The organism is Mycobacterium pinniadriaticum, assembly GCF_026242045.1.
Taxonomy (GTDB): Bacteria; Actinomycetota; Actinomycetes; order Mycobacteriales; family Mycobacteriaceae; genus Mycobacterium; species Mycobacterium pinniadriaticum.
Map to the genome: position 1 here is coordinate 1 of NZ_JAPJDO010000014.1, position 115,343 is coordinate 115,343.

At 66.9% G+C, this 115,343-nt stretch carries 101 protein-coding genes, 4 tRNA genes and 5 pseudogenes (1 of these 110 running past the window's edge); 53 read left to right on the forward strand and 57 right to left on the reverse strand.

Annotated features, from left to right (window positions below; translation table 11 throughout):
• The 12 genes from ORI27_RS16790 to ORI27_RS16845 all read left to right on the forward strand — a co-directional run.
• The coding region (locus ORI27_RS16790; RefSeq protein WP_265998110.1) for an alpha/beta hydrolase-fold protein at nucleotides 1-265 on the forward strand (265 nt) is incomplete at its 5' end.
• Between the two features lie 82 nt (nucleotides 266-347).
• Nucleotides 348-869 carry a DUF732 domain-containing protein gene (locus ORI27_RS16795; RefSeq protein ID WP_265998111.1) on the forward strand — a complete coding sequence of 174 codons (522 nt, stop codon included), beginning with the start codon at nucleotides 348-350 and terminating at the stop codon, nucleotides 867-869.
• A gap of 21 nt (nucleotides 870-890) precedes the next feature.
• Nucleotides 891-1,910 (forward strand): carboxylesterase Culp6, encoded by a 1,020-nt coding sequence (gene culp6, locus ORI27_RS16800; RefSeq protein ID WP_265998112.1) that lies wholly within the window; start codon nucleotides 891-893, stop codon nucleotides 1,908-1,910.
• A gap of 246 nt (nucleotides 1,911-2,156) precedes the next feature.
• Entirely contained in the window at nucleotides 2,157-4,046 is a 1,890-nt protein-coding gene (gene fadD32, locus ORI27_RS16805; RefSeq protein WP_265998113.1) for a long-chain-fatty-acid--AMP ligase FadD32, read from the forward strand.
• Nucleotides 4,047-4,151: 105 nt separating this feature from the next.
• Nucleotides 4,152-9,380, forward strand: coding sequence for a polyketide synthase Pks13 (gene pks13 / locus ORI27_RS16810; protein WP_407666340.1), 5,229 nt, complete (start codon nucleotides 4,152-4,154; stop codon nucleotides 9,378-9,380).
• Nucleotides 9,377-10,951, forward strand: a complete 1,575-nt coding sequence (locus ORI27_RS16815; protein ID WP_265998115.1) for an acyl-CoA carboxylase subunit beta — start codon at nucleotides 9,377-9,379, stop codon at nucleotides 10,949-10,951. The genes pks13 and ORI27_RS16815 overlap by 4 nt, the downstream gene beginning before the upstream one ends.
• Nucleotides 10,952-10,982: 31 nt before the next feature.
• Nucleotides 10,983-11,507 (forward strand): peroxiredoxin-like family protein, encoded by a 525-nt coding sequence (locus tag ORI27_RS16820; RefSeq protein ID WP_407666341.1) that lies wholly within the window; start codon nucleotides 10,983-10,985, stop codon nucleotides 11,505-11,507.
• A gap of 127 nt (nucleotides 11,508-11,634) precedes the next feature.
• A complete protein-coding gene (locus ORI27_RS16825; protein ID WP_265998117.1) occupies nucleotides 11,635-13,881 on the forward strand; it encodes a molybdopterin-dependent oxidoreductase in 2,247 nt (748 codons plus the stop codon).
• Nucleotides 13,878-14,645, forward strand: a complete 768-nt coding sequence (locus ORI27_RS16830; protein WP_265998118.1) for an SCO6745 family protein — start codon at nucleotides 13,878-13,880, stop codon at nucleotides 14,643-14,645. The genes ORI27_RS16825 and ORI27_RS16830 overlap by 4 nt, the downstream gene beginning before the upstream one ends.
• Nucleotides 14,646-14,658: 13 nt before the next feature.
• Nucleotides 14,659-15,051, forward strand: coding sequence for a hypothetical protein (locus tag ORI27_RS16835; RefSeq protein WP_265998119.1), 393 nt, complete (start codon nucleotides 14,659-14,661; stop codon nucleotides 15,049-15,051).
• Entirely contained in the window at nucleotides 15,048-15,485 is a 438-nt protein-coding gene (locus tag ORI27_RS16840; protein ID WP_265998120.1) for an RDD family protein, read from the forward strand. The genes ORI27_RS16835 and ORI27_RS16840 overlap by 4 nt, the downstream gene beginning before the upstream one ends.
• Before the next feature lie 29 nt (nucleotides 15,486-15,514).
• Nucleotides 15,515-16,801: a serine/threonine-protein kinase gene (locus ORI27_RS16845; RefSeq protein WP_265998121.1), complete on the forward strand. Its 1,287-nt coding sequence runs from the start codon at nucleotides 15,515-15,517 to the stop codon at nucleotides 16,799-16,801.
• 10 nt (nucleotides 16,802-16,811) lie between these two features.
• Here ORI27_RS16845 and ORI27_RS16850 read toward each other — a convergent pair whose 3' ends face one another.
• The 9 genes from ORI27_RS16850 to ORI27_RS16890 form a co-directional block, all read right to left on the reverse strand.
• A complete protein-coding gene (locus ORI27_RS16850) occupies nucleotides 16,812-17,150 on the reverse strand; it encodes a hypothetical protein (protein WP_265998122.1) in 339 nt (112 codons plus the stop codon).
• A gap of 266 nt (nucleotides 17,151-17,416) precedes the next feature.
• A complete protein-coding gene (locus ORI27_RS16855; RefSeq protein ID WP_265998123.1) occupies nucleotides 17,417-18,916 on the reverse strand; it encodes an APC family permease in 1,500 nt (499 codons plus the stop codon).
• A 65-nt stretch (nucleotides 18,917-18,981) separates the two neighbouring features.
• Complete coding sequence (locus ORI27_RS16860; RefSeq protein ID WP_265998124.1) at nucleotides 18,982-22,194, reverse strand: arabinosyltransferase domain-containing protein; 3,213 nt, start codon at nucleotides 22,192-22,194, stop codon at nucleotides 18,982-18,984.
• The gene (locus ORI27_RS16865) at nucleotides 22,191-25,463 is read right to left on the reverse strand and encodes an arabinosyltransferase domain-containing protein (RefSeq protein WP_265998125.1); all 3,273 of its coding nucleotides are present in this window, start codon (nucleotides 25,461-25,463) and stop codon (nucleotides 22,191-22,193) included. Before ORI27_RS16865 ends, ORI27_RS16860 begins: the two co-directional genes overlap by 4 nt.
• Before the next feature lie 76 nt (nucleotides 25,464-25,539).
• The gene (locus ORI27_RS16870) at nucleotides 25,540-28,794 is read right to left on the reverse strand and encodes an arabinosyltransferase domain-containing protein (protein ID WP_265998229.1); all 3,255 of its coding nucleotides are present in this window, start codon (nucleotides 28,792-28,794) and stop codon (nucleotides 25,540-25,542) included.
• Nucleotides 28,791-30,647, reverse strand: a complete 1,857-nt coding sequence (locus ORI27_RS16875) for a galactan 5-O-arabinofuranosyltransferase (protein ID WP_265998126.1) — start codon at nucleotides 30,645-30,647, stop codon at nucleotides 28,791-28,793. Before ORI27_RS16875 ends, ORI27_RS16870 begins: the two co-directional genes overlap by 4 nt.
• Nucleotides 30,648-30,655: 8 nt before the next feature.
• Nucleotides 30,656-31,435, reverse strand: a complete 780-nt coding sequence (locus tag ORI27_RS16880; RefSeq protein WP_265998127.1) for a decaprenylphospho-beta-D-erythro-pentofuranosid-2-ulose 2-reductase — start codon at nucleotides 31,433-31,435, stop codon at nucleotides 30,656-30,658.
• A gap of 19 nt (nucleotides 31,436-31,454) precedes the next feature.
• Nucleotides 31,455-32,855 carry an FAD-binding oxidoreductase gene (locus ORI27_RS16885; RefSeq protein WP_265998128.1) on the reverse strand — a complete coding sequence of 467 codons (1,401 nt, stop codon included), beginning with the start codon at nucleotides 32,853-32,855 and terminating at the stop codon, nucleotides 31,455-31,457.
• 35 nt (nucleotides 32,856-32,890) lie between these two features.
• A complete protein-coding gene (locus ORI27_RS16890) occupies nucleotides 32,891-33,304 on the reverse strand; it encodes a GtrA family protein (protein ID WP_323055618.1) in 414 nt (137 codons plus the stop codon).
• 68 nt (nucleotides 33,305-33,372) lie between these two features.
• Between ORI27_RS16890 and ORI27_RS16895 the strand changes: the two genes are divergently transcribed.
• Nucleotides 33,373-33,996, forward strand: coding sequence for an HD domain-containing protein (locus ORI27_RS16895; RefSeq protein ID WP_265998129.1), 624 nt, complete (start codon nucleotides 33,373-33,375; stop codon nucleotides 33,994-33,996).
• Between the two features lie 6 nt (nucleotides 33,997-34,002).
• Here ORI27_RS16895 and ORI27_RS16900 read toward each other — a convergent pair whose 3' ends face one another.
• Nucleotides 34,003-34,512, reverse strand: a complete 510-nt coding sequence (locus ORI27_RS16900) for a hypothetical protein (protein WP_265998130.1) — start codon at nucleotides 34,510-34,512, stop codon at nucleotides 34,003-34,005.
• Nucleotides 34,513-34,618: 106 nt separating this feature from the next.
• Between ORI27_RS16900 and ORI27_RS16905 the strand changes: the two genes are divergently transcribed.
• A complete protein-coding gene (locus ORI27_RS16905) occupies nucleotides 34,619-35,053 on the forward strand; it encodes a pyridoxamine 5'-phosphate oxidase family protein (protein WP_265998131.1) in 435 nt (144 codons plus the stop codon).
• Here the strand turns inward: ORI27_RS16905 and ORI27_RS16910 are convergent.
• The 8 genes and pseudogenes from ORI27_RS16910 to ORI27_RS16940 all read right to left on the reverse strand — a co-directional run bounded on the left by ORI27_RS16910 (nucleotide 35,028) and on the right by ORI27_RS16940 (nucleotide 42,532).
• Nucleotides 35,028-35,786: an aminotransferase class III-fold pyridoxal phosphate-dependent enzyme gene (locus tag ORI27_RS16910; RefSeq protein WP_265998133.1), complete on the reverse strand. Its 759-nt coding sequence runs from the start codon at nucleotides 35,784-35,786 to the stop codon at nucleotides 35,028-35,030. The genes ORI27_RS16905 and ORI27_RS16910 overlap by 26 nt on opposite strands.
• 31 nt (nucleotides 35,787-35,817) lie before the next feature.
• Nucleotides 35,818-35,910, reverse strand: a pseudogene (locus ORI27_RS33170) (hypothetical protein); the annotation flags it as partial.
• A 53-nt stretch (nucleotides 35,911-35,963) separates the two neighbouring features.
• Nucleotides 35,964-37,400: an HNH endonuclease signature motif containing protein gene (locus tag ORI27_RS16915; RefSeq protein ID WP_265998135.1), complete on the reverse strand. Its 1,437-nt coding sequence runs from the start codon at nucleotides 37,398-37,400 to the stop codon at nucleotides 35,964-35,966.
• A gap of 40 nt (nucleotides 37,401-37,440) precedes the next feature.
• Nucleotides 37,441-38,271: a galactan export ABC transporter permease subunit Wzm/RfbD gene (gene wzm, locus ORI27_RS16920; RefSeq protein WP_265998136.1), complete on the reverse strand. Its 831-nt coding sequence runs from the start codon at nucleotides 38,269-38,271 to the stop codon at nucleotides 37,441-37,443.
• On the reverse strand, nucleotides 38,268-39,191 hold the full coding sequence (gene glfT1 / locus ORI27_RS16925; RefSeq protein WP_265998137.1) for a galactofuranosyltransferase GlfT1: 924 nt from the start codon (nucleotides 39,189-39,191) through the stop codon (nucleotides 38,268-38,270). Before glfT1 ends, wzm begins: the two co-directional genes overlap by 4 nt.
• Nucleotides 39,188-40,000 carry a galactan export ABC transporter ATP-binding subunit Wzt/RfbE gene (gene wzt / locus ORI27_RS16930; RefSeq protein ID WP_265998138.1) on the reverse strand — a complete coding sequence of 271 codons (813 nt, stop codon included), beginning with the start codon at nucleotides 39,998-40,000 and terminating at the stop codon, nucleotides 39,188-39,190. The genes glfT1 and wzt overlap by 4 nt, the downstream gene beginning before the upstream one ends.
• A 13-nt stretch (nucleotides 40,001-40,013) precedes the next feature.
• Nucleotides 40,014-40,523 (reverse strand): bacterial proteasome activator family protein, encoded by a 510-nt coding sequence (locus ORI27_RS16935; RefSeq protein ID WP_265998139.1) that lies wholly within the window; start codon nucleotides 40,521-40,523, stop codon nucleotides 40,014-40,016.
• 29 nt (nucleotides 40,524-40,552) lie between these two features.
• Nucleotides 40,553-42,532: a DUF6541 family protein gene (locus ORI27_RS16940; RefSeq protein ID WP_265998140.1), complete on the reverse strand. Its 1,980-nt coding sequence runs from the start codon at nucleotides 42,530-42,532 to the stop codon at nucleotides 40,553-40,555.
• Between the two features lie 97 nt (nucleotides 42,533-42,629).
• Between ORI27_RS16940 and ORI27_RS16945 the strand changes: the two genes are divergently transcribed.
• Complete coding sequence (locus ORI27_RS16945) at nucleotides 42,630-43,826, forward strand: cysteine desulfurase-like protein (RefSeq protein WP_265998141.1); 1,197 nt, start codon at nucleotides 42,630-42,632, stop codon at nucleotides 43,824-43,826.
• 12 nt (nucleotides 43,827-43,838) lie between these two features.
• Here ORI27_RS16945 and ORI27_RS16950 read toward each other — a convergent pair whose 3' ends face one another.
• Nucleotides 43,839-44,822: an NAD(P)H-quinone oxidoreductase gene (locus tag ORI27_RS16950; RefSeq protein ID WP_265998142.1), complete on the reverse strand. Its 984-nt coding sequence runs from the start codon at nucleotides 44,820-44,822 to the stop codon at nucleotides 43,839-43,841.
• A gap of 64 nt (nucleotides 44,823-44,886) precedes the next feature.
• On the opposite strand from ORI27_RS16950, the gene ORI27_RS16955 reads away from it, so the two are divergent.
• The 3 genes from ORI27_RS16955 (at nucleotide 44,887) to ORI27_RS16965 (ending at nucleotide 46,069) form a co-directional block, all read left to right on the forward strand.
• The gene (locus tag ORI27_RS16955) at nucleotides 44,887-45,399 is read left to right on the forward strand and encodes a MarR family winged helix-turn-helix transcriptional regulator (protein ID WP_265998143.1); all 513 of its coding nucleotides are present in this window, start codon (nucleotides 44,887-44,889) and stop codon (nucleotides 45,397-45,399) included.
• Nucleotides 45,400-45,417: 18 nt separating this feature from the next.
• Nucleotides 45,418-45,504 (forward strand) — tRNA-Ser (locus tag ORI27_RS16960).
• Nucleotides 45,505-45,772: 268 nt separating this feature from the next.
• Nucleotides 45,773-46,069 carry a hypothetical protein gene (locus ORI27_RS16965; RefSeq protein ID WP_265998144.1) on the forward strand — a complete coding sequence of 99 codons (297 nt, stop codon included), beginning with the start codon at nucleotides 45,773-45,775 and terminating at the stop codon, nucleotides 46,067-46,069.
• A 3-nt stretch (nucleotides 46,070-46,072) separates the two neighbouring features.
• On the opposite strand, the gene ORI27_RS16970 is transcribed toward ORI27_RS16965, so the two are convergent.
• From ORI27_RS16970 to cysK, 3 genes are read right to left on the reverse strand one after another with little or no spacing between them, the layout of a single operon-like run.
• Nucleotides 46,073-46,897 (reverse strand): crotonase/enoyl-CoA hydratase family protein, encoded by an 825-nt coding sequence (locus ORI27_RS16970; protein WP_265998145.1) that lies wholly within the window; start codon nucleotides 46,895-46,897, stop codon nucleotides 46,073-46,075.
• 48 nt (nucleotides 46,898-46,945) lie between these two features.
• Nucleotides 46,946-47,530, reverse strand: a complete 585-nt coding sequence (gene epsC / locus ORI27_RS16975; protein ID WP_265998146.1) for a serine O-acetyltransferase EpsC — start codon at nucleotides 47,528-47,530, stop codon at nucleotides 46,946-46,948.
• 3 nt (nucleotides 47,531-47,533) lie between these two features.
• Nucleotides 47,534-48,469, reverse strand: coding sequence for a cysteine synthase A (gene cysK / locus ORI27_RS16980; protein ID WP_265998147.1), 936 nt, complete (start codon nucleotides 48,467-48,469; stop codon nucleotides 47,534-47,536).
• 83 nt (nucleotides 48,470-48,552) lie between these two features.
• Here cysK and ORI27_RS16985 point away from each other — a divergent pair, with 83 nt between their 5' ends.
• On the forward strand, nucleotides 48,553-49,119 hold the full coding sequence (locus tag ORI27_RS16985) for a TIGR03086 family metal-binding protein (RefSeq protein WP_265998148.1): 567 nt from the start codon (nucleotides 48,553-48,555) through the stop codon (nucleotides 49,117-49,119).
• On the opposite strand, the gene hisC is transcribed toward ORI27_RS16985, so the two are convergent.
• Nucleotides 49,106-50,161, reverse strand: a complete 1,056-nt coding sequence (hisC, locus tag ORI27_RS16990; protein ID WP_265998149.1) for a histidinol-phosphate transaminase — start codon at nucleotides 50,159-50,161, stop codon at nucleotides 49,106-49,108. The genes ORI27_RS16985 and hisC overlap by 14 nt on opposite strands.
• A gap of 152 nt (nucleotides 50,162-50,313) precedes the next feature.
• On the opposite strand from hisC, the gene ORI27_RS16995 reads away from it, so the two are divergent.
• Together ORI27_RS16995 and ORI27_RS17000 are read left to right on the forward strand one after the other, a co-directional pair.
• Nucleotides 50,314-50,402: transfer RNA gene (locus tag ORI27_RS16995), tRNA-Ser, on the forward strand.
• 41 nt (nucleotides 50,403-50,443) lie between these two features.
• Nucleotides 50,444-50,516 (forward strand) — tRNA-Arg (locus ORI27_RS17000).
• A gap of 1 nt (nucleotide 50,517) precedes the next feature.
• Here the strand turns inward: ORI27_RS17000 and ORI27_RS17005 are convergent.
• Both ORI27_RS17005 and ORI27_RS17010 read right to left on the reverse strand, forming a co-directional pair.
• Nucleotides 50,518-51,963 carry an FAD-dependent oxidoreductase gene (locus ORI27_RS17005; RefSeq protein ID WP_265998150.1) on the reverse strand — a complete coding sequence of 482 codons (1,446 nt, stop codon included), beginning with the start codon at nucleotides 51,961-51,963 and terminating at the stop codon, nucleotides 50,518-50,520.
• Nucleotides 51,960-52,367: a hypothetical protein gene (locus tag ORI27_RS17010; RefSeq protein WP_265998151.1), complete on the reverse strand. Its 408-nt coding sequence runs from the start codon at nucleotides 52,365-52,367 to the stop codon at nucleotides 51,960-51,962. The genes ORI27_RS17005 and ORI27_RS17010 overlap by 4 nt, the downstream gene beginning before the upstream one ends.
• Before the next feature lie 84 nt (nucleotides 52,368-52,451).
• Here ORI27_RS17010 and ORI27_RS17015 point away from each other — a divergent pair, with 84 nt between their 5' ends.
• Together ORI27_RS17015 and ORI27_RS17020 are read left to right on the forward strand one after the other, a co-directional pair.
• Nucleotides 52,452-53,009: a TetR/AcrR family transcriptional regulator gene (locus ORI27_RS17015; RefSeq protein WP_265998152.1), complete on the forward strand. Its 558-nt coding sequence runs from the start codon at nucleotides 52,452-52,454 to the stop codon at nucleotides 53,007-53,009.
• Between the two features lie 47 nt (nucleotides 53,010-53,056).
• Nucleotides 53,057-53,275 (forward strand): three-helix bundle dimerization domain-containing protein, encoded by a 219-nt coding sequence (locus ORI27_RS17020; RefSeq protein ID WP_265998153.1) that lies wholly within the window; start codon nucleotides 53,057-53,059, stop codon nucleotides 53,273-53,275.
• 9 nt (nucleotides 53,276-53,284) lie between these two features.
• Here ORI27_RS17020 and ORI27_RS17025 read toward each other — a convergent pair whose 3' ends face one another.
• The 10 genes from ORI27_RS17025 to ORI27_RS17070 form a co-directional block, all read right to left on the reverse strand.
• Nucleotides 53,285-53,575 (reverse strand): hypothetical protein, encoded by a 291-nt coding sequence (locus ORI27_RS17025; RefSeq protein ID WP_265998154.1) that lies wholly within the window; start codon nucleotides 53,573-53,575, stop codon nucleotides 53,285-53,287.
• Nucleotides 53,576-53,674: 99 nt separating this feature from the next.
• Complete coding sequence (locus ORI27_RS17030) at nucleotides 53,675-53,944, reverse strand: hypothetical protein (RefSeq protein ID WP_265998155.1); 270 nt, start codon at nucleotides 53,942-53,944, stop codon at nucleotides 53,675-53,677.
• A gap of 91 nt (nucleotides 53,945-54,035) precedes the next feature.
• Nucleotides 54,036-54,797, reverse strand: coding sequence for an SDR family NAD(P)-dependent oxidoreductase (locus ORI27_RS17035; RefSeq protein ID WP_265998231.1), 762 nt, complete (start codon nucleotides 54,795-54,797; stop codon nucleotides 54,036-54,038).
• Between the two features lie 2 nt (nucleotides 54,798-54,799).
• On the reverse strand, nucleotides 54,800-55,978 hold the full coding sequence (locus tag ORI27_RS17040) for an acyl-CoA dehydrogenase family protein (RefSeq protein ID WP_265998156.1): 1,179 nt from the start codon (nucleotides 55,976-55,978) through the stop codon (nucleotides 54,800-54,802).
• Entirely contained in the window at nucleotides 55,975-56,973 is a 999-nt protein-coding gene (locus ORI27_RS17045) for a phosphotransferase family protein (protein ID WP_265998232.1), read from the reverse strand. Before ORI27_RS17045 ends, ORI27_RS17040 begins: the two co-directional genes overlap by 4 nt.
• A gap of 40 nt (nucleotides 56,974-57,013) precedes the next feature.
• Nucleotides 57,014-57,235 carry a hypothetical protein gene (locus ORI27_RS17050; RefSeq protein ID WP_265998157.1) on the reverse strand — a complete coding sequence of 74 codons (222 nt, stop codon included), beginning with the start codon at nucleotides 57,233-57,235 and terminating at the stop codon, nucleotides 57,014-57,016.
• 57 nt (nucleotides 57,236-57,292) lie between these two features.
• Entirely contained in the window at nucleotides 57,293-57,475 is a 183-nt protein-coding gene (locus tag ORI27_RS17055; RefSeq protein ID WP_265998158.1) for a hypothetical protein, read from the reverse strand.
• Between the two features lie 75 nt (nucleotides 57,476-57,550).
• Entirely contained in the window at nucleotides 57,551-57,916 is a 366-nt protein-coding gene (locus tag ORI27_RS17060; protein WP_265998159.1) for a DUF1622 domain-containing protein, read from the reverse strand.
• Between the two features lie 26 nt (nucleotides 57,917-57,942).
• On the reverse strand, nucleotides 57,943-58,413 hold the full coding sequence (locus tag ORI27_RS17065) for a hypothetical protein (protein WP_265998160.1): 471 nt from the start codon (nucleotides 58,411-58,413) through the stop codon (nucleotides 57,943-57,945).
• Nucleotides 58,414-58,531: 118 nt separating this feature from the next.
• Nucleotides 58,532-59,878 (reverse strand): threonine/serine exporter family protein, encoded by a 1,347-nt coding sequence (locus ORI27_RS17070; protein ID WP_265998161.1) that lies wholly within the window; start codon nucleotides 59,876-59,878, stop codon nucleotides 58,532-58,534.
• Nucleotides 59,879-60,105: 227 nt separating this feature from the next.
• Here ORI27_RS17070 and ORI27_RS17075 point away from each other — a divergent pair, with 227 nt between their 5' ends.
• The 7 genes from ORI27_RS17075 (at nucleotide 60,106) to ORI27_RS17105 (ending at nucleotide 71,615) form a co-directional block, all read left to right on the forward strand.
• A complete protein-coding gene (locus tag ORI27_RS17075; RefSeq protein ID WP_265998233.1) occupies nucleotides 60,106-60,810 on the forward strand; it encodes a response regulator transcription factor in 705 nt (234 codons plus the stop codon).
• Entirely contained in the window at nucleotides 60,788-62,290 is a 1,503-nt protein-coding gene (locus tag ORI27_RS17080) for a sensor histidine kinase (protein ID WP_265998162.1), read from the forward strand. Before ORI27_RS17075 ends, ORI27_RS17080 begins: the two co-directional genes overlap by 23 nt.
• Complete coding sequence (locus tag ORI27_RS17085) at nucleotides 62,287-64,083, forward strand: ArnT family glycosyltransferase (RefSeq protein ID WP_265998163.1); 1,797 nt, start codon at nucleotides 62,287-62,289, stop codon at nucleotides 64,081-64,083. The genes ORI27_RS17080 and ORI27_RS17085 overlap by 4 nt, the downstream gene beginning before the upstream one ends.
• A gap of 44 nt (nucleotides 64,084-64,127) precedes the next feature.
• Complete coding sequence (locus ORI27_RS17090) at nucleotides 64,128-65,369, forward strand: bifunctional glycosyltransferase family 2/GtrA family protein (RefSeq protein ID WP_265998164.1); 1,242 nt, start codon at nucleotides 64,128-64,130, stop codon at nucleotides 65,367-65,369.
• Nucleotides 65,369-67,270, forward strand: a complete 1,902-nt coding sequence (locus tag ORI27_RS17095; RefSeq protein WP_265998165.1) for an ArnT family glycosyltransferase — start codon at nucleotides 65,369-65,371, stop codon at nucleotides 67,268-67,270. Before ORI27_RS17090 ends, ORI27_RS17095 begins: the two co-directional genes overlap by 1 nt.
• Nucleotides 67,271-67,715: 445 nt before the next feature.
• The gene (locus ORI27_RS17100) at nucleotides 67,716-69,659 is read left to right on the forward strand and encodes an alkaline phosphatase family protein (RefSeq protein ID WP_265998166.1); all 1,944 of its coding nucleotides are present in this window, start codon (nucleotides 67,716-67,718) and stop codon (nucleotides 69,657-69,659) included.
• Between the two features lie 78 nt (nucleotides 69,660-69,737).
• On the forward strand, nucleotides 69,738-71,615 hold the full coding sequence (locus ORI27_RS17105) for an alkyl/aryl-sulfatase (protein WP_265998167.1): 1,878 nt from the start codon (nucleotides 69,738-69,740) through the stop codon (nucleotides 71,613-71,615).
• Between the two features lie 83 nt (nucleotides 71,616-71,698).
• Here ORI27_RS17105 and ORI27_RS17110 read toward each other — a convergent pair whose 3' ends face one another.
• The 5 genes from ORI27_RS17110 to ORI27_RS17130 are packed head-to-tail and all read right to left on the reverse strand — an operon-like array spanning nucleotide 71,699 to nucleotide 76,418.
• On the reverse strand, nucleotides 71,699-72,676 hold the full coding sequence (locus ORI27_RS17110) for an NADPH:quinone oxidoreductase family protein (RefSeq protein WP_265998168.1): 978 nt from the start codon (nucleotides 72,674-72,676) through the stop codon (nucleotides 71,699-71,701).
• Complete coding sequence (locus ORI27_RS17115) at nucleotides 72,676-73,299, reverse strand: TetR/AcrR family transcriptional regulator (protein WP_265998169.1); 624 nt, start codon at nucleotides 73,297-73,299, stop codon at nucleotides 72,676-72,678. Before ORI27_RS17115 ends, ORI27_RS17110 begins: the two co-directional genes overlap by 1 nt.
• Entirely contained in the window at nucleotides 73,296-74,603 is a 1,308-nt protein-coding gene (locus ORI27_RS17120; RefSeq protein WP_265998170.1) for an acyl-CoA dehydrogenase family protein, read from the reverse strand. The genes ORI27_RS17115 and ORI27_RS17120 overlap by 4 nt, the downstream gene beginning before the upstream one ends.
• A 12-nt stretch (nucleotides 74,604-74,615) precedes the next feature.
• Entirely contained in the window at nucleotides 74,616-75,374 is a 759-nt protein-coding gene (locus tag ORI27_RS17125) for an SDR family NAD(P)-dependent oxidoreductase (protein WP_265998171.1), read from the reverse strand.
• Nucleotides 75,375-76,418, reverse strand: a complete 1,044-nt coding sequence (locus ORI27_RS17130) for a phosphotransferase family protein (RefSeq protein WP_265998172.1) — start codon at nucleotides 76,416-76,418, stop codon at nucleotides 75,375-75,377.
• An 86-nt stretch (nucleotides 76,419-76,504) separates the two neighbouring features.
• On the opposite strand from ORI27_RS17130, the gene ORI27_RS17135 reads away from it, so the two are divergent.
• The 5 genes from ORI27_RS17135 to ORI27_RS17155 all read left to right on the forward strand — a co-directional run bounded on the left by ORI27_RS17135 (nucleotide 76,505) and on the right by ORI27_RS17155 (nucleotide 81,633).
• Nucleotides 76,505-77,665, forward strand: coding sequence for a CaiB/BaiF CoA transferase family protein (locus tag ORI27_RS17135; protein WP_265998173.1), 1,161 nt, complete (start codon nucleotides 76,505-76,507; stop codon nucleotides 77,663-77,665).
• 14 nt (nucleotides 77,666-77,679) lie between these two features.
• Entirely contained in the window at nucleotides 77,680-78,840 is a 1,161-nt protein-coding gene (locus tag ORI27_RS17140) for an acyl-CoA dehydrogenase family protein (RefSeq protein ID WP_265998174.1), read from the forward strand.
• A gap of 98 nt (nucleotides 78,841-78,938) precedes the next feature.
• Nucleotides 78,939-79,547 carry a histidine phosphatase family protein gene (locus ORI27_RS17145; RefSeq protein ID WP_265998175.1) on the forward strand — a complete coding sequence of 203 codons (609 nt, stop codon included), beginning with the start codon at nucleotides 78,939-78,941 and terminating at the stop codon, nucleotides 79,545-79,547.
• A 13-nt stretch (nucleotides 79,548-79,560) separates the two neighbouring features.
• The gene (locus tag ORI27_RS17150; protein ID WP_265998176.1) at nucleotides 79,561-80,595 is read left to right on the forward strand and encodes a phosphotransferase family protein; all 1,035 of its coding nucleotides are present in this window, start codon (nucleotides 79,561-79,563) and stop codon (nucleotides 80,593-80,595) included.
• A gap of 45 nt (nucleotides 80,596-80,640) precedes the next feature.
• The gene (locus ORI27_RS17155) at nucleotides 80,641-81,633 is read left to right on the forward strand and encodes a magnesium transporter (protein ID WP_265998177.1); all 993 of its coding nucleotides are present in this window, start codon (nucleotides 80,641-80,643) and stop codon (nucleotides 81,631-81,633) included.
• An 18-nt stretch (nucleotides 81,634-81,651) separates the two neighbouring features.
• On the opposite strand, the gene ORI27_RS17160 is transcribed toward ORI27_RS17155, so the two are convergent.
• The gene (locus tag ORI27_RS17160; protein WP_265998178.1) at nucleotides 81,652-82,029 is read right to left on the reverse strand and encodes a LapA family protein; all 378 of its coding nucleotides are present in this window, start codon (nucleotides 82,027-82,029) and stop codon (nucleotides 81,652-81,654) included.
• A gap of 141 nt (nucleotides 82,030-82,170) precedes the next feature.
• Here ORI27_RS17160 and ORI27_RS17165 point away from each other — a divergent pair, with 141 nt between their 5' ends.
• The 5 genes and pseudogenes from ORI27_RS17165 (at nucleotide 82,171) to ORI27_RS17185 (ending at nucleotide 86,243) form a co-directional block, all read left to right on the forward strand.
• Nucleotides 82,171-83,124 (forward strand): ABC transporter substrate-binding protein, encoded by a 954-nt coding sequence (locus ORI27_RS17165; protein ID WP_265998179.1) that lies wholly within the window; start codon nucleotides 82,171-82,173, stop codon nucleotides 83,122-83,124.
• Nucleotides 83,125-84,212: pseudogene (locus ORI27_RS17170) on the forward strand (ABC transporter ATP-binding protein).
• Between the two features lie 2 nt (nucleotides 84,213-84,214).
• The gene (locus tag ORI27_RS17175; protein WP_265998180.1) at nucleotides 84,215-84,859 is read left to right on the forward strand and encodes an ABC transporter permease; all 645 of its coding nucleotides are present in this window, start codon (nucleotides 84,215-84,217) and stop codon (nucleotides 84,857-84,859) included.
• Entirely contained in the window at nucleotides 84,856-85,644 is a 789-nt protein-coding gene (locus ORI27_RS17180; protein ID WP_265998181.1) for an ABC transporter permease, read from the forward strand. The genes ORI27_RS17175 and ORI27_RS17180 overlap by 4 nt, the downstream gene beginning before the upstream one ends.
• Nucleotides 85,641-86,243, forward strand: coding sequence for a putative glycolipid-binding domain-containing protein (locus tag ORI27_RS17185; protein WP_265998182.1), 603 nt, complete (start codon nucleotides 85,641-85,643; stop codon nucleotides 86,241-86,243). The genes ORI27_RS17180 and ORI27_RS17185 overlap by 4 nt, the downstream gene beginning before the upstream one ends.
• Here ORI27_RS17185 and ORI27_RS17190 read toward each other — a convergent pair.
• A complete protein-coding gene (locus tag ORI27_RS17190; RefSeq protein ID WP_265998234.1) occupies nucleotides 86,206-87,150 on the reverse strand; it encodes a prephenate dehydrogenase in 945 nt (314 codons plus the stop codon). The genes ORI27_RS17185 and ORI27_RS17190 overlap by 38 nt on opposite strands.
• 96 nt (nucleotides 87,151-87,246) lie before the next feature.
• On the opposite strand from ORI27_RS17190, the gene ORI27_RS17195 reads away from it, so the two are divergent.
• From ORI27_RS17195 to ORI27_RS17205, 3 genes are all read left to right on the forward strand, one after another.
• Nucleotides 87,247-87,765 carry a tRNA adenosine deaminase-associated protein gene (locus tag ORI27_RS17195; protein ID WP_265998183.1) on the forward strand — a complete coding sequence of 173 codons (519 nt, stop codon included), beginning with the start codon at nucleotides 87,247-87,249 and terminating at the stop codon, nucleotides 87,763-87,765.
• Nucleotides 87,762-88,229 (forward strand): nucleoside deaminase, encoded by a 468-nt coding sequence (locus ORI27_RS17200; protein ID WP_265998184.1) that lies wholly within the window; start codon nucleotides 87,762-87,764, stop codon nucleotides 88,227-88,229. The genes ORI27_RS17195 and ORI27_RS17200 overlap by 4 nt, the downstream gene beginning before the upstream one ends.
• A gap of 28 nt (nucleotides 88,230-88,257) precedes the next feature.
• Nucleotides 88,258-88,348 (forward strand) — tRNA-Ser (locus ORI27_RS17205).
• Nucleotides 88,349-88,576: 228 nt separating this feature from the next.
• On the opposite strand, the gene ORI27_RS17210 is transcribed toward ORI27_RS17205, so the two are convergent.
• The 3 genes and pseudogenes from ORI27_RS17210 to ORI27_RS17220 form a co-directional block, all read right to left on the reverse strand.
• A complete protein-coding gene (locus ORI27_RS17210; RefSeq protein ID WP_323055619.1) occupies nucleotides 88,577-89,443 on the reverse strand; it encodes an SDR family oxidoreductase in 867 nt (288 codons plus the stop codon).
• Entirely contained in the window at nucleotides 89,421-92,399 is a 2,979-nt protein-coding gene (locus ORI27_RS17215) for a protein kinase domain-containing protein (RefSeq protein WP_265998186.1), read from the reverse strand. Before ORI27_RS17215 ends, ORI27_RS17210 begins: the two co-directional genes overlap by 23 nt.
• A 103-nt stretch (nucleotides 92,400-92,502) precedes the next feature.
• Nucleotides 92,503-92,683 (reverse strand): annotated as a pseudogene (locus tag ORI27_RS17220) (AMP-binding enzyme); the annotation flags it as partial.
• 351 nt (nucleotides 92,684-93,034) lie between these two features.
• Between ORI27_RS17220 and ORI27_RS33175 the strand changes: the two are divergent.
• Nucleotides 93,035-94,271, forward strand: a pseudogene (locus ORI27_RS33175) (alpha/beta hydrolase fold domain-containing protein).
• Between the two features lie 31 nt (nucleotides 94,272-94,302).
• Here ORI27_RS33175 and ORI27_RS17235 read toward each other — a convergent pair.
• The gene (locus tag ORI27_RS17235; RefSeq protein WP_407666337.1) at nucleotides 94,303-95,118 is read right to left on the reverse strand and encodes a lysophospholipid acyltransferase family protein; all 816 of its coding nucleotides are present in this window, start codon (nucleotides 95,116-95,118) and stop codon (nucleotides 94,303-94,305) included.
• Between the two features lie 178 nt (nucleotides 95,119-95,296).
• On the opposite strand from ORI27_RS17235, the gene ORI27_RS17240 reads away from it, so the two are divergent.
• From ORI27_RS17240 to ORI27_RS17255, 4 genes are all read left to right on the forward strand, one after another.
• Nucleotides 95,297-95,725 carry a WS/DGAT domain-containing protein gene (locus ORI27_RS17240; RefSeq protein WP_265998190.1) on the forward strand — a complete coding sequence of 143 codons (429 nt, stop codon included), beginning with the start codon at nucleotides 95,297-95,299 and terminating at the stop codon, nucleotides 95,723-95,725.
• A 69-nt stretch (nucleotides 95,726-95,794) separates the two neighbouring features.
• The gene (locus ORI27_RS17245; protein ID WP_265998191.1) at nucleotides 95,795-97,192 is read left to right on the forward strand and encodes an alpha/beta hydrolase domain-containing protein; all 1,398 of its coding nucleotides are present in this window, start codon (nucleotides 95,795-95,797) and stop codon (nucleotides 97,190-97,192) included.
• A 76-nt stretch (nucleotides 97,193-97,268) separates the two neighbouring features.
• Nucleotides 97,269-97,793, forward strand: coding sequence for a YbhB/YbcL family Raf kinase inhibitor-like protein (locus tag ORI27_RS17250; protein WP_407666338.1), 525 nt, complete (start codon nucleotides 97,269-97,271; stop codon nucleotides 97,791-97,793).
• A 24-nt stretch (nucleotides 97,794-97,817) separates the two neighbouring features.
• Nucleotides 97,818-98,009, forward strand: a complete 192-nt coding sequence (locus tag ORI27_RS17255) for a YegP family protein (protein WP_265998192.1) — start codon at nucleotides 97,818-97,820, stop codon at nucleotides 98,007-98,009.
• A 119-nt stretch (nucleotides 98,010-98,128) separates the two neighbouring features.
• Here the strand turns inward: ORI27_RS17255 and ORI27_RS17260 are convergent, their stop codons facing one another.
• Complete coding sequence (locus ORI27_RS17260) at nucleotides 98,129-98,395, reverse strand: DUF1918 domain-containing protein (RefSeq protein WP_265998193.1); 267 nt, start codon at nucleotides 98,393-98,395, stop codon at nucleotides 98,129-98,131.
• Nucleotides 98,396-98,626: 231 nt separating this feature from the next.
• Between ORI27_RS17260 and ORI27_RS17265 the strand changes: the two genes are divergently transcribed.
• On the forward strand, nucleotides 98,627-98,908 hold the full coding sequence (locus ORI27_RS17265) for a hypothetical protein (protein WP_265998194.1): 282 nt from the start codon (nucleotides 98,627-98,629) through the stop codon (nucleotides 98,906-98,908).
• A 95-nt stretch (nucleotides 98,909-99,003) separates the two neighbouring features.
• Entirely contained in the window at nucleotides 99,004-100,365 is a 1,362-nt protein-coding gene (locus tag ORI27_RS17270; protein ID WP_265998195.1) for a WS/DGAT/MGAT family O-acyltransferase, read from the forward strand.
• 58 nt (nucleotides 100,366-100,423) lie between these two features.
• Here ORI27_RS17270 and ORI27_RS17275 read toward each other — a convergent pair whose 3' ends face one another.
• Nucleotides 100,424-100,933 (reverse strand): lipoprotein LpqH, encoded by a 510-nt coding sequence (locus ORI27_RS17275; RefSeq protein WP_265998196.1) that lies wholly within the window; start codon nucleotides 100,931-100,933, stop codon nucleotides 100,424-100,426.
• A 184-nt stretch (nucleotides 100,934-101,117) separates the two neighbouring features.
• On the opposite strand from ORI27_RS17275, the pseudogene ORI27_RS17280 reads away from it, so the two are divergent.
• From ORI27_RS17280 to ORI27_RS17290, 3 genes and pseudogenes are all read left to right on the forward strand, one after another.
• Nucleotides 101,118-101,333 (forward strand): annotated as a pseudogene (locus ORI27_RS17280) (haloalkane dehalogenase); the annotation flags it as partial.
• Nucleotides 101,334-101,425: 92 nt separating this feature from the next.
• A complete protein-coding gene (gene tgt, locus ORI27_RS17285; RefSeq protein ID WP_265998197.1) occupies nucleotides 101,426-102,652 on the forward strand; it encodes a tRNA guanosine(34) transglycosylase Tgt in 1,227 nt (408 codons plus the stop codon).
• A 106-nt stretch (nucleotides 102,653-102,758) separates the two neighbouring features.
• Nucleotides 102,759-103,979, forward strand: coding sequence for a cytochrome P450 (locus ORI27_RS17290; RefSeq protein WP_265998198.1), 1,221 nt, complete (start codon nucleotides 102,759-102,761; stop codon nucleotides 103,977-103,979).
• Nucleotides 103,980-103,996: 17 nt separating this feature from the next.
• On the opposite strand, the gene ORI27_RS17295 is transcribed toward ORI27_RS17290, so the two are convergent.
• The 9 genes in view from ORI27_RS17295 to ORI27_RS17335 are tightly spaced (at most 36 nt apart) and all read right to left on the reverse strand, a layout consistent with a single transcriptional unit that may run on beyond the window.
• Nucleotides 103,997-105,370, reverse strand: a complete 1,374-nt coding sequence (locus tag ORI27_RS17295) for a flavin monoamine oxidase family protein (RefSeq protein WP_265998199.1) — start codon at nucleotides 105,368-105,370, stop codon at nucleotides 103,997-103,999.
• 36 nt (nucleotides 105,371-105,406) lie between these two features.
• Complete coding sequence (gene gluQRS / locus ORI27_RS17300) at nucleotides 105,407-106,291, reverse strand: tRNA glutamyl-Q(34) synthetase GluQRS (protein ID WP_265998200.1); 885 nt, start codon at nucleotides 106,289-106,291, stop codon at nucleotides 105,407-105,409.
• Nucleotides 106,292-106,326: 35 nt separating this feature from the next.
• Entirely contained in the window at nucleotides 106,327-106,455 is a 129-nt protein-coding gene (locus ORI27_RS17305; RefSeq protein WP_265998201.1) for a hypothetical protein, read from the reverse strand.
• A gap of 10 nt (nucleotides 106,456-106,465) precedes the next feature.
• Complete coding sequence (locus ORI27_RS17310; RefSeq protein WP_265998202.1) at nucleotides 106,466-107,578, reverse strand: SufD family Fe-S cluster assembly protein; 1,113 nt, start codon at nucleotides 107,576-107,578, stop codon at nucleotides 106,466-106,468.
• Between the two features lie 14 nt (nucleotides 107,579-107,592).
• Nucleotides 107,593-108,309, reverse strand: a complete 717-nt coding sequence (locus tag ORI27_RS17315) for an ATP-binding cassette domain-containing protein (RefSeq protein WP_265998203.1) — start codon at nucleotides 108,307-108,309, stop codon at nucleotides 107,593-107,595.
• Between the two features lie 34 nt (nucleotides 108,310-108,343).
• Nucleotides 108,344-111,211 carry an MMPL/RND family transporter gene (locus ORI27_RS17320; RefSeq protein ID WP_265998204.1) on the reverse strand — a complete coding sequence of 956 codons (2,868 nt, stop codon included), beginning with the start codon at nucleotides 111,209-111,211 and terminating at the stop codon, nucleotides 108,344-108,346.
• Nucleotides 111,208-111,645 (reverse strand): MmpS family transport accessory protein, encoded by a 438-nt coding sequence (locus ORI27_RS17325; protein WP_265998205.1) that lies wholly within the window; start codon nucleotides 111,643-111,645, stop codon nucleotides 111,208-111,210. Before ORI27_RS17325 ends, ORI27_RS17320 begins: the two co-directional genes overlap by 4 nt.
• Nucleotides 111,642-113,396, reverse strand: coding sequence for an ABC transporter ATP-binding protein (locus tag ORI27_RS17330; protein WP_265998206.1), 1,755 nt, complete (start codon nucleotides 113,394-113,396; stop codon nucleotides 111,642-111,644). Before ORI27_RS17330 ends, ORI27_RS17325 begins: the two co-directional genes overlap by 4 nt.
• Nucleotides 113,393-115,343 carry the 3' portion of an ABC transporter ATP-binding protein/permease gene (locus tag ORI27_RS17335; RefSeq protein WP_265998207.1) on the reverse strand. 611 nt of this gene lie beyond the right edge of the window, so 1,951 of the gene's 2,562 nt are visible here — the last part of the coding sequence; the start codon falls outside the window, past its right edge — the gene reads right to left on this strand; its stop codon occupies nucleotides 113,393-113,395. The genes ORI27_RS17330 and ORI27_RS17335 overlap by 4 nt, the downstream gene beginning before the upstream one ends.

Below are 115,343 nucleotides of genomic sequence, written 5' to 3' on the forward strand. Positions count from 1 at the left end.
GAATGTGCACGCCCAGTTGCTGGTGGACAACAACACCCGGCTGTGGGTGTTCAGTCCGCAAACCCTGACGTGTGCCGATCCGCCGGCGATGATCGGCTACTGCGATCAGGCTCAGGGCAGCAACCGCACCTTCTACGCGCACTACCGCTCACTGGGCGGCCGCAACGGGCACTTCGACTTCCCGGTCGGCGGGCAGCACGACTGGGGCAACTGGGCCGCTCAGCTGGCCGCCATGTCGAACGACGTTGCGGCAGCTATCAAGTAGGTCACAAGTGCGCACGAACTGTTAACCTTCCGCAATCTTTTGGAGCTCTGGGGCACGTAGGGCCAGCCGGTACCGTGGAGACGTGCAGCGCTGGGACGGTCGTGTGGTCGGCAACGCCGCCGGTGGCGCGAGGAGACGCACCGGCACGGCCCGGCGCGCGCTGCTGGTGGTCGCACTGCTCGGTCTGGCGGCTTGGCCGCTGCTGGCCTGCAGTGCAGGTGAGGACTTGGTGACCACCGCGCCCCCGTCCGAGCAGACCTCCGGCGCCGTCCACGGCCAGGGTGCGTTGCTGGGCCCAGACGTCAACCTGCAGTCCACCAAGCTCACCGTCACCCCCAGGCAGCGAGGGTTCCTCGATGCGCTCTCGGCCGTGGGTGTGCACCCGTCCAGCGAGCTGGAAGCCTTGAGCATCGGTTCTCACATCTGCCAGGCCCACGCCGCCGGTCAAAGCGATCAGGCAGTCTGGGATTACGTAGCCCCCATGGTGCGCAGCGACGTCGCCGACTCGGTGTCGTTGGCGCCACCACCACACACCATCCCCGAGCCGCAGGTGAACCAGGTCACCGCCGACTACATCCGGATCGCTACCCAGCGGCTCTGCTAGCAGGAAGACAACGCCCCTTAGATGGCTCGAAACTCCCGGACTAATGCCCGGCGTCGGCGGCACCGCATTCTCGGCCTGATCGCCGCCGGAGCGATGGCGATCGCGGTGGCTCTCGTCGTCGCGATCGTCGTCATCGTCGTGCGCCGGCCGGAGTCGCCGCCGACGGCCATTCCGCCGACCGCCCTCCCACCCACCAGCACACCCGGACCGCACAAACCGCGCCCGGAGTTCCAGGACGCCAGTTGCCCGGACGTCATGCTGGTCGCGATCCCCGGCACCTGGGAATCGTCGCCGACGGACGATCCGCTCAACCCGACTCAGTTCCCGTTGTCGCTGCTCGGCAACGTCACCCGGCCGCTCGTCGACCAGTTCGGCCGCGACCGGGTGGAGGTGTACACCGTTCCCTACACCGCCCAGTTCCACAATCCGCTGTCGGCGGACAAGCAGATGTCCTACAACGACAGTCGCTCCGAGGGCACCAGGGCCGCGGTCAAGGCGATGACCGATATGAACGACCGTTGCCCGCTGACCAGCTATGTCCTGGTCGGCTTCTCCCAGGGCGCTGTCATCGCCGGCGATATCGCCAGCGACATCGGCAACGGTCGCGGCCCCATCGACGAAGATCTGGTCCTCGGTGTGACGTTGATCGCCGACGGCCGACGCCAGGACGGCGTCGGGCAGGACCTCGGTCCCAACCCGCCCGGGCAGGGCGCCGAGATCACGTTGCACGAGATCCCCACCCTGTCCGCGATGGGCTTGACCATGACCGGCGAGCGGCCGGGCGGGTTCGGCGCGCTGAACAACCGGACCAACGAGATCTGCGGCGCCGGTGATCTGATCTGCGCGGCGCCGCAGGAGGCGTTTAATATCGGCAACCTGCCGACCACTCTCGAGGTGCTGGCGGGCGGTGCCGGGCAGCCTGTGCACGCGCTGTACAACACGCCGCAGTTCTGGAACCTCGACGGTCAAACGGCCACGCAGTGGACACTGAATTGGGCACGCAACCTCATCGAGAACGCGCCGCACCCCAAACACGGGTGACGTGGGAGCTTCGGCGGTCCAGGATTTGGCCGCCGCCGCTACTGCGCCTAACATTAAGAAGAAAATAAGAACTGCACGCGCCAAGGGCACCCCGGCCGACCGAGCCGTTCAGGTCCCAGAAGGGGCCTGGATGGCTCTGTACGATCTGTGAGGTTTGGGGCCCGCGACGCAGGGCGACCGGTGGCGCGATGTGATGCGCGGCCGCCGCAGGGGCCCGACACAGATGTGTTCTGACAGGAGATTGGTATGCCGTTCCACAACCCGTTCATCAAGAACGGCCTGATCACCTTCCCCGAGGGCGCCAGCGTGGTCAAGCACGTGGAGCGATGGGCCAAGGTCCGCGGCGACAAGCTCGCCTACCGTTTCCTGGATTTCTCTGTAGAGCGTGACGGCATCGTCCGTGAGCTCACCTGGGCCGACTTCGGTGCCCGGAACCGGGCGGTCGCGGCCCGCCTGCAACAGGTGACCCAGCCTGGCGACCGGGTGGCGATCCTGTGCCCGCAGAACCTCGAGTACCTGGTCGCGTTCTTCGGCACGTTGTACTCCGGTCGCATCGCGGTCCCGCTGTTCGACCCGGCCGAACCCGGTCACGTCGGCCGGCTGCATGCCGTGCTGGATGACTGCGGCGCCACGGCGATCCTCACGACCACCGACTCCGCGGAGGGGGTGCGCAAATTCTTTCGCAGCCGGCCGGCCAAGGAACGCCCCCGCGTGATCGCCGTTGACGCGATCCCGGCAGAGGTCGGAGCCACCTGGGAGCAGGTCGAGAGCGGCCGGGATGACGTGGCTTACCTGCAGTACACCTCCGGGTCCACTCGGGTCCCGAGCGGTGTGGAGATCAGCCACCTGAACCTGGCCACCAACGTCGTGCAGGTGATCGAGGCCCTCGAGGGTGAAGAAGGCGACCGAGGCGTGTCCTGGTTGCCCTTCTTCCACGACATGGGCCTGGTCACCGCGCTGCTGCCGGCGCTGATCGGCCATTACTTCACCTTCATGACACCGGCCGCGTTCGTCCGCCGTCCCGGCCGCTGGATCCGCGAGCTGGCGTGGCGCGAGGGCGACACCGGCGGCACGATCTCAGTGGCCCCCAACTTCGCGTTCGACCACGCCGCGGCGCGGGGGGTGCCCAAGGACGACGAAGAGCCGCTGGATCTGTCCCATGTCAAGGCGATCCTCAACGGCAGCGAGCCGATCTCGGCCGCGACCGTGCAGCGCTTCAACGACGCTTTCTCCCCGTTCGGATTCCAGCCCAAGGCCATCAAGCCGTCCTACGGCCTGGCCGAGGCGACCCTGTTCGTGTCGACCACCCCGGCAGGCGAGGAGCCGACGATTCTGTCGGTCGATCGCGACGAACTCAACAGTGGCACTTTCGTTGTGGTGCCCGACGATTCGCCGAAGGCGGTGGCACAGGCTTCGGCCGGCAAGATCGGTGTGGCCGAGTGGGCGGTGATCGTCGACAACGACGCCGCCACCGAGCTGCCCGACGGCCAGATCGGCGAGATCTGGATCAGCGGCCAGAACATGGGCATCGGCTACTGGAACAAGCCGGAAGCCAGCCGCGAGACGTTCCGGAACACCCTCAAGTCTCGGACCAGCCCCTCGCATGCCGAGGGCGCGGCCGACGATGCCACCTGGGTGCGTACCGGCGATCTCGGTGCGTTCCACAACGGTGAGCTCTACATCACCGGCCGGGTCAAGGACTTGGTGATCATCGACGGCCGCAACCACTATCCGCAGGACCTGGAGTACTCCGCGCAAGAGTCGACCAAGGCGGTGCGCACCGGATTCGTCGCAGCCTTCTCGGTGCCCGCCAACCAGCTGCCCGACGAGGTTTTCGAGAATGCGCACGCCGGGCTCAAGCGCGACGCCAGCGACAGTTCCGAGCAGCTGGTCATCGTCGCCGAGCGTGCGGCGGGCTCGCACAAGATGGATTTGGGGCCGGTCACCGACGACATCCGCGCCGCCATCGCGGTACGCCACGGCGTGACGGTTCGCGATGTGCTGCTCACGCCGGCCGGCGCCATCCCGCGGACGTCCAGCGGCAAGATCGGCCGGCGGGCCTGCCGCTCGGCTTACCTCGACGGCAGCCTGCGCAGCGGGAAGGTCGCCAACGCATTCCCCGACGAAGAGGAATGACGACCCAAGGAAGTACTCAGAGGCCTCATGTCTGAATCAGAAACGCCCGAAACGCCCGAAACGCCCGAAACGCCCGAAACTCGGGACATCCCGGCCCGCCCCGACATGACGGTGGCGGAGATGCGGGAATGGCTGCGCAACTGGGTGGCCAACGCGACCGGGCAGGCGCCCGGCGCGATCGACGAGTCCACTCCGATGGTCGAGCTGGGCCTGTCCTCTCGCGACGCGGTCGCGATGGCCAGTGACATCGAGGACCTCACGGGTGTCACGCTGACCGCCACGGTGGCCTTCCGGCATCCCACCATCGAGTCGCTGGCCACGGTGATCGTCGAAGGTGAGCCCGAAGTGGAATTCGACGGGGACAGCGAGGACTGGTCACGCGCCGACGGCGTCGAAGACATTGCGATCGTTGGTGTTTCGACCCGCTTCCCGGGCGATATGAATACTCCCGACGAGATGTGGGCGGCACTGCTGGAGGGCCGCAGCGGCATCTCGGATCTGCCGGAGGGCCGCTGGTCGGAGTTCCTGGCCGAACCGCGGATAGCCGAGCGGGTGGCCAAGGCCGCGACCCGCGGCGGCTACCTGTCCGACATCAAGGGTTTCGACGCCGAATTCTTCGCGCTGTCGAAGATGGAAGCCGACAATATGGATCCGCAGCAGCGGATGGCGCTGGAGCTCACCTGGGAGGCGTTGGAGAACGCTCGAATCCCGGCGTCGAGCCTGCGCGGCGCCGATGTGGCGGTGTACATCGGCGCATCGAACAACGACTACCAGTTCCTGGCGGTGGCCGATCCGACGACCGCGCACCCGTACGCGATTACCGGCACGACGAGCTCAATCATCGCCAACCGGGTGTCCTACTTTTACGACTTCCGCGGCCCGTCCGTCGCGGTCGACACCGCGTGTTCGAGCTCGTTGGTCGCCGCACACCACGGTGTGCAGGCACTGCGCTCGGGCGAGGCCGACGTCGCCGTGGTCGGCGGCGTCAACGCGATGATCACCCCACTGGTCACGATCGGTTTCGACGAGGTCGGCGGTGTGCTCGCACCGGACGGCCTGATCAAGTCGTTTTCGGCTGACGCCAACGGATATTCGCGCTCCGAGGGCGGCGGCATGCTGGTGCTCAAGCGCCTGAGCGACGCCCGCCGCGACGGCGACGAGATCCTCGCTGTCATCGCGGGTAGCGCGATCAACCACGACGGGCGCTCGAACGGTATGCTCGCGCCGAACCCCGATGCGCAGGCAGACGTGCTGCGCAAGGCCTACAAGAACGCCGGAATCAACCCGCGCACTATCGATTACGTTGAGGCACACGGCACCGGTACCATCCTGGGCGACCCGATCGAGGCCGACGCGCTCGGCCGGGTGATCGGCCGGGGCCGTGCCGCCGACCGACCCGCGCTGCTGGGCGCGGTGAAATCCAACGTGGGACATCTGGAGTCGGCAGCCGGTGCGGCCAGCCTGGCCAAGGTGGCCCTGTCGCTGAGCCGTGACAAGGTCCCGCCGTCGATCAACTACACCGGGCCCAACCCCTACATCGACTTCGACGCAATCCGGATACGGGTGGCCGACAAGGTCACCGACTGGCCCCGCTACAGCGGCCATGCGATCGCCGGGGTGTCCGGGTTCGGCTTCGGCGGCGCCAACGCACACCTGGTATTGCGCGAGGTGCTCCCTTCGGATCTGGTTGAGCCTGAGGCGAAATCCGAGGCAGCCGAAGAGAAGGCCACGCCCGACGCCAACGCCGTGTATGTGGGCGGGGTCCGGATGGACGAGTACGGTGAATTCGTCGATGACGCTCCCGAGGACGAGTATGCGGCGGCGGCCAACACGTTCGCCGAGGACGCCGAGCTGGATCTGCCCGGCCTGACCGACGAGGCGCTGGAACTGATCGAGGCTGCCCGCGCGGAGTGGGAGTCGGCAGAGAAGCCTGTTCCCGTTGTGCCGCTGGCGGTTTCGGGATTCCTGACCTCGCGTAAGCGGGCCACCGCAGCCGAACTGGCCGACTGGGTGGACAGTCCGGAGGGTCGGGCGACATCGCTGGAGGCCATCGGGCGCTCGTTGTCGCGGCGCAACCACGGCCGCTCGCGCGCCATCGTGCTGGCTCACGACCACGACGAGGCGGTCAAGGGTCTGCGCGCGATCGCCGACGGGAAGCAGAGCCCGCTGGTGTACAGCGCGGACGGGCCGGTGACCAACGGACCGGTGTGGGTGCTGGCCGGATTCGGTGCGCAGCACCGCAAGATGGGCAAGAGCCTCTATCTGCGCGATCCGGTGTTCGCCGAATGGATCAACAAGGTAGACGCGCACATCCAGGACGAGCGCGGCTATTCGGTTGTCGAGCTGATCCTCGACGACGTGATCGACTACACAGCCGAAACCTGCGAATATCCCATCGAAGTGGTCCAGACGGTGATCTTCGCCCTCCAGATCGCACTCGGTGAACTGCTCAAGCACCACGGCGCGAAACCTGCCGCCGTGGTTGGTCAGTCACTCGGCGAGGCGGCCGCCGCCTACTTCTCCGGGGGTCTGTCGCTGGCCGATGCCACCCGCGCCATCTGCTCCCGCGCGCACCTCATGGGTGAGGGCGAGGCGATGCTGTTCGGTGAGTACATCCGTCTGATGGCGCTGGTGGAGTACTCCGCCGAAGAGATCAAGACCGTGTTCTCCGACTTCCCGGGTCTTGAGGTGTGCGTGTACGCCGCCCCGACCCAGACCGTCATCGGCGGTCCGCCCGAGCAGGTCGACGCGATCATCGCCCGCGCCGAATCCGAGGGCAAGTTCGCCCGCAAGCTGCAGACCAAGGGCGCCAGCCACACCCAGCAGATGGACCCGCTGTTGGGCGAGCTGGCCGCTGAGCTACAGGGTATCGAGCCGCACCCGCTGCAGACGGGTTACTTCTCGACCGTGCACGAGGGTAGCTACATCCGCCCGGGCGGTGAGCCGATCCACGACGTGGACTACTGGAAGAAGGGGCTGCGGCACAGCGTCTACTTCACCCACGGCATCCGCAACGCAGTCGACAACGGCTACACCACCTTCCTGGAGCTGGCGCCGAACCCGGTGGCACTCATGCAGGTTGGGCTGACCACGGCCTCGGCGGGACTGCACGACGGGCAGCTGATCGCCACCCTGGCCCGCAAGCAGGACGAGGTCGAGTCCATGATCGCGGCGATGGCCCAGCTCTACGTGTACGGCCACGACCTGGATATGCGGACCCTCTTCGAGCCGGGGGAGTACGCACACATCCCGCCGACCCGCTTCAAGCGCAAGCCGCACTGGCTGGATGTGCAGTTCACCGGCGACAGCTCGGTGATGATGCCGGGTAACCACGTCGCCACCCCGGACGGCCGTCACGTCTGGGAGTACTCGCCCAAGGGCCAGACCGACCTGGCCGCGCTGGTGAAATCCGCTGCGGTGCAGGTTCTTCCCGACGCGAAGCTGACGGCATCCGAACAGCGCGCGGTCGTCGGCGACGGTGCCCGGCTGGTGACGACGCTGACCCGCCATCCCGGTGGTGCCTCGGTGCAGGTGCATGCCAGGATCGACGAGTCGTTCACGCTGGTCTACGACGCCGTCGTCACCCGCGGCGGTGCGGTGTCAGCGCTGCCGTCCGCCGTGGCGACGGGCGTCGCCGTAAGCGCACCTGCGGTGGCGGCCGTGGAAGAGGACGACGACGCAGATATCTTGTCCGACAACCTGACCGCGGGTGCCGGCCTGGCGGCCGGCTTCGCGAAGTGGTCGCCGGATACCGGTGAAACCGTGCATGACCGGCTGGCCGCGATCGTCGGCGGGGCGATGGGCTACGAGCCTGAGGACCTGCCGTGGGAGGTGCCGCTGATCGAGCTGGGGCTGGATTCGCTGATGGCGGTTCGGATCAAGAACCGCGTCGAGTACGACTTCGACATGCCGCCCATCCAGTTGACCGCGGTGCGCGATGCCAACCTGTATGCCGTCGAGAAGCTCATCGAGTACGCGATCGAGCACCGCGACGAGGTCGAGCGTCTGGCCGAGGCGCAGAAGGGTAAGACCGCCGAGGAGATCGCCGCCGAACAAGCCGAGCTGATGGGCGGTGCCAGCACCGTCGCGGAGCTCGAAGCCAAGCTCGCCGAGGCGGGCCACCCGATCGCGACTGAGGCCGAACCGAAGATCCCACCGCCGCCCACCGACCCCAGCGGTCCGGGTAAGTCGACGGCTGCCGCAGCGGCGGCCAAGGTGCTGACCCAGGAGGCCGTCACCGAGGCACTCGGTGCCGACGTACCGCCGCGCGACGCCGCCGAACGCGTGACGTTCGCGACCTGGGCGATCGTCACCGGCAAGTCGCCGGGGGGCATCTTCAACGAGTTGCCCGCCGTCGACGACGCGACCGCGACGAAGTTGTCCGAGCGGCTCTCGGAACGCGCTGAAGGTGTCATCAGCGTCGACGAGGTGAAGTCCGCCAAAACCATTGAGGCGCTGGCCAACACGGTCCGCGGCCAGCTCGAGGAGGGTGTGGTCGACGGGTTCGTGCGCACCCTGCGTGCCCCTGTCGACGGGAGCACGAAAACCCCGGTGTTCGTGTTCCACCCGGCCGGCGGGTCGACAGTGGTCTACGAGCCGTTGATGAAACGGCTGCCGGCCGATACCCCGGTCTACGGGTTGGAGCGGGTCGAAGGCTCGATCGAGGAGCGCGCCGCCGAGTACGTGCCCAAGCTGATGGAAATCAACGGCACCGGCCCCTACATCCTCACCGGCTGGTCGCTGGGCGGGGCGTTGGCCTACGCCTGTGCGGTCGGCCTCAAGCGCAACGGCTGCGACGTCCGCTTCGTCGGGCTGATCGACACCGTGCGCGCCGGCGAGGAGGTGCCGCAGACCAAGGAGGAGATCCGCGCGCGCTGGGACCGCTACGCGCTGTTCGCGGCGCGCACCTTCAACGTCGAGATCCCGGAGATCCCGTACGAGCAGCTCGAGCAGCTCGACGACGAGGGTCAGGTCAGGTTCGTGCTGGACGCCGTCAAGGAGAGCGGGGTCGACATCCCGGGCGGGATCATCGAGCACCAGCGCACGTCCTATCTGGACAACCGGGCCCTGGACACCGCCAAGATCGAGCCCTATGACGGGCATGTCGCGCTGTACATGGCCGATCGCTATCACGAGGACGCGATCATGTTCGAGCCGCGCTATGCCGTGCGCCAGCCCGACGGTGGCTGGGGTGAGTTCGTCGCCGATCTGGAGGTCGTTCCGATCGGGGGCGAACACATCCAGGCGATCGACGAGCCGTATATCGCCAAGGTTGGCGCCCACATGAGCGAGGCGATCAACCGTATCGACGCCGAGGAGAACGAGGCCAAGTGACCACGCAGAGCGCTCCCGCCCACCACCCGGTCACCACTGCAGAGAAGCTCGCCGAACTTCGCGAGAAGCTGGAACTGGCCAAGGAGCCGGGCGGGGAGGCGGCCGCCGCCAAGCGCGACAAGCGCGGCATTCCCAGCCCGCGGGCCCGCATTCACGCCCTGGTGGATCCGGGCAGTTTCCTGGAGATCGGGGCATTGGCCCGTACGCCCGGCGATCCGAACGCGTTGTTCGGCGACGGCGTGGTCACCGGGCACGGCACCATCAACGGCCGCCCGGTCGGCGTCTTCAGCCACGACCAGACGGTGTTCGGCGGTTCCGTGGGAGAGATGTTCGGCCGCAAGGTTTCCCGGTTGATGGAGTGGGTAGCCATGGTCGGCTGCCCGATCATCGGCATCAATGACTCCGGCGGCGCCCGCATCCAGGACCTGGCCACCTCGTTGGCCTGGTACGCCGAGCTGGGCCGCCGCCACGAGCTGCTCAGCGGCCTGGTGCCCCAGATCTCGATCATCCTGGGCAAGTGCGCCGGCGGCGCGGTGTACTCACCGATCCAGACCGATCTCATCGTCGCCGTGCGCGACCAGGGCTATATGTTCGTCACCGGCCCCGACGTCATCAAGGACGTGACCGGTGAGGAAGTCACCCTCGACGATCTCGGTGGCGCCGACGCGCAGGCCAAATACGGCAACATCCACCAGGTGGTCGACTCCGAGAAGGACGCCTTCTCCTACGTCCGTGACTACCTGGAGTTCCTGCCCGCCAACACCTTCGACGACGCGCCGGTCATCAACCCGGGTCTGGAGCCCGAGATCACCCCGCACGACCTGGAACTGGACAGCCTGGTTCCCGACGCCGACAACACCGCCTACGACATGCACGAGATCCTGCTGCGGATCTTCGACGACGGTGATTTCCTCGACGTCGCCGCACAGGCCGGCCAGGCGATCATCACCGGGTATGCCCGGGTCGACGGTCGCCCGGTGGGTGTGATCGCGAACCAGCCGATGTACATGTCGGGGGCCATCGACAATGAGGCGTCGGACAAGGCCGCCCGGTTCGTGCGGTTCTGCGACTCGTTCAACGTGCCGCTCGTCTTCGTCGTCGACACCCCGGGCTTCCTGCCCGGCGTCGAACAGGAGAAGAACGGCATCATCAAACGTGGTGGCCGGTTCCTCTACGCCGTCGTCGAAGCCGATGTGCCGAAGGTGACCATCACCATCCGCAAGTCGTATGGCGGTGCGTATGCGGTGATGGGCTCCAAGCAGCTGACCGCCGACTTCAACTTCCTGTGGCCTACGGCGCGCATCGCCGTGATCGGCGCCGAGGGTGCCGCGCAACTGATCGTCAAGCGGTTCCCCGATCCCAACGCGCCGGAGGTGCAAGAGATCCGCCGGCAGTTCATCGAGGGCTACAACCGGGACATGGCCACGCCGTACGTGGCCGCCGAGCGTGGCTACGTCGATGCGGTGATCGAACCGCACGAGACCCGGCTCAAGCTGCGCAGTGCGCTGCGGATTCTGCGCAACAAGCAGATCCAGCGTGTGCAGCGTAAGCACGGCCTGATCCCGATCTAGGCCCGTGAGCAGGCTGGCCGTCGGCGACGTCATCGAGCCGATTCACTTCACCGGCTTGGACGGTGCGGATATCCCGGTACCCGGAGCGGGTCGGGTGCACCTGCAGTTCCGCCGATTCGCCGGCTGCCCGATCTGCAGCCTGCATCTCCGCGGTTTCGCCGATCGGCACGTCGCGATCGCGGCAGCGGGAATCACCGAGGTGGTGTTCTTCCACTCCGCTGCCGAGCACCTCCGCGGCTACCAGGCCGACCTTCCGTTCGCCGTCGTCGCCGACCCGGATCGGTTGTACTACCGCAGGTTCGGGGTCGAGAAGGGAGTCCGGTCACTGGCCGACCCGAGGGCGCTGGCCGCCGCCTTCCGGGGTGGACGCCAGTGGTTGGCCCACCGCGGCGAACCGGATTGGGCCGGTGTCGGCGAGAACGACGGGACCACGCACCTGGGGCTGCCCGCCGACTTCCTGATCGACACCGACGGCACCGTGTTGGCCGTCCACTACGGCCGTCATGCCGACGACCAGTGGTCGGTGAACGAGCTGCTCGCGATCAACCGCGGCTAACCCACAGTGGGGCGATCGGCTATCCACAGACGTTACTCACACCTGTGTAATTCGGAGTAACTTAGCTCAACTGTCAATTTTGACGAAACGACAGCCCTGGCCGGCGGGGCAGAACTACGGTGGCGAGGTGACTACCAAGCCGCTAGCCGCCCCCGGCCGGGACGGCCGCCACGTATACACCTGTCCGCTGTGTGAAGCCATGTGCGGCTTGGAGATTCAGGTCTCTGAAGGCCGCGTCGCGGGCATCCGGGGCAACCCGGACGACGTCTGGAGCCGCGGTCATCTGTGCCCCAAGGGCGCGTCGCTGGGCGCCATCCACGAAGATCCCGACCGGGTGCGGGCCCCGATGATCAAGGTCGACGGACAGTGGCAGGAGGTCAGCTGGGATGCGGCGTTCCGGCGCTGTACCGAGCTACTGGCGCCGGTGATCGCCGAGCACGGCATCGGGGCGGTCACCTGCTACACCGGCAACCCGCTGGCACACTCGTTCTCGCTGGGCCGCTACACCGGTGTGTTGCTGGGCATGTCGGGCATCCCGGTCAGCTATTCGCCCGGCACCGTCGACCAGTGGCCCAAGAACCTCTCGTCGCATCTGATGTACGGGAACTGGTGGGGATTCCCGGTTCCCGACATCGAGCGGACCGACCTGCTGGTGGTGATGGGCGCCAACCCGGCCGCCTCCCAGGGCTCGTTGCTGGCGGCACCGGACGTGATGGGCATCATCGGGCGCATCGACACCGTGATCGTCATCGACCCGGTGCGCACGGCGACGGCCGCCAAGGCCGACGAATGGCTGCCGATCACCCCGGGCACCGACGCCGCCCTGCTTCTCGCGGTGGTGCACACCCTGTTCGATGAGGACCTGGTTCGCCCGGGCGCCCTCGCCGAACACCTCGACGGGGTCGACACCCTGCGAGAGGCTGCCGCCGACTGGTCGCCCGAGCGGGTCGCCCCGGTGACGGGCATCGACGCCGACCGGATCAAACAGCTGGCCCGCCAGCTCGCCGAGACCGAGAACGCAGTCGTCTACGGGCGAATCGGCCTGTGCAACCAAGAGTTCGGCAGCCTGGCCAGCTGGCTGGTCGACGTCGTCAACATCCTCACCGGCCACTTCGACACCGCCGGTGGTGCCATGTTCCCCCGGCCCGCGGTGTGGACGGTGACCGCCCAGCCGCAGCCGGGGCTGGAGGGGGGTCTACCGGAGTTCGGCCGCTGGCAGACCCGGGTGCGGGGGGCCAAGGAGGTACTGGGCCAGGTGCCGGTGTCGTGTCTGGCCGAGGAGATCGAGACACCGGGCGAAGGCCAGATCAGGGCGCTGATCACGGTGGCGGGTAACCCCGTGCTGTCCACTCCCCAGGGCGACCGCCTCGATCAGGTGCTGCCCGGGCTCGACGCGATGATCTCGGTCGACCTGTGGCTCAACGAAACCACCCGGCACGCCGACGTGATCCTGCCCGGCCTGTCGCCGCTGGAGCAGCCCCACCACGACGATCTGATCCTGGCGTTCGCGATCAACAGCATCGCCAACTATTCGGCGCCGGTGTTCGTCCCCGAGGATCCCGAGCGGCCCGAAGAGTGGGAGATCCTGATCCGGCTGACCGGCCTGTGCGCGGGCACGCCGGCCGAGGACGTCGACGTCGCCGCCATCGACGACGGCTTCTTCGACTACCTGTGCTTCACCCAGGGGCTCGACGGCGCCCAGATCCGCGGTCATTACCCGAGCGGTGGCCCGGAGCGCATTCTGGATTTGACGTTGCGCACCGGGCCGTTCGGCGACCGCTACGGCGAGAACCCCGGCGGGCTGAGCCTGGCGAAACTCAAGCAACAGCCCAATGGGGTCAACTTCGGGCCGATGGTGCCCCAGGTCCCGGAGATCCTCAGCACCCCGGAGAAGAAGATCCGGCTGGCCCCGCAGTATCTACTCGACGACATTCCGCGGCTGGCCCGCCGCATGGAGCGTGAGCCCGACGAGCTGGTTCTGGTCAGCCGGCGCCACCTGCGATCGAACAACTCGTGGTTGCACAATGTTTCGGCGCTGATGAAGGGCCGCGACCGCTGCACGCTGCTGATGCATCCCGACGACGCCGCCACCCGCGGGGTGTCCGGTGGCGACACGGTGTCGGTGGTGTCGTCGGCGGGACGTATCGATGTGCCGGTCGAGGTGACCGACGCCATCAAGCCCGGTGTGGTGTCGATGCCACACGGCTGGGGGCACGGCAAGCCCGGCACCCGGATGTCGGTGGCCAACGGCTCACCCGGCGTCAACACCAACATCCTGTCCCCGCCGACGTTCCTCGACGAGCCGTCGGGCAATGGTGCACTCAACGGGATCCCGGTGACCGTCGGGCCGGTGTCCGTAGACTCCGCCCAATGAGTGATACCGAGCTTGACGCCGTCCGCACGGCCGGGGCGGCCATCGGCGAAGCCATCAGTGTGTTCATGCTGAACCCGGACACCTTCGAGAAGAGCCTGGCCGCCGGCTATCCCGACCCGTTCGCGGCCTACTTCGCGGGCCGCGGCGGTGTCCTCGGCGACGCCACCGGCACCACGGTCACCGCGGTGTTCGCCGTATTCGAACCCAATCTCGCCCGATCGTGCTGGGAGAACGGGGTCGCGGTCCACGGTGCGTCCGAGAGCTGCCGAATCTACTGGGGCCAGGCTGCCGACTTCGCCCGCAAGTACCTGGCCGATGCCACCGGCCTGGACCGGTTGGCCGCCCTCGGCGAGAAGGTGATCGCCGCGGCCGACGAGCCCGGCCTGCCGCTGTACGCGGGCTGGCGGGCCATGCCGCTGGCCGACGACGCCGCGGCACGGGCGTTCCAGGTGATGTTCGTGCTGCGGGAACTGCGCGCTGCGGTGCACTTCAACGCCCTCACGATTTCGGGTCTGACCCCGGTCGAAGCGCACATCCTCAACCATGGGACGGACTACGCCGCGTTCATGGGCTGGCAGCCGCCGTTCATCGACGCGGCCGACAAGAAGGCTCTGTACGCCGAGGTCGAGGATGTCACCAACCGGCGGATGGCCCAGATCTTCCGCTCCGCGCTGACCCCCGACGAGGCCGACGAGCTGGCCGCCCTGGCCGTGTCCGCTCTGGCCGTTCTGAAAGCGAGTGCGCCACCCCCCGCCGGAGGCTGACTACGATCTCGGTGTGTTCTGGGAACGACTTCCGCTGATCGGTGGGCCGCTGCGCGCCACCCGGGTGGAAGCCACCAGGATCGGCATCGCGGCGGTGACCAGGATCGCGGAACTCGTGATCGAGCAGATCGACCTGACGACGCTGGTCCGCGAACGTGTCGACATCGACGCGATAGTGGCGGATGTGGACATCGACGCGATCATCGCGCGGATCGATTTGATCGGACTGGCCGACCAGATCATCGATGGTGTCGACCTCCCCGCGATCATCCGTGATTCCACTGGAACCGTCACCGCCGAGGTGATGACGGACGTGCGCACCCAGACCGCCCGCGCCGACGACATGGTATCCGGCTTCGTGGATCGCATGCTGGGGCGTCAACCGGGATCACAGGATCTTCAGTGACCAATGCCGGGATCGTGTCCCGGGGTCTGGCCGCCCTGGTGGACATGGTGATCGTGGTCGTGACAATGGGCGTTCTCTATCTCGGGCTGACGCTGACCCTGCTGATCCTCCACCCGGCGGCATTCCGATTTCCCGCGCCGAATCTGATCTTCTCCACCACCGCGACGCTGGTGGTGTCGGTGTTGTACCTGACCGCGTGCTGGACGTTGTCCGGACGGACGGTGGGCACGGTCTTACTGGGTGTTCGGGTGGTGGACCGGCACGCCGAGCCGCTGCGGATTGCTGTCGCCGCACTTCGGGCGGTGGCCTGCGTGCTGTTCCCGATCGGGCTGCTGTGGGTGGCCGTGGACCGGCAGCGGCGGTCCGCACAGGACATCGTGCTGGGTAGCCGGGTGATTTATGACCGTCCCAGCCCGGGTGCTCCGGTTCGATAATCGACGGCTTCGCACTTTAAGATGCCCCAATGCCGTTAGCTGACGGCCAGGTCGTCGCGGGTTACACCATCCTGCGGACGCTGGGGGCCGGAGGTATGGGCGAGGTGTACCTCGTCCAGCACCCCAGGCTGCCGCGGTATGACGCACTCAAGGTGCTCGGATCCGCGGTCAGCTCTGATGAGGAATACCGGCAGCGTTTCAACCTCGAGGCCGACATGGTGGCCATGCTGTCGAACCCTCACATCGTGACGATCTACGACCGCGGCGAGTTCGACGACAAGCTGTGGATCGCGATGGAGTACATCGACGGTACCGACGCCTCCCGGCTGCTGGCCGACCGCTATCCGTACGGGATGCCACCGGATGAAGTGGTGCGCATCATCACCGGGGTCGCGGACGCGCTCGACTACGCCCATAGTCGCGGTCTGCTGCACCGCGACGTCAAGCCCGCGAACATCTTGCTGGGCGTTCCCGGCACCGGCGACGAGCGGGTCATGCTGGCGGACTTCGGGATCGCCCGCTGGATGGGCCAGGCCAGCGGACTGACCGGGACGAACATGACCGTCGGCACGGTCGCCTATGCCGCTCCCGAGCAGCTCAAGGGCGAGGACATCGACGGTCACGCCGACCAGTACGCGCTGGCCGCAACCGCTTACCATCTGCTGACCGGCATGCCGCCGTTCACCCACACCAATCCGGCGATCGTGATCAGCCAGCACTTGAGTTCGGATCCGCCCGCTATCGGTACCAAGCGGCCTGAACTGGCTTGTCTGAGCCCGGTTTTCGCCAGGGCGCTGGCCAAGGATGCCGACAAACGCTACCGCCGCTGCGCTGATTTCGCCCGGGCGCTAGCGCAGGGCCTGGGTACCGCGGAACAAGAATTCCACTCCAGCGACGTGACGAGCCAGGCGCTGGCGGTCGGCCAGGCCGTCAGGCCCGGCCGCGCCCGGCACGCCAAATCGGAGACCACGTCGTCGCGACGCCGGCTGGCGATCCCGGCGATCCTCGGTGCCGTGGTGGTCATCGCCGGTGCGGCGGCCGGGCTTTCGCTGCTGCTCGGTCACCACAAAGTGGACAGCGCCGCGACCGCGCAGACGGCGCACCCAGCGGCACCGCCGCCGGCCGTCTCCGGCCGGATGGATCTGCCGGTCGTGGTGATCGGCGCGAATTGCGCCGTGCTGGGTGCGGCGGCGGTCAGTGAGAGTGGTGCGCCCGCCTATTGCGCGCATGCCGCCCCGGGGGCCGACGCCACCGTTTGGTCGCTGCAGCCGGAGAAGCTGCGCAGCGATCCGCAGACGACCACCGCCACACCCTGAACACCGTTGGTTACAGCGGGATCCACTGGCCCAGGAACCAGAATCCCCAGCCGTGACCGTTGCCGGCCGGCATCGGCTGCACCCACTGGCCATTCCAGTTGAACGGCTGGTGGTCTTGGCGGCCCTGGTCGATTCCGCGCTGCTGCCAATTGACCGGCCCGTTGTTCGGGCCGTTGTTGGGCCCGTTGCCCGGCCCGTTGTTCGGACCCTGCTGGCACCCCGGAGCGTTCGGCCCTCCGCACGGCTGACCGGGGTTGGCGCTTGCCGTGCCGATGCCCAGCCCGAACAGGCCGGCGGCACCGATACCCGCCACGGCCGTCGTGGTGTACACCATGCGTTTGAGGTTCATCGTGATCTCCGTCCCATCGCTTCGCGTGTTGTGTCGTGATTGCTTGCGATAGCGACGTTAGGAAGCGTTGATGGGCGCCCGCTGTGACGCCGCTAAGCCCGTCCTTGGCGTTCAGTAACGGATCGAAAACAGTTCTTTATCAACACTTTTGATGATCTATACGGCAGCAGCGGTCCCCCCACAGAGCGGGGGCTCGATGTCGATCTGCAGGGCTCGACTTCCTCGTAAGGCACCAGCGTTCATCCCGAATCCGGGCAACGACGGGCTCAGGTCCGTTCCTTGGGCAGGGTTTCCCCCCGGAAGAAGGCCGGAGCCTTGAGATTCCACAGAGCCATCAATACCGCGCCGAATGCCAGGCTGAGAACGCCGACGACGAACGCCATGCCGATGCCCAGAATGGATCCACCCGAACCGTTGTCCGGGTTCGCCATCATGTAGGCCTCGACGACGCCGACCGGGATGAGGACGAGCGCGCCGATGCCGGGCAGAATCACCTGGCCCATCGCTGTGCGCCACGATCGAAAGGCGGTGCGCCAGAAGTACACCACCGAAGAGATCGCGACGACGACGTAGTAGGTCATGATCGCGATCCCCACGCTGTAGACCGAATCGGCGACGACGCTGTCACTGATCACGTCCAGCACGCAGTAGATCACCAGGCTGGTGAGGCCGATGACCCAGGTCGCGAACTTGGGCGTCGAGCTCACCTCGCTCACCGACGCGAACCGATCCGGTACCGCCTTGTAGGTCGCCATCGACAGCAATCCGCGCGCCGTGGGCATGACCGTGGACATCGTCGCCGAGAACGCGGACAACCCGACGACCAGGGCGGCGATCATCGCGCCGCGGGTGCCGATCGACCCGGTGGCCAATGTGGTGAACACGTCGTCGATGTTGCCTTCGTGCGTCAGGCTCGTCGGACTGTTCGGGTCGATACCGGCGTATGCCAGTGCTGCCACGCTGAAAATCACATAGGTGGCAACGGTGATCAGGATCGCGGTGACCCCGCTGCGGCCGGCCTGTTCCGGCGTTCCGGACGTCTCCTCGGACATGGCGAGTGAGGCGTCGAAGCCCCAGAAGATGAAGATAGCCACCAGGAATCCGCCGAGCAGGCTGCTGAAGTCGTGGATTGCGAACGGGTTGAACCACTCCCACGAGAATGACTCCGCGGTCGGGCTCTGCTCGCCGCGGAAGACCGCGGTGAGCATGATGATCGCGAACAGCAGCAGGCCGCCGTACTGGACGATCGTGAGGATCAGTGTGGTGCGCGAGGATTCCTCGGCTCCGCGGGCGACCAACCACGTCGTCAGCAGGATGAACACCGTCGCGACGAGGATGTCGAACCACACCGGCGAGTGCTCCATCCCGAGCCACACCGCGGTGGCGTTGGTCAGGATGCCGGCCGCGCCGACCCCGGCCAGAATGGACGACAGTATCAGCGCGAACCCGCCCATCCAGCCGACGTGTGGCGCGATCGCCTTAGAGCCCCAGGTGAACACGGTCCCGGCGTCCGGGGCGGCATCGGTGAGGTGTTTGTAGGCCAGTGCCACGAAGTACATCGGGATGACCGCGAGGATGAAGACGATCGGCAGCTGATAGCCGGTCTCCTCCGCACCGTACCCGAGGGCACCGGTCAGCGAATATGCCGGCGCGGTGGCCGCCAGACCGATCGCCACCGCACCAACCAGGGAGACCGATCCCTTCTTGAGCCCCTTGGATCGGAGGCCGTGCATCAACGGGTCGATGATCGCTGCGTCTTCAGCCATGTGCGGATTCTGTCATCGCTAACGCCGATTGGCCGCCTCTACGGCAAAGTTAGGGGTTGATCCGACTAAGGCTTGATCCTGATGGGCCCCGGCATCCACAAGCCGCCGCGAGTTGCCGTGCCCAGGTCGATCTCCGCGGGCTGGCTCTGCACGATCGTCTCGAACTGGCGCAGTGAACCCCAGTCACGACCCCAGTCGTGTGACAGGTAGGTGGCCATCACGTGGGCACGCAGCAAAAGGTCGGTGATGCCGAGCAGCCCACCGTTGCGACCGTCCTCCCAGGTGTCGGTGTCGTGCATCTTCGCGCTGTAGTCCGGGGTGATCCGGAACTTCGGCACCTCGATGACACCGTTGGCGTGCAGCATCGGCTGCTGGCACGGGAAGGCCAGGCCCACCGCCCAGTCCATCAGCACAGGCTGGGTCGAGCCGACGAACTCCTGTACCGACTGCAGTTCGGGCACCCGCGGCGGGGTCACGGCCAGCCAGTCGCCCGGTGTCAGTGACCGGTCGGCGGCCACGATCCGCACCGTGGTCGCATCGGCGGGGATGTCCGAGCGGGCGAACCGCAGATTGCGCCACGACGGCGCCGGGCCGAGGTCGTAGGGGCTCACCCGGCCGGCGGGCACCGGGGCGCCGTCGGGTCCGGGCTTGCCGTATTCCAGTTCCACGGTCTGGCCGTCGGTGTAGCCGTCGAGCACACTGCGCCCGGCGATGGTGCCGGCCGCGGTGACGACCACCAGCGGATGACCGTCGTCGTCGGGCGGCAGCTGGTACCACGCCGAGTTCAGGGTGGCCTCCTGCTGCGGGCCGGCGACGTAGCTACCCGCCAGCGGCACCCGCGCCGGGTCGAGGCCGTAGGGCAGCGGCACGGTCGACCCGTTGATACCCGGCGTGTCGAGCTTGATCGGCTGATCCCAGTCGTAGTCGGTCCCCGGCTGCGGATTGGTCAGCCGAATAGCCTCGGCGACAATGTGTTCGGGCACCCCGTTGGGTGTGAAGCCAACGGGGTTGGTGCCGCCCAGCGGGCCCAGCGGGCCGTAATCCCCGGGCAGCGGAGTCAGAAATCCGGCGTTGGTGTCCGGCTCGACCAGTACGTCGTCGGCCAGCCCGCAGCCGCCGGAGAACGATCGCAGGTTGGCCCAGGCGTTGGAATAGGTCGGGTACTGGCGCACCACGCCCGCTGCCATGGAGGCGATGAACACCAGCACCATGAAGCCGGCGGCCAGCGGGATCGGCGCGGTGGTGACGGCCCGCGCGAGGCGGCCCTCACCGTGGTCGCGGCTGTTGAAGTGCAGCCAGACCGTGTAGATCGCCGACAGGGCGAACAGCGCGAAGAAGATTGTGCTGACTGTGATTCCGGCGATGCGGGGCATCGCGTTGTTGAACGGCACGCCGTAGCTCGACACGTACCACCAGCCGTTGGTGGTGGCGAAGCACAGGGCGAGCAGGAAGAACACCGCGGTGACGACCGTCATGCGGTTGCGCGACCAGCGCAATACCGTGGGCGACGCCAGTACGGTGCACACCGCGGCCATGGCAGCCCCCACCGCGGCGAACAGCCCGAAGTGGTGCACCCACTTGGTCGGGGTGAACATCAGGAAGAACATCGTCGCGAAGATCACGCCCATCAACCGCCATACCGGTCCACGGGCCACCCCGGCAACGCGCTTGCGGCGCAACATGATGAACATCGAGGTGAACAGCGACAGTGCGGTGACGAAGAAGCCGAACCGGCGCGACAGCGAGCCGTCGACGGTCGGCAAGAACAGGTAGTAGTAGCGCAGGTTCTCGGTGTACCAGGCCTGGCTGGGCCCGATGTCGGTGCGAATCCTGGTCGCTTCCAACACCGTTGCCAGCGTCTGGTCGGCGAACACGACGGTGAGGATGATGGTGCCGGCGGCCAGTAGCGGAAGAATCAGGGGCCAGGTACCCACCACCGCGCGCCTGCGCACCACGATCCGCAGGATCGGGCGGCCACCGGCGATCAGCGCGGCGACCGCGATCAGGCCGGTCGGCTGGATGCCAAGGGTGAACGCGGCGCTGACGATCGCCAGCGCGGCCGGGGTCAGCCGGCCCGAGATGATGGCGCGCTCGATCAGCACGTAGGTGATCAACGCGCCGGTGGCGATCTGGCCCTCGGGACGCAGGCCGTTGTTGAACGGCATCCAGGCGGCCATCAGCACCAGCCCGGCCGCCCACAGCGCAGGCCGGCTGGCGATCACGGCGGGTCCCAGCCGGGGCAGCACCTCGCGGGACAGCAGCAGCCAGCAGACCAGCGCACAGACCAAGTCCGGCAACCGCATCCAGATGCTGGCATCGCTGACGTGGGTCATCAGCGCCAGCACGTTGTAGAACCAGCCGAACGGGTCTTCGGGGCTGCCGAACCACCGGAAGTAGTTCGACATATAGCCGGCGTGGTCGGCCACCCGGGCCATCTGCAGGATGTAGCCGTCGTCGGACGAGTTGGCGCCCATCACGTGCCACACCACGAAGCCGGTGACCACCGTCAAGTCGACGGCGGTGAACGTTCGCCAGCGCTGTGGGATCAGCTTGTGCATGCGACGGCCGTCGAGTCGGTCCAGCCGCCACAGCGCCAGCAGCGCTATCGCGGTGGCGGCCATCGCCAGCAGCATCGCGGCGAGCTTCAAAACCGTTGGCTTGGTGGTGAACCGGGTGTCGATCGTCGCTGACACGCTGAGCCCGGGTGGCGCCGGCCCGGTCAGGTCGGTGAACACCCCGACTATCGCCGGCCGCAGATTCGAGTCGGCGAACCCGCTGCGCTGTTCCTTGCCGGTGGCCGGATCCGTCAACCCCACGAAGGTGGCGAACGTCCCGTCGGTGGTGGAGCTGATCTCGATCCGCTGACACTGCGCGGAGGCGACCCTGGCCCGGGGCACGCTGGCGATCACCACGTTGCGGTCGGTGATGTCCACCCGCTGCGCGGTCACGTTGACGAACAGCGAATTCAGCGCCGCCTCTTTGCCTTTCTGCGGTGCCAGCCCCAGCACCAGACCACCCGCCGGCGGCATCGACCGGATCACCTCGCAGGGCACCGTCGCCGTCAGCGATACCGGCGCCTGGGAGATCAGCGGTGCGGTGACATTGCTCAGCTGTCCGGCCTGCGGCCAGTTCAACGTCGCGGTGGTCTGTTGCACGGGAAGCAGGGGGGTCAGGACGGAGAGCACGAAGCCGACCAGCCCGGCGACGATAGCCACCCAGCGGGTGATCGTCACGTCTTGGGCAGCGTCGCGGGCGTTGGCGGCGAGAGTCTGTGTCATGGCAGTGCCCTGATGGGTCCGCTACGGCTCCACCCGAACACTGTCTTGGCGCCCTGGTCGATGACGGCGTCGGGGGCCTGGGCCGACGGCACCAGGCGGATATAGCGCTCGATGGCGCCCCAGTCCCGGTACCAGTCGTCGCGCAGGTAGGTCGGGACCGTCGAGGTGGTCAGCAGTCCCTGGATGAACAGGAAAGGGCCACCGGCGCGCGCGGATTGCCACATATTGCTCGACACCACCACCTGCTTGAGGTTGGGCAGGATCCGGTACTCCGGGAGCTCGGCGACACCGAGGTGTTCGGAGAATGGCCGCTGGCACGGGAAATTCGCCGCCGTGGCGATGTCCATCAAGACCGGGGTCTGTGAACCGAGGAATTGCTGGGCGGTCTCCAGAACCGGCACCCGGGGCGGGGTGAAGCCGAACCACTGGTCGGTGCTCAGGTTCGGGTCGTCGGCGACGATGCGTGCGACGTTGGCCTCCGGCGGCGCCCAGCTCAATGGGAATCGCAGATTGCGCCAGGCCTTTTGGGCGATCACATCGATGGGCTGTACTGAGTCGAGGGCCTGGAAGCTGCCGTCCGGACGGTGCACACCCCATTGCAGTTTGAGGGACTGTCCGTAGTTGAACTGGCCCTCTTCGTCGTAGAACCAGATCGCGCCTGCGGCCGCGACGGTGACCAGCGGCCGGTCCGGTGTGCGTGGGGGCAGCTGGTACCACGCCGAAGTCGCCTTGGCCGCAACGGTGTTCTCGTTGTAGCTGCCCATCACCGGCGTGGTCTTGGGATCCAGCCCGAACGGCAGGAACACCCGCGAACCGTTGACCCCGACCGGTCCGTAGCCGCCGCCGGTGCCCGCGGCGAAGGCGATGCCCGCGTTGGGCTTGTTCGGTGAGGCGTCGGAGTTGACCGTGCCGGGGTTGGCCACGAACGGTTCGGCGGGATCGAGGGTGTCACTGATCCCGTTGGGGGTGAAGCCGACCGGGTTCTCCCCGCCAAGCGGCCCGTACTTGCCCCACTTCTGGCCCGGAACCGGTTGCAGCATGCCGGCATTGGTGTCCGGTTCGACGAGGACATCATCGGCCATCGCGCAGCTGGTGTCCGACAGGCCCGATTTCAGTGCGGACAGGTTGGCCGCGGCGGTGGTGTACACGGGGTAGCGCTGGGCGAAGGCCTTGGTCATCGAGCCCACCTCGAGCAGCACCATGATGAGCGCGAACACCAGCAGCGGGGTCGACGCCAGGGCTCTGTTGCGTCCGGTGTTCTTCACTTCGGTGTGGCCGCTGTAATCGATTCGGAAGTGCAGCCATCCGGCGAGCAGGCCGGTGACGATCGCCAGCGCGAGGAACATCGTCGTCACGGGCTGGTGGGCGATCACCGGCTGGCGATCGAACCACGGCACCCCGTAGCTGCCGACGTAGAACCAGCCGTTGGTGCCCGAAGTCGCCCAGGCCAGGACGAACAGCAGCGAGGTGACGTACAGCGCGAGGTTGCGTCGGCTGTGCAGGCCGACACGGGCGAAGGTGAACGCGGTGACCGCGCCCAACGCCCCGGCCAGCCCGGCGAACGCACCGAACTGGACCGCCCACTTGGTCGGGGTGAAGGTCAGCAGCAACAGCCCGATCGCGGTGGTGCCGATCAACCGCCACACCGGACCCTTGGCCACCCCGGGCACGTGGCCGCGGCGCAGCAGTACCGCCAGCATGCCGAACAGGCACAGCATCATCACCAGGACGGCGAAGCGCCGGGTCAGCGAGCTCTCCACGTTGTCTTCGACGGTGAGGAAGTAGTACCGCAGGAAATCCTGGTACCACGCGATCGTCGGCCCGACGACGTATTTGATGCGGGCGGATTCGGCGACGGCGGCCAGCGTCTGGTCCCGGAAGACGACGACGAAGATGACCGAGAGCGACGCGGCCAGCGCGGCCAGCGGCGCCAGCAGGCCGTCGGTGGGACGGCGCGCGGTGATCCCCCGGGCGATGGCCCGGGCACCCACGAGCAGCGCGGCGATGGCGATCAGTCCCTGGGGGGCCAGCGTCACACTGAACACAGCGATCACGATTGCGGCGGCGGCCGGAACAAGGCGCCGGGTCGCGATCGCGGTCTCCACCAGGGTCCACACGGCCAGCGCGCCGAAGGCGATCAGCGGTTCGGGCCGCAACCCGTTGTTGAACGGCAGCCAGGCGGCCAGGAAGACCGCGCCGGCCGTCCACACCGTCACCCGGTTGAGCGCCAGGCGTCTACCCAGCCGCGGCAGTACGCAGCGGCTCAGGATCAGCCAGGTGCCGATGCCGGCGGCGGTGGCCGGCAGCCGCATCCACACCCCGGCCGTGCTGATCGCGGCGAGGTGGGCCAGCACCGATTGATACCAGTCGAATGGGGCCTCGGTGGCGCCGAAGTAGCGGAAGTAGTTGGCCGTGTAGCCGGCTTCGCCGGCAACCCGCGCGATGGTGAGGTTGTAGCCGTCGTCGGACGAGATCGCACCGATGACATGCCAGAGGAGCAATACGCCGACCACCCCGATATCGGCCACCCAGGTCGCTACCCCGACTCGCAGGAACCGCCGCCATGCGCCGGGCGTCCGCCTCGCTCCTGACCGCCGGTCCAGCACGCCGAGCGCGATGACCGAGGCGACCACGCAGGCGATGCCCAGCACCATCACCGTGATCTTGAGCGTGCCCGGGCTGGTGATGAACCGGGTGTCGATGTCGATGCGCGCCGCCAAGCCCGGCTGCGAGGCCACCTTCAGGTCGGTGAAGATCCCGTTGATGGCCGGCTTCTTTTCGGCTGCCAGCGTGCCGGCGGCTCCCGGGATACCGGCGAAATCGGCGCCGACCCCACCCGGTCCGGCCCAGATGTGCAGATCGCTGCACGCGCCTGCCGCGATGGCCGGGCGGGGGGCGACTGCGGCCACGGTGTCGCGGAAGGCGACGACGACGGTGTTGGGGTTGGCGCGCACGAACAGACCGTTGCGGCTGGCGTCGATTCCGGCGGGCGGGATCGTCGAGAAGACCAGACCGCCTTCGGCGGGCAACGTCGCGATGACCCGGCAGGGAATCGTCACGTCCAGTGACTGCGGCGCGCCCGACACCAACGGCGCGGTGATGTCGCTGACCATGCCGTCGGCTCCGGGCGCCTGCGGCCAAGTGATGGCGGCCGTGGTCTGGGTGACCGGCAGCAGCGGCACCACACCGCAGAGCAGAACACCCAGGATTCCTGCGACAACGGCGACTAGTCGGGCGATCCGGGGGGAGTCCGATCTGTCGCTGGGCACGAGGCTCGATGGTAGGCGACGAAGTTGTGTCGGTTTCGAAGGCCTGCGGGGGCCAGCGCGATTCGAGACGGGATTGCTATGTCGGCCGCAGTGGCGCCGGGCTCCACAACCCGCCGCGGGTGGCGGTGCCGAGGTCCAGGCGGGCCGGCTGGGCGTCGGGATAGAACGGGTTGAGCCGTTGCAGCGCGCCCCAGTCGCGGTACCAGTCGTCGCGCAGGTAGCTCGGCACGGTCGTCGCGCGGTACAGCAGCTCGCTGATGCCCAGCGGGCCGCCGCCGATGTTGTCCATCACCGGCGAGTTGGCCTCGGCGCCGAACCGGTCCGGCAGGATCCGCCACTTCGGCGGCTCGATGACCCCGTACTGGTGGCCGAACGGGCGCTGGCAGGGGAAGGCCAGGCCGACCAGCCAGTCCAGCAGCACCGGATCCTGCGACCCGACGACGTCCTGCAGGGTGCGCAGCTTGGGGATACGCGGCGGGGTCAGCGCGATCCAGTGCTGGGGCGCCAGGTCGTCATCGGTGGCCACCAGCCGGATCATCGTGGCCTCGCGGGGGATGGCCGACAGCGGTGTGCGCAGGTTGCGCCACGCCGGTGCCGCGCCGATGTCACCGAACAGCACCGAGCCGCCGGGTTTGCCCTCGGCCGCCTGCTGATCGGTCGCCCACTGCACCTGGACCTCGTCGGAGTCGAAGCGTCCGGCCGCGGTCACCACCAGCAGCGGGGAGGCGGTCCAGTCGGTGGGCAGCCGGTACCACGCCGAGCGCAGCACCGCCGGCTGTTGCACCCCGGCGCGCCAACTGCCCATCACCGGCGTGCGGGCCGGATCCAGACCGTAGGGCAGCCGGGCGCGCGAGCCGTTGATCCCGGCGACGGCGGTGGTGCCGCCCTCGGTGCCGGCCTCGCTGCCGGTGACCAGGCCGTCGTCGTCGACGAAGTTGCCGCCGCCGGGCGGCTCCGTCACCGGGTCGGCCGACACGTCGGCGGGGATCCCGGCGGGGGTGAATCCTTCGGCGGTCGTGGCGCCGAGCGCGTCGCGCACCGACACCCCGGCGATCGGGGTGAGCGTGCCGGCATTGGGGTCCTCTTCGACCAGCACGTCGTCGGCCAGCCCGCACGTCTTACCCGTGAGCGCCTGCAGATTCGAGCGGCCGACCGACCAGGCCGGCCACTGTTCGGTCATGCCCAGCGTCAGCGATCCCACTTCGAAGATCACCAGCAGCCAGGCCATCACCGCCAGCGGCGAGCCCACCAGACGTGACCACCAGTGCGTCGGCCGGTGCTCGCCGTTGTCGCGGCCGGAGAAGTGGAACCAGGCGGCCGCCAGCAGGGTGAGGACGGTCAGTCCGAGCAGCATCGTGGTGAAGCCGAAATGCCATTCGGGGAACTCGTTGGACCACGGAACACCGAAGTTGGAGACGTACCACCAGCCGTTGACGCTGGCGAACGACAGGGCGGTGACGAACAGGACGACGGCGGCGAACATCGCCCGGTTTCTTCGGGACCGCAGCACGTGCGCGGTGACGGCCACGGCCGCCAGCGCGCCCAGCGATCCGGCCAGCCCGGCGAAAACGCCGAAGTGATGGGTCCACTTCGTCGGGGTGAACATCATCGCGATGAACGAGATGATCGTGATCCCGATGATGCGCCGGCTCGGGCCGGCGGCCGTGCCGGGGATGTGGCCCTTACGCAGGATCATCGCCACCACCACGGCCAGCGCCACCAGCAGAGCCAGCACCGCGAACCGCCGTGCGATCGATCCGTCCGGGCTGGCCATGAACAACCGCTCGTAGCGGATGTGTTCGTCGAACCAGCTCAGGCTTGGCCCGACCGCCGACTTGAGCATGTTCGCCTGCACCTCGCCGACCAGGGTCTGGTCGCGGAAGATCAGGATGATGGTCACCGTCGTCGCCGCCAGGATCGGAGCCAGCAGCGGCAGCAGCCCGAATTGGCGGGATCGACGATGCAGGATGGTGCGCAGTGGACCGATCGCCACCAGGAGCGCGCCGATCGACGCGATACCGGTCGGGCCGGAGAACAGCGTCAACGCGCCGACGATGCAGGCGACCGCGACGGGCAGTAAGCGGCTGGTGGCCACTCCCCGTTCGACCGAACACCAGGTGAGCAGGATGCCGAGGGCGATGATCGGCTCGGGTCGCAGGCCGTTGTTCAGCGGCAGCCAGAACACCAGGAACATGCCGGCGGCGGTCCAGATCGCGGCGCGGCTGGTCTTGACCGCGTGGCCGAGGCGTGGGATCACCTCGCGGCTGATCAACCACCAGCACACCAGCGCCATGGCCAGCGTCGGCAGGCGCATCCAGATACTGGACGTCGACACGTGCGCCCACAACGCCAACAGGTCGTAGTACCAGCCGAAGGGTGATTCCGGGGTGCCGAACCAGCGGTAGTAGTTCGCCATGTAGCCGGCGTGCTCGGACACCCGGGCCATGGTCAGGATGTAGCCGTCGTCGGAGGTGTTGGCACCGACGAAGTGCCACCAGACCAGGACGGCGACCACTACCCCGTCGAGGGCGTTGACCGACCACCAGCGCGGCGGCAGGAAGCGCCGCTGCCGCACCCCGTCGGCGCGGTCCAGGATGTGCAGCGCGATCAACGCGACGAGCGTCAGAGCGACGCCGAGCATCATGGCCGCCATCTTCAGGGCGGTCGGCGCGCTGCTGTAGCGGGTGTCGATGGTGGCCGCAAAGCTCAAGCCGGGTGGTGCCGGACCGGACAAGTCGGTGAAGACCCCGACGATCTGGGGCCGGAAGTCGTACCCACTGCGTTCGCCCTTGAGTGGGGCGCCGGGATCGTCGCTGTCGGGTCCCTGGCTGAGGCCGACGAACTCGCCGGTCACCTTGTCGGCGTGGGCGGTGAACGTCAGCTTCTGGCAGGCCGGGCTGAGCACCTGGCGCAGCGGAGCGACGACGACGGGGGTGTTGCGGACCACGACGACGAGGTGATCGTTGGCACGCTCGATCAGCAGCCCGCGGTCGACGGCCTTGGGAGCCTGCTTGGGGACGGTGGAGAGCAGGACGGTCTTGGCGGCATTCTCGGGTCCTACCAACCCGGCGGCCGCGCTGCACGGCACGCTGATCGTCAGATCGGTTGCCACGTAACTGATCAAGGGGGCGGTCACGCTGTCGAGTACGCCGTTCTGCGGCCAGTTCAGCTCGGCGGTGGTCTGCTTGACCGGCAGTAACGGCGTCAGGATCGCCAGCGCGGCGCCCAGCAGGCCGGCGATGACGGCGACGAGACGGGCGGTTCGGTAATTCGCCCGTGTCTGGTTCACGGAGCTAGATGGTAATTGGCGCGCCGGGGGCTCCATCGCTATGGATTCCGGATGGCCAGCACGAACGGCCCGATCGTCGTGACGGTGAAGTGCGGCCCGCTGAACAGGTTGGCGTCCAGATCGACGGTGTAGCGGCGCACGTTGGGCTGGTTGGGATAGACGTCCTCGGCCAATCGGAGGGTGTAGGTGTCCGATGAACCAGCGGAGCCGCCGCGTCTCATCAAAAACACCGTCGGCGGCTGCCAGGGCAGCGCGTCGAGCGCCTTGGTGAACTGGTCGGCGTTCTTCAGATCGGCCCACGACTCGATCGCGGCGGCCCGCTTGTCGAATTCGGCCAGCGGGTTGGCGTAGTGCGACGTGAGGCCCTGGAAACCGTAGTAGGGGAAATACGACAGGAAGCTGTAGTCGGCGGTCAGCACGATCGTGTCCTCCCGGGGCCGACCGGTGGCCTTCAGGATGGCGGCGTCGACTTCCTCGTAGTACTTCTCGGCCCCGGGCGGTCGGCGATCGCCGCGCTGACCGTAGCCGTCGGTGTCGGTGTACGCGACGGTGAGGTCGGGCCGCAACACGTCGGGGATGTCCTGGCTGAAGCCGATGGCCCCGACCAGCCCGATCGCCGCGCCGACTCCGATGACCTTCCGGTTGGTCCGGGAGGCGATCGCCAGCGTCACCTCGATGAACCCGAACACGCCGGCCGCCGACAGCAGCACGGTCAGCGTGGGCTGCAGCCGGAAGGACAGCAGGGTGGTGCCGGCCAGAGTGGTCAGCATCGACAGCAGCGACCAGGCGTACACGGTCAACACGCCGATGCCCAGCGCCGCGGCCCGCACTGAGCTGCGAGCCCGCCACACCAGCCACAACGTACCGAGCATGCACAGCGCGCCGAGCAACGAGAACTGCAACATCGGGAATGTCAGCACCGCCCCGTCGGCGGGCAGATAGTGCTGCGCGCTGCCGGTGCCGCTGAGCGGTTGGCGGGCCGCTCGCAGCAGGAACGGCAGCCAGGTGATCAGGGCGATGGCAACGGTGATGGAGCCGATGACCACCAGCCGCAGCAGCGGCTCGATGCTGCGCCGCGCGATCGCCACGACCACCGCCATCACGGCCACGGTGAACGCCGCGTAGGCCGGAATCAGGTTGTAGAAGGTCGCCGAGACACCGAGGAACAGTCCGACGCCGACCACAGCCGTCCAGCCGCCGGCCCTGGTCTTGCCGCGTAGTCCCGACCACGCCAGCAGCAACACCGGCGGGATGAGAACGGTGATCATTGCGGCGTAGGGCTCCGGCGAACCGTAGGCCAGGGTGACGGCCGCGGTGGCGGTGGCGACGACGAGTGCGTATTCGAACCGGATGAGCGCCGACCACAGAGCCATCGCGAGCACCACGGCGATCGCGATGGAGGTGATGGCCCACGGTTTGAACATCTCCCAGGCCGGAGTGCCGGTCAGCGCCGCGGCCCGGCCGCCGATCCAGAACCAGCCGGCCGGGTAGAACGGCGGTAGATCGGCGTAGGTCATGTCGTGCAGTGCCGGGCTGGCGGTGAGCCGGGTGAGGTATTCGGTGCGGAACTGCTGATCGACGGAGATCCCGAACAGGTAGAGCCGGCTTGCGCCGAGCGGCATCCCGAGGGTGACAACGGTGAACGCGGCCAGGACCGCCGCAGCGGCGATCCGCGCCGCCCACCTGTGCCCGCGCCGCCAGACGAACCCGGTTCCGAGCAGCAGTACCAAACAGCCGACCTGGCCGACGGTGGTCAGCGCGTGCAGCTGGTTCGATGACGGGAAGGCCGGCCATTGAACCCGGGAGATCGCGATGAGCGAGATGACCGAAACCACCACGGCCACAGCGACTGCCGCGATCATCTGGCCCACGGTGGCCAGCGCGCTCCTGCCCATCGGTTCTACTAGATCGGCAGCTTGCGGAAGATCGGCCGGGGGATGTGCCGCAGCACCGACATCAGCACACGCACCTGTCCGGGCGCCCACACGAGATCTTTGCCCTTGGCCGCCGACGTCACGGCCAGTTCGGCGACGTCTTCGGCGTTGACCGTGAACGGTGCTTCCTTGGCGCCGGTGGCCTTCCAGTGCTCCAGGGTGGTGGTGGTGCGGACCTGCCCGGGCCGGATGACCAGGACATGAACCCCATACTCGCGCAGAGCTTCTCCGAGGCCCAGGTAGAAACCGTCCAGGCCGGCCTTGGTGGAGCCGTAGACGAAGTTGTTGCGGCGTACCCGCTCGCCGGCCACCGATGACATCGCGATGATCTGGCCGAAGCCCTGGACACGCATCTTCGCCCCGATCAGCACGCCCACCGAGACGGCCGCGGTGTAGTTGATCTGAGCGCTCAGCACCGCCTTGGCCTGGTTCTGCCAGAGCTCTTCGGCGTCGCCGAGGATGCCGAACGCGACGATGGCCACATCGACATCGCCACCGGCCCAGGCGGATTCGATGACGGAGGGGTGACTCGAGGTGTCGAGTGCGTCGAAATCGAGGTATTCGACGGACTTGGCGCCGGCGGCCTGCAACTTGGCGATGGCCGCCTCGCGCTTCGGTGCATTCGGCAGGTCGGCCAGGATGATCCGGGCTTTCGCGTTGCGTAGGTAGCGCTCGCAGATGGCCAGGCCGATTTCGGAGGTTCCGCCCAGCAGCAGGATGGTTTGCGGGTTGCCTGTGGCGTCGATCATGTCGTCCAGCGATGCCTTTCTACAGAAGCTCGAGGCGGCGGGCCATATCGGAGGCAAACACGCCATTGGGATCGGCCTTGCGGCGCAATGCGATCCATTCGTCGATCCGCGGATACATTGCGTGGAACTTCTCGGCGCTCACCCGCGAGTCCTTGGCGGTGTAGACGCGGCCGCCGAATTTCATGACGCGGTCGTCGAGTTCGTTGAGGAACTCGTTGACACCGGCGTTGTTGGGGAAGTCCATGGCAACGTTCCAGCCGGCCATCGGGAAGCTCAGCGGTGCGGGGTTTCCCGGGCCGAACAGTTTGAAAACGTTCAGCGCCGAGTAGTGGCCCTGGGTCTGTATCCACCGGATGATGTCCTTGAAATCGTCCAGGGCATCCGGCGGCACGAGGAACTGGTGCTGCGCGAAACCTGATGGGCCATAGGCGTATTGCCAGCCGGTCGTGATATCCAGCATGTGATAGAACTGCGTCAGATTGACGATCTTGTTCTGGTAGTTGCCGCTGACCCGGTAGAAAGCCTCGCCGACCAGGCTGAGCGACATCTTGTTCATGACGCTGACCGGGAAGAGGTTCGGCACCGCGGGCAGCTTGGGCGCGCTGAACTGCAGAGGATTCTTGGCCAGCTTGGGCGGCAATTGGTCGAGCTTGGCCAGGCTGCCCCGGCTGACCGCCGCGCGGCCCAGCTTCGGCGGCGGGTTGATGAGGTCGAACCACGCGCTGGAGTAGGTGTAGTTGTCCTCGCTGCCGTCCTGATGCACCGCGACCGTCTCGTCGAGATCAGCGGTGGCGATGCCGTCGGCGATGAAATACGCCGTCTCGGTCCGGGTCATCGCGATGCGGGCCCGGATCACGATGCCGGTCAAGCCGTTTCCGCCGACCGTGGCCCAGAACAGTTCGCCGTCGGGTCCGTCCGGAGTGAGGGTGCGCACCTCGCCGTCCGCCATCAGGAGGTCCATCGAGAGCACGTGGTTGCCGAAACTGCCTGCGCTGTGGTGGTTCTTCCCGTGAATGTCGGACCCGATCGCGCCGCCGACGGTCACCTGCCGGGTGCCGGGCAGTACCGGGACCCACAAGCCGAACGGCAGCGCGGCCTTCATCAACTGATCGAGGCTCACTCCGGCGTCGACATCCGCCACGGCGGTGTCGGCGGACAGCGAATGGATGCGATTCAGCGGTGTCATGTCGACGACGATGCCGCCACCGTTGCCGGCCTGGTCGCCGTAGGAGCGCCCCAGCCCACGGGCCACGATGCCCCGGCGCAGGTACGACGGGCTGGTGGAATCGGCGTCGGCCACCTGCCGGACGGCGGCGGCGATCACCTCGACATCGGGAGTCGACAGCACCTGCGCCACGCTTGGCGCGGTCCTGCCGAACCCGGTGAGGGAACGCGGCGTCAGGGGGAGTGCGGTAGCCATATCAGTGCCAAAGGTTACCGTGCGGCGTCCCAGGTCTACTTCAGCCGGAAAATCCATACCCGTTGAACGATGAAGTTGATCACGGTCGCCGTGCCCTGCGCGATCATGTAGGCGACTGGCACCGCCCAGGCGCGATAGTGCATCAGGTGCAGACAGATATGGTTTAGGCCGACCTGTACGACGAAGGTCACTGCGTATGTCGCCATCACCGCCAGGAACCGAGCCCGACTTGGTGGGGCCTGGAACGTCCATCGCCGATTGATCAGGTACGCCGTTATGGTGCCGATCGTCAGGCTTATGGCCTTGGCGATGTCGACCTGAACTCCAACTAGGGTGTAGAGCAGCACGTAGAGCCCAAAATCCACAATCCCGGAGAATCCGCCGGTGAGGAGGAACCGCACCACCTGCGTCTTGAGGCTCAGCGGTGTCAACGGGGCTGATTCGGCCACCCGCGAAGCTTACTTACTAAGTCCGGGGTCGTTTCGCGCCCGGGCGCCCGGGCGTGCACCATGGTCATGTGCAGGATCTGGCTGATGCCTGGGCGACACTGCTGTCTCGGCACACCGACAACCCGGCGGCCGCCGCGCTCGGGCGTGATCTGCTGGCGTCCTGGACCGAGTCACACCGCCACTACCACTCCGTCGACCACCTGCGTGGCATCCTCGGCCATGTCGAGGAGCTTGCCGATTTCGCCGACGACGCCGACGCCGTGCGCCTGGCGGCCTGGTATCACGACGCGGTATATGCGGGACTTCCCGACGACGAGGAACGCAGCGCCCGTCGCGCCGAACAGGAGCTGTCCCGTCTCGGTCTGCCGCCGCAACTGGTCGACGAGGTGGCGCGTTTGATCCGGCTGACGATCACGCACGATCCCGCGGCCGGCGACCACAACGGCGAAGTTCTCTCCGACGCCGACCTGGCGGCGCTGGCTGTGCCGAGGGCCGACTACGAACGCAACACCGCAGCCATCCGCGCCGAATACGGTCACGTGTCCGACGACGCTTTCCGTCGCGGACGCGTGCAGGTACTGGTGGCCCTGTTGGGTGGTCCCGGCGTTTTCCGCACCGAGTACGCCCGCCGGGAGTGGGAAGGTCCGGCACAGGGCAATCTGCGGGCCGAGCTGGCGACCCTGACCGGGTGAGCGGTCTTACGGCTCGCCGAGGATGCGGCGCTTCTGTTGCTCAACTCCTCGTCGGTGATGAGCCCGCGGTCCTTGAGCGCGGCCAGCCGCTCCAGCTGGTCGACCGGATCGTGCGAAACCGGTACCGCGCCGGCTTGCTGCTGTAGTTGCTCGCGGCGGGTCATCGTCTGTTCCCGAAACGCGGCCGGGTCGGCGATTGCCCATCAGGCTCGGGTCGGCGTTGGTGATCCCCTCGATCGCGGCGTCGGCGGTCGAGACCGGCCTCGGGTCGTAGCGGACCGCGACGCGGCTGCCCGGTCTGGGGGCGCAGGTCCGGGGCAGCAGGGCGTGCACCGTCGCGTCGAACGGCAGCCCGTCATCCGGCGATACCCGGACTTGCAGTTCCCAGCGAATCTCGGTGTTGTTCATCAGGTTCGGGTTGTCGGCCGAGACCGCGAGTGCGGTCTGCTCCGCGCTGAGGACCTCGGCGTAGGCATGCAGGCCGACGCTGCGTAGATTGCGTCCGAATCCGAACACTGTGCTCAGCCTCCTCGAGCCCGCCGATCCCCTGGTAGACCTGCAATTCGGGTGAAGAGTCGTTCGACCCTATGCGCATTTGCGCTTGCCGGGGCAAAATCTGGGTATGACAGTCGAACAGGACCCGATCACGGTACTCAGCGACGACGAGAGTTGGGATCTGCTGAAGAGCGCCGCGCTGGGTCGGCTGGTAACGCACATCGGCGATCAGCTCGAGATCTTCCCGGTCAACTTCGTGACCCAGGGCCGCACGGTGCTGTTCCGGACTGCGGAAGGTACCAAGCTGTTCAGCACGGTGATGAACGACAAGGTGCTCTTTGAGGTCGACGATCACACCGTCGCCGAGGGCTGGAGTGTCGTCATCCGGGGAACCGCGCACGTGCTCACCACATCCGACGAGATCCATGAAGCCGACCGTGCGCAGCTACTGCCCTGGGTCGCCACCGAGAAGCTACGCTACGTGCGTATCACGGCAAATGAGGTGTCGGGCAGGCGGTTTCGATTCGGTCCAGAGCCTAACCACGGGTCGTATCCCGGCTAGAAAACCGCCTGGCCACCGCTGCGAACGCCGCGTCGGTAGCCTCCAGCACGGTGCCGACGTCGGCGGCCGTCAGCGCTGTCGACATGAACCAGTTGTGTTTGGGGTGCGTGAAGACACCGCGGGCCGCGCACTCGGCCGCCCAGGCCAGGGTGACCGGGCCGATGACGAAGAATGACCCGGCCGAGTCGCGCAGGGGCTCCGAACCCAGGACAGCCGCAACGGGGTAGCCGTTTCCGATCGCCTTGCTCCACGACGAGAGGTCGGGCCGCACGCGGTATTGCTCCCAGCTGCCGCCGAACGACATCCGGAATCCGGTACGGACTTCGTCGAGGGTGCGGGTGGCCCCGTGCTCGTCGCAGACGCGCCGTAGGCCCTGTGCGAAGGCGGGGTCCACCATCTCCTGGTCGAAACCGGCGTCGTGGCGGAACGGCGACACGATGATCCCGGCGAGGTCGCCGTCGTGCTCTATGACCAGCTTTTCGACGCTGTCCAGATCGTTGTACGTGTAGTAGGCGAGGCCGGCGCGATCCGACGGCAGCACGCCGGTGGTGTCGGGATTACACCAGGGCAGGGCACCGTGATAGGCGCCCTCGGCGACCAAGATGGTGGCCCGCTTGGTGTGCGCCATCGCGATCGTCAGACACAGGGTCGTGACGTCGGAACCGTTCTTGGCGAACATCGCCCAATCCGCGTGTTCGACCCCGGCGTTGCCTGTCGACTGCTTCTTCGACACGCGGGTTCTGGTAGCCGTGAATGATGGGTCCCCAGGAACAGAGCAGGTCGATGTACTCATTGCCATCGGCATCCCAAATCCGTGAGCCTGCCGTGCGCGACACGAATTGCGGTGCCCCGGCCATAATCCGCGCAGACGCATGACTTCGCGGCAACTCAGGCGACCGCCCCACCAGATTTAGAACGGTGGTGGTTTGTTGCGTTCGGTGACGCGGGCGTCGTTGAGTTTGCGTTCGGCGGTGATGCGGTGGGCGCGTTGGGCGGCGCGGGTTCTTCGCCGGGTGGGCATCATGATGCCCAGGGCTGGTGGGGGTTGGCCCGTGGGTGGGGCCAGGGTGGCGGTGGTGGTGTTCCACCGGGGCAGCAGCAGTCGGCTGCCGGGTTGGGTCACATAGGTGTGGCCGGTCGGTGAGGTCCAGGTGATGGTGCCGTCGGGATGCTGGCGATCTCGCCAGCCGGTCCAGAAAGTCTTGAGCAGGTGGTGTTTACGGCATGTGCAGGCCAGGTTGGAGGCGTGGGTGGGCCCGAACGGCCAGGGGATGGTGTGGTCGATATCGCAGTGCTCGGCCGGCATATCGCAGTTGGGGAAGCGGCAGGTCAGATCCCGTAGCCGGACGAACTCGTCCAGGGCGGTCGACGGGCGGTAGCCGGGTTCGGGCTCGTCGGCAGGCCGGCGCAGGCGGCGCACGGTGGCGCCGGATCGGATGAGTTCGGCCAGCAGCGGGGCCGGCACGATGCCACGGTGACCCGTCAGGACGCCACCGGCAGGCCGGGCCGTCGTCGGCGCGGGCTGGGCGCTGGGTTCGGGATCCAGGGCCGTCTCCTCGAGGCTGTCGGCCACGACGTGCACCACCACACTGGCCGCACGCGCATCCGGTTCGCCGGCCGGGCAGTCGGGACTCCCACAGGTGCAGGCCAGTCGATCCGAGCCCGCGGCCAACGCGCCCAGCGCGTCGGCGCGGCGCTGCCCGATCGTGCGGGGATCGTCCTCACACACCCCGTGCGCCATCGCCGCCAGGCGCCGATCCAGCGCGGCGGCGTCGGTGAGCAGGAGCCGTCCCCAGATCTCGGCGACCCCGCCGCGCGCATCGCGCAGGCCCACCCCGACCTCCCGATCCCGCACCCGCGCCCGGACCTGACGCAGCGCGCCCGGATCGTAGCGATCCACCCAGGTGTCGATCGCCCGCTGCAGGCCCAGGTTCGACAGCGGCCCCCACGACACCGCATCACCGGCCAGCGCGCGATCCACCAGCGCCAGCGTCGGGCGATCCTGGACCAGATCGGTACGGTCCACGATCGCCTCACACACCCGATAACTGAGCGACCCCGCCGCGAACAGGGCGCCCACCTTGGGCAGCCGATACCGCAGTGACATCGCCATCAACATCTCCGCCGAGGCCCGACCGTGGGTCACTCCCAGAGCCGCCGACACCTCGGCAGCCGCGGCGTCCCACTCATCACAGGCCCACTGCGCCCGCTCGTCATCGGCGCAGCGCCGCGCCACCAACTCCGCGATCGCGGCCAACCGCCGGGCCGCCGCCCGAGCCTCCTCCCGCGCGAAATCGGCGATCGCGGACACCACCGCCGTATCACTCGCGAAATCGACATCGAACACATGTTCGAGTATGTCAGTCGGGTATGACAGGACAGAAAATTCAGACCCAGTACGGCACGCGCGCCCGGTACTGCCGCAGCGCGAATGCCGTAATCAGCCAACCAACGGCCGTCAGCGCCACCACGACCACCCAGTGCCGCAATTCCTGGTGGGCACCCAGGAGCGGTGCGCGCAGAATGTCGAGGTAGTGCAACAGCGGGTTCAACTCGATGATCTTGGCCCAGCGGCCGGCGCCCTGCCGTCGCAGGGTCTCGTCATTCCAGATGATCGGGGTCATGAAAAACAGCAGCTGCACGATCGAGAACAACAGCGGTCCGATGTCCCGGTAGCGGGTGGCCAAGATGCCGAAGCAGAACGACACCCACACACAGTTGAGCATGATCAGCAGTAGTGCCGGGATCGCCGACAAATCCGCCCAGGACCACGGTTTCGGAAAGATGATCGCGATCACCACATAGATGACGATGTTGTGCCCGAACAGGATCATCTGCCGCCACACCAGTCGGTAGACGTGCACGCTCAGCGGGGTGGGCAGCTGTTTGATCAAGCCCTCGTTGGCGATGAACACGTCGGCGCCCTCGATGATCGCGGCGTTGATCATGTTCCAGATGATCAACCCCAGGGTCACATAGGGCAGGTGCTCGGAGAGCTTGAGGTGGAACAACTGCGAATAGAGCCCGCCCATCGCGACGGCGGTGGTTCCGGTGGCGATGGTGATCCAGAACGGGCCGAGCACCGAGCGGCGGTACTTCTGCTTGATGTCCTGCCAACCGAGGTGCAGCCACAGTTCGCGCTTCCGGTACCCGTCGAGCAGGTCGCCCCACGCGCGGGTGAAGGTTTTCGACTGGGCGGCGGCGTCAATGAACGTCACGACTGCTCCCGCTTCTCGAGGTCCGGTGGACCGAACTGTTCGCGTCGGCCGAGGCGCCGCAACCTGATCCACTCGCGCAGGCCGGCCGGATCGCGACGGCTGACCAGGAAGTACCAGCCGAACCGGACCCATTCCTGCGGCAGCAGTTTGCGCATACCCGGCTGGGACTGCAGGTAGCCGCGATTGCGGTAGGTGAAGAAGCGCTTGCGCGCGTCGTCGGGGTATTGGGCGTGCATGCGACCGCCCAGGATCGGCTTGAATTCGTCCCCACCTTGCGGATGTAGGTAGGTCGCAGTCAGGCAGGTGCCGAAGCGCAGCCCCGAGCGGAGCAGCCGGCGATGTACTTCTGTCTCATCGCCCCGCATAAAGAGTCGAAAATCTGGAATACCAACGGCATCAATGGTTTCCGCGCGGAACAGGGCGCCGTTGAACAGGTGGGAGATTCCAGGCAGCAGGTCTTCCCCAGATCCGTCGATGTGCAGTTCGCTGACCCGCCGCCGCCACACCAGGCCGCGTCGCAGGGGGAAGGCCAGTCGGTCTGGATCGTTGATATCGCAGATCATCGGCGACACCTCGGCCAGCTGATGGCGGTCGGCGCAGGCCAGCAGTGTGGCAAGCACCCCGGCATCCTTCGGTCGGCCGTCGTCGTCGGCCAGCCACACCCAGTCCGCGCCAAGAGTCAGCGCATGAAGCATGCCCAACGCGAATCCACCTGCGCCGCCGAGGTTTCGGCGCGACCCGAGATACGTGGTGGGCACCGGTTGGCCGGCGACGAGGTCCCGCACGCGTTCATCGCAGTCATTGTCGACGACGATCAGATGGTCGACCATGCGGGTCTGAGTACTCAGCGCATCCAGGGACTTGGCCAGATCATCGGGACGGCGATGCGTGACGACGACGGCGCAGATGACGTCGGTCACGGCGTGGACCAGTCGTTCCGGTGCTCCTCCAGGACCTCCCGCACATGCCGCGCGGCGTCTTCACCCTCGTAGGCGCGGACTACGTCTTCGATGCAGCCGGTCAGCTTGACGGTGCCGTGGTCGATCCACATCGCGGTCTTGCACAACCGGGCCAGGAACTCGTTGGAGTGGCTGGCGAACACCAGGATTCCCGATCGCTCGACCAGGCTCTGCAGGCGAGACTGCGCTTTCTTGAGGAACTCCGCGTCCACCGCGCCGATGCCTTCGTCAAGCAGCAGGATCTCCGGGTCGATGCTGGTGACCACACCCATGGCCAGCCGCACCCGCATACCGGTGGAGTACGTCCGCAGTGGCATCGACAGGTACTCGCCGAGCTCGGTGAACTCGGCGATCTCGTCGACCTTGGCCGCCATCTGCTTGCGGGTCTGCCCCAGGAAGAGCCCGCGGATGATGATGTTCTCGTAGCCGGAGATCTCCGGATCCATCCCGACACCGAGGTCGAACACCGGTGCCACCCGGCCGCGAACGGTGGCCGAGCCGCGGGTCGGTTCGTATATTCCGGACAGCAGCCGCAGCAGGGTGGACTTGCCCGCGCCGTTGTGGCCGACCAGGCCGACCCGGTCGCCCATCTTCAGCGTCATGGTGATGTCGCGCAGCGCCTCGATGACCACGACGTTCTCGGTGTTGCGCCCGATGGCGCCGCCGGCCTTGCCCAGGAACGTCTTCTTCAGTGAACGCGTCTTCGCGTCGAAGATCGGAAACTCGACCCAGGCGTCGCGGGTTTCGATGAAGGGGTCGTCGGCAGCCACCGTGTGTCTCTTGTTACAGGTACTGCCCGGTGCCGTGACCGGGTGCTCCGGGCGGGCCGGGCTGCGTCATCCCCGGGGGCAACGCGCCCTGACGCATGTGTTCCAGCTGGGCGCGGGCCGCCATCTGCTGAGCGAACAGCGCGGTCTGAATTCCGTGGAACAGGCCCTCGAGCCAGCCGACCAGCTGCGCCTGCGCGATGCGCAATTCGGAATCCGACGGGATGGTGTCCTCGGAGAACGGCAGTGCCAGCCGCTCCAGTTCGTCGCGCAGCTCAGGGGCCAGGCCGTCCTCGAGCTCACGGATGGACGTCGCGTGGATTTCGCGCAACCGGCTACGGCTCGCATCGTCCAGCGGTGCCGCCCGCACCTCTTCGAGCAGCTGCTTGATCATCGTGCCGATCCGCATCACCTTGGCCGGCTGTTCCACCAGGTCGGTCACGGAGCGCTGATCGTCGCCATCTTCCAGGCCGGCGTCGGATCCGGTGATGATCTCGATGTTGTCGTCGTCTGTGTTCGTCGTCATGGAAGTGAGTGTTCCCTCGTGTCCCATCGTCATTGGGTGTCCGGTGGCGACGACCCGCGCCATTCGTAGATGCGGGCCTCACCGTTGTCGTAGATCTTGGCCCACGACTTGGACTTGTCTAGTGACACTAGCCCGTCGGGCATGGCGAACCCGCGGACCACCGGCGTAGAAGTCAACACATAGCGGATGTTCAGGGCCTTCACCGCTTCGGCGATTCGCGGATCGTGATCGGCGTCATCGGCGTAGGCCCAGAAGATGAAGCGGTTGTAGCCCGGTCCCTGCTGTACCGGGTAGTCATAGTGTGTCCACAGTGGGTGCAACCCGGCGACCGCATACATCCAGGCGGTTCCGTCGACGTTGGCGTCACCGATCACCGTGTCGCGGGCCCCGGGCAGGGTGGCCAGATAGGCCATTGCCTCCAAATCCTTGTCGTCGACGATCACCCGGTCGTATTTCTCGCCGATCAGGAAGCAGTGCCGCGGGAAGTAGTGCCAGGCCAGCCCGACGGTGACGGCGAGCAGCAGCACCGTCGTGGCACCGATCCAGAACCCGCGGTCGGGATCGCGGGCGCCGGCCCATCGCCGCGTCACCCGGCGGGCACCCGCCACCACCAGCAGAGCCGCCGCGTACAGCGCGATCCCGGCCATCGGTGCCAGCAGCAACGTCACCACCGCCGACAGCCGGCGCGGGTCGCTGTAGAACAGGTCGCTGTACTTGCCGATGATCGCCCCGACCCGTCCGCCGAATGGCGCGCCGGAATGCACGATCGACACCATCATCAGCAACCACACCGCCGCCGGCCACCAGATGCGTTTGGTCAGCAGCAGCACGAAGCCGATGCCCGCCAGCGCGATGAGGATGTTCTGGATCGGGAAGTCGTTGAGGTGCCGGGTGTGCTGGACCATCGCGTTGAACAGCGTCCTCTTGCGGCCTAGATGGGTCAGGAAGGCGTGTCCGGCGATGACCTCGGCCTGCTGCAGCACCCCGAGGAACTGCGGCAGCAGCACAACCAGCGTGGGTGCGGCGATCGCGACCAGGGTGATGAAGTCGCGCAGTCGCCCCAAAACCGGGCGCCACAACGCGTCCAGCAGCCACCACGCGACGACAAAGGTGACCACGACCACGCCGCCGGTGATGTGCACCGAGAACACGCCCACCAACGCCAGTACCGCCAACGGGATGCGGTCGCGGTGCCGTAGCGACGACGTGATCAGCACGAATGCGGGCACAGCGATGCCGTAGGCGGCCATGTTGGGCATCGAGGCGGTGTCGAATTCGACATAGGGCACCGCGGTGAACGAAGCCGACAGGGCGGCCGCGGTGGCCGCGGCACCTGCGGTGCGCCAGGCAGTCGCGCGGGGACGCAGCAGCTGCCAGGTCAGCAGGGCGGCGCTGAGCGGGAACAACCACACCGCCGCCGCCAGCGAGCTCAACGTGTACGCGGTGGTCGGCGCGGCCCCGATCAGCTGGGCCAGCACGGCGGCCAGCGCATGAAACACCGAGGGGTAATAGAGCGCGTCGTGGGTTTCCACATTGCGCAACTCACCCATGTGTGTCGACGACGCCTGGCCGGTGTCGAGGATCCAGCGGATGACGTTGGCGTGCCAGACGGAGTCCCAGTTGCTGGGGATCGACTGCCAGTACGGCATGCCGCGCCAGGCGGCCAGGCCGATCAAGACTGCGCCCAAGATCACGCCCGCCGCCACCGTGAGGGCGGGCCACAGTGACGCCGTGTCGGTCGCCGATTCGGAATCGCGGTACCGGGCGAGCAGAATCCGCAAACCGAAGGCCGCCGCCGTCGCGATGACCAGGGCCAGCAGTGCGGTCCATATGTTCCAACGGATCCCGACGGCGCCGAACGGGATGATTGCCAGGCCCACAACGCCGTACGTCAACACCGGGCCGACACCGAGTGCGACGGGCCACCGCAGCTTCCCGGCCAGAGCTACCACCGCACCCGGCAGGATCAGCAACAAGACCGCGATCACCAGTCCGAACGCGAAGCTCACTGGACTAGTATGGCTGGCCAGGTGATCCCGTCCGCGGGGACCGCAGGCGCGCTTGCTGTCTCGTTAGCGCTATCACCAACGCTTTAAGGTGGTCTCCATGGCATACGACGTCGCCCGGGTGCGTGGTCTGCACCCAGCGCTGGGCGACGGGTGGATGCGTTTCGACGCCCAGGCCGGGATGTTGATCCCCGAGTCGGTCGCCACCACGGTCTCGACGGCTTTTCGCGGTTCGGTGCCCAACACCGCAAGCCCCCATCCGGCAGCGCGGCGCAGCGTGGCAGTGCTGGAGGCCGCCCGCCAGGCGGTGGCCGACCTGGTCAACGGTGATCCGAGCGGCGTGGTGCTCGGCGCCGACCGCTCGGTGTTGTTGACCTCGCTGGCCGACGCGTCGTCCTCACGCGCCGGGATCGGCTATGAGGTCGTCGTGAGCCGTCTGGACGACGAGGCGAATATCGCGCCGTGGCTGCGGGCGGCCAACCGGTACGGGGCCAAGGTCAAGTGGGCCGAGGTGGACATCGAGACCGGCGAGCTGCCGTCCTGGCAGTGGGAGAACCTGATCACGCCGCCCACCAAGCTGGTGGCCATGACGTCGGCGTCCTCGACCCTGGGCACGATCACCGACGTGGGGGCGGTCACCAAGCTGGTGCACGACGTCGGTGGGCTGGTGGTGGTCGACCATTCGGCCGCCGCGCCCTATCAGTTGATCGATATCGACGAGATCGAAGCCGACGTCGTCGCGCTGAACGCGCCGGCGTGGGGTGGCCCGCCGATCGGCGCGCTGGTGTTCCGCAACCCCGCGCTCATCGACACCTTCGGATCGGTGTCGATGAACCCGTACGCCAGCGGGCCGGCCCGTCTGGAGTTGGGTGGACACCAGTACGGGCTGCTGGCCGGTGTGGTCGCCAGCATCGAATACCTGGCCGGCCTGGATGAGTCGGCGCGCGGCACTCGTCGCGAAAGGCTGGCGCTGTCAATGCAATCCGCGGGCGCCTACCTGGGCGAGCTGTTCGACTACCTGATGGCGTCGCTGCGGTCGCTGCCACTGGTGATGGTGATCGGCCGCCCGGAGGCGCAGATCCCGGTGGTCAGCTTCGCGGTCACCGGGGTGCCGGCCGAGCGAGTGGTCCAGCGGTTGGCCGACAACGGAATCCTGGCTGTTTCCAACGCAAATTCTCGCGTGCTGGACTTGATCGGTGCCAACGACATCGGCGGCGCGGTCACTGTCGGGTTGGCGCACTACTCGACGATGGCCGAGGTGGATCAGTTGGTGCGCGCGTTGGCGTCGCTGGGCTGAAGCTCGGTCGGCTCACTCATCCAGGGTCAGCAGAACCTTCCCGAACGTCTCTCCGGAGGCCAGCACGCGGTGTGCTTCGGCGGCCTCGGTGATGGGGAATCGGGCACCGACGATCGGGCGGACCCGGCCGTCGGCGATCATCGGCCAGACCGAGGCCACTACCGCGTCAACGATCGCGCCCTTCCCGTTCGGACCGCCGACAGGCCGCCCCCGCAACGAGGTGGCGATCACGTGTAGCCGTTTGGCCACCATTTTGGCGATGTTGAGTTCGCCCTTGACTCCGCCCTGCATACCGATGATGACCAGGCGGCCGTCGGACGCCAGCGCGTCGAGATTCCGATCCAGATACGCCGCGCCCATGATGTCCAAGATGACATCGGCACCGCGATCGTCCGTCGCTAAATTGACGCGCGCGACGAAATCTTCGTCGCGGTAGGAGATTAGGGTGTCCGCGCCCAGCTCCCGGCATAGTTCTAGCTTGGATTGCGAGCCCGCGGTCACCGCGACCCGGTTGCCCAGAGCTGTAGCCACCTGAATGGCGTGGGTGCCGATACCGCTGGCGCCGCCGTGAACCAGGAGCATTTCACCGGGCGCAAGGTGGGCGGTCATGACGATGTTCGACCACACCGTGCACGCGACCTCGGGGAGCGCGGCCGCGTCGGGTAAACTGACCCCGGCGGGAATGGGCAGCACCTGTGCGACGGGCACCGCGACATACTCGGCATAGCCGCCTCCGGCCAATAGCGCGCAAACCTCTTGTCCAACAGTCCATTCCGAAACACCATCGCCCACCGCGGCGATGACGCCGGAGACCTCCAGGCCCAGGATGTCGCTGGCTCCCGGCGGGGGTGGGTAATGCCCGGCGGCCTGCAACAGGTCCGCTCGGTTGACTCCTGCGGTGCCGATCTTGATCAATACCTCGCCGTGACTGGGCGAAACGTCGGGTACTTCCCGCCAGATCAGGCGGTCGGCGGATTCAGCAACGATGGCCTGCATTAGGGTCAGGTTACTCCCGAGTCATTTCGGCCTCGTACCGCGCTGTGTCGCTTACGCTTGCGCTATGGGAGGGATAATTGCGGGGCGAACGGCCAGTGAGATGCCGGGGTTGGATATAGCCGAGCAGCGATCTTGGCAGAACTTCCTCGACGCGGCACTGCGGCTGTACGGAACACTGAATCGCGGACTGGTCGACAAGCACAAGCTGAGCTTGGTCGATGTCCGCCTGTTGGAGATATTGGACAACTCCGAAACCGGCGCGGCCCGGATGGGGGATTTGGCCGAACAACTCATGTCGCTGCCGAGTCGAGTGACTCGTCAGATCCGCCGTCTGGAGGCCGCCGGCCTGGTGCACCGGGAGGCCAGCCCCGACGACGGGCGCGGGGTCTTGGCCGGTATCACCGACCTGGGACGCGAGGTCGTCGAGGACGCGATGGTGACATATGCGGCGGGTGTGCGGGAAAACTTCCTGGGCCCGCTGTCGCGTCCGCAGATGGCGGCGATGGGGGAGAACTGTCGCCGGATCAGCGCGGCGTTGAAGGACGGCGGCAACTCGGCCAAGGTCGGCCGCGTCTGAACCGCTACGCTTGTCGGCGGTGGCGTGGCAGAGCGGCCTAATGCACTCGCCTTGAAAGCGAGAGACGGCTAACACCGTCCGGGGGTTCAAATCCCTCCGCCACCGCTCTCAGCTTTGTGGCGGAGACTTCGCCAAGCGCGATCCGCTACCACGCAAACCCGTTGTCGCACAAAATAAGTCGGGCTCCGATGCGACTGGCCTTCGGCTGTGGGGCGGGCTCCGGACTTCTGTGGATCCGCTGGGGAGGCGTGCGTATCAGTGGCACGCGGGCATACAAATAGCGAAAGGCGTTTCAAGGGTTGCCCGAGCCACTTCACTGAATGGTTCGGTTGACCAATATCGCCCTGATGAATCCCGAAAGACGCTGGTCAACATGTATTCCACTCAGAAGCTGCAGAAATGCTTGACCTTGGATAAAAGGTTGCTGGGCACCATTGTGGGGGGCGGCGCGATCGCCGTGCTCGGCCTATTCGGGGTGACCCACCCGGCGCCGTCTTCGGTGACCCGAAGCGTCACCGCGGACTCCGGTGAGGAGACGAAGTTCCCGCCCTATTCCTCGCCGGCCGTCGCCGCCATGCACATGGGTGCGACCACGACGACCCAGCCGACCGACGAACCGACGGTGCTGGCGACCACGAAAGCCGTTCCGGCCATCAAGGCGGGCAGCTAGCGGCTATTCGCCGGTGAACTCCGGCTTGCGCTTGGCGAACATCGCCGAGATGCCCTCGGACAGGTCCTTGGACGGCAAGAAGGCGGAGTTCCAGGCAGCGACATAGCGCAGGCTGGCCGACACCGCGGCGGTGCGCTGCTCGTCGAGGACATCCTTGATCCCGTGGGTCACCAAGGGTGAATTCGCGGCGATCTCGGCGGCCGCTTCGTGGGCGGCGGCCAGGGTGGCCCCGGCGTCGGGGTACACGTCGTTGACCAGACCGATCTTCTCGGCGCGCGCGGCGTCGATGTCCTTACCGGTCAACGCCAATTCGCGCAGATGCCCGTCGGACAGGATGTAGGGCAACCGGGCCAGGCTGCCGACATCGGCCACGATCGACAACTTGACCTCGCGCACCGAGAACTTCGCGTCGGCGCTGGCGTATCGGATGTCGACCGCACTGATCAGGTCGACGCCGCCGCCGATGCACCAGCCGTGCACAGCGGCGATGGTCGGTGTGCGGCAGTCGGCGACCGCGGTGATCGCCTGCTGCATCCGCTTGAGCTTGGTGTGGAAGTTCTTGCGCGGGCGGGCCGACACCTCCGTGGACATGGCGCTGCCGACGGTGTCGCCCATGGCGATCAGGTCCAGGCCGTAGCTGAAATTGCGGCCCGAGCCGGTCAGCACGATCGCCCGGACGTCGGGATCGGCGTCGAGGTCGGCGAAGACCACCGGCATTTCGGCCCAGAACTGCGGGCCCATCGCATTGCCTTTGCCGGGGCCGATCAGCGTGACCTGCGCGATGTGGTCCTTGACCTCGACGGTGAGGGATTCATACGGCTCGCTCATGACCATGAAGGCTACGGCCCCGGGTGGTCGCGGCGATGGCCGGGTTGCTCAGATATACATCGCCGGATCGACGTAACAGGTGGGGTCCACGAGTTCTTCGCGCTGGTTCGCGCTGCGTGCACGCACGACCGCCGGGATACCGGTGGCGATCGAATCCGCCGGAATGTCACGGGTGACGACGGCGTTCGCGCCGACCGCGCTGTCGTCGCCAACGACCAAAGGCCCCAGGATCTTTGCCCCGGCCCCGACCGTCACCCGATTCCCCAGGGTGGGATGACGCTTACCGTGCTGCAGGGAGCGCCCGCCCAGGGTCACACCGTGGTAGAGCATCACGTCGTCGCCGATCTCGGCCGTTTCGCCGATCACCACGCCCATTCCGTGGTCGATGAAGAATCGACGTCCGATCGTCGCGCCGGGGTGGATCTCGATACCGGTGAGAAATCGGGTCAACTGGGACAGCATCCGCGCCGGCCCGCGCAGCGCCGGCCTGGCCCACAGGCGGTGGGCCACCCGATAGGACCAGATCGCGTGCAGGCCCGAATAGACCACCGCGTTCTCGATGTCCCCGCGGGCGGCGGGGTCATGGCTGCGGGCGTTCGCCAGGTCTTCGCGAAGCGTCGTGAGCAGGCTCATGAATCAGTCCCGGATGTGCTCGAACAGCACAGTGGAGATATAGCGCTCGCCGTAGTCGCAGACCACCGCGACGATCAGCTTGCCCGCGTTCTCCGGGCGCTTGGCGAGTTCGATTGCCGCCCAGACGATCGCGCCGGAGGAGATGCCGCCGAGGATCCCCTCCTCGGTGCCCAGGTCCCGGGCCACTTTGACCGCGTCGTCGAGTTGGACGTCGATGATCTCGTCGTAGACGTCGCGATCGAGTACCTCGGGTACGAAGTTGGCTCCGATGCCCTGAATCTTGTGCGGCCCCGCGACCCCTTCGGTCAGCAGCGGGGAGTCCTTGGGCTCGACCCCGACGATCTGCACGCCGGGCTTGCGCTCCTTGAGGACGTGCCCGACCCCGGTGAGGGTGCCGCCGGTGCCGATGCCGGCGACGAAGATGTCGACCTTGCCGTCGGTGTCGGCCCAGATCTCCTCGGCGGTGGTCTTCTCGTGGATCGCCGGGTTGGCGGGGTTGCCGAACTGGTTGGCCGACACCGCGTTGGGGGTCTCGGCGATGATCTGGCGGGCCTTGTCCACCGCGCCGGCCATTCCCTCCGCTCCCGGGGTCAGCACGATCTCGGCTCCATAGGCGCGCAGCATCACCCGGCGCTCGGTGGACATCGTCTCCGGCATGGTCAGGATCACCTTGTAGCCCCGGGCCGCCCCGACCATGGCCAACGCGATCCCGGTGTTGCCGCTGGTGGCTTCGACGATCGTGCCGCCGGGTTGCAGCTCGCCGGAGGCCTCGGCGGCGTCGATGATCGCGGCCCCGATCCGGTCCTTGACGCTGTTCGCCGGGTTGTAGAACTCGAGCTTGACCGTGACATCAGCGTCGAGCCCGTCGGTCAATCGGTTGAGTCGGACCAGCGGGGTGCGGCCGATCAGCTCGCTGACGTTGTCATAGATCTTGCCCATGCCTGCGCGTCCCTTCTCGTGCACTACACCAAAACCCTATGTGGTCTGGCTCCGCTGTCGGTGACCGGTCGTACCGTAAGGGCATGGCTGAGGGGATCACCGACGAACTGGACAGTGCCGAAGCGTCGCTGAAAGTGCTGCAGCAGGTGGTGCACGGCATCGGCGCAGACGACCTGACGAAGCAGACGCCGTGCCGTGAGTTCGACGTCGCCGCGCTCACCGATCACCTGCTGAACTCGATCACCCTGCTGGGCGGGGCCGCCGGCGCGCAGTTGCCCGAGCGTGACCGCGACGAGTCCGTCGAGGCCCAGATCATCGCCGCCGCCAGGCCGACGCTGGACGCATGGCATCGCCGCGGGCTGGGCGGCACGGTTCCGTTCGGCGACCACGAGGCGCTCGCACAGTTCATGGCCGCGATCCTGCCGCTCGAATTCCTGGTCCACGCGTGGGATTACGCATCGGCCGTCGGGTGCCCGATCACCGCTCCGGACTCGCTCACCGACTACGTGGCGGCGTTGGCGCGGCGCATCATCACCCCGGAAGGGCGTGCCAGGGCGGGTTTCGACGATCCGGTCGACGTGGGCGCGCATGCCGCAAAGCTGGACCAGCTCGCCGCGTTCACCGGGCGGGTGCCGGTCAGCGGGTCGTGATCCACTTTCCGGCGAACTCCAGGAACGCGTCGTTCTCCTCGGGTGCGCCGATGGTCACCCGGACACCGTCGGTGCCGTAGGGACGCACCAGCACCCGGGCGTCGGCGGCCTGTTCGACGAAGTCGAGGGTGTGCTCGGGCAGCGGAAGCCACACGAAGTTGGCCTGCGACGGCGGGAAGGTGAAGCCCAGTTCGGTCAGCGCGGCGCAGACCCGACGGCGTTCGGCCACCACGGCGTCGGTGCGGGCCAACAATTCGTCGGCGGCGTGCACCGATGCGATGGCCGCGGCCTGCGAGACGGTGGTCGCGGTGAACGGTACGTAGACCTTGCCCAGGGCGGTGATGACGTCGGGATCGCCGACGGCATAACCGATGCGCAGGCCCGCCAGGCCGTACGCCTTGGAAAAGGTGCGCAGTACAACCACATTGGGGTGGCTGCGGGCCAGCCCGAGGCTGTCGGGAAGCATCCCGTCCCGGATGTACTCGACGTAGGCCTCGTCGATGGCGATGAGGATGTCCGACGGCACGGCGGCGACGAAGCGGGCCAATTCGTCGGGGTCGACGACGGTGGAGGTCGGGTTGTTCGGGTTGCAGACGAAGATCAGGCGGGTGCGGTCGGTGATCGCGGCCAGCATGGCGTCCAGGTCGAAGGTGTGGTCGCGCAGCGGCACCTGAACCGAGGTGGCACCGGCCACCCGCACCTGCAGCGGATAGATCTCGAAGCTGCGCCAGCCGAAGATCACCTCGTCGCCCACCGACGAGGTGATCTGGATCAGCTGCTGGCACAGGCTCACCGACCCGCAGCCCACCGCGATGTGCTCGGGGGCGAAATCGACATGCTTGGCCAGGTGCTCCTTGAGCTCCAGGTAGCCGTTGTCGGGGTAGCGGTTGATGGTCTCGGCGGCCGCGGCGATGGCCGCGCGCACGCTGGGTAGCGGTCCGTGCACGGTCTCGTTGCTGGCGAGTTTGATGGCGCCCGGCACGGTCTTACCCGGGGTATAGGCCGGGAGATCGGCCAGTTCGGGGCGCAGACGGGCGGTCATCCGGTCAAGTCTAGGGGTCTGCCCAGTTCATCCCCTTGTCGCTGCGCTCCTGCCCGCCGGAGCTGCTTTGCCATGAGCTGTCGGCGCTGTGTACTCTCATCCATCGGCGGTTCCGGGGCTTGCACCACGCTCCGGTACGCTCAGGTAGTTCAGGAGGCGTGCCAGAGCGGCCGAATGGGGCTCACTGCTAATGAGTTGTCCCCCTCAAAGGGGACCGGAGGTTCAAATCCTCTCGCCTCCGCCGCGGCTGACTCGTCGGCCACGAACAACTGAACAAAGACGGCGCCCGTAGCTCAACGGATAGAGCATCTGACTACGGATCAGAAGGTTAGGGGTTCGAATCCCTTCGGGCGCACTCAGTGCGAACGCGCCGACACTGTCGGTGCCCACTTCCCCAGAACGTCACGCCAGCCGGCGTCGGCCGACGCTCCCGTCCACGCGATGTAGCCGTCCGGCCGCACCAGCACCGCTGGGCCGTCGTCGGTGCGCTCGGCCTGCCGGACACCGGAAACCGGTGCCGCCCCGCGTTCACGGATCAACACGAACCCCGGCACCCGCTGTAACTCGGTCAACCGACCCTCGACCAACGGGATTTGAGTGGCCCTGGTGCCCACCGGTCCGCGCCGTCCGTAGCGCAGACCGGTCCCGGCAAAGCTGCCTGCCACCGCGTCGCGCACGAGCGGCAGGCCAAGCAGACTGAACGCCAGCAGGTTCCGGATCGCCCGCGCCACCCGGGGATGCAGGGTCACGCCGCGCGCCATCAGGCCGGACTGCAGCAGTACCCGCCGCCCGATCGGATGACGCTCGTCGTGATAACTGTCGAGCAGGCGATCATCGGCGCCGCCGAGCGCGGCGTCGAGCTTCCAGGCGAGGTTGGCCGCGTCCTGGATACCGGTGTTCATGCCCTGCCCGCCCATCGGGGAGTGCACATGCGCGGCGTCCCCGGTCAGGAACACCCGCCCGTGCCGATACTGTGCGACTTGTCTTTCGTCGCAATGGAATCGGGACTTCCAGCTGATCTCGCGGACACCGAAGTCGGTCTTCATCGCCCGGCCCAGGACGTCGATCACCTCGGGCGATTCCACCGGATCGTTGTCGGGCACCTGATGAGCCCGATCCCACACCATCGCGCGGTACCAGGACCCGTCGGCATCGCTGCGACCGTAGGGGGCCAGAAACCCGAAGACCTGCCTGGTGCTGCCGACCTTCAGGCCACCGGTCGGCCCGTGTGCCAACTTCACATCCGCCAGCACGATCGAGGACAGCACCGTCTTGCCCGGGAAGTCCGCGCCGACGAGCCCGCGCACGGTGCTGTGCGCGCCGTCGGCACCGATCACGTACTTGGCTCGCCAGCGATCAACCGGGCCGTCGCCGTCATGCACCCGGGCGGTCACGGTCACCCCGGCCGCGTCCTGCGCGAGGTCGACGACCTCGATGCCGCGGCGGATATCAGCCCCCTGCGCCTCGGCGTAGCCGGCCAGTGCGGCATCGACATTCGTCTGCGGTGTGACCAACACGAACCGGTAGGGCGAGTCCAGATGAGTCAGGTCGATCCGAGCGCCGCCGAAGAGATCCACCCCCGGCGCCCGTTGGCCCTTCGGCAGCAGGCCGTCGGCCAGCCCGCGGGCGTCGAGCACCTCCAGCGTGCGCGCCATCACGGCGAACGCGCGGCTCGACGCATTGACGGTGGCCCAGCGCTCCAGCACCGCCACCGAGCGGCCGGCCCTGGACAGGTCACCGGCGGCGGTCAGCCCGGCCGGGCCGGCCCCCACAACCAGGACGTCGACGTCGTGATCGGTCATCGCGCTGCTCCTTCCGGATCGGGGTACCAGCGCCGGATGTCGTCGGGCGTAGCTTTGGCCGCCTGGTTGAACACGAACCGGCAGCTGGGCTGGGTGATGTGGGCGGCGTTCACGATCGCCTCGAACAGCAGCGTGTTGTCCGCGACCAGGCGCACCCCGGCGCCGATCAGCACCGCGTCGTAGCGTTTGGCTTCCAGCCACTGGCGGGCCTTCTCGGCGCCGGCCTCACCGAACTCGATCAGGCAGTTGTCGACCTGGTATCCGGCCGCCCGCAGCGACGCGACGTTCTCGTCGTTGGCGGCCCGCAGCGCGGGCTTCGAGAGCCCCCGAAACTGAGCGAAGCCCGGCGACCGGTAGTCGATCACGTCCGGATCGAGGCCGATCTGGATGGCTGTCACAGTCATGACGGACACCTCCTCAACAGTTGTTGAATTCGATGCTAGGCTCAGCCGATGGAGATGTCAACAGTCGTTGAATAGACTGGGGTCATGACGGTGAAAGCACGCGACGGGGAAGTGACCCGGACCCGGATCCTGGCCGAGGCGCGATCGCAGTTCGGCGAGCGGGGTTTCGAACGCACGACCATCCGGTCGATCGCGTCGGGGTCCGGGGTGGACCCGGCACTGGTCATGCACTACTTCGGCAACAAGGCCCAACTCTTCGCGGCGGCTTCTCGGCTCGCCATCACGTTCCCCGACCTGACCGGTGTGGCGCCCGAGCAGGTCATCGATCTGGTGCTGCCGAAGTTCGTGGAGGTATGGGGATCGAACGGACCGTTCCTGCCGCTGCTGCGCTCGGCGGCAACGAACCGAGTGGCCGCCGACGCCCTGCTCAGTGTCTTCGTCGATCAGGTGAGCCCGGCGCTGGCCGCGGTGGTGCCCGACCGGCCGGCCGAACGGGCGGCACTGGTCGGCTCCCAGATGCTCGGTGTCGTGGTCGCACGCCACGTGCTCGGGATACCGCCGCTGGTGGACATGGACGACGCCGCGCTCACCGAGTGGCTGCGCCCCGTCCTGGCGCATTACCTCGCCGATCCGGCGCCGTGACGCACGTCAAGTTGACGCCGACCGCGGCCGTGTCCCAGGCTGGACGAGTGGGCACAGTAAGTGAAGTTACGCTCATCCAGCAGGTGGTGGACCGGTTGGCGGCCGCCTACCCCGACGTGCCTCACGACGAGGTGGCACAGACGGTCGCCGTGGCGCATGATCGCTTCCAGCACTGCCGGATTCGCGAATTCGTCCCGCTCCTGGTGGAGCGGCGCGCCCGTGCCGAACTGTCGCGCGGCGGGGCACTGCTCGTCTGGTCGTCGTAACCCCCGGGCCTAGACGGCCCCGGCGTCCTCGCCTTCGTTGGTGTACTCGGGCACGTCGGGCTGCGGACCGTTGCCCGTCCCGCCGGCGCTCTGGCCTTCCTTCCAGTACAAATCGTCCGTCGGAAGCGGTGCGATACCGGTACCGCCGGCGTTTTCGTTGGCGTCCCAGTAGTACGGATCGGTCGGATCCGGCCACACCAGCCCACCGGTGTCAGCCGACGCGGACGCGGCGCCAGAAAGCGTGATCCCGATCGCCAGCGCCGCCAACCCCGCCGACGTCAGTTTTGCGCGCACCATCACGACCGGATCTACTCCTCGATTGGCGTCTGAAAACGCCGACTTCACTCGGCACCACAGAGTTTCTGGCGCAGGTGGCGGGAGGGTAAACGCACAATGAAATCAGGAGCGCGAGCTGACCACGGGTTCAGCAACCCGGGCAGTCAGATCAAGCTCCTCGGGCAACGGACGGCGAAGCCGCCGGGCGGCGTAGCGGACGCCGAGAACCTCAGCGATTCCTAGTACAACGAGCGGCCACAGCGCGCCTGCCGCGACGGCCCAGAAGGCGCGCGCGACATCACTGGGCGGGTCGTAAGCCTGAAAGCGCGGGCTGACCCACCAGGCAGCGAAGGCGATGACGGTGGCCACCACCAGGTACAGGTCCATCCACATGACTTCGAGAGTCCCAGACGCTTCTTAGAAGTGGATGTCGCCACGATGTGAAGGTGCTTAGAAGCATCGAATTGACGCGTGACCGTTACCACTACGTGATGGTCAGGCCACCATCGACCACAATTGTCTGGCCCGTCACATAACCGGCGGCAGGAGACGCCAGCCATATTGCGGTGGCGGCCAATTCGGCAGGATCGCCGAGTCTGCCCATCACGATCCGCGATAGCTGCTTGTCCAGATAGCCCGGCTGGTATTCGTCGGTCATCTCGCTCTTGAAGAAACCGGGTGCGAGCGCATTGACGCGAATTCCCTTGCGGGAGCCCCACTGTTGGGCCAAGTCCCGGGTCAGCCCCATCACCCCGGCCTTCGACGCGCTGTACGCGGCCTGCGGCAGACCGCCGGTGGTGATGCCAAGAACGCTGGCAATATTGACGATTGAGCTTCCCGGTGACATCACCCGCCCGCACGCCTGGGCCATCCAGTATGAGCCGTTGAGGTTGACGTCGATGACCTTGCGGAACTGTTCGGGCGTCTCGCGAGTCGCTGGCACCGCGGTGCCCACGCCGGCGTTGTTGATCAACACGTCGACCCGCCCGAATTCACTGATTGCCGCGTCGACCAACTGCTGGCACTGCTCGGGGTCGGCCACATCGGTCTTCCGGGTGTACGCCCTGCGGCCAGCCCCCTCCACCAGCGCCGCCGTCCCCGCCATCTGCTCGACTCGCCGGGCGCCCAACACCAGATTCGCGCCCGCCTCGGCAAACGCCTGCGCGAACGACACCCCCAGGCCGGACGAGGCGCCGGTGACGATGACAACCTTGTCGTCGAGGCGGAACAGATCAAGAACACTCAGCGTCATCGCGGGCTCCTCAGCACCTGGCGGGCGATCGCGTACTTGTGCACCTCGGTCGGGCCGTCGTAGATGCGGAACGCGCGCATGTCAGAGAAGATCATGCCGACCGGAGTCTCGTCGGAAATGCCCATGCCGCCGAGGATCTGCACGCAGCGGTCGGCGACTTTGAACAATTCCTCGGACACGTAGGCCTTGACCATCGAGCTCTCATGGCGGCCCTTGGCCCCGGTGTCCAGTGCCCAGCAGGCCCACCAGATGGCCAGCCGGCACTGCTGCAGCGCGATCTCGTTGTCGGCCAGCATGAAGCTCACACCCTGATGCTCGCCGAGCGGCTTGCCGAAACCGGTGCGGTTTCGGGCGTGCTCGATCGCGATGGACTGGGCTCGGGTCGCGGCCCCCAACCATCGCATACAGTGCGTCAATCGAGCTGGCGTGAGCCGCAATTGGGCGTATCGCAACGCCTGGCCCACCTCACCGAGCACCGCCGACGCGGGCAGTCGCAGGTTGTCGAACCGGATCACGCCGTGGCCCTCGACGTAGTTGCGGTCCATGGTGTCCATCACCCGCTCGAGCTCGATACCGGGTGTCTGCCCGTCGCACAGGAACAGCGTCGGGCCGTCCGGGCCGTGCGAATTCGGCGCCACCCGGGCCATGATGATCCAGGTCCGTGCCTTGTTCGCCCCCGTGATCAGCCATTTGCGGCCGTTGATCACATAATCGGTGCCGTCGAAAACCGCCTCGGTGGCAAGCTGATTCGGGTCGGACCCCGCTCCACCGGGCTCGGTCATCGCAAAGACCGACCGCTGCCGGCCGTCGATCACCGGGACCAGGAACTTCTCGGCCTGCTCCTCGGTCGCGATCTTGGACAGCACGTACATGTTGCCCTCGTCGGGGGCCGCACAGTTCAGCGCCACCGGGCCCAACGTGGACCAGCCCGCGGCTTCGAACAACACCGCCTGCTCGCGGTGTGAGGGTTCGCGACCGCCGAATCGGCGTGGCGCCTGGAACGTCAGCAGACCGGCTTGGCGTGCCAGGTCCACGAGTTCGGTGCGCAGCTCCTCGTTCGGCCCGTGCCGGGTGACGCGTGGATCACGTTCGTAGGGGACGATCTTGTCGACGACGAACGCGCGTATCTCGTCGCGAAGCGCCGCCAGGTCGCCGGGGATCTCGAAGTCGATCATCGTTGTTTCTCCATCAGTGCCAGCGCCCGTTCGAACAAACGCACCGTCGCGATGTGCAGCCGATCGCCAATCTCGGCAGGTGCCAGACCCGCGGCCGCGCGGGCGTTCGATCCCTCGAGGATGATCCCGAGCTTGAAGCAGGCCAGCACCGTGTACCAGTCGATGTTCGACAGGTCGCGGGTGGTGTTCTGTGCATAGCGTTCGATCAATTCATCGGGGGTCGCCAGACCGCCGGCGTCCATCAGAACGTTCGTCAACACCGAGTCGCGGCCCGGCGCGAACCAGGTGGCCAGCATCCAGCCGAGGTCCAGGAGGGGATCGCCGATGGTGCACATCTCCCAGTCGACGATGGCCACCACATCAGGTCCGGTCGGCGAGAACATCACGTTGGCGGCGTGGTAGTCACCGTGCATGATGCCCGGTTGCCAGTCGGCGGGCTGGTTCTGTTTTAGCCAGGTGGCGACGGCGTCGACGTCGCCGATGTCCGGGCCGGGATAGTTGTCAAAACCGTTGTAGGACTCCAGCTCGGAAAGCCACCGTGGCACTTGGCGTTCCAGAAAGCCCTCCGGCTTGCCGAAATCGGCCAGCCCCACCGCGACATGGTCGACGGCGCCGAGCTTGGCCACCGCCTCGGCCATCGACAGCACCATCCCGTGCCGGATTCCGGCGTCGCCAGCGTGCAACGGCGGCAGCGTGGAACCGGCGTTGAAGCCGTCGACCGGCTCCATCAGGTAGAAGACCGCATCGCCGAGCACCGAGGTGTCATCGCACACCGCGATCAGTCGAGGGTGCGGTACATCGGTCCCGGCCAGCGCATGCAACACCCGGGTTTCCCGCAGGATCGCCTTGTTGCTCACCGGGCGCAGGTGGCGGGGTCCTCGGCGGAACACGTATTCACGGCCCGACCGGGTGAAGCGGAGCATGACGTTCTGGGTGCCGCCGACGATCTCGGAGAGGTTCTCGACCGGACCGTCACCGAAGCCCTGATCCGACATCCATGCACTCACCGCGCTGAGGTCGTCCACCCCGGAGAACCTACCGTACGGTTGGTTGAGCCAGTCCCTTCGGCCAGGGCAACGGGCTGTCGATGGTGTGGAAGACGCTCCAGCCGATCACCGTGCCCAGCGCGATCGACAGAATCGCCGCACCGGTGGCGCCGAGACTGGCCACCCCGATCTTGCCGCCCGCCGCGGCCTGGCTTGCGGATTCGAAGCTGAGCGCGCCGGGAACCAGGGCCCAGAAGGCCGCCAGCATCATGACGATCGCCGGGGGGAGACGTCCGGACGCGGGCGGCCAGCATCGCGAACGGAACCGTCAGGAACCCGCCGTCACCAGCTGGGTCGGCTGCTCGACTTCGAGCAGGGCGATGCCGATCTCCCGCAACATCGCGGCGACCTCGGCTTGGTCGTGGGTGTCCGGTGGACCCAGCGGCTCCGGGGGTGTCTTGCGGATCGCGTTGACGATCCGTGCGCGTCGGGCCCGCCGCTTTTCATTCATCTCGCATCCTTGCGAACCGCACGCGCCGAGACGGGGGTGATCGTCCGGCGAAGCACAGTGACGTCCACGATGTCGCTACGGCTCGGCCGGGTCGGGCGTGGCTTGCCGGCGGCGGCCCTTCTGCCACGGCCAGTAGCCGGTGATTTCGAGTTCCATCGAGAAACTGAGGAAGGTCCGGATCACGACGATGCCGCCCAGCACCGCCACGCTGCGCGCGTCAGGAGTAACCGCGACCGTCCGGATGATGTCCGCGGCGACCAGGAATTCCAGGCCCAGCAGGATCGAGCGGCCGAGCTGCTCCCGGAACACCCGATACGCTTTACCGGTTTTGAGCCGGGGAATCACACCGGCGGCGGAGATCAACGCCCCGACGGCGATCACCGTCACGCCGACCGCGTCGATTCCCTTGCCCACGGTTTCGATGACTTCGTAGAAGGTCACCGAAAAATTGTAGGAACCAAAAGCCCTTATCGGGCCGGCATCACCGCAGTCGCCATGGCCGTGCCGTCCTGTTCGGTTGCGCGTACCGATACCTGCTCGCCGGTTTGCATCGGCCGTGGCGGCTTGCGGGTGCCGGTATCGAGGACGTAGGTCCGGCTGTAGCCGTCCTGACTGCGGACGGTCACCGAGGTGTCGGAGGCGGCGGTGACGGCACCGGTCTGGGTCAGTTCGGTGCTGAACCCGCCCTCGCCGTCGGCGACGACGTTCTCACCATGCAGGGTTCGCTGGAAGCCACCCGGGCCGCCGGGACCGCCCCAGCCAGGCGGGCCGCCGGTGTGCCCCTGACCGCTGCCGCCGCCGGTGGCCGCGTAGACCACCACGCCACCGGTCGCCGCCAGTGCGGCGGCGATGCCCACGGCGGCCAGCGTCGTGCGGGTCGACCAGGTCTTCGGGTGGTCGGTGGGGGAGCCCCACGCGGGCTGCTGTTCAACGCTCATGCGCGCCGCTCCTCCTCATCGCTCGTGCCTCGCTCTGCATCGTCGCCGGCGGGCTCATGCGCGCCGCTCCTCCTCATCGCTCGTGCCTCGCTCTGCATCGTCGCCGGCGGGCTCATGCTCATGGCATCCACCGTTCGCGGTCAACCTTGGTGTCCGCTGTGCCAGCGATCAGCGCGATCTGTGGGTCGTCCCCGCGGTTGCCGGGACGGAAGACACTCCATCCGATGAGCGTTCCCAGCGCGATCGAGAAGACGGCCGCGACACTGACGCTGAGCACCTGAATGTCGTTGTGCCCGCCGGTTATCGCCTCGCCCAGCGACTCGAAACTCAACGCGCTCGGGACCAAGGCCCAGAATGCCGACAGCATCATCACGATCGCAGGCGGCGACGTCTTGATCCGTGATGCCATCGTTGCGAACGGAACAACCAGAAACGCGCCGACCGCACCGGCGTGGGCCGACGACAGGAACAGCCCGCCGATCTTCTGTCCGACGAGTGCGACCGCGACGGCGGCGATCAGCCAGACCAGCGATCCCCGCGGCGCGGACAGATGGATGTACAAACCGATGGCGATGACGAGGATGGCCACATAGAATGACCACGCGCCCATGGTGGGTTGGTCGTGCGGGGGGCCCGTATGCCAGGCGATGTGCAGTCCGAGGCCGACGCCGAAGACGATCAACATCAACTGCACCACGCCGTAGATCAGGCGGCTGGCCCCGGCGACCACCGATGAGCCGGCCAACTCCATGGCACCCAGGGTCAGTGGTATGCCCGGCAGGATGGCGATCAGGGCCGGGCCGATGATGCGCAGCAGCCCGTCGCTGTTGGTTTCCTGTACCAATCCGTGGGCGAGGATCGTCACCACCGTGGCGGCGAGGGTCGGCAGCACACCCGACAACGACGGGAAGGGTCTGCCCAGCAACAGGATCACACCGACGACCGTTCCCAGCACCGCGTACGCGCCCAGTGCGGACCAGGCGGGGTTGCTGATCATTCCGAAGCCGACGGTGGTCACCGCATAGCCCGCCACGGTCGTCATCGGGCCGAAGCGGGGGCGCATCGAACGGGCTTGCCGCAGAGCCGTTATCGCGTCTGCGGGCGTGATCGCACCCATCTCGGCGAGTTCGGCGATGTCGTCGATGCGCCCTGCCAGGTTGAGCTGCGTGGTGGACTGCGTGGAGGCATCCACCTCCGAGCCGGCGGATCCGACGCTGATGAGCAGCACCAGCGGTAGTACCACCACCCGGACATCGCTGCGGGTATACCGCTTGGCCACGGTTAGTAGTCGCGTGGCCACAACGTGTGTGGGCTGCTCGACTTCCACCAGGGCCATGCCGAGTTCACGGAGCATCGCGGCGACTTCGGCGTCGTCGTGGCCGTCGGGGTCGGCGACGGTGCCGGGCACCTCTTTGCGAAGCGCGCGAAGTGCGCCGCGCGCCCGGTGGCTGAGGATCTGGCTCATGTGGCCGATTGTGGTCACCGAACCTGAGCGGTTCCCACCGGTGGCGGGCGACGGGCACCGGCCGGCCGAGGACTGACGGTGTTTGCCCACGTCATGACCGGCCGCAGAGTTCAGCAGATCCTCAGAACCCACGTTTTCATAGCGCACACATAGCAATGCCATAGGAACGGCTCATCGACGCTCTCATACTGGAGGACATGACCTCTTCAGCGGCCGAACGTGTGGTGATGCGCCGCGCCGACGGAAATCCGATCACGGTGCTGGTCGTCGACGACGAAGCCGTGCTCGCCGAGATGGTGTCGATGGCCCTGCGCTACGAGGGCTGGACCATCGCCACCGCCGGCGACGGCGCGTCGGCGATCACGGCGGCGCGCGGCTCGCGCCCGGATGCGGTGGTGCTCGACGTCATGCTGCCCGATATGAGCGGGCTGGACGTGCTGCGCAAACTACGCGAGCAGAACCCCCAACTGCCGGTGCTCCTGCTGACCGCCAAGGATGCGCTCGAGGACCGCATCGCCGGCCTGACCGCGGGCGGCGACGACTACGTCACCAAACCTTTCTCGATCGAAGAGGTCGTGCTGCGGCTGCGGGCGTTGCTGCGCCGCACCGGTGTCACAACCGAGGACAGTGGCGCCCAGATCGTGGTCGGGGATCTGGTGCTCGACGAGGACAGCCACGAGGTGACGCGGGGCGGCGACCTGATCTCGCTCACGTCGACCGAATTCGAGCTCCTCCGATTCCTCATGCGCAATCCCAAGCGGGTGTTGTCGAAAGCCCAGATTCTGGACCGGGTTTGGAGCTACGATTTTGGCGGTCGGTCCAACATCGTCGAGCTCTACATCTCATACCTGCGCAAGAAGATCGACAGCGGGCGCGATCCGATGATCCACACGTTGCGCGGCGCAGGCTATGTTCTCAAACCTGCGAGCTAGCACCTGGTCGCTGAGTGCCCGGCTGCTCATTGGTCAGGTCTGCCTGCTGCTGGCGGTCTGCCTCGGCATCGGCGCGGTGACGGTGCTGGCGCTCCATCAATATCTGGTCGGTGAGGTCGACGCTCAGCTGCGCGAAACGGCGCACCGCTCGGCGATCATCTACGGCGAACCTCTGCCGCCACCGCCGCCCTCGGTAATGCGAGACAACCGGCCGCCGTGGCCGCGGCCCGGCCCGGGCCCTGAGTTTCTGGACGCTCCCGGTCAGCCGATCGGCATGGTGGCGGCTGTCATCAGCAACGGGACCACCACCGATGGGGGCCTGCTCGGCCCCGGTGGGGTGCGGGCGGCGTTGCCGCCCGCCGTGATGGCCCAACTTGCGCAGAACGACGGTCAACGCCATCCGGTGACCCGCAACCTCGAGGGGCTGGGCCCGTACCGACTGGTATCGGTGCGCAGCAGGCTGACCGGCGAGACGCTGGTGATCGGGCTGAGTATGGGCAATGTCAACGCGACGTTGCTGCGGGTGGCGCTGATCTTCGCGGTGGTCACCGTGGCCGCGTTGGCGGCGGCCACGACTGCGGGCATCCTGATCAATCGCCGCGCACTGGCGCCGCTGACCCGAGTGGTGGCGACCGCGGGCGAGGTCGCGAACCTACCGCTGGACCGTGGCGAGGTAGCGCTTCCCGTGCGCGTACCCGAACCCGATGCGAATCCCTATACCGAGGTTGGCCGACTGGGCCTGGCGCTGAACCGGATGCTCGACCACATCTCGGCCGCACTGTCGACGCGGCAGGCCAGCGAGAGCAGGGTGCGCCAGTTCGTCGCCGACGCCAGCCACGAGCTGCGCACGCCGCTGGCCGCGATCCGCGGCTATACCGAACTGGCACAGCGCAAAAGGAACCAGGTGCCCGGCGACGTCGCGCACGCGATGGGCCGGGTGGAGTCCGAAGCCGAACGGATGACCCAGCTCGTCGAGGACCTGCTGCTGCTGGCACGACTGGACTCCGGCCGCCCGCTGGAGCGCGAACCGGTCGACCTGTCGCGGTTGTCGGCTGACGTCGCCAGCGATGCCCATATCGCCGGGCCGGACCACCAGTGGAACCTCGACGTGCCCACGGATCCGCTCTACGTCACCGGTGACGACGCCCGGTTGCACCAGGTGGTGGCGAACCTGCTGGCCAACGCCCGAACCCACACACCGCCGGGGACTTCGGTGACGCTGTCGCTGCACGCCGAGTCGGACCAGGCGGTGTTGCGGGTGGCCGATGACGGTCCGGGCATCCCGGCCGAGTTGCAGTCCGAGGTGTTCGAGCGCTTTGCCCGCGGTGACACGTCGCGCTCCCGCAAGGGCGGATCCACCGGGCTGGGTCTGGCGATCGCCTCGGCCGTGGTGCGCGCGCACGGCGGCAGCATCGAACTGCGTAGCGTCCCCGGCTGGACCGAGTTCACGGTGCGGTTGCCCCGCGCGGCGCAAACGTGATCTGGGTCCGGCGCTATGGCGGGCTGGCGGTGCTACTGGTGGCGACGGCCGTGCTGTATGTGTGGAATCTGGGTGCTAGTGGTTGGGCCAATCCGTTCTATTCGGCTGCGGCCCAGGCAGGTTCGGAGAACTGGCGGGCATGGCTGTTCGGTTCCAGCGATGCCGCCAACGCGATTACCGTGGACAAGACGCCCGCCGCGCTCTGGGTGACGGGCCTGTCGGCTCGGCTGTTCGGGGTGACTCCGTGGAGCATCCTGGTGCCGCAGGCAGTGGCCGGGGTCGCGGCGGTCGCGGTCTTGTATATGGCGGTGCGCCGGGTCAGCGGGCCGTGGGCGGGTCTGTTGGCCGGTGCGGTGCTGACGTTGACACCCGCTGCGGCACTGATGTTCCGGTTCAACAACCCCGATGCGCTGCTGGTGCTTTCGCTCGTCGTCGCCGCCTATTTCACCCAGCGGGCGCTTGACCGTGACGCGGCGTGGTGGTGGTTGCCGCTGGCCGGTGTGGCGGTGGGGGTCGGGTTCCTGGCCAAGATGCTGCAGGCCTTCTTGGTGCTGCCCGCGCTGGCGGTGGTGTTCCTGGTCGCCGCCGATGCGCCGATGCGGGCCCGGCTGGTACGGCTGAGCGCCGCGGCGGGGGCGCTGGTGGTCTCGGCTGGCTGGTATCTGCTCCTGGTCGCACTGTGGCCAGTGAGTGCGCGGCCCTACATCGGCGGCTCGCAGCACAACTCCATCATGGAATTGGCCCTGGGCTACAACGGTTTGGGCCGCTTGACCGGGGACGAGACGGGTGGCCTGGGAAACCTGAACCAGGACGCCGGCTGGGCGCGGCTGTTTGGTGCGGAGATGGGTACCTACATCGCGTGGCTGCTGCCGGCCGCGGTCGTCGCGATCGTCGCCGGTCTGGTGATCACCCGGCAGGCCCCCCGCACCGATGCCACTCGCGCGGCACTGATGCTGTGGGGCGGCTGGTTGGCGATCACCGCGGTGGTGTTCAGCTTCGCCAACGGCATCCTGCACCCGTACTACACCATGGCGCTGGCCCCGGCGGTCGGTGCCGGCCTGGCGATCGGCACGGCCGAGCTGTGGCGGCGCCGCACCGACGTCCGGGCTGCGACCACGCTGACGGGGATGCTCGCGATTACCGTCGTCTTGGCCTTAATTCTGCTGCAACGGGATTCGCAATGGTTGCCGTGGTTGCGGATTGTGATCGTGGTCGGTGGCATCGCCGCCGCGGTGCTATTGCTGGTGGTGGGCCGCCTGCCCCGACGAGTGGGGTTCGGCGTCGGGGCGCTGGCACTGGTCGCCGCACTGGCCGGACCACTCGCCTTCGTTCTGGCCACCGTCGCTGCGCCGCACAGCGGTGCCATCCCGTCGGTGGGCCCCGCCAGCGGGCGAGCTGGCCCACCGGGAGGCATGTTCGAAGCACCCCGACCCGGCGCCGGGCTGACGGCGGCACTGGCCCAGGATTCTGACGAATACACCTGGGCCGCAGCTGTTATCGGATCGAGCAATGCCGCCGGATACCAGCTCGCCACCGGATTGCCGGTGATGGCCGTCGGTGGTTTCAACGGTACCGACCCGGCCCCGACCCTCGAGCAGTTCCAGTCCTACGTCGAGCAGCGGCGCATCCACTGGTTCGTGCACAGCGCCATGCCCGGATTCATGTTCGGCAACCGGTCCGGCAGCGATGCCGCCGAACAGATCCAGCGCTGGGTCGCAGCGAATTTCGCCTCTCGCGAGATCGACGGCGCCACCGTCTACGACCTGTCGCGGGGATTCACAGCCGCCGCATAGGGAAGACCAATTGCACCCTCACCGGCACGCCCGACGATCGAATCATGACCATCACCGACGTCCCCGTGGCACGCCGACGCAACGTCGCACTGATCGCTTCCGACCGCGACGTGCCCGTGCTCGACGTCGTCGTACCGGTGTACAACGAGCAGGCCGTGCTGTCCGACTCGATTCACCGGCTCTATCGCTATCTGCGGGAGGACTTTCCGTTCTCGTTCCGGATCACCATCGCCGACAACGCCAGTATCGACGCCACCCCGGTGATTGCCGCCGAACTGTCTATCGAGCTGCCCGAGGTGCGCACGGTGCGCCTCGAGCAGAAGGGCCGCGGCCGGGCGCTGCACGCGGTGTGGTCGACGTCGGACGCGCCCGTGCTGGCCTACATGGACGTCGACCTGTCCACGGATCTGGCTGCGCTGGCGCCGCTGGTGGCCCCGCTGGTCTCCGGGCATTCCGATCTCGCCATCGGCACCAGGCTGGGGCGTGGTTCCCGGGTGGTGCGCGGTGCCAAGCGGGAAATCATCTCGCGCTGCTACAACCTGATCCTTCGCTCGACGCTGGCGGCGAAGTTCAGCGACGCCCAATGCGGGTTCAAGGCGATCCGCGCAGACGTCGCCGCCGAGCTGCTGCCCTATGTCGAGGACACCGGCTGGTTCTTCGACACCGAGCTGCTGGTCCTCGCCGAACGCAGCGGCCTGCGCATCCACGAGGTTCCCGTCGACTGGATCGACGATCCCGACAGCCGGGTGGACATCGTGGCCACCGCAGTCGCCGACCTGAAGGGAATCGCGCGCTTGCTCAAGGGTTTCGGGACCGGACAGATTCCGGTGCAGGCGATCGGCGCGCAATTCGGCAACCGCGCCGGCGCGCCCAGGTCGCTGCTGAACCAGACCGTGCGTTTCGCGGCCATCGGTATCGGGTCCACGCTGGCCTACCTCGTGCTGTTCCTGCTGTTGCGCCCGATCGGGGCCCAGGGCGCCAACCTGATCGCCCTGCTGGTGACCGCGGTCGCGAACACCGCGGCCAATCGGCGGTTCACGTTCGGCGTGCGCGGTCGCACCGGCGTGGCCCGCCACCAGTTCGAGGGATTCGTCGTCTTCGGCATCGGGCTGGCACTGACCAGCGGTGCCCTTGCTGTGTTGCACACCCTGGGCGAGCCGCCGCGCATCGTCGAACTGCTGGTGCTGATCGCGGCCAACCTGATGGCCACCGTTGTCCGCTTCGTACTGCTGCGCGGCTGGGTGTTCCATCCCCGTCGCACCGGCCAGACTGTGGGAGATAAGTAATGACCCTGCTTGCTGAATACTCAGAGAGTCCTGCGTTGGTCACGTCGCAGGAAGGAACGCGCGCGGTACGGCCGCGGTGGGCTCGGCCCGCCCTGGCGGTGCTGCTGGTGGCGACCGCAGTGCTCTACCTGTGGGGCCTCGAGGCTGCCGGGTGGGCCAACGAGTACTACGCGGCCGCCGTGCAGGCCGGCACGCAGAGCTGGAAGGCCTTGCTGTTCGGTTCACTCGACGCCGGTAATGCGATCACTGTGGACAAGCCGCCCGCCTCGCTGTGGGTGATGGCACTGTCCGGCCGGATCTTCGGCTTCAGCACGCTGTCGATGCTGGTGCCCCAGGCTTTGATGGGTGTGGGCGCCGTGGCGCTGGTCTACGGCGCGGTGCGCAGGGTCAGCGGCTATGGTGCTGGCCTGTTGGCCGGTGCGGTGTTGGCGCTGACCCCGGTGGCGGCGTTGATGTTCCGCTTCAACAACCCCGACGCGCTGCTGGTGCTGTTGATAGTGGTTGCGGGCTACTGCATGATCCGTGCCCTCGACGGCAAGTCCACTCGCTGGATCGCGCTGGCCGGTGTCGCCATCGGATTCGCGTTCCTGGCCAAACTGCTGCAGGCCTTGCTGGTGACACCGGCCTTCGCGTTGGTGGTGTTGGTCGCCGTCGGCGGAACAGTGTGGCAGCGGCTGCGCGATCTGGCGGTCGGCTTGATCGCGATGGTGGTCTCGGCCGGCTGGTATCTGGCTCTGGTCAGCTGGTGGCCCAGCGACTCTCGTCCCTACATCGGTGGATCGACCAACAACAGCCTGCTGCAACTGGCCTTGGGCTACAACGGTCTGGGCCGGGTGTTCGGCGGTGACGGCAATCCCGGCGGCAGTTCGGGCCCCCCCGACGGCCCCGGGCCGATGGGCGGCTCGCCGATGTTCGGCGGTTCGACCGGAATCACCCGCATGTTCGGTGAGTCGATGGGTACCGAGATCTCCTGGCTGCTGCCGGCCGCGTTGATCGGACTGATCGCGGGGCTGTGGTTCACCCGGCGTGCGCCGCGTACCGATAGAACCCGCGCTTCGCTGCTGCTGTGGGGCGGCTGGCTGGTGGTGACCGTCGTGGTGTTCAGCTTCATGAAGGGGATCATGCATCCCTACTACACGGTTGCCCTGGCTCCGGCGATCGCCGCGGTGTTGGGCATCGGTATGCGAGAACTGTGGCGCGGCAGGCAGTTCGCAGTTTCCCGCGTGGTGTTGGCGTCGATGCTGATGGCCACCGGGGTGTGGAACTTCATCCTGCTCGACCGCACTCCGGAGTGGCTGCCGTGGCTGCGTTGGGTCGTGCTGGGCGGTGCGGTCGTGGTGGCCGCTGTGCTGCTGGCCGGTGGACATCGCCTCGGCCGGTGGACGGTGACCGTTGCCGCGGCGGGCCTGCTGGTCGGGCTGGCTTCGACGGCGGCGTACACCGTGGAGACGATCTCCGTCAATCATGGTGGGGGTGTGCCGACCTCGGGCCCAAGCCGCTCGGGCGCCGGCGTCGGCGGCCCCGGCGGGCCGGGGGAGCAGCAGGCCCCGGACAACGCCGAACTGAAGGGACTGTTGACTCAGGCGGACGATCGGTGGGCCGCGGCCACTGTCGGCTCACACACCGCTGGCAGTCTGGAGCTGAGCACCGGGACGTCGATCATGTCGATCGGTGGCTTCAACGGCGGCGACGACTCGCCGACGCTGGAGCAATTCCAGGCCTATGTTGCCGAGGGATGGGTCCACTACTTCATTGTGGGCAACGGTCCTGGCGGCGGGCACCGTGGTGGTCCCGATGGGGACTCGAACGCCGGTGGCCAGATCACCCAGTGGGTCCAGCAGCACTTCACCGCGCAGGACGTGGGCGGGACAGAGGTGTACGACCTGACCTCGCCGAACTGACCCCATGGGCCGGACCAGGTTAACGAACGGGGTATCTCGGGCGGCGGAACTGCTACAGCGAATGCTGCGGGCGCTCCACCTCCGTACCATCTGAGACGCTATCCGGCGATCTGATGGAGGGAGCACCGTCGTGGGCCATGCCGCACACATCGGCAGATTGGGAGCACTGGCGGTAATGCTGGGAGTCGGCACGGCGCTGGCGAGCGCGCCGTGTGCCTTCGCCCAGCCCGACGGCGCATCGTCTTCGTCCGGCGCGGCATCGAGCTCGAAGCCGGCAGCAGGGACAGGCCGTAGTGCGGCAACCAGGGGACCACGCGCTGCCACCGGGGTGTCGCCGTCAGCTGGTAGATCTGGTCGGACAGCGGCTGCGGCCCCCGTCCTCGCAGGCGGAAGAACGGCGAAGCCTCGTCACATCTCGACCGGCGCCAAAACAACTGCGGCGGCGGTGAACACCGTCAGTCACGACGCGGACGCTCCGGCGTCCGCCGACCCGATTTCGGCGGCCACTACCGTGCCCGCGCCGACCTCAAGCACCCTGGGTACCTCGCGGCGGCCGGCGCGGGTCGTTGCCCCGGTCTCACCCGGCGCGACGAAGCTACCCGCCCCAGGCGTGGTTCTGGAGGGGTTGAGTTCGACACTGAAATCGTTGCTGGGTAACGGGAATGGTGGCACACCGCCGCAGGCGCCGCTGGTCTGGTCTGTCCTGTCCTTGGTGGGCAGCGAGCTGCAGCGCCTCGCGGGTGGCCTGTCCGCCGGCTCCACCGGTGCAGTCACAACCAGCGAGACGACCAGCCCCAACCTTCTGGTCAATCCGGGTGCGGAGTTGGGCGATGCGGCGGGGTTGGGCAACAGCACGGTCAGCGTGCCCGGGTGGACGGCGACCGGCGTTCCGACGGTGGTCCAGTACGGAGAGCTCCGCAATTCCTGGCCGATCGGACTGAGCTTCGCCTGGCCCAACCTTCCGCCGTTCCTGTCGTTCCCGGGCACCAACGCCGCACCCCCCAACGGCGGCAACCAGTTCTTCGGCGGTGGCAACGTCGCGAGTTCCGCACTGTCCCAATCAGTGGATCTCAGCGACGCCAGCGCCGAAATCGATGGCGGCGCGGTAGCGTTCAACCTGAGCGGATATCTGGGCGGCTACCTGCTGGACCCGTCGTTCGCCACCGTGAAAGTCACCTTCCTCGACCAGAATCAGCTCTACCTCGGTAGCTCGACCATCGGGCCGGTCACCAATCTCGAACGCTGGGGATTGACCGGGTTCCGGCAGCGCACCAGCGTCGGGACCATACCGGTGGGTACTCGCAGTGCCGAGGTGACGCTCACCTTCCACGACCTGAATCCGGTGGTGTTCGGCTTCACCGCCCGATACAACAACGCCTACGCCGACAACATCTCGTTCACCATCGGTGCCGATCTGCCCGCGCCTGCCGACCCGGCACCGCCGGTGTCCCATGTCGGGCAGCTTGACCACGTGTTCTTGGTCTACATGGAGAACAAGGGCTACAACAGCATCGTCGGAAGCTCCAACGCGCCGTTCCTCAACAGCCTGATCAACGCCTACGGATTCGCCGATGACTACTACGGGGTGACCCACCCCAGCTTGCCGAACTACTACGCGATAGCCGGCGGACAGGTCTTCGGCAAGACCTACAACTGCGAGTCGGTCTGCATCGACGAACCGAACAACCTGGCCTTCAACATCGACGCCGCCGGGAAGACGTGGGCGGCCTACGCCCAGAGCCTGATGCCGGGTCAAGACCCCTTGGTGTCGTCGGGGGACTATTCGACCGACCAGACACCCTGGCCGGTGTTCGCCGGAATCGGCGACAACCCGTCCTACGCCGCCGAGCACATTCTGCCGTTGTCCCAGATGGCCGTCGATCTCCAATCGGACGCCACCACACCGGACTTCGTGTGGTTCGCCCCGGACGAAGATTCCAACGGCGAAGGCCCGGTCGACGGCCTGAGCGGCGTCGCGCACTTCGTGCTGGGGCAGATCGACCCACGCCACCAGTACAACGTGCCGGCGCTGGATCAGTTCCTGCAGGAGAACGTGCCGACGATCCTGAACTCCGAGGTTTGGGCCACGACGAAGTCCGTGCTGATCGTCACTTTCGACGAGGACAACAACAACATCACGCTGGGTATCGGCAACGAGGGGAACCACGTCGTCACGGTCGTGATCCCGTCGCCGCTCGCGGTCAGCGAGGGCGGTATGCGTGGCGGTGCCTTTGTCGTCACCGACCGCTACGACCACTACAGCACGCTGCGCACCATCGAGGAGGCCCTCGGGCTGCCGACGATGACCAACAACGACAAGTACGCCGAGCCGCTCAACGGCTTCTGGACCGATCAGAGCGGCACTTCCGCCGGCGACGTGCTGGTCTAGCGTCCCGGCGATCGCCCCGTTGTTCGCGATCGGGGCAATCGTGTGCCAAGGTTGGCGCTCTGCGCAAGGATTCGGGGTATGGATCACAAACCACCCGCCGCGGCCATCGAAGCTGCCCATGCCGAGCACCTGAAGTCGCTGCCGTTCGAGGACACCGCCGACTTCGCCGACGCTGACCGCGGCTTCATCGCGGCGATGGCGCCGTGTGTGGTCAAGGCGGCTGACGGGCGGGTGGTGTGGGACAACGACGCCTACGGCTTCCTCACCGGTGACGCGCCGACCTCGGTTCATCCGAGCCTGTGGCGGCAGAGCACGCTGGCCGCCAAGCAGGGCCTCTATGAGGTCGTCGAGGGCATCTACCAGGTGCGCGGGCTGGACCTGTCCAACATCAGTTTCATCGAGGGCGACACCGGCATCATCGTCATCGATCCGCTGGTCTCCACCGAGACCGCGGCGGCCGCGCTGGCGCTCTACCGGGCGCACCGAGGCGACCGGCCGGTCGTCGCGGTGATTTATACCCACTCCCACGTCGATCACTTCGGTGGTGTTCTGGGAGTGACCACTCAGGCCGAGGTCGACGCGGGCAAGGTCGCGGTGCTGGCCCCGGAAGGATTCACCGAGCACGCGGTCCAGGAGAACGTCTACGCCGGCACCGCGATGGCGCGCCGGGCGGGCTATATGTACGGCGCGGTCCTGGAACGGGGACCGCAGGGGCAGGTCGGCTGCGGGTTGGGGCAGACCCCGTCGACCGGTGAGGTGGCCATCATCGTGCCCACCGTCGACATCACCACTACTGGTGAGAAGCACACCATCGACGGCATCGAGATCGAATTCCAGATGGCGCCGGGTACCGAGGCACCCGCCGAGATGCACTTCTACTTCCCGAAATTCCGCGCACTGTGCATGGCCGAGAATGCCACCCACAACCTGCACAACCTGCTGACCCTGCGCGGGGCGCTGGTTCGCGATCCGCATGCATGGGCGGGTTATCTCACCGAAGCCATCGACACCTTCAGCGATCGCTCCGATGTGGTCTTCGCCTCGCACCACTGGCCGACATGGGGCCACGACAATATCGTCGAGTTCCTTTCCCTACAGCGGGATCTCTACGCCTACCTGCACGACCAGACCCTGCGGCAGCTCAACCAGGGCTACACCGGTATCGAGATCGCCGAGACCTTCCAGATGCCGCCCGCGCTGGACAAGGCGTGGCACGCCCACGGCTACTACGGTTCGGTCAGCCATAACGTCAAAGCCGTCTATCAGCGCTACATGGGGTGGTTCGACGGCAACCCCGGGCGACTGTGGGCGCACCCGCCGGAGGCGATCGGCCCGCGCTATGTCGAGGCCATGGGCGGGGTCGATCGGGTGGTCGAACTCGCCCGGACGGCGTTCGACGGTGGTGACTACCGTTGGGCGGTAACGCTCCTCGACCACGTGATGTTCACCGACGAGAACCATGCCGGTGCCCGGACCCTCTACGCGGATACCCTCGAGCAGATGGCATACGGCGCCGAGTGCGCGACGTGGCGCAACTTCTTCCTCTCCGGGGCCACCGAGTTGCGCGACGGGAATTTCGGCACGCCCACCCAGGTGTCGCCGACGACTCTGCTCGCTCAGCTCACCCCGGAGCAGATGTTCGATGTCCTGGCGATCAGCGTGAACGGGCCGCGGGCCTGGGACCTCGAGATCGCGATCGATATGACCTTCGCCGATCTCGACACCAATTATCGGCTCACCCTGCGCAACGGCGTGCTGGTCTACCGACAGTGCCCGGCCGAGGAATCGACCGCGACCGTCACCGTTCGGCTGGCCAGCAAGCTGCGGTTATTGGCTGTCGCGGCAGGCGATTTCGCCTCACCGGGCATGGACATCAGCGGTGACGCCTCGGCTCTGCAGACGCTGCTCGGGGTGCTCGACCGGCCCGACCCGAGCTTCAACATCATCACGCCGTAGTCTTCCCGGTGAGCAGACGCAGAATCGCACGAAACGCCCTGAAAATGTGCGATTTTCTGTCTGCTCGCCGGGACGGTGGAACCTCACGCCACGTCGATGACGACCTTGCCGATCGCTTTGCGGTCGGCGACGTACCGCAGCGCGGTGGCCGCCTGGTCCAGTGGGAAGCGCGCACCGATATAGGGGCGCAGCCGTCCCTCGGCGAACAACTGGGCAAGCTCGGCGTCGTCGCGGGCGATCTCGTCGGGGTAGTCGATCATGAAGGTCCGGATCTCCATGCCCTGCACGGTGATTCCCTTCAACAGCACCAGGTTCAGCGGAATCGCGGGGATCGAGCCCGCTGCATAGCCCAACGTGACGAACTTGCCGCCGCGGCCCAGGCTGCGCAGCGCCGGCTCGGAGTAGGGTCCGCCGACCGGGTCGACGACGATCTGTGATCCGCCTTCCCCGGTGATCTCCTTGAGCCGGGCCTTCAGGTCTTCACGGTCGTAGTCGACGACGGCCTGTGCACCGCGTTGCCGGCACACCTCGAGTTTCTCCGGGCCCGAGGCCGCGGCAATCACCTTGGCGCCCATCATGACCGCGATGTCGACCGCAGCCAGACCCACCCCGCCCCCGGCACCGAGCACGACGACCCAGTCACCCGGCTGGACCGGGGCGACGGTACGCAGGGTGTAGTAGGCGGTCCGGTTGGTGACGCCGAACGCCGCGGCGTCGGCATAGTCGACACCGTCGGGAACCGGAGTCAGCCCGCGCGCGTCCACCACCGCCTGCTCGGCGAAGGAACCCACGAACGTGGTCGCCGACACCCGGTCGCCGGGTTGGTAATCGACGACCCCCTCGCCGACGGCAAGCACCTCGCCGGCCATCTCGCTGCCGGGGCTGAACGGTGGCGGCACCTTGATCTGATACCTGCCCGCGATCATCAGCACGTCGGGATAGTTGACGGCGGCGGCCCGCACCCGGACCACCACCTGCCCGGGGCCGGGTGTGGGATCGGGCAGCTCGACCAGGACAAGGTCCTCCGGGGTGCCGTACTCGCGGCAGACAACGGCGCGCATCAGCGCATCCCGTCCGGAACGCCCAGGCCGCGCAGACAGAAGCGGACGAGATGACTGATGTCCTTGCGGCCCGGTTGGTCGGTGGAGTCCACATAGCGGCGCATCGTGCCGACGGTACACACGAACACCGCGTCGGCGTCACGCTGGGGATCGGTACTGCCCAGATCGCGGATCGGTTCGACCAGCAGGTCGCGCATGGCGGCCATGGTCTCCTCCTCGCCGAGTCGCCGTTTGTCCGAATCCGCCATCTGGCCGACAACGGCGCGGCTCATGCCGATCAACTCCGGGTCGGCCACCTGGGCCAGTGCCCCGGTGATCCACCGGGTGATCTTGCCCTCCGGTGTGCTCTCCTTGGCCATCTGGTGTTCGATATACGAAACCACCAGGCCCACACCGCGTTCCATGACCGCCAGCAGCAGGTCGTCCTTGCCGGCGAAGTACCGGTAGAACGCCTTGTTGGACACTCCGGCGGCGGCGATGATGTCGCTGACCCGCGGCGGGTTGGGGGCGACCCGCTGCATCACCGTGATGGCGGCGGCCAGGATGCGCTCCACCTCCTCGGTGGCCTCCCGCTGTCGGTCGTCGAGGGCCCGTACGACGGCGGCCGCGGCGCGGCTGCTCACGGCGAGACGGGCAGCGCGGGAATGCGATCGATCAGGTGGCCGTACTTCTCGCGGGCCCGCTCGATGCGGTTGGGAAGGAACTCGCTGGGCCAGACCGGGTCCTCGGCTTCGTACTCCTTGAGGATCTGGCGGGCCAGGTTGACCTTGTGTGCCTCGGTCGGTCCGTCGGCCAGTCCCAGCGTGATCCCGCCGAACAGCACACTGGTCAACGGCATCTGGTCGGTGAGGCCGAGGCCGCCGTGTACCTGGATCGCTCGCAGGCCGATGGACTTGAGCACGTTCGCGGTCGCGATCTTGCACGCGGAGATCTCCTCGCGGGCGGCCCGTTCGCCGGCGGTGTCCACCAGCCAGGCGGCGTGCAACACCATGAGGCGGAACTGGGTCAGCTCGACGAAGGAGTCGGCGACGAACTCCTGGATCAGTTGCTTGTCGGCCAGCAGGCTGCCCTGGGTGAAGCGGCTTTTCGCCCGCCGAGCCATCATGTCGATGGCGCGCTGGGCCACCCCGATCGAGCGCATGGCATGGTGCAACCGGCCGCCGGCCAGCCGGGACTGGGCGACGTGGAAGCCCTGCCCTTCTCCACCCAGCATCGCCGAGGCCGGCACCCGCACGTTGTCGTAGTGCACCAGCGAGTGGCCGGGGTCGTGCGCGTGGGAGCCGACCAGGTGGTGCGTGGCTTCGATGGTGACTCCCGGCGTGTCGGCCGGCACCAGGAACGTCGACGCCCCCTTGTGCACCGGAACGTCGGGATCGGTGATGGCCACCACGATGAAGAAGGACGCCACCGAGGCGTTGGACGACCAGTACTTGTGGCCGTTGATGATCCAGTCCTCACCGTCGCGGATCGCGCGGGTGGTGAATACCCGCGGATCGGAGCCGCCCTGCGGCTCGGTCATCGAGAAGGTGGAGAAGATCTCTCCCGATAGCAGCCCGATCAGGTACCGGTCCTTCTGCGCACTCGTGCCGAATCGGGCCAGGATCTCGGCGTTGCCGGTGTCGGGTGCCTGGGTGCCGAAGATGATCGAGGACCATGTTGCGCGGCCGAGGATTTCGTTGATCAGCGTGAGCTTGACCGCTCCGAAACCCTGGCCACCGAGTTCGGGCCCGAGGTGCGGCGCCCACAGGCCCTGATCCCGGACCCGCTGCTTGAGGGGGTCGATGATCCGGCGGCGCTCGTCGGTGAGCGGAAGGAATTCGCAACCGGGAAAGATCACCTCGAGTGGTTCGATCTCTTCGCGGACGAAATTCCGGATCCACTCGAGCTTCTCCTCGAACTCCGGTTCGGTGGAAAAGTCCCATGCCATGCTCTTGCCTCCTTAGGGAATACCGCCGTCGGCCCGCAGGATCGAGCCGGTGGTGAAGCTGGATGCGTCGGACATCAAGAACAGTGCGGCGCCGATGATTTCGGCGGGCTCACCGGCGCGCTGCAGGGCGTGGCGGGCGAAGGGGTTTTCAGTACCGAAGTCCCAAGCCTTGCTGATATCGGTCAGGAACGGTCCCGGCATCAGGGTGTTGACCCGCACCGTCGGCCCGAACGCGGCGGCAAGGCCTTCGGTCATCGCGTTCAGCCCGGCCTTGGACGCCGCATACGGGATGAACGACGGATGCGGCCGCAACGAGCCGTGGGTGCTGACGTTGATGATCACCCCGCCGCCGTCGGCGACCATGCGCTCACCCACCAACGCCGAAAGTCGGAACGGTCCTTTGAGATTGAGGTTGACCACCGCGTCGAACAGCTTCTCGCTGACGTTGGTGAGCTTGTCGTAGGTCGGTGACATGCCCGCGTTGTTCACCAGCACGTCGATCTTGCCGAACCGCTCATAGGTCGCCTGCACCAACCCGTCCAGTTCGTCCCAGCGGCCGACGTGAACGCCATATGGCATAGCGATGCGGCCGGTTTGGTCCTCGATCTCCTCGGCCGTCGCCACGCAGGAGTCGTACTTGCGGCTGGCGATGACCACGTCGGCGCCACAGCGTGCGGCGGCCAGCGCCATCTCGCGGCCCAACCCACGGCTGCCCCCGGTGACCAGAACCACGCGGCCGGTGAGGTCGAAAAGCTCGTCTGCGTAGCCCATTCAGGCCGCCTCGCCGGACTGCGCCAGCCGGGCCGCGGTCGCGATCAGGTCGGGCACCATCGCGCCGAACGCCTCGGTCACCTTCGGGTCGGCCTTACCGCCGTTGACCGCCGCGGCGTACGTCTTCTCCAGCACGATGCCGAGTTTCCAGTTGGCCAGCACCAGGTAGTAATGGATGTTCTCGGTGGACAGACCGCTGACCTTCTCATAATGCGCCAGGAGCTCACTGCGGGTCGGCATGCCCTCCATCGGCAGGTAGAAGCCGGTGTCCTTCGGGTGTTCGCCGTCGTAGCCGAGCAGCGCCCACGCGACGTCGAGCAGCGGATCCCCGATGGTGGTCATCTCCCAGTCCACGATGGCCGCCAGCCTCCCCGGCGCACCGTGGGCGTACATCACGTTGGCGAACTGATAGTCGCCGTGCATGATCCCCGGCGTGAAGTGTGCGGGCCGGTTGTTGCGCAACCACTCCGAGGCGACGTCCAGGCCCGGCAGTTCACGGACCTGGAACGAGGACAGGAACGCCAGCCAGCGGTCCACCTGGCGGTCGTGGAAGCCGTCGGGCTTGCCGAACCCCTCCAGTCCCTGGGCCTTCCAATCCGCCCGGCCGAGTTTCGCCGCTCCCTCGATCAGCTGGAAGGCGAGGTCGCGGCGGGCCTCGAGGTCAGTGTCGAACGGAGCCTCCCAACCGCCCTCCATCGGGCTCCAGCCATCGACCTCCTTCATCAGGTAGAAGGGCTTGCCCAGGACCTCGCCGCTCTCGTCGGCGGCGACCAGTTCGGCATGCGGCACGTCGGTGCCTTTGAGGGCGCGTTCCAGCCGGATCTCACGCAGCAACTCGCCGAGCCGGCGCTCATCGGCGCGGGGGCCCGGCATCCGTAGCACCATGCCCTGACCGCCGCGGTTGACCCGGAAGAGCATGTTCTGCGAGCCGCCCTTGAGAACCTCGACGGCGGGCTCCTCGCCGGCACCCGGGGCGTCCTGGGTGTCGAGCCACCGGCCGAGCGCCACCGTGTCCAGGCCAACGGGATTATCGGTTCTCGTCATGGAACTCCTCAGTCTCTATTTGGAGAATAGCATTCTCCAAGCGTGGAACCACTAGCCTTTGGCCAACGCAAGCGAAAGGGGCGGCGATGGCCGGACCGCTGGAAGGCATCAGGGTTGTCGAGCTCGGTGTGTGGGTCGCCGGACCGGCCGCAGGAGGAATCCTCGCGGACTGGGGCGCCGACGTCGTCAAGATCGAACCGCCGACCGGAGACCCCGGCCGGCTGTTCGGCCGGATGCTCGGTCTCGACGACGACGCCAACCCGCCGTTCGAGATGGACAACCGGTCCAAGCGCAGCATCGTGCTCGACTTGACCACCGACGGCGGTCTGGCGACAGCGCGCCAATTGATCTCCGGCGCAGACGTTTTCATCACGAATGTGCGGCCCGACGCGCTCGGCCGGCTCGACCTGGACTATCCGAACGTCGCCGCCCTCAACCCCGGGCTGGTGTACGGGCTGATCACCGGGTACGGCGAGACGGGACCCGAAACCAACCGTCCGGCCTACGATGTCGCGGCGTTCTGGGCCCGCTCGGGGATTGCCGACCTGCTCACCCGTCCCGGTGACAGCCCACCGTTCCAGCGCGGCGGTATGGGCGACCACATGACGGGGATGGCGCTGGCCGCGGCGATCAACGCCGCACTGGTGGCGCGCGCCCGCACCGGCGAGGGCCAGCTGGTGACCACCTCGCTGTACCGGCAGGGCACCTACGCCGTGAGCTTCGACCTGAACACGTTCCTGCTCACCGGCAGGCCCATCGCGATCGGGCAGCGCGAGTCGATGTTCAACCCGTGCATGAACAACTACTTGGCGGCCGACGGGAAGCGGTTCTGGATCGTCGGGCTGGAGGCCGACCGGCACTGGCCATCGCTGTGCCGGGCGGTTGGCCATCCGGAATGGTTGACCGAGAGCCGGTTCGCCACCGCCCGAGACCGTGCGATCAACTCCCGCGAACTGATCGCCACGCTCGACGCGATCTTCGCGACCAGAACGCTGACCGAGTGGGCCGAGGCGTTCGACGCCGAACCGGAGTTGTTCTGGTCCCCGGTGAACTCGATGGAGGATGTGCTCGGCGATGAGCAATTCCACGCGGCGGGCGGCCTGGTCGACGTTCCCGACGACGGCGGGTCATTGCCGATGGTCGCGACTCCGGCGGACTTCCATGGCACCCCGTGGGCGCCGCGGTGGGCCGCCCCGAAGCTGGGCGAGCACACCGAAGAGATCCTGGCGGAGTTACAACAGCGTTGAGTAATGTAACGGTCATGGATTTCTCCCGGGTCCGGTTGTCTGCCGAGGACGAAGAATTCCAGCGCGCCCTGCGAGCGGACTTGGCTCGTCTGATCACCGACGATGTCATCGCCCACGACCGGGAGACCGGCGAGAACTTCCACGAGGGCGTTCATCTCGCGCTGGCCGATCTGGGGTACCTGTCCAGGGATTTCCACACCGAGGCCGACGGCGGTTTCAGCGCGGTACAGCGCAGGATTTTCGACCTGGAGATCGGGCGTGCGCACGCCCCGTGGTTCCACTGGCCGACCACCATGATGGTGGCCAAGGCGATGGTCAAGTTCGCTCGCCCGGAACTGGTCGCCGAGATTCTGCCGTCGGTGCTTGCCGGTCGCACCCGGTTGTGCCTGGGCTACACCGAGCCCGAGGGTGGGTCGGACGTCGCCACCTGTAAGACCAAGGCGGTGCGCGATGGCGACGCGTGGATTATCAACGGCGCCAAGATGTTCACCTCGAACGCCCACAACGCCCACTATGTCTTCCTGATCACCAATACCGATCCCGAGGCGCCCAAGCACAAGAACCTGACCATGTTCCTGGTGCCGCTCGACTCGCCCGGAGTGGAGGTCCAGGGAATCCGCACGGTCGACGGGGACCGCACCAACATCACCTACTACAGCGATGTCCGCGTCGACGACAAGTACCGCGTCGGTGAGGTCAACGGCGGCTGGACGGTGCTGCGTGATGCGCTCAACTCCGAACACGGCACCGTCGAACGCAATGCCGAGGGCCTGGAGAAGTTGGCCACGATGACCGAGCACATCCTGCTGATGGCCGAGGTGGTCGACCGGGTCGCCGCGGTCGCACGGATCGACGACGAGTCAGTGGCGTACCGGCTGGGGCGCGCCGCCGCCCGGCTGGAGGTGGCGATGAGCGCCCCGGCGATGTCCGGCCGGGTCGCGATCGCCCAGACGATGCGGGACACCGCACCGGATCTGATGGACATCCTCGGTACCGCCGCCAGTCTGCCCGTCGGTACCACCGGTGCCGCCGACGACGGCGGTGCGGAGTACATCTTCCGATTGGCTTCGCCCACCGGCATTTACGGCGGAACGCTGGAGATCTTCCGCAATATGATCGCCCAGCAGATCCTCGGCCTGGGCCGGGTGGCCTACGCGCCACCGGTCAAGCGGTAGGCGATACTCGAACACCGAGCGTGCGGGTTATCGTTGGCGACCGACTGAGATAGCACCGACAGCGCCCACGTTCGGCGCGTGAAAGGACCATCTCGCTCATGCAGTTGCTGCTCGTCAGGCACGCATTGCCACACCGGACCGAGGCTGGTGAAGGGGCGGACCCCGAACTGTCCGAGGAGGGTTGGCACCAGGCCCGTCGGCTGCCCGAGGCGCTGGCCCGGTTCCCGCTTGCCAGGCTGGTGAGCAGCCCGCAACGGCGGGCGCTCCAGACGGCCGAACCGGTCGCCGCGGCTCGTGACCTGACCCTCGACATCGACGAGCGGCTCGCCGAGTACGACCGCGGGCTGTCCCATTACGTGCCGATCGAGCAGGTGCGCGCCGAGCGGCCGCAGGAGTGGGCGCGGATGGCCGAGGGGCGGCTGCCCAGCACTGTCGACGAGGACGAGTTCCGCGGCCGGGTGAGAGCGGCGATGGCGGACATCGTCGCAGATGCCGGGCATGACGACACCGTGGCGGTGTTCAGCCACGGCGGAGTGATCAACGTGATCCTGCACGAACTCCTGGGCACCCGACGGCTGCTGTCGTTTCCGATCGACTATGTGTCGATCACGCGTCTGCTCTACGCCCGCAGCGGGCAGGGCACCGTGGCGGCCGTCAACAGCACCGAGCATGTTTGGGATCTGTTGCCGCGCAATCAGCGCTATTAGCTATACATGATCGATGACCTCACTGGACGGGCTCGACCTGGCGGCATTGGACCGGCATCTGCGTGCAGTGGGCATCCCGCGCGGCGGGGAGCTGCGGGGGCAGTTCATCTCCGGCGGGCGGTCCAACCTGACCTTCCTGGTCTTCGACGACGTCTCCAAGTGGGCGCTGCGCCGCCCGCCGCTGCACGGCCTCACCCCGTCCGCCCACGACATGGGACGCGAATACCGCGTGGTGGCAGCGCTGGCCGACAGCCGGGTGCCGGTGGCGCGCGCGGTCACGATGAGTGACGACGACACCGTGCTCGGTGCGCCGTTCCAGATGGTCGATTTCGTGGAGGGACAGGTGGTCCGCAGTCGTGCCGAACTCGACGCGCTCGGCGGCCCCGACGTGGTCAGCGCGTGTGTGGACAGCTTGATCCGGGTCCTGGTCGACCTGCACGAGGTCGATCCGAATGCCGTCGGCCTCGGCGACTTCGGCAAGCCCACCGGATATCTCGAACGCCAGGTGCGACGCTGGGGCTCCCAATGGCAGCATGTCCGGCTGCCCGACGACACCCGCGACAGCGATGTCGAGCGGCTGCATGCCAAGCTGGCCGCAGCGGTGCCGGAGCAGAGTCGCACCTCGATCGTGCACGGTGACTACCGCATCGACAACACCGTTCTGGACGTCGACGACCCGACGGTCGTCCGTGCCGTGCTGGATTGGGAGATGTCCACTCTCGGCGACCCGCTCTCGGATGTCGCGGTGATGTGTGTACAACGCGATCCGGTGCTCGACCTGATCACCCACGAGCAGAAATCGTGGACTGCCCCGCAGATGCCCTCGTCGGACGAGCTGGCGCACCGCTACGCGGTTGCGTCAGGAAACACTCTGGCGCACTGGGACTTTCAGATGGCGCTGGGCTATTTCAAACTGGCCATCATCGTCGCGGGTATCGACTTCCGGCAACGTGTGGCTGCCAACGCCGCCGATGGTGACGACCGGGCGGGGGAGGCCGTCGCCGTCTTGATCAGCCGCGGCCTGGAGACTCTGGGCGAGGGCCGCTGACCACCCGGTGCGCGGTCTTGGCAGCCGGTGTGGACACTTTTCACCGTGACTGAATCGGCCGGTTCCATCAACACGCTGGCGGGCAAGATCGGCGAGGCCATGAGCCATGCCGCACGGACTGTTCCGATCGGCGCCCCCGACGACACGGCGGGTGACACCAGAGCCGCGATGATGGGCCGCACCTTCGACAGTGTTGCCGACATCGCGGTGTGCCGTGACGGTCGGCTGGTCGGCATCGTGACCATGGAGGCGCTGCTGGCCGCCGACGAGGGGACCCGGCTGGCGGACCTGATGGATGCCGACCCTCCCGCGGTCGGCCCGCATACCGATCAGGAAGTCGCGTCCTGGACGATGCTGCGCCACGGGGAAACCAGCCTGCCCGTCGTCGACGCGCAAGGGCAGCTGATCGGCCTGATCCCGCCACGGCGGATGATGAGCGTCCTGTTCGAGGAACACGAAGAGGATTTGTCCCGGGTCGTCGGTGTGATGGCGACCAGTTCGGAAGCGCGTACGGCCAGCGAGGAGCGAGTGGGTCGCCGGCTGATCCACCGGCTGCCCTGGCTGGCGTTCGGCCTCGTCGGTGCGATGCTGTCGGCCTGGTTCGTGGGTGCCAGAGAGCATCAGCTCGCCGAGACGGTGCAGTTGGCGTTCTTCATGCCGGCGATCGTCTACATGGCCGACGCCGTCGGCACCCAGACCGAAACACTTGCGGTGCGCGGCCTGTCGGTGGGTGTTCCTCTGCGGCATTTCGTGGCCAAGGAAGTCGTGGCGGGCACGCTGATCGGTGCGATCGTCGCGGCCCTGTTCCTGCCCTTCAGCCTCTGGCTCTTCGCCGACAGCGCGGTCGCGCTGACCGTGTCATTGGCGCTGCTGTGCAGTTGCGCCGTCGCCAGCACGGTTGCCCTGATCTTGCCCTGGCTGTTGAGCAGACTCGGCAAGGATCCCGCCTTCGGGTCGGGACCGCTGGCCACGGTCGTCCAGGATCTGCTGTCGTTGGTGATCTACCTGGGGTTGGCCGCCGCGCTCGTCACCGGGTAGATCCGGTGGCCCGCCCGGTTAGTTTTTCCGGGCCGCTTTGAGATTCTTCTTCGCGGCGCGGCGCAGCTGGAAGATCCGCGCGGCCCCGGCCAGGACCGCCACCAGGCCACCACAGACCGCCGCAAGCAGGATCGCCACCCCCAAGGGCAGTGACCAATGCCAGCCGAGGAAGGCGAACGACGTCGACTCGGTGTTCTGGGCGATGAAGATCAGCAGGATTGTCAGGATCAGCAGCCCGACGATCACCGACGACCACAGCGCTGCGGCACGGGTGAACGTCACTTCCGATACCGGCTTGGCCGCACCGGACACGGGCGGGTCCGGCGGCGGTGGCGGGGGCGCCGGTGGAACCGGCGGCGTGGGCTCGTTGGGCGGGCCCGACGGTTCACTGGTCATTGCTCCATCTTTGCCCTTTCGGGTCCAGAAGAAAACAACCACGGCACAGCGAGCCGATGTCGTCCGCGGTGATCCAAACCTGGGCGGCGCTCGGGCAGTGCCGTTACTGTCGGTGGAACGGGCCGGGTGAAAGGACGCTCAATGAATGCGTCGCTGAGCGGAAAGCGACTGTGGTTGGCGGCGATTCTGCTCACGGTGATGTTGCCCGTGGTGGCGGCGTGCGGCAGTGCGAATCCGCTTGGTGGCGGCTCGGCCTCGGGTGATCTGAAGAGTCTCGTCGTCGGCTCCGCGGACTTCCCGGAATCGAAGATCATCGCCGAGATCTATGCTCAGGCATTGGAGGCCAACGGATTCACCGTCGGACGGCAATTCGGGATCGGCAGCCGCGAAACCTACATTCCCGCCGTGCGCGACCACTCGATCGATCTGGTGCCCGAATACACCGGAAACCTGTTGCAGTACTTCGATCCAAAGACCACCGTGACCACGCCGGACGAGGTGGTGCTGGCGTTGTTCCGGGCGTTGCCCGGTGATCTGTCCATCCTGAATCCGTCACCGGCCAACGACACCGACACGGTCGCGGTCTCCGAATCCACCGCGCAGAAATGGAATCTCAAGACGATCGGCGATCTTGCGGCACATTCGGCGGAGGTCAAGTTCGGCGCCCCGTCGGAGTTCCTGAACCGCACCGAGGGACTGCCCGGACTGAAAGAGAAGTACGGCCTGGACATCAAGCCGGACAACTTCATCGCAATCAGCGACGGTGGCGGGCCGGCAACCGTACGCGCGCTGGTGGACGGCACTGTCACCGCCGCCGATATCTTCAGTACATCGCCCGCGATCGGCCAGAACAACCTCGTGGTGCTGGAGGATCCAAAGAACAACTTCCTGGCCGCCAATGTCGTGCCGCTGGTCAGTTCCCAGAAGAAATCCGATGAACTCAAAACCGTGCTCGATGCCGTATCGGCGAAGCTGAGCACGCAGGGCCTCATCGAACTCAACACCGCGGTGTCCGGCAACTCCGGGGTCGACCCCGACGAAGCCGCCCGACAGTGGATCCGCGACAACGGTTTCGACAAGCCGATCGGGAAATAGATGATCACCTTCGAGACGGTCACCAAGGCATACCCGGATGGCACCGTTGCGGTCGACGATCTGAGCATGGAGGTGCCGACGGGCACGCTGACGGTCTTCGTCGGGCCGTCTGGCTGCGGTAAGACCACGTCGATGCGGATGATCAACCGGATGATCGAGCCCAGTTCGGGGACGATCACCGTGGACGGGCGCGACATCGCCGCCGTCGACCCGGTCAAATTGCGGCTCGGGATCGGTTACGTGATCCAGAGCGGCGGCCTGATGCCGCATCAGCGAGTGATCGACAATGTCGCGACTGTGCCGGTGCTCAAGGGTCAGCCCCGGCGAGCGGCCCGCAGAGCCGCCTACGAGGTACTGGAGCGGGTGGGCCTGGACCCCAAGCTGGGGGATCGCTATCCGGCGCAGTTGTCCGGCGGTCAGCAGCAACGCGTCGGTGTGGCGAGGGCGCTGGCGGCGGACCCACCGGTGCTGCTGATGGACGAACCGTTCTCGGCGGTGGACCCGGTCGTGCGGGACGAGCTGCAGGCCGAAATCCTGCGTCTGCAAAGCGAATTGCACAAGACCATCGTGTTCGTCACCCACGATATCGACGAGGCGGTCAAGCTCGGCGACCGCGTCGCGGTATTCGGACCCGGCGGCACCCGCAGCAATACGATGCGCCGGCGCGGCTGTTGTCCAACCCGGCCAACGAATTCGTGTCGGGGTTCATCGGCGCCGATCGCGGATATCGCGGTCTGCAGTTCCGGGCGGCCACCGGCCTGCCGCTGCACGACATCGCGACCGTCACCGAGGGCGAGATCGACGGGCTTTCGCTCGGCTCCGGCGACTGGCGGCTGGTGCTCAAGGACGACGGCCGGCCGTACGCCTGGATCAATGCCGAGGGTGTGCAACTGCATCGCGGCGGGAGCTCGTTGTACGACAGCAGTATCGCCGGGGGATCGTTGTTCGGTCCGGGCGGGACGCTGCGGCTGGCGCTCGATGCCGCGCTGTCGTCGCCGGCCGGGCTCGGGGTGGCCGTCGATGACGGCGGTCAGGTGATCGGCGGGGTGAAGGCCGACGATGTTCTGGCCGTGTTGCGGGGCAGCTGAGCGTGAACTATCTGCTGACCCATCTCGACAAGGCGTGGGCGCTGACGGTCATCCATCTTCGGCTGTCCCTGATCCCGGTGGTGCTGGGTCTGCTGATCGCGGTGCCGCTGGGCGCCTATGTGTGGCGGACCACCGCGTTGCGCCGCCTGACCACGGTCACGGCGAGCATCATCTTCACCATCCCCTCGCTGGCTCTGTTCGTGGTGCTGCCGCTGATCATCCCGACCCGCATCCTCGACGAGGCGAACGTCATCGTCGCGCTCACCCTCTACACCACCGCGCTGCTGGTGCGTGCGGTTCCCGAGGCGCTCGATGCCGTGCCCGCCCAGGTGCGTGACGCCGCGACGGCCGTCGGCTACACCAGGCTGGCTCGGATGCTCAAAGTCGAACTACCACTGTCAATTCCGGTTCTGGTCGCCGGTCTGCGGGTGGTCGCGGTGACCAACATCTCGATGGTGTCGGTGGGTTCGGTGATCGGGATCGGCGGGCTGGGAACCTGGTTCACCGAAGGATATCAGGCTGACAAGAGCGACCAGATCGTCGCCGGCATCATCGCGATCTTCCTGCTGGCGATCGTCATTGACGTGCTCATCCTGCTGGCCGGCCGGTTGATCACCCCGTGGACCCGGCTCAAGGCGAGCCGATGAACTTCCTGCATCAGGCGCTCGCCTACATCTTCACCGCCGCCAACTGGGAAGGTAAGGCCGGTCTGGGGATGCGCATTCTCGAACATCTCCAGTACACCGCGGTCGCGGTCGTCTGCTCAGCGCTGATCGCGATCCCGATCGGGATGCTGATCGGGCACACCGGGCGCGGTACCTTCCTGGTCGTCACCGGGGTCAACGCGCTGCGTGCGCTGCCCACCCTGGGCGTGCTGCTGCTGGGGGTGCTGCTGTGGGGGTTGGGGTTACTGCCGCCGACCGTCGCGCTGATGCTGCTGGGCATCCCGCCGCTGCTGGCGGGCACCTACGCCGGCATCGCCAACGTCGACCCGACGGTGGTGGACGCCGCCCGGTCGATGGGAATGACCGAGACCCGGATTTTGCTGCGGGTCGAGGTGCCCAACGCGCTGCCGCTCATCGTGGGCGGGCTGCGCACCGCGACCCTGCAGGTGGTCGCGACCGCGACGGTGGCCGCCTACGCCAGCCTGGGCGGGCTGGGGCGCTACCTGATCGACGGAATCAAGGTCCGTCAGTTCTATCTGGCCCTGGTGGGGGCGTTGCTGGTCACGGTGTTGGCCTTGGTGCTCGACGGCCTGCTGGCCCTGGCCGTGTGGGCATCGGTGCCCGGCACCGGGCGGTTCCGCAGGATGCCGCAGCCGTTGCTCGACGACGAAGTGAGTTTCGATGCGCACGCGCCCGTGTCACGGAAGGGCCGCACTTCGCCACCTGGTTACGAACGGGGCAGTCCGTCGCATACGGTAGAAGGGTGAGTGCTGCCCATGAAGCGACAGAAAGTGCCTGGCCGGCGATCCTGACCTGGCGCGCGCACGACGCTTCGCAGATGGAATCGACCCGGGTCCAGCTATCGGGCAACCGGATCAAGGCCTACGGCCGCATCGTGGCCGCCGCCAGTGCGACCCACCCGTCCTTCAGCGCGTCCTACGACCTGGTGACCGACGAGTCCGGCGCCACCAAGCGGCTGTCGCTGAGCGTGACCCTCGCCGAGCGGGATCGGCAGCTGTCGATCGCCCGCGACGAGGAGAACATGTGGCTGGTCACCGACCATCAGGGTCAGTCCCGCGGTTCCTACGAGGGTGCGCTCGACGTCGACGTCGTCTTCAGCCCGTTCTTCAATGCGCTGCCGATCCGCCGTACCGGTTTGTACCGGCGGGCCGAGTCTGTGACTCTGCCGGTCGTGTACGTGAGTTTGCCCGACCTGACCGTCAAGCAGGCGTCGATCAGTTACAGCAGCGCCGGCGTGGACAGCGCGGACGGCATCAAGCTGCACTCGCCGGTCGCCGACACCACGATCACCGTCGACTCCGACGGGTTCATCGTCGATTACCCGGGCCTGGCAAAGCGGATCTGATCACGCCGCCGGACCGCCCCGCGGCGGCCAGCTCGTCACGCCAGTTCTCCTCACCGATGGCGATCGTCACGATTTGTGGGCGCGAAAAGCTGTCATAGCGGGCCCGGGCGGCATGGCCGGCCTCGACAAGATCGGCCACCGAACCTCTCTCGGCCAACGACTGGCGGGCCTGATTCAACAGGCCCAGGGCGTGATCCAGAGCCGGCAGGAGCTGATCGGCGTTGGCTTCGCACATCGCGCGCACCAGGTCGGGTGCGGTGCCTGCGACCCGGGTGCCGTCCCGGAACGAACCGGCCGCCAGCGCGAACGCCAGCGGAACCTCGCCGGCCGTCGCGGCCAGCGCTTCGGCAAGCAGGTGCGGCAGGTGCGAGATGCTCGCCGCCGCCGCGTCGTGCTCATCGGACTTGGCGGGGACCACGACCGCGTGGCAATCCAGCGCCAGGTTCATCACCTGCGCCCAGACCCCGGCATCGACGTGGTCGTCGACGCCCACCACCCAGGGCGCGCCGACGAAAAGCCGCGCGTCGCCCGCGCTCCAGCCCGAGTGCGCGGTGCCCGCCATCGGGTGGCCGCCGACATAGCGGTCGAGCAACCCGGCCGCGCGCACCTCGCGGAGAACCGCACCCTTGACACTGATGACATCGGTCAGCGGGCAGCCGGCGGCGATGTCCTTGATGTAGCCCAGAAGTGCTGACACCGCGGGCATGGGAACAGCCAGGACGATCAGCGCCTCATGGTCGGCGGCCCACCGCAGCGTCTCGGTCAGATCGGTGGTGGCGGCGAAGCCGTCCATCCGGGCCGCCCGGGCGCCCTCGACGGATCGGTTGTACCCGAATGCCTCCCGGCCGGCGGCTGTCGCTGCCCGCAACACCGACCCGCCGATCAGGCCGAGCCCGAGGACGCACACGGGTGTCTTCGTCACGTGTCCAGGTTGGCACACCATCACGGCACAGCCGATGGGTACCTGGTCAAAATGCCTGATCAGGGACTACCGTATCGGCCCATGGAAGCACAGCGGGCCCAGAACAGCCCGGGGTCGGAGACCCCGGACGGTTTCGCGGTGGCCGTGGTTCGCGAGGACGGCAAGTGGCGTTGCTCCGCCATGAGCGCGAAGGTGCTGACCAGCTTGACCGCTGCCGAAACGGAGTTGCGAGAATTACGTAGCGCCGGTGCGGTATTCGGGCTGCTGGACATCGACGACGAGTTCTTCCTGATCGTACGGCCGGCCCCGGCGGGCACCCGGCTGTTGTTGTCGGACGCGACGGCGGCGCTGGATTACGACATCGCCGCCGAGGCGCTGGAGACATTGGACGCCGACATCGCACCCGAAGACCTCGAGGACGCCGACCCTTTCGAGGAGGGTGACCTAGGCGTGCTGGCCGATATCGGCTTGCCCGAGCCGGTGCTGAGCGTGATTCTCGACGAGACCGACCTGTATGCCGACGAGCAGCTCGGCCGGATCGCGCGGGAGATGGGTTTCGCCGACGAGCTGGCCGCCGTGCTCGACCGTCTCGATCGGTGAGCCAGTCGCAGGACGAGCGGTTTGTGCACGCGGCGATTTCCGCCGCGGGCCTGGCCGGTCCCGAGGATGTCCCGATTGGGGCGGTGGTATTCGGCCCGGACGGGGTTGAGCTCGCCCGGGCGGCCAATGCCCGCGAGCAACTCGGTGACCCGACCGCGCACGCCGAGATCCTGGCGTTGCGGGCGGCGGCCCGGGTCTATGGCGACGGCTGGCGTCTGGAGGGGACCACGCTCGCGGTGACCGTCGAACCGTGCACCATGTGCGCCGGTGCGCTGGTGATGGCCCGGGTGTCCCGGGTGGTGTTCGGGGCGTGGGAACCGAAAACCGGTGCCGCGGGCTCACTCTGGGATGTGGTGCGCGACCGGCGGCTGACCCATCGGCCGGAGGTACGCGGGGGAGTGCTGGCCGAGGAATGCGCCGCGCTGCTGGAGGGGTTTTTCGCCCGCCAGCGCGATTTGGGTTAGCCCGGCCGCGACACGTAAGCTCTTCGGCGGTGGCGTGTCCGAGCGGCCTAAGGAGCACGCCTCGAAAGCGTGTGACGGGTAACCCCCGTCCGAGGGTTCAAATCCCTCCGCCACCGCCATAGCTGCAAACGTGTTTGCGCTGCTAAAAAAGCTATTTCTACGGTTGTTGACCACCTCGTTTGAGGTGCTGTGCCCACATGTTGCCCACAATCTTGGGAGACTTCGCGTGAGGAGCGGGCCTGCAGCGTGGCCACGACAGCGTCCAAGTCGTCGTCAAACAGGTCCACATAGGTGTCCAGCGTCATCGTCGCTGAGGTGTGCCCAAGTAACCTCTGATCAACCCGGGTTTACCGCGATAGCGCCAGCCTCAGCGCGGCCTTGACGGTCATCGCGGCCGTCACGCCGCCGTCGCAGATGATGTCCGTCCCGGTGAGGTAACCCGGCTTGTCGCCGGCGCAAAAAGCCAGCAACTCGGCGATCTCGGCGGGGCGGCCGAAACGCTTGATCGCGCCGAGTTCAACCAGCGCGCCGGCGCCGGCATCTTCTTCGAGCTTTCCCATCGGGGTGTCGAACGAGCCGGGGGAGACCGACACCACCCGCGCACCTTTGCCGCCGAACTGCGCAGCGAAGGCCTTGCTGTACCAGATGACGAAATTCTTGCTCAGCACGTAGGCCAGTTCCGGACGCATCCTGCCCGGGATCACACTGCACAGCCGCAGCAGGTCTGAATGGAACCGGCCGACGTCACTGAATGCGTGCGTGTACAGATGCCTCGGCGCAAGGATTTCCGGGAGTTGGTGCCCGGCAACGGAAGCCACGTTGACAACGGCCATGCCCTCTTCAGCGATCTCGTAGAAGGCGCTGTTGACCAGAACCGTGCCGACGGCGTTGATCCGAAGGATCAAGTCGGCCGATCCCATGCCCGGGCTCACACCGGCGGTGTGGACCACCGAAGTGATGACGCCCAGCTGTCGAGCAGTGTTCACGAGCCGGCGCACGGACTCACGATCCGTGATATCGCACTCGGCGGCTTCACATTCCACTCCCGCATCAACGAGTTCGCGCTGGGCGGCGTCGAGGCGCCCTCGGTCGACGTCGCTGATGAGCACGGCGCTGTGCCGGCCGATGATATGGGCGGTTGCCAGCCCCATGCCACCGGCCCCTCCCGTGATGACCGCCAGTTTCGGCATCCTAGATATGCCCGTCGAGCGCATAGGTGACCGCCTCGTCGAGGCTCATGGCGCCTCCTTCGTTGTGCGCGCCGGTGAATTCGTCGCAGCCGAGTGCTTCGCGGGCACGGCGCTCACAGTCGGCGTGCAGGTCCTGTAGGCGGGGAAGTGGAACCGCGACACTGCCGACCGCTCGGGCAAGCGCGTCAGCGGCCCCCATCATCACGGTGGCAGCACGCAGCTCTTCCCGTCGCGCGGCTATCCAGGCCAGACCCTCCAGACAACCGGCGGCGTTGCGTTGATCGTCGATTTGTTGCGCAAACCGCAGGCCCTCCTGTAGTAACTCCTCGGCCTGTCCGGTCCTACCGTGCTGCAACCAGCGGATTCCCAACTCCCACAGCGCATATGACCGATAGATCTTCTCGCCTCGAGATGTCGCCAGGGCGAGCGCCTTCTCCTGCCAGCTGAGCGCGCGCCGGGTGTCGCCGGCAAATTCCAGGGCCCAGCCGAGTAGGAGCATCGCATTGACCTGCATATTGGGGTCGTCGCTGGCTTTCAGCGCTTCTTCCAGATGGGTTGTGGCACTGTGGAAGTCGCCACGCATGATCGCCTCGATGCCATCGGCCATCGAAACTCCTGCGTGCGCGACCGGATCATCGGTCTTCTCCACCAGCGCTCGCGCCTCCGCTGCCCGAGCCGCTCCCCCGGACAAGTCGCCGTACAGCGGCATGATCAGCGCAGAGCTGAACAATGCCTGCACCCGATCACGGGTCGGCTCCCGCGGTGCACGATCTAACGCGCGATCTGTCCAGTGCCGCGCCTCGCGCAGCATTCCGCGGCACAGCCAAAAGGGTTGTAGCGCGGCGGCGGTCCCAAGCGCTGTCGTCCCGTCCTCAGACAGACTGAACTCCAGCGCCTCTCGGATGTTCGGCATTTCCCGCCGTATGCGGTCCAGCCAGTCCAGTTGGCGTGGGCTGAACCACCCGTCGAATGCATCGCGTGCCAGCCGCTGATACCACTCGGCGTGCCGAAGCCGCAGATCCCGGTAGTCGGCGTTCTGCTCGATCTGGAATCTGCCGTATTCCCGCAGCGTCTCGAGCAGCCGAAATCGGACGACATTGTTGGATTCGGTCCGGATCAGGATCGACTTGTCGACAAGAGCCGTCACCAAGTCCAAGAACTCGTCTTCGTCCACGTCGGCGCCGCAGACGTATTGCGCCGCTTCGAGTTCGAAAACACCGGCGAAGACCGAAAGTCGTCCCCACAGCCGCTGCTCGGCGGGAGTGCACAGGTCGTAGCTCCACGCCACCGTCCAACTGAGCGCCTGCTGACGTCTGGGTGCTCCGCGGCTGCCGTGCGTCAACACCCGGTACCGATCGGCGAGGCGTTCCAGCAGTTGGTCGAGGGACATGGCACGAAGCCTCGCCGCCGCCAGCTCGATCGCCAGCGGCAGTCCCTCCAGCCGGGACACGATGCCCGCGACCATCGTCTTGTTGTCCTCCGTGAGGTGAAACTCCTGCACCGCAGCAGCCGCCCGCTCACAGAACAGAGCGATCGCGTCGAACTCGCCCAGGGAATCGATTCTGGGGATCCTTTCGATGTCGGGAAACGCCAGTGGCGCAACTACTTCGACGGCCTCGCCGTAGACACCGAGACGCTCGCGGCTGGTCGCCAGGACCCGCAGGTGGGGGCACTCCCTCAACAGTTCCTCGGTCAGCCGCGCCACGTCGGCGACAAGCTGTTCGCAGTTGTCGAGCACCAGAAGCAGCCGGCGCGGGGCCAGGAAGTCGACGAGGACGTCATGTAACGGTCTGGCCGCCTCGTCGCGCAGGCCCAGCCCCGCGGCGACCACGTCGACCAGCAGTGAGCCGTCACGCAATTCACCCATCTCGATCATCCGTACGCCATCGGGGAAGTCGCCCTGGGCCTGGGCCTGGGCCGCCGCCCGCCGCGCCAGCCGCGTCTTGCCGACTCCGCCGAGCCCGATCAGCGTCACCATCCGCGAGGACGCCAACAGCCTTGCCAGCTGGCCCAATTCGACGTCACGTCCGATGAAACTGGTGATCTCGGCCGGCAGACTCCCGTGTACCCGGCGGGCTCGGGCGGGTTGCTTGTCGGCCCGATGTCCATCGGCGGAATCCTGGTCGCCGTCCCGCAAGGCCATCTCGTCGACCGGAAAGCCGTAGGCTGCCTGCACCCGTTGCAGCTCCTCGCCCAGCGCGACGACGGACGGACGATCAGCGGGATTGCGCGACATCGCCTTCTCGACGACGGCGGCGACATCGGCGGGGACACCGCGGTCCCGCAGATCAGGTACCGGATCGCCGGCGATGCGCAGGAACTGTGCGACGATCTGCTCATCGGCGTGGCGTTCGAACGCTGCGTGACCAGTCAGCATCGCGAATAGGCTGGCGCCCAGTCCATAGACGTCCGAGGCTTGGTTGGGGGGATCGCCGGCCAGGATCTCAGGCGCGATGAATGCCGGTGACCCGCTGATGTTGCCTGCCGCGGTCTGGAATCCCCCGGCGATGTGCGCGATGCCGAAGTCGCTCAACGCCGGCTGGCCGTAGGCGGTCAGCAATATGTTCGCCGGCTTGACGTCGCGGTGCAGGATGCCGAGGCGGTGAGCTGACTCCAGCGCACCCGCCATCTTCACGCCGACCCGCAGCGCTTCGTCGAGCGGCAACAGACCCAGCCGTTTGATCCGGTCCTCCAGCGACCCCTGTGCGTGGTACTGCATCACCAGGTACGGATGGTCGCCGGCGGTCTCGCCGACCTCCAGCACCCCGACGATGTTCGGGTGCCCCGTCAGCTTCGCCATCGCGCGCTGCTCGCGCAAGAACCGCTCGCGGTCCTCCTGCAGGTCGGCGGTGAGCACCTTGACCGCGACGATGCGCCCTAGCGCCACCTCGGTGCACCGGAACACGATGCCGAAGCCGCCACGGCCGATCTCGTCGATATCGTCGAATCCGGCGGCGCCCAATTGCCCCTCGATCGACAAGCCGAGGTCCGCTTGCGTCCGGAACGGATCGCTGTCCTTCTCGCCTCCGGCGCGAACATCGGCCTCTTCGGGGTGCTGTCCCGAAGATTGTGATAACCCGATGTCACGCGCTGACGAGATGGGACTTCAACTCCCTACGCAGGATCTTGCCCACCGCATTGCGGGGCAGTTCGTCGAGGAACACGATTTCGCGCGGGCACCTTGTAGCTTGCGAGTTGTTCCCGGACGTGTTGCCTGAGCATGTCGGCGGTGGCCGACGCCGTGGGCTTGAGTACCACGAAGGCTACCCATCCGCAGATGCTTGTCCGGGCGCAAGCCGACCACCGGCCGCGCGTTCCTCAGCGCCCGGACGGCCTCGCGGACGTGGGCTGCGCGTTTGGAGGGTGTGGCCTGCGGTGACCTAGCGGCACTCACCCTAGGATCGGGAGGTGGTGTTGGGCGGCCGAATGGTCCAACGTGGACTGCGCCGCCCTGCGCACCCGGGTGTCGACCTCGGCGCGGAGCCTCCACGAAATTGACGCCTGCGTCGAGTGGACGTGTCCACCTCGGCTAGCCTGGTATGAGAAGCGTCACACCCAGGCGTGTTTTCGCAGGTGGAATACCGTTCCAGCACGCCGGCTGGGAAGGGCTGAGACATGGAATCCAAGCGGTCGACCGCTGCAGCGATCGGGCACGAGCCGCCGTCGCGGACGAAATGGTGGAAATTCCTCAACCCGACCCCCCTCGTCCTGGGAATCACCGAGGCTTGTTCTGCCCTTCCGCTCGTGGGTAAGCGTTTCGAGACGCTCGGCGGGGTAGCCGCGATGGCGTTGTGGGGCTGCCGGGTGGCCCCTGAGATGGTTTCCTACCTGGTGAGTGGAAAGCTGCCCACCGGCGAGCCGAAACCACGCCAGGAGGACCTGCCGCCGGCCCACGAGGTCAGCGCGCAAGCGCTGCAGGGAGTGGTGTCAGCAGAGCGGTTGGACGTCGACTGGCCCGGGCCGGACCGGCTCCCACCGGTGCTCAGGTACCGCGGGAAGCGTCAGCAGTACCTGCACAGATCCTCGGTCAGCTATGGCAGCGCGCCGGGGCAGCTGCTGGAAATCTGGCGGCGCGACGACTTGCCGGCACAGCCCGCGCCGGTTCTGGTCTACGTACCCGGCGGCGGATGGGTACACGGCAAGCGGATGCTGCAGGGTCATGCGCTGATGTCGCACCTTGCCGAGCGGGGCTGGATATGTCTGGCGATTGACTACCGGGTGTCTCCGCACCATCGCTGGCCGCGGCATGTCGCCGACGTGAAAGCCGCGGTCGCCTGGGCTCGTGCCAACATCGCGGAGTTCGGCGGCAATCCCGACTTCGTCGCCGTCGCGGGGTCGTCCGCCGGGGGGGCACCTGGCCGCCCTGACCGGCCTCACCCACGACGACCAGGACTTTCATCTTGACCTGCCACCCCAGGCGGACACCACGGTGGACGCCGTGGTGAGTATCTACGGTCGGTACGACTGGGCCGACCGGTCAACTCCCGAGCGTGATCGGTTCGTCGAATTCCTCGAACACGTCGTCGTCAGGAAGCGGCAGGCGCACGATCCGCATGTCTTCCGCAAGGCGTCGCCGATTGCCCGGGTGCGCCCCGATGCCCCGCCGTTCCTCATCGTGCACGGGAGCTGTGACACGGTGATTCCGGTGGCACAGGCGCGAGATTTCAACGACCGGCTCCGCGACGTGTCGCAGTCGACGGTCGGCTATCTGGAAGTGCCCGGAGCCCAACACGGCTTCGATATGACCGACGGCGCGCGCACCGACTCGGTGATGACGGCGATTGGGATCTTCCTCGACGAGATCCACGAGAGGGCGAGCGCCGGGGTCGCCAGGACCGCCAAGGGAAGGTAGGCAGTTACGCCGTCGAGCGATACTGAGACCGTCACCCCAGAATGGGGAAGCGGCGCCGGGCCGCAAGGCCATCCAACGCGGACTGCATCACCGTGCGAACGTACGTGTCCACGTCGGTGACATCGGGTTCCTTGCCGAACCGTGCGGTGATGTCGATCGGCGCCAGCATCTGAGTGATGATCTTGGAGGGAAACGGCAGGTTCACCGTCCCCACACTCAACCCGAACGGGAAGCCGAACGACACCGGCATCTGCTCGAGGCGGATCAGCCGTTGCAGCCCCAGCGATTTCGCCAGCCAGGTACCGCGGGTCAGGTACAACTGTGTCTCCTGCCCGCCGATGGACACCACCGGAACGATCGGCACGCCGGCTTCGAGCGCGATCGTGACGTAGCCGGTATGGCCGGCGAAATCGATCGTGCTCTGTTCCCAGGTAGGCCGTGCCGCATCATGGGCCGCGCCGGGAAAAACCATGACCGCGGCACCCGAACGCAGCGCCTTGCCGGCGTTGTCGCGGCTGGCCCGAAGCATGCCCATCCGCATCAGGGTCCCGGTGGCCGGCCCGCGGAACAGAACATCGTGACCGAGGACATACAGCCTCCGCTCGTATCCGAACTTCTCGAAGAAGTCGACCCAGAGGACCGGCGCGTCCCAGGCGTACGGGAGCCCGGAATGGTTCGACACGATCAGCGCCGCACCAGAGGGAAACGTCTCCAACCCGCGCACTTGGGAACGAAACCAGATCTTGCACACCGGCCGCGCGAGGCTGACCATCCGCTGCATCATCGCCGGATCCCAGTCGCCGGTGAAGTCTCCCGGACGGGCGATCGTTTCATCTTTGTCGTTCACCACGGACCTCTCCTCGTCTGGCCGATTCGGTGTCCAATACGGACGCCTGTGGAGACCCGTGGAACTGCCGATGAACGACCCGCCATCCGATAGCGTAGTTGTGAGCCACATCCCGGATTACGTGTTTTCCGCAGGCGGGCCGGAAGCGCGACTATCCCGGCCGAGGAGACGGTCAACCATGAAACTCCAGCAAGAGGCAGACGCCACGATCCGGCTGTCGGGCAGCGACACCCACGTTCATCCTCGACGAGCCGATCGAGCCGCAGCACATACTGAAGATCGCGGTCTTCGACGAGGCGTCCAGCCAGCAGCAGTATCGGCGCGAATTGCCGCGGCGGCTGAACACCATCCGGCAGGGACGTGCAGCAGCGCGCGGGAGTGCGCCGGTTCCCCGCTCGCCGTCGATGCTGCGGGACCAGCCGAAGCTGGTGTCAACATCACCGTCTGGAGCTATGCCGGCATGCTCAATTTCGCGGTGTACGGCTGCGTGAGAACCCTGCCCGATGCCGATTTGTTCACCCAGCGAATCCAGGCCGCGTTCGACGAATTACCTTCAGCGACAGGCATTTCAAATCCGAGTGTGGTTGAGAGCCCGCAACGTGCATGACCGTCCGATGCCACGCCGTGATCGTCGCCATCACATTGCAGACGCTGTTGATCCCGCGGTCGTGACGCGGTGACCGGGCCGGTCGCCGCGCACGCTCCGGGCGAGCCGAAACTTCTGCTCGGTGCCTACGACATTGCCAGCCTCGGTTACACCGATGACGAGTACTTCGTCTCGGGATCGGCGTCCGCCTTCGCCTCCGTCGCCGAACTCGGTGCCGATGGTCGTTGGGAGGCGATACCTTCGGGTTCGGCCGACTACACCACCCGGATAGTCGTCTTGAAGCCGTCGGATCCGGCGAGGTTCAACGGAACAGTCGTCGTCGAATGGCTGAACGTCAGCGGAGGCATCGACGCTCCCGCCGTCTGGTTCATGGCGCACCGCGAATTGGTTCGCCGGGGCTATGCCTATGTCGCGGTCTCAGCGCAGCAGGTCGGGATCGAAGGTGGCGCGAGCCTCGGTATGGACATGTCGCTGAAGAAGCAGGATCCCGAACGCTACTGGCGTCTGAACCACCCGGAAGACGCCTACGCCTACGACATCTTCTCTCAGGCCGGCCAGCTGGTGCGTGGCGCGAGGAGCTCTGAAGTCCTGGGTCCACTGAAACCGGAATACGTCGTGGCCGTTGGTGAATCGCAATCAGCGATGTTCTTGACCACTTACGTCAACGCCATCGATCCGATCGCACAGGTCTATGACGGGTTCTTGATCCACTCCCGATTCGGGCCCGCCGCACCGCTGGACGGCACGTCCATATTCGCCCAGCCGGAAGCCGCCGCACCCCGAGCCGTCAAGTTTCGCGACGGTCTGCGCGTCCCGCTGATGACAGTTCTCACCGAAACCGATGTCGTCGGTGGCCTGCGGCCGGGCTACCACCTGGCGAGGCAACCCGACACCGAACGGCTACGGACCTGGGAGATCCCCGGCACCGCTCATGCCGACAACTACACGATTCAGGTCAGCCGTATCGACAGCGGTTTCGCACCCCTGCAGGAACTGGTGGCCGCATACGCGCCGACCGACACACTCATGGGTCAGCGGCTACCGCATTTCATCAACTTCGCCCCACAACACCATTACGTCCTCCAAGCGGCGATCGCCGGCCTGCATGACTGGATCCGCGACGGCACGGCTCCGGCGACGGCCGCGCCGATGGAGCTTGGCGACACCGACCCGCCGCGACCGGTCCTGGATGCAAACGGACTCGCGATGGGCGGGGTGCGCACCCCGTGGGTCGACGTACCAATCGCGCGGACGTCGGGGATCGGCTCCGCCGAGAGCCCGCTGTCGCATCTGTTCGGTTCGGGCGAACCCTTCGACGCTGCCACCCTCACCCGACTCTATCCGGGTGGGGCAACCGAATATCTCGACCGCTTCACGACATCGCTCGATGAGGCAATCCGGTCGGGGTTTCTACTGTCGGCCGATCGTGAAGAGATTCTGCAGCTGGCGGCGGCGACGTATCCGTGACTTTCGGCACTACCCTGCGTCCGGCTAGCGAAGTAGGTTGCGGAGTGTTAGTGGTTCCACGTGCACAGGGGTTGCCATGGTGCTTCGCGCGGTGCTGACCGGAGGAATGACCGCAATCGCCATGGTGGCCGCCGCGCCGGGGGCGAAAGCGGCGGAGTTGGCGGTGAGCAGCCCTGCCTTCGCCGACAACACACCCATCCCGGTGGAGTTCTCCTGTCACGGAGGCAACGTCCCCCCGCCACTGCGCTGGGAGGGCGTGCCGGACGGCGCGGAATCGCTGGCCTTGGTCGTCGACGACCCCGATGCACCCAGCGGGCTCTACACGCATTGGGTGGTCACCGGCATACCTCCGTCGACCACCGAAATCGTCGACGGTGGACTGCCCGACGGTGCGCAGGTCAGCCTCAACTCCACCGGTAATGCGAACTATCTCGGCCCCTGCCCGCCGGCGGGTACCGGCGTGCACCACTATCGCTTTCAGCTGTACGCGCTGAGCAAGCCGTTGGTGTTGGCGCCGACAACACCGGTGAGGCAGGCCACCGATGCGATCAGCGGTGCGGCCATCGCCGCGGCCACCACGGTCGGTCTGTTCGGCGGTTGAGGCCACTTCCCAGGGAGTCAAGACATGGCGGGCAAGTTCGAGATCACCGAGGACGCGGAGGGCCGGTTCCGGTTCTGGCTCAAGGCCGGCAACGGCGCCATCATCGCCACTAGCGAGGATTATGAGTCGAAAGCCGGCGTGAAGAACGCCATTGCGTCAGTGAGAAAACATGCCCCCGATGCTGAGGTGGTCGACCTGTCGGATCACGCCAACTAGGTTGACCGGTCGCCCACGCCGGCCGGGACGCCTGCCACAGCCATCGCCACGATCGCGATGACAGCCCGCAGGACGGTGAGCATACGGCGGACCCCGACCACCTCCGCGTAGATCAAATTTCAGTCGGCCGCCGGGTGTGTGATCGCGTCTTGCACGGCCGTGATTCGGGCGCGTGCGCGCTCGTCGGCGTCCTTCTGCTCTTCCGCGGTGATCACGATGGCATCCGAGCCGGGATATACCGTCGCTTCGTGGCCGGTGGCAAGCCAGCGCACGACGTAGGGCGGCGAGCCGTCTTCGGAGTGCACCTCGGTGATGAGTCCACGCTGATCGTGCTGTTCGGTCGTGGTGCCCTTGATCTCTAACCAGTCCCCGACTTTGGCTTTCATTCCTCGCTCCTTCGGGTCGGATGAACCCATCATGGGTGTGCTCACCGTCACATCAGCAGAGCAGTCGGTCACCGCCGTTGTGGCCGAAAGTCCATCGCGCCGGCCGCACCTGCACTGTCGCTGTGAATCAGCGGGATCCATCGCGATTCCCAGCAACCTCACCTACTCTGGCGGTTTGGAGGCCCAGCGCTTCAGCCAGACGCCATCGAGAACTCTTGGGGGTTTGTCATCATGTCGACCGCTTCGGCTCGCACACGAGGATTGCTCTACGCGGCAATCGGATTGGTGATCGCGGCGGCCCCGGCGGTCGCCGTATTCGCCGGCATCGGCGGTGCTCCACCACGGGTGATGGCCCAGTGTCAGGACACCGATACCGAGGACAGCTTCTCGTTGGACTGCGCCCCGACCATCATCCCCGACACCAGCGACCAGCTCACCGAGGCCGAAGTGGCCGAGCCGGGCTTCAACGCGCATCCCGGTGGTGGCGGCGGCGGTGGCGGCGGTCACCGCTGATCCTTCTGCTGGGCTGATCCGCCCGGGATACCTCGGGCCGTGTGACAACACGGTGTAATGGGCACACGGGGTAGAACCGACGCGGGAGGTCCTCGATGGAGCTGATTTCGCCGACGGATTCGCTGTTCCTGCTGGGCGAGTCCCGCGAACATCCCATGCACGTCGGCGGCCTGCAATTGTTCGAGCTGCCCGAAGATGCCGGCCCAGAGTTCCTGGCCGATATCTATGCCGAGATGCTGGCCCAGGAGGATCTGCAGCCGACGTTCCGTAAGCATCCCGGCGAGCTGTTCGGCGGCATCGCCAACCTCGCCTGGTCGTTCGACGGGGACGTCGACCTCGAGTACCACTTGCGCCGCTCGGCGCTTCCGTCACCGGGGCGGATCCGTGAACTGCTCGAACTCACGTCGCGGTTGCATGGCAGCCTGCTGGATCGGCACCGGCCGTTGTGGGAAACCCACCTGGTCGAAGGGCTCAGCGACGGGCGAGTCGCCGTCTACACGAAGGTCCACCACGCGCTGCTGGACGGTGTCTCCGCGATGAAGCTGATGCGTCGCTCGCTGTCACTGGATCCCCGGGACATCGAGGTGCGGGCACCCTGGAGTCTCGGGCCGCGCAAACGGGCCAAAGAATCGCGCGCCGTGTCGGCGGTGGGCCAGCTCCAGCGCGTGGCCGGATCGATCGCGGGAATAGCCCCCTCGACCTTGATGGTCGCGCGCGCCGCATTGCTGGAGCAGCAGCTGACATTGCCGTTCGGCGCACCCAAGACGATGTTCAACGTTCCCATCGGCGGGGCCCGCCGCTGCGCGGCGCAGTCCTGGCCGATCAAGCGGTTCGTGGCCATCAAGGACGCCACCGGTGTCACCCTCAACGACGTCGTGCTGGCGATGTGTGCCGGCGCCCTGCGCGCCTACCTCATCGAGCAGCACGCCCTGCCCGACCGGCCGTTGATCGCGATGGTGCCGGTGAACCTCCGCTCCGAGGACGACAACTCCGGCGGCGGGAACATGGTGGGCAGCATCTTGTGCTGCCTGGCCACCGACGTCGATGACCCGGCCCAGCGACTGGAGATCATCCACGACTCGATGGCCGGCAACAAGGAGGTGTTCGGGCAGCTGCCCAGGCTGCAGCGGCTGGCCCTGTCGGCGTTCAACGTCGCGCCGATGGCACTGACCCTGGTGCCGGTGCTGGCGGCCGCGGCTGCGCCGCCGTTCAACATCGTCATCTCCAATGTGCCCGGCGCCCGGGAGCCGCTGTACTGGCGCGGGGCCCGATTGGACGGCAACTATCCGCTGTCGATCGCGCTGGACGGCCAAGCCCTCAACATCACGCTGTCCAACAACGCCGACAACCTCGACTTCGGCCTGGTCGGCTGCCGACGCAGCATTCCGCACCTGCAGCGGCTGCTGGGCCAGCTGGAAGACTCGCTGACCGGGCTCGAAGAAGCCGTCGGGGTCTAACCGGAACAAAGAAGCGGCGGCGACCCCTCAGGGCGCCGCCGCTCCGCCTGACCTGCCGTCAGGGGCAGGTGACCTCGATCTCGAAGGGCTTGGTCACCGGCTGCATCGGGTTGGCCATGTCCACACCCGTCGCCGTTCCGGTGATCTTGTAAGTATTGCCGTCCTTGGTGGCGGTCGCTTCGGCCCCACCCGGCACACCCGCGGTGTAGCCCAGCGTCACACCGTTGACGTTGCCCAGGCCGACGGACTGCACCGAGGAAGCGTCCTCGGCCAGCACGGCGGCGATACCGGTCATCGCCTCGCCGATCGCGATGTTCATGTTTCCGCCCGCATTCGCGCAGACGACCTGACCCTTGACGTCCTGCGGCTGGCCATCGATGGTCACCTTGGCACTGCCGGCACCGGCGGTCGCGCTCGGAGACGCGGCCGCGCTCGTTGTCGACGCCTCCGCGGACGTAGTCGTCGCGCTCGTCGTCGACTCTGATTTGTTGTCGCTCTTGGAACACCCGGCCAAACCGGCCACCACGATTGCGGCGCCGGCCACGGTCACCACCATCCCACGCTTCACCGATGTCTCCTTAGGTAGGGGTGATCCGTCGCCATTGACGGATCATCGACCAAAAGTATGGTTCGCGAATTCCCGCTGATGGCAGGAATGGCCGAAAAATTTGCCTGATAGCCGACAACACGAAATCCTCGCCGGCATCCGGCAAATACCGGACAGCGCAGGCAAAGTCGGTATCTTCGGCGTCATGCAGACGTTGCGTACACCCGATGATCAATTTGCTGCAATTCCGAATCTCCCTTATTCGCCGCACTATTGCGAGCTCGATGACAGCGAGGGTGGTCGCCTCAGGGTGGCCTGGATCGAAGGCGGGCCCGCCGACGCCGACCCGGTTCTGATGCTGCACGGCGAACCGTCGTGGTCATTTCTCTACCGCAAGATGATTCCGGTATTGGTCGCCGCCCGCGCCCTTGACGTCCTCGATCTGAGCCGAGACTGCAGTTGTTTGCGCCCGCTCTCGGCGGATGTGTTCATCACCTGCAGTCTGGGCGCTGGTTGAATAACACCGTGTTCTTCACCGTCGATGCCGAGCTGCCCGGCCGTCGCGGCCGCACCGGGGTGATCCACACCCCGCACGGTGATATCCACACCCCGGCGTTCATCGCGGTGGGCACCAAGGCGTCGGTCAAGGCGGTACTGCCCGAGACGATGCGTGACCTCGGCGCACAGGCTGTGCTCGCCAACGCCTATCACCTCTACCTGCAGCCCGGCCCCGACATCGTCGACGAGGCCGGTGGCCTGGGCGCGTTCATGAACTGGCCGGGGCCGACGTTCACCGACAGCGGCGGCTTCCAGGTGCTGTCGCTGGGGGCTGGGTTCCGCAAGGTGCTGTCGATGGACGCCAACCGGGTGCAGGCCGACGACGTGATCGCCGAGGGCAAACAACGCCTCGCCCACGTCGACGACGACGGGGTGACCTTCATCTCGCATCTGGACGGGTCGACGCATCGGTTCACCCCCGAGGTGTCGATGCAGATTCAGCACAAGATCGGCGCCGACATCATCTTCGCCTTCGACGAACTGACCACGTTGGTGAATACCCGCGGCTACCAAGAGGAATCGGTGGCCCGCACCCAGGCGTGGGCGGTGCGGTGCCTGACCGAACACCGCCGACTGACCGCGGAGCGCCCGGAGCGGCCCAGCCAGGCCCTGTTCGGTGTGGTGCAGGGCGCGCAGTACGAGGATCTGCGCCGCCAGGCGTCCCGGGACCTGGCCGGCATCGTCGATGCCGAGGGACGCGGGTTCGACGGCTACGGCATCGGCGGGGCGCTGGAAAAGCAGAACCTGGCCACGATCGTCGGGTGGTGCATCGACGAACTGCCCGATGACAAGCCGCGCCACCTACTCGGGATCAGCGAACCCGACGACCTGTTCGCCGCCGTCGCCGCCGGCGCCGACACCTTCGACTGTGTGTCGCCGTCGCGGGTGGCGCGCAACGCCGCGGTGTACGCGCCGACCGGCCGGTTCAACATCACCGGCGCGCGCTATCGCCGTGACTTCACCCCCATCGACGCCGACTGCGACTGCTACACCTGCGCCCACTACACCCGGGCCTATCTGCACCACCTCTTCAAGGCCAAGGAGATCCTGTCGGCGACCCTGTGCACGATCCACAACGAGCGGTTCGTCATCCGGCTCGTCGATCAGATCCGCGCCTCGATCGGTGCGGGGGAGTTCGACGAACTGCGCGAACACGTGCTCGGCCGCTACTACGGGTCGTGACCCCCGCCGCCCAAACCGACATGTGGGCGGCGAAGTCTGAGTAGATCGCGACAATTCGTCGATCTCGACGCGGCCCGCCGCCATTCAACGCGTGCACAATAGATGGATGACCGCTGCCACCGAGCCGCAAGAGCTGCTGCTGAAACTGCTCGACCCCGCAAACCGGGCCAACCCGTACCCGGTGTACCGCGAGATCCTCGACGGCGGGCCGATTCACCTGCCCGAGTCCACGCTGCACGTCCTGTCCAGCTTCGCCGACTGCGACGAGGTGTTGCGGCATCCCGACTCGTGTAGCGATCGGCTGAAGTCCACCGCCTCGCAGCGGGCCGTCGCGGCCGGCGAACAACCCCGGCCGTTCGGTACCCCCGGATTCCTGTTCCTCGATCCACCGGATCACACCCGGCTGCGCAAACTGGTCAGCAAGGCCTTCTCGCCGAGGGTGGTCAAGGCGCTGGAACCCGATATCGCCGGGATGGTCGACGACCTGCTGGACAAGGTCGCCGAGACCGGGCAATTCGACGTCATTGACAGCCTCGCCCACCCGCTGCCGGTAGCGGTGATCTGCCGGCTATTGGGTGTACCGATCGAGGACGAACCGCAATTCAGCTCCGCATCAACACTTTTGGCACAGGGACTGGATCCGTTCGCCACCTTCACCGGCGAGGCGCAGGGGTTCGAGGAACGGTTGGAGGCCGGGCTGTGGCTGCGGGGGTATCTGCGCGAGTTGCTCGAGCATCGGCGATCGGAGCCCGCCGACGATCTGATGTCGGCGTTGATCTCCGTCGAGGAATCCGGGGATCAGCTCACCGAGGAGGAGATCGTCGCGACCTGCAACCTGCTGCTGATCGCCGGTCACGAGACGACGGTGAACCTGATCGCCAACAGCATCCTGGCGATGCTGCGGCACCGCGAACACTGGACGGCGCTGAGTGCCGACCCCGGCCGGGCTCCGGCCATCATCGAGGAGACGCTGCGCTATGACCCGCCCGTACAGCTGGTCGGCCGCGTCGCCGGCGCCGACATGACGATCGGGACGACGTCAATTCCCAAGGGCGACATCATGATGCTGCTGTTGGCCGCGGCCCACCGGGATCCCGCGGTCGTCGAACGGCCCGACGAGTTCGATCCGGCCCGTGACTCGATCCGCCACCTCGCGTTCGGCCACGGCCCGCACTTCTGCCTCGGTGCCCCGCTGGCGCGGATGGAGGCGTCGGTCGCCCTGTCGGCGGTGACGAAACGATTCCCGGAGGCACGCCTGGCCGAGGAGCCGGTCTACAAGCCGCACGTCACACTGCGCGGAATGGCGCGCCTCGACGTCGCCGTGTGAGCGCGCGAATCCTCCGGTCAGCCCGCCAGTTCGCCGATGACCGCCAGAGCGGCCCGCTCACCCGCATCGACGGCACCCTCCATGTAGGCGCTCCACGCTGTGGCGGTATCGGTTGACGCCCAGTGGATCACGCCCATCGGTGCGCTCAACGCCGAGCCGTACGCGGTCCACACATGGGGGCCGAGGTTGGCGTTGTAGCACCCGCGCGTCCACTGCCGGTCCGACCATTCCCCGTCCACGTAGAATTCCGGGTTCGCGGCCCGGCTGCCGTAGTGGCGCACCAGTTCGGCAGTCAGCGCCGCACGGCGCTCGTCTTCGGGTAGGCGTCCGAACGTGCGCGCCTGATCGCCCTCGAGGAACATCAGGATCACCCCGTGGTCGTCGCCGGGTATACAGGTGTCGTTGGACATTCGGGCCGGGCCGACGTCGGAGATGAGCTGACCATTGAATCCGTCTGCGCGCCAGAATGGTTCGTCGTAGACGAAGAACGCCTTCATGGCTGAGCCGTTCGGCAGGCGCTGGGTGAGTTGATCACGCACGCCGGAAAGGGGAGGGTCGTACATGATTCGCCCCGCGAGGGTCGGCGAGATGGCAACGATCACCCGGCGCCCACGCGCCACCAGGCCACCGCGGCAGCTCACGGTCACGCTGTCGGCGGAGTGTTCGATCAGCTGAACCGGGACGTTGAGCACGATGTGATCGGCGATCAGGGCGGCCAGTCGGCGCGGGATCTCCCCGGTGCCCCCGACGAAGCGGGTCGTCTGGGCTCCGCCTTCGGATTCGGCGAACAGCTCCGAGGTCACCCCGCAGGTCTGAATGGTGAACAGCAGATGCAGGAAGGACACCTCGGCGGTGGGCACCGCCAGAATCCCGACCGTGCAGATCTCCAAGAGCGTGCGGGCGATCGGCGACAATCCCTGGGCGTCGTACCACGCGCCCGCCGTGACGGCGTCCCATTCGGCGGCCTGCGCTGCCAGCCAGGGTGCCTCCACCGGAACGTCGGCGGCCAACTCATCCAGACGGCGCAGCACGCGCTCGAGTTCGGCCAATTCACCGGCGAAGCGGGCGTGAAACTCGCGCTCGCGCAGTACTCCCGAGCCGACGAGGTCATAGGAAGTCTCGCCGTCCTCGAACTGTGGGTAGGTCTGGACGCCGAGTTCGGCGGCCAGCCGGAACATCCGCTCATGGGTATCGCCGATCCATTGGGCGCCGAGCTCCACCGGCAATCCCGGCAGGGCTTCCTCGGTGAGGATGCGTCCTCCGACCCGCTCGTCGGCCTCCAGCACAACGGGGGTGAGTCCGGCTTCGAGCACCTTGCGGGCGGCGATCATTCCGGAAAGGCCCGCGCCGACAATGACGACGTCCGCGTCGATCTCCTGCTGTTTCGACATGGAGGACACTGTGGCACAGGGTGCGCCCGGTTGCGATCAAACCGGTTGATATACCCAGGGTTCACGGGGTATCCCGGCGGGGTCGAAGTGGGTCAGCAATTCGTTCGGGTCGGCTGACGGCCAGCCCAGCGACTCGGTGATCAACGCGAACGCCCGTTGCGCCCCGAGCTCGGCGAGGGTCACCGCACCGTCCCGCTTGGCCAGCCGCTTGCCGTCGGCGTTGAGCGCCAACGGCACGTGGGCGTAGACCGGTAGCCGATGGCCGAGCAGGTCGGTCAGGTACGCCTGTCGTGGAGACGATGACAGCAGGTCGTCACCGCGCACCACTTGGTCCACACCGGAGCGCGCATCGTCGACGACGACGGCGAGGTTGTAGGCCGGCACACCGTCGCCGCGCCGCAGCACGAAGTCGTCGACGACACCGGTGTAGCTACCGTGCAGCAGATCGGTGACGGTGTACTGGGTGGCATCGGCGAGCAATCGCAGCGCGGGTGGGCGGCCGGTAGCGCGCTTGGCGACCCGTTCGGCCTCGGTCAGTTCGCGACAGGTCCCGGGGTAGGCCCCTTCCGGGGCGTGTGGTGCGCGCGGCGCGCTGAGAATATCCTTTCTGCTGCAATAGCATTCGTAGGTGAGGCCGCGCGCGGCCAATTCATCGATCACGGTGACGTAGTGCTCCCTTTGCCGGGACTGCCACTGCGGCAATTCATCCCAGGTGATGCCGAGCGCAGCCAGATCGGCGAGTTGGCGGTGCGCCACGTCGGCGTGGGTGCGGTCGTCGAGGTCTTCGATCCGCATCAGGAAGCGCCGACCTGTCGAACGGGCGAACAGCCAGGCGAGGACGGCGGTGCGCAGGTTACCGATATGCAGGTCGGCCGACGGACTGGGGGCGAACCGGCCCGCGCCCGGCGTTGGGCGGGTCACGTCCGCAATCTAGTCCAAGCTCGACCGCGCGAGAACTAGTCCTCGATGACGAGGAGGCCGGCGTGGATGAGCAGAGCGTAGACGGCCCGCAACGGCGGAGTCAGCAACCGCATACCGCCGCTGACGAGGACATCGGGGCCGAGCGCACGGACAGATCCCAGCATAGAGGTAAGCCTAATCTAATGAGTGGGGTTGGCGGGGGCTACGTGGTTGTCGGCTCGCCATCTGCATCGCGCCCGACTTCGCAATGGCGATCATCGCGTCGACCTGATCGCGGAACACCCTGGGGATACCCCTGTTATCGAGGTCGAGAAAGCCCTGAACGATCAGCTCGCGGGCGTCCTCCTCGGACATGCCGGTGGCCATCAGGTAGGTCAGGTTGTCCTGACCGGCCATGCCGATCGACGCATTATGGGACAACTGCGCGTCGGCCGTGGCAGCCCGTAGTACGGGTGAGAACTCCAACTGGCCATGGTCGCTGAGTTTGAGCCCACCGCAGCCGAGATAGCCCCGGACGGCGTGCGCGTCGCCGATCAACTCCGCGCGATTGACGATGTCACCGCCGTCGCTCACCATCCGGACGACTGACGCGGCGCTCGCCCCCGCGCCGACCAGCCGGGTAAGCGAGTCGATCTCACGTCGGGTACCGGTGGGGGCGAATACGATCGTCTGATCATTGGCGGTACCGTTGCGTCCGACGACGCTGGTGCGCGCAGAGCGGTAGCGGCGTAAGCCCGACAAGGCAATTGACGTCTCGGCGAGAAGTCCGTCGACACCGACATGAGCGCGGGCCTGGCTTTCAAAGGTCATCCCGGCGCTCCCATGTGTGATCGACACCGAGATACATCTCGCGCCCTCACGGACATGGGTCTCCCGAATCGGGCTGTGGCGACCTTCGGTGACGAAGGGTCCCACCGTTGTGCCAGAGAGCATCTCGACCTTGGCATTCCGGTCTATGACGGTGACGTTGTGAACGGACTGGGCGTGCCCCGGGGTGGCCAACAGGGTGAACGCCTGCAGAGGCTTGGTGAGCTCGACACCCTCGTGCACCCAGATGAAGTAGCCGTGGAGTTCGGGTGAGAGCTCGCTACCGGTCAGATCCCGGATCCAGGAATAGCGTTGCAGCGCATCGGAGATCGGCAGGATCTCCACACCGTCCTCGAACACCGAGATGCGTCGGACGTCGTCATCGACGATGACGCAGGTGCCCGCGTGCAGGTGCTCAGGGCTGTACCCGATGTCTTGCAGTGGCTCGACCTCGAGGTCGGTCAGATCGGCGGTGATCACGGTCGCCTCGCGATCTACATATCCGCGGGGATGGTGTATCCCCGCGTCTTGATGTGCTCGAACAGCTCGTAGGGATCGCCGGAATACACCAACCGGCCGCCGATCATCAGATGTCCGACGTCGACGGTCAGGTGGTCGAGAATGAAGCCGGTATGGGCCACCACCAAGGCCGAACGCCGGGTGGATTCCTCGTCTTCGACCAGTCCCTTGATCGCGGCGCCGACGGCGCCGACGTGTTCGAGGTCGACGCCCGTCTCGGGTTCGTCGAACAGGCACATCACGGGTTGCTGCAGATACAGCTTGAGAATCTCCCAGCGCTTGGTCTCCCCGCCGGAGAACCCGGCGTTGATGTCACGGTCGATCAGCCCCTCCAGATCCAGCAGCGCGGACCCGTTGAACAACTCCGTGAGCGCTCCGAGCGAGGTGGCCAGGCCACGCGGTGAGACGCCCTGGACGACGGGCGGCCGCTGATAGGCCATCCCCAAGCCGCGAAGGGCGCGTTCGCGGACGGGCAGGTCTTCGATCGGCTCCCCGAACAGACGGATCGACCCGGCGGTCACCCGGTGGGATGGCAAGCCCATCGTGGCGGCCAGCAGCGACGACTTGCCCGAACCGTTCGGTCCGAACAGCACGTGGGTCTCACCCAGCCCGATGACCAGGTTGAGCCCGCGGCAGATCGATGTCTCACCGACGACGATATCCACGTCGATCAACTCCAGCGCTGCGCCCATGGGCGCCCATGTTAGGTTTCCCTTACCAATCTGGTTAGGGACTTTGGGCCCCGGTCCGGAAAACCGTGGTCACCGGGGTCGGGGACACCGGGCGGGCCGGCCGGGTCGCGACGTTGATCGGCCACCAGAACCACCGGCCGAGCAGCGCGGCGATGGCCGGTGTCATGAAGGACCGCACCACCAGGGTGTCCAGCAGCAGCCCGAGCCCGATGGTGGTGCCGATCTGGCCGATGATGCGCAGATCGCTGACCACCATCGACGACATGGTGGCGGCGAACACCAGGCCGGCCACCGTCACCACGCTGCCGGTTCCACCCATCGCGCGGATGATGCCGGTCTTGATCCCGGCGGGCAGCTCCTCTTTGAACCGCGAAACCAGCAGCAGGTTGTAGTCCGATCCCACTGCCAGCAGCGCGATCACCGACATGGCAAGCACCAGCCAGTGCAGCTCGATGCCGAAGACGTACTGCCAGATGAGGATCGACAGGCCGAATGACACACCCAATGACACGACGACGGTCCCCACGATGACCAGTGCGGCGACCAGGCTTCGCGTCATCACCACCATGATCATGAAGATCAGGCAGAGCGCGGCGATGCCGGCGATGAGCAGATCGTATTTCGACCCGTCGGCCATGTCCTTGAAGGTGGCCGCCGTACCGGCGAGGGAAACCTTGGCATCCTCCAGCGGCGTGGCCTTGACCGCCTCGATCGCGGCGACCTTGATCGGTTCGACGTGGGAGAGACCTTCCGGCGAGGCGGGATCACCGCGATGCGAGATGATGAACCGGACCGACTTGCCATCGGGTGACACGAAACTGCGCATCCCGCGCTGGAAGTCGGGATTGTCGAACACTTCCGGCGGCAGATAGAAGGTGTCGTCGTTCTTGGCGTCATCGAAGGCCTTGCCCATGGCAGTGGAGTTCTGGCTCAGCTCGTCGAGCTGGTTCCACATGCCCGACATGGTGCTGTACGTCGTCAGCATCATCTGCCGCATGTTCTCCATGGCGGTGATCATCGACGGGACCTGCGCGACCATCTCTGGCATCAGCCGGTCCATCTCGGTCATGTTGACGATGACCTTGTCCATGGTGCCGGTCATGCGATCAACCCCATCCATGGTGTCGAAAACCGAGCGCATCGACCAGCACACCGGAATGTCGTAGCAGTGTGGTTCCCAGTAGAAGTAGTTACGGATCGGCCGGAAGAAATCATCGAAATCGGCTATCCGGTCCCGCAATTCGTGGACGGTCTGCTGCAGTTCGACGGTCTGGCCGACCAAGTCGTGCGTCACGCCGGTGAGCTGGGTCATCAGGGCGTACATCCGCTTCATCGTCGCGACGGTGCTGCCCATCTCGTCGGCTTGCCGCTTCATGTCGGCCATCCGGTCCTTCATCAGCTTCATGTTCTGCACCATGCCGACGTTCTGCATGCTGACCAGGAACGGCAGCGAGGTGTGGGCGATCGGCATCCCGTCGGGACGGGTGATCGTCTGCACCCGCGCGATGCCGGGCACCCGGAACACCGCCTTGGCGATCTTGTCGATCACCAGGAAGTCGGCGGGGTTGCGCAAGTCGTGGTCGGCCTCGACCAGCAGGATCTCCGGATTCATCCGGGCCTGGCTGAAGTGGCGATCGGCGGCCTGCAAGCCGGCGTTGGCCGGGATGTCCTGGGGGATGTATCGGGTGTCGTTGTAGCTGGTGCGGTATCCGGGCAGGGCCGCGAGCCCGAGGAGGACGACGGCCACCGAGGCCGTGAGGATCGGCCCCGGCCACCGGACGATCGCGGCGCCGACCTTGCGCCACATGCGGATCCGCATGGTGCGCTTGGGCTCCAGCAGCCCGAATCGGCTGGCGACCGTGACGATGGCCGGACCCAGCGTCAACGCGACGGCCACACCGGCCACGATGCCGGCCGCGCACGGTGGGCCCAGCGACTGGAAGTACGGCATCCGGGTGAAGCTCAGGCAGAACGTCGCGCCGGCGATGGTCAGCCCGGATCCCAGAACGACGTGCGCCGTGCCGTTGAACATCTCGTAGTAGGCGGCCTCGCGATCGGCACCGGACTGGCGGGCTTCCTGATAGCGGCCGACGAGGAAGATGGCGTAGTCGGTTCCCGCCGCGATCGCCAGGGAAACAAGCAGATTGACGGCGAAAGTCGACAGTCCGATGACGTTGGCGTAGCCGAGCGCAGCCACGATCCCCCGGGCGGCCGCCACCTGGATCAGCACCATCGCGATCAGCAACACCACTGTCACGGCCGAGCGGTAGAAGAACAGCAGGATCGCGATGATCACGGCGAAGGTGACCAGCGCGATCTTGGCCATGCTGCGCTCGCCGGCGTGGTTCATATCCGCCTGCAGCGCAGCGGGGCCGGTGACGTACGCCGTGACCCCCGGCGGCGGCGCGGTGTCGGCCACCGCCTTGCGCACCGCCGCCACCGAGTCGTTGGCCTGGGTCGTTCCGATGTTGCCGTTGAGGTTCAGCTGAACGTAGACCGCGTTGCCGTCGGCGCTCTGGGCCGACGCTTCGGTCAGGGGATCGCCCCAGAAGTCCTGGACGTGCGTGACGTGGCGGGTGTCGGCGCGCAGTTTCGCGACGAGACCGTCGTAGTACTGGTGCGCCTGCGCACCCAGCGGCTGATCGCCCTCCAGCACGATCATCGCGAAGCTGTCCGACTCGGATTCCCCGAAGACCCGCCCCATCTGGGTCATCGCTTGCACCGATGGCGCGTCCGGTGCGCTCATCGGCACCGCCCGCAGCTGGGCGACGGTCTCCAGCGGCGGAACGAGGATACTGACCAGCGCGACCAGTCCCAGCCAGCCGAGGATGATCGGGATGGCCAGCCTTCGGATCCAGCGCGCCAGCCGCGTGGGATCCCGGCGCGATGACACCTGCGTCATGCCGACTTCACAAAGCAGTACACGTAGGCGCTCACCTCGTTGGTCGTCCGCTCCATCTTGACCTCACCGTCGGCTGTGATACGGCAGCCGATCGAATCGCTATTGCCCTGCGCCAATACGTTTCCCGCCATCGCAGGGGCGGTCGTGACGATCTCGACCGACCATGGCAGCACCGCCGCGTCGACCTGGTGTGGTGTGCCGCTGTCATCGAGGTAGTTGATGTCGGCGATCGTTCCCGGTGGCCCGAAGATCTGGTAGACAACGCGTTTGGGGTCAGACTTGCGCTTGTCGTCGGACATGCTGCCGGCATACGTCGGTAGTTGATGGGAGCCGAAGATCCCGCGCACACGCGACACCGCGAAGGCACCGACAGCGAGCACCACGACAAGCACCAGCGGAATCCACGCCCGCCCGGCAGCGGCAAGAACTTTCATACCCGGCCGGCGGCGTCCGCGGCGATCTGCCAGCCTGCGCTGGTCTCCTGCTGGCGCCAGAATTCGGCGAATCGTCCACCCATCCCGTTGAGTTCGTCGATGCTGCCCTGCTCGACCACCACACCGTCGTCGACGAACAGCACCTGGTCGGCATGGCGGATGGCCTCGAGCCGGTGCGCGATGATCACCCGGGTCCGCTGGCGCGGATCGTTGTTGATCGCTTGCGTGACCGATGCCTCGTTCTCGGTGTCCAGCGCGCTGGTCGCCTCGTCGATCAAGAGCACCCCAGCGGGTTTGACCAGGGCGCGCGCGATGCTGACCCGCTGACGTTCACCGCCGGACAGTGCGGCACCGGCTTCTCCCACCCTGCTCAGCGCACCGTCGGGCAGTCGTTCGACGATGTCATCGACGCGAGCCAGCGCCATCGCGCGGGTCACGGTGTGGTCGTCGGCCTCGGGATGGCCGACCCGGATGTTGTCGGCGATCGTTCCGTCGAACAGGTATGGGTGCTGGAACACCACGCTGACCAGCCCACGATGAGCGTCGGGGTCGATGTCGGCGACGTCGGTGCCGTCGAACAGGATCTGCCCCCGCACCGGGGAGTACAGTCCGGCGATCAACGACAGGATTGTGCTCTTGCCGGAGCCGGACGGGCCGACGATCGCGGTGACGCTCGCCGGGACGAGGGTGAAGCTGACGTCTTTGAGCACCTCGGAGCCCTGGTAGCCGAAGCCAACCGAGCGGAATTCGATTCGGGGCGGCCGGGATTCACCAGAAGCCAGTGGGCTGCGGCGCGACTTCTCGTCGTGTGGTGCGGTGGTGACGGTGTTCAGTCGTTCCAGCATCCCGCGGGATGACTCCAGCGCACCGGACAGGTCGGCCAGTACGGTGAAGGGCTCCAGAAACCGCACCAGCACGATCACCAGCGCCACCGCGGCGGGGGCGCCGAGCTGACCCTGCAACGCCAGTGTCGTGATCGTGCCCGCCAGCAGGATGAGCGCGATTTGGCTGGCCACGCTGAACAGAAGCTGACCCGGGATCTGGAACAGCAGCAGCCGCAGGGTCGCCCCCCGCACGGCGGTGATCGCTTCTCCGGTCTGGCTGCGGGCGGCCGTGACGCGGCGGCTGGCCCGTAGTGCGTGTTGGGTGCGCGCGAACTCGACCAGGCGTTCGGTCAGGGCACTGTGGGCGCTGGCGTCGGCGGCGTCGGCGGCGCGGACCAGTCGCTGGCTTGCGGCCAGGGCGCCGAGCAGGAACGGCAGTGCGATCACCGCGGCCACCCCCACCTGCCAGGAGATGAAGAACAGCCCGATAGTGATGGCCGCGGGCAGCAGCAGCGCGCCGATGAACGGGCTGAGCAGGTTGGCGACGAAGCCGACAAGGTCCGGAGCGCTGGCGGCGATCGCCTGGCGAGCCACGGCGGTGTTATCGGCGGTGAACCAGCGAAGCGGAGTCTCGGTGAGCCGGTTGGCCATGGCGTGCTGCGTGGTGTCGGCCAGAGTGAAACCGATACCGAAACCGATGCGGGCCAGGGTCATGTCGACGATCCACCCGCCGACGGTCACGGCGGTCAGCGCACCGACCCACGGCCACGCGGTTGCCGGGTGCGGTCCGAACAGCGCGGCCAGCAGCGGAACCAGCAGAAGTGCGCTCGCCGCGCGGAGGGTGACCGAAATCAGCGACAGCACGACGTAGGTGCCGAGCTGACCGCGAAGATGCGCGGGGATCAGCCGGATCAGGGTGCCGATCACCGGGTCGCTCCACCGGTAGAGGCTGCGGTGCCGGTCAGCCGACCATTCCACAGCCGGCGGTAGCGTCCGTCGGCCGCCAACAGTGCTGTGTGGCTTCCGGCCTCGGCGATGCGCCCGTGATCGAGCACGACGATCTGGTCGGCCCCGGTGATGGTATGCAACCGGTGTGCGATCACCAGCACGGTTCGGTTCCGAATCAGTGAGCTCAGTGCCTGTTGGACAAGATATTCCGATTCGGGGTCGGCGAAGGCGGTGGCCTCGTCCAGGATCAGGATCGGGGTGTCAGCGAGTAGCGCTCGGGCGATCGTGAGGCGCTGCTTTTCGCCGCCCGACAGCTGGCTGTCGGACCCGAGGATGGTGTCGTAGCCGTCGGGGAGTCGCAGGATTCGTTCGTGGATCTGTGCGTTGCGCGCCGCGGTCTCGATTTCGGTGGCGTCGGCATCAGGGCGGGCGAGTGCGATGTTGTCTCCGACGGTGCCCGCCACGAGCTGTACGTCCTGGAATACGAATCCGACCCGGGTGTAGAGCTCATCGGGCGTCAGTGACCGGATGTCGCGTCCGTCAATGCGGATGGCACCGGAGTCCACATCGTGGAATCGCGCCAGCAGTGCCGCCAGGGTCGATTTGCCCGAACCGGACGGGCCCACCAGGGCGGTGACCGTTCCGGGGTTCAGGGCCAGGGTCACGTCATGGATCACCGGCACGCCCGGGCGGTAACCGAAGCTGACGCCGTTGAACGTCACCCCGGGAGCCTCTGGGGAGGGCGGGGTATCCGGCCTTGTGCTCAACTCGGTTCCATCGAGCGCCACCGCGATCCGTTTGGCGGCCTGCGTGCCCTCCCTGATACCGCCCAGGCCGTAAGCGATACCCAGAAGGCGGCTGCCAAAGGTGGTGCCCAGCACCAGGAATGGCAGCAGGGCTGGCGGAGTTGTCCAGCCGGCGACGACGAACCAGGTGCCCGTTGTGATGATCAGCCACAGGAACGTCGACGGCCGGGTGACAAGATCCATGAAGGTTTTCTTGCCGATGAACGGTCGCTGCCACTCGTTGAGGAACGCGATGTATTCGTCGAGGCGCCGGCGGAATGACGAGGCCGCTGCGCCGCCGAACACCCGGATGACGGACTGGCCCTCCAGGAATGCCGCCGACTCGCCGTTCATCCGCTCGGCCCACCGCGATGCTTCGGCGATCTTCGGTCCGCTCTGATACACCATCGTCCAGGTGGTCACGATGTAGACCAGGATCGGTAGGAACAGGATCAGCGCCATCCTCCAGTCGACGGAGAACAGGTACGCCAGCACCGCGATCGGCGCGACCACGGCCGCGACCGCATCGCAGATCGCGTGCGTCACCAGGTAGTGCAACGACAGGGTGTCATCCTGGATGAGCTTCTTGACCGAGCCGGATCCCCTATCGGTGAACCAGCCCAACGGTATTCGGGCGAGCTTGTCCAACAGGCGTCGGCGCACGGCCGCGCTGAATCGCAGGTCGACAACATGGAGCCACAGCACGAGGACGGCGCCCAGCGTGGTGCCGGTGGTCAACAGCACGACGAACACGATCACGGTATTCCACACCCGGGACTCGTCCGCGCCGCTGAGCAGCTGCTGAGCCAACTCGACCAGGACGACGAACGGAGCCAGCTGCAGCAGGGTGAGCAGCGCCTGGAGTGTACCCGCGACGACCAACTGTGACTTCACCGGCGCCAGAAGCTCTTTGCCCGCCTGCGAATGCCACGTGCCCTTGGCCGCGGCGGGTGGCGCCGCTGCCGGCGCTGGTGTGGGGTGCTCCGGCGGGGGTGCCGGAGCGTCGTCGTCACGACTGCTGCCCATCTCGCGACCCTGGGTCCAGTACGCCTGGGCCTTCAGCTCGGTCTTGGGGAACCCGAAGATGTCCTTGAGTCGCTTGCGGACGTGCTTGAGCGCGCCGGCCTCGGGGCCGGCCCAC

Bases quoted from the DNA above. Each gene is read 5' to 3' on its own strand.
- culp6 (WP_265998112.1), top strand. From the start codon at position 891: ATGGCTCGAAACTCCCGGACTAATGCCCGGCGTCGGCGGCACCGCATT.
- fadD32 (WP_265998113.1), top strand. From the start codon at position 2,157: ATGCCGTTCCACAACCCGTTCATCAAGAACGGCCTGATCACCTTCCCC.
- pks13 (WP_407666340.1), top strand. From the start codon at position 4,152: ATGACGGTGGCGGAGATGCGGGAATGGCTGCGCAACTGGGTGGCCAAC.
- ORI27_RS16830 (WP_265998118.1), top strand. From the start codon at position 13,878: ATGAGTGATACCGAGCTTGACGCCGTCCGCACGGCCGGGGCGGCCATC.
- ORI27_RS16845 (WP_265998121.1), top strand. From the start codon at position 15,515: ATGCCGTTAGCTGACGGCCAGGTCGTCGCGGGTTACACCATCCTGCGG.
- ORI27_RS16850 (WP_265998122.1), bottom strand. From the start codon at position 17,150: ATGAACCTCAAACGCATGGTGTACACCACGACGGCCGTGGCGGGTATC.
- ORI27_RS16855 (WP_265998123.1), bottom strand. From the start codon at position 18,916: ATGGCTGAAGACGCAGCGATCATCGACCCGTTGATGCACGGCCTCCGA.
- ORI27_RS16860 (WP_265998124.1), bottom strand. From the start codon at position 22,194: ATGACACAGACTCTCGCCGCCAACGCCCGCGACGCTGCCCAAGACGTG.
- ORI27_RS16875 (WP_265998126.1), bottom strand. From the start codon at position 30,647: ATGGGCAGGAGCGCGCTGGCCACCGTGGGCCAGATGATCGCGGCAGTC.
- ORI27_RS16880 (WP_265998127.1), bottom strand. From the start codon at position 31,435: ATGATCGACGCCACAGGCAACCCGCAAACCATCCTGCTGCTGGGCGGA.
- ORI27_RS16885 (WP_265998128.1), bottom strand. From the start codon at position 32,855: ATGGCTACCGCACTCCCCCTGACGCCGCGTTCCCTCACCGGGTTCGGC.
- ORI27_RS16905 (WP_265998131.1), top strand. From the start codon at position 34,619: ATGACAGTCGAACAGGACCCGATCACGGTACTCAGCGACGACGAGAGT.
- ORI27_RS16935 (WP_265998139.1), bottom strand. From the start codon at position 40,523: ATGACGACGAACACAGACGACGACAACATCGAGATCATCACCGGATCC.
- ORI27_RS16945 (WP_265998141.1), top strand. From the start codon at position 42,630: ATGGCATACGACGTCGCCCGGGTGCGTGGTCTGCACCCAGCGCTGGGC.
- ORI27_RS16950 (WP_265998142.1), bottom strand. From the start codon at position 44,822: ATGCAGGCCATCGTTGCTGAATCCGCCGACCGCCTGATCTGGCGGGAA.
- ORI27_RS16955 (WP_265998143.1), top strand. From the start codon at position 44,887: ATGGGAGGGATAATTGCGGGGCGAACGGCCAGTGAGATGCCGGGGTTG.
- ORI27_RS16965 (WP_265998144.1), top strand. From the start codon at position 45,773: ATGTATTCCACTCAGAAGCTGCAGAAATGCTTGACCTTGGATAAAAGG.
- ORI27_RS16970 (WP_265998145.1), bottom strand. From the start codon at position 46,897: ATGAGCGAGCCGTATGAATCCCTCACCGTCGAGGTCAAGGACCACATC.
- epsC (WP_265998146.1), bottom strand. From the start codon at position 47,530: ATGAGCCTGCTCACGACGCTTCGCGAAGACCTGGCGAACGCCCGCAGC.
- cysK (WP_265998147.1), bottom strand. From the start codon at position 48,469: ATGGGCAAGATCTATGACAACGTCAGCGAGCTGATCGGCCGCACCCCG.
- ORI27_RS16985 (WP_265998148.1), top strand. From the start codon at position 48,553: ATGGCTGAGGGGATCACCGACGAACTGGACAGTGCCGAAGCGTCGCTG.
- hisC (WP_265998149.1), bottom strand. From the start codon at position 50,161: ATGACCGCCCGTCTGCGCCCCGAACTGGCCGATCTCCCGGCCTATACC.
- ORI27_RS17005 (WP_265998150.1), bottom strand. From the start codon at position 51,963: ATGACCGATCACGACGTCGACGTCCTGGTTGTGGGGGCCGGCCCGGCC.
- ORI27_RS17010 (WP_265998151.1), bottom strand. From the start codon at position 52,367: ATGACTGTGACAGCCATCCAGATCGGCCTCGATCCGGACGTGATCGAC.
- ORI27_RS17015 (WP_265998152.1), top strand. From the start codon at position 52,452: ATGACGGTGAAAGCACGCGACGGGGAAGTGACCCGGACCCGGATCCTG.
- ORI27_RS17030 (WP_265998155.1), bottom strand. From the start codon at position 53,944: ATGTGGATGGACCTGTACCTGGTGGTGGCCACCGTCATCGCCTTCGCT.
- ORI27_RS17040 (WP_265998156.1), bottom strand. From the start codon at position 55,978: ATGATCGACTTCGAGATCCCCGGCGACCTGGCGGCGCTTCGCGACGAG.
- ORI27_RS17045 (WP_265998232.1), bottom strand. From the start codon at position 56,973: ATGTCGGATCAGGGCTTCGGTGACGGTCCGGTCGAGAACCTCTCCGAG.
- ORI27_RS17050 (WP_265998157.1), bottom strand. From the start codon at position 57,235: ATGATGCTGGCGGCCTTCTGGGCCCTGGTTCCCGGCGCGCTCAGCTTC.
- ORI27_RS17055 (WP_265998158.1), bottom strand. From the start codon at position 57,475: ATGAATGAAAAGCGGCGGGCCCGACGCGCACGGATCGTCAACGCGATC.
- ORI27_RS17065 (WP_265998160.1), bottom strand. From the start codon at position 58,413: ATGAGCGTTGAACAGCAGCCCGCGTGGGGCTCCCCCACCGACCACCCG.
- ORI27_RS17070 (WP_265998161.1), bottom strand. From the start codon at position 59,878: ATGAGCCAGATCCTCAGCCACCGGGCGCGCGGCGCACTTCGCGCGCTT.
- ORI27_RS17075 (WP_265998233.1), top strand. From the start codon at position 60,106: ATGCGCCGCGCCGACGGAAATCCGATCACGGTGCTGGTCGTCGACGAC.
- ORI27_RS17080 (WP_265998162.1), top strand. From the start codon at position 60,788: ATGTTCTCAAACCTGCGAGCTAGCACCTGGTCGCTGAGTGCCCGGCTG.
- ORI27_RS17090 (WP_265998164.1), top strand. From the start codon at position 64,128: ATGACCATCACCGACGTCCCCGTGGCACGCCGACGCAACGTCGCACTG.
- ORI27_RS17095 (WP_265998165.1), top strand. From the start codon at position 65,369: ATGACCCTGCTTGCTGAATACTCAGAGAGTCCTGCGTTGGTCACGTCG.
- ORI27_RS17105 (WP_265998167.1), top strand. From the start codon at position 69,738: ATGGATCACAAACCACCCGCCGCGGCCATCGAAGCTGCCCATGCCGAG.
- ORI27_RS17110 (WP_265998168.1), bottom strand. From the start codon at position 72,676: ATGCGCGCCGTTGTCTGCCGCGAGTACGGCACCCCGGAGGACCTTGTC.
- ORI27_RS17120 (WP_265998170.1), bottom strand. From the start codon at position 74,603: ATGGCATGGGACTTTTCCACCGAACCGGAGTTCGAGGAGAAGCTCGAG.
- ORI27_RS17125 (WP_265998171.1), bottom strand. From the start codon at position 75,374: ATGGGCTACGCAGACGAGCTTTTCGACCTCACCGGCCGCGTGGTTCTG.
- ORI27_RS17130 (WP_265998172.1), bottom strand. From the start codon at position 76,418: ATGACGAGAACCGATAATCCCGTTGGCCTGGACACGGTGGCGCTCGGC.
- ORI27_RS17135 (WP_265998173.1), top strand. From the start codon at position 76,505: ATGGCCGGACCGCTGGAAGGCATCAGGGTTGTCGAGCTCGGTGTGTGG.
- ORI27_RS17140 (WP_265998174.1), top strand. From the start codon at position 77,680: ATGGATTTCTCCCGGGTCCGGTTGTCTGCCGAGGACGAAGAATTCCAG.
- ORI27_RS17145 (WP_265998175.1), top strand. From the start codon at position 78,939: ATGCAGTTGCTGCTCGTCAGGCACGCATTGCCACACCGGACCGAGGCT.
- ORI27_RS17150 (WP_265998176.1), top strand. From the start codon at position 79,561: ATGACCTCACTGGACGGGCTCGACCTGGCGGCATTGGACCGGCATCTG.
- ORI27_RS17160 (WP_265998178.1), bottom strand. From the start codon at position 82,029: ATGACCAGTGAACCGTCGGGCCCGCCCAACGAGCCCACGCCGCCGGTT.
- ORI27_RS17165 (WP_265998179.1), top strand. From the start codon at position 82,171: ATGAATGCGTCGCTGAGCGGAAAGCGACTGTGGTTGGCGGCGATTCTG.
- ORI27_RS17180 (WP_265998181.1), top strand. From the start codon at position 84,856: ATGAACTTCCTGCATCAGGCGCTCGCCTACATCTTCACCGCCGCCAAC.
- ORI27_RS17195 (WP_265998183.1), top strand. From the start codon at position 87,247: ATGGAAGCACAGCGGGCCCAGAACAGCCCGGGGTCGGAGACCCCGGAC.
- ORI27_RS17210 (WP_323055619.1), bottom strand. From the start codon at position 89,443: ATGCGCTCGACGGGCATATCTAGGATGCCGAAACTGGCGGTCATCACG.
- ORI27_RS17240 (WP_265998190.1), top strand. From the start codon at position 95,297: ATGAAACTCCAGCAAGAGGCAGACGCCACGATCCGGCTGTCGGGCAGC.
- ORI27_RS17250 (WP_407666338.1), top strand. From the start codon at position 97,269: ATGGTGCTTCGCGCGGTGCTGACCGGAGGAATGACCGCAATCGCCATG.
- ORI27_RS17255 (WP_265998192.1), top strand. From the start codon at position 97,818: ATGGCGGGCAAGTTCGAGATCACCGAGGACGCGGAGGGCCGGTTCCGG.
- ORI27_RS17260 (WP_265998193.1), bottom strand. From the start codon at position 98,395: ATGAAAGCCAAAGTCGGGGACTGGTTAGAGATCAAGGGCACCACGACC.
- ORI27_RS17265 (WP_265998194.1), top strand. From the start codon at position 98,627: ATGTCGACCGCTTCGGCTCGCACACGAGGATTGCTCTACGCGGCAATC.
- ORI27_RS17270 (WP_265998195.1), top strand. From the start codon at position 99,004: ATGGAGCTGATTTCGCCGACGGATTCGCTGTTCCTGCTGGGCGAGTCC.
- ORI27_RS17290 (WP_265998198.1), top strand. From the start codon at position 102,759: ATGACCGCTGCCACCGAGCCGCAAGAGCTGCTGCTGAAACTGCTCGAC.
- ORI27_RS17295 (WP_265998199.1), bottom strand. From the start codon at position 105,370: ATGTCGAAACAGCAGGAGATCGACGCGGACGTCGTCATTGTCGGCGCG.
- ORI27_RS17305 (WP_265998201.1), bottom strand. From the start codon at position 106,455: ATGCTGGGATCTGTCCGTGCGCTCGGCCCCGATGTCCTCGTCAGCGGC.
- ORI27_RS17315 (WP_265998203.1), bottom strand. From the start codon at position 108,309: ATGGGCGCAGCGCTGGAGTTGATCGACGTGGATATCGTCGTCGGTGAG.
- ORI27_RS17320 (WP_265998204.1), bottom strand. From the start codon at position 111,211: ATGACGCAGGTGTCATCGCGCCGGGATCCCACGCGGCTGGCGCGCTGG.
- ORI27_RS17325 (WP_265998205.1), bottom strand. From the start codon at position 111,645: ATGAAAGTTCTTGCCGCTGCCGGGCGGGCGTGGATTCCGCTGGTGCTT.